This window comes from Bradyrhizobium cajani (assembly GCF_009759665.1).
Taxonomy (GTDB): Bacteria; Pseudomonadota; Alphaproteobacteria; order Rhizobiales; family Xanthobacteraceae; genus Bradyrhizobium; species Bradyrhizobium cajani.
Window position 1 is genome coordinate 1 of sequence record NZ_WQNE01000013.1, and the last position, 111829, is coordinate 111829.

109 protein-coding genes, 2 tRNA genes, 2 pseudogenes and 1 riboswitch (1 of these 114 cut by a window edge) are annotated in these 111829 nt (G+C 65.2%); of the genes and pseudogenes, 53 read left to right on the plus strand and 60 right to left on the minus strand.

Annotated elements, in window-relative coordinates; translation table 11 throughout:
* Positions 1-269: 269 nt before the first annotated feature.
* Positions 270-422 (plus strand): hypothetical protein, encoded by a 153-nt coding sequence (locus GPL20_RS17100; RefSeq protein ID WP_157330690.1) that lies wholly within the window; start codon positions 270-272, stop codon positions 420-422.
* Positions 423-429: 7 nt separating this feature from the next.
* Here the strand turns inward: GPL20_RS17100 and GPL20_RS40300 are convergent.
* A pseudogene (locus GPL20_RS40300) lies at positions 430-639 on the minus strand (hypothetical protein); the annotation flags it as partial.
* Positions 640-933: 294 nt separating this feature from the next.
* Here GPL20_RS40300 and GPL20_RS17115 point away from each other — a divergent pair.
* The 3 genes from GPL20_RS17115 (at position 934) to GPL20_RS17125 (ending at position 2512) form a co-directional block, all read left to right on the plus strand.
* Positions 934-1632 (plus strand): Crp/Fnr family transcriptional regulator, encoded by a 699-nt coding sequence (locus GPL20_RS17115; RefSeq protein ID WP_205751178.1) that lies wholly within the window; start codon positions 934-936, stop codon positions 1630-1632.
* A gap of 156 nt (positions 1633-1788) precedes the next feature.
* On the plus strand, positions 1789-2166 hold the full coding sequence (locus GPL20_RS17120; protein WP_157330693.1) for an Hpt domain-containing protein: 378 nt from the start codon (positions 1789-1791) through the stop codon (positions 2164-2166).
* Between the two features lie 97 nt (positions 2167-2263).
* A complete protein-coding gene (locus tag GPL20_RS17125) occupies positions 2264-2512 on the plus strand; it encodes a hypothetical protein (protein WP_157330694.1) in 249 nt (82 codons plus the stop codon).
* A gap of 68 nt (positions 2513-2580) precedes the next feature.
* On the opposite strand, the gene GPL20_RS17130 is transcribed toward GPL20_RS17125, so the two are convergent.
* Positions 2581-3213, minus strand: a complete 633-nt coding sequence (locus GPL20_RS17130) for a helix-turn-helix domain-containing protein (protein WP_157330695.1) — start codon at positions 3211-3213, stop codon at positions 2581-2583.
* Between the two features lie 339 nt (positions 3214-3552).
* On the opposite strand from GPL20_RS17130, the gene GPL20_RS17135 reads away from it, so the two are divergent.
* The 3 genes from GPL20_RS17135 to GPL20_RS17145 all read left to right on the plus strand — a co-directional run bounded on the left by GPL20_RS17135 (position 3553) and on the right by GPL20_RS17145 (position 7086).
* Entirely contained in the window at positions 3553-4716 is a 1164-nt protein-coding gene (locus GPL20_RS17135) for a hypothetical protein (protein ID WP_157330696.1), read from the plus strand.
* A gap of 436 nt (positions 4717-5152) precedes the next feature.
* The gene (locus GPL20_RS17140; RefSeq protein ID WP_157330697.1) at positions 5153-5578 is read left to right on the plus strand and encodes a hypothetical protein; all 426 of its coding nucleotides are present in this window, start codon (positions 5153-5155) and stop codon (positions 5576-5578) included.
* A gap of 293 nt (positions 5579-5871) precedes the next feature.
* Positions 5872-7086: an EAL domain-containing response regulator gene (locus GPL20_RS17145; protein ID WP_157330698.1), complete on the plus strand. Its 1215-nt coding sequence runs from the start codon at positions 5872-5874 to the stop codon at positions 7084-7086.
* An 824-nt stretch (positions 7087-7910) separates the two neighbouring features.
* Here the strand turns inward: GPL20_RS17145 and GPL20_RS17155 are convergent.
* Positions 7911-8771: a DMT family transporter gene (locus GPL20_RS17155; protein WP_254126501.1), complete on the minus strand. Its 861-nt coding sequence runs from the start codon at positions 8769-8771 to the stop codon at positions 7911-7913.
* A gap of 163 nt (positions 8772-8934) precedes the next feature.
* Here GPL20_RS17155 and GPL20_RS17160 point away from each other — a divergent pair, with 163 nt between their 5' ends.
* Positions 8935-10293, plus strand: coding sequence for an aminotransferase-like domain-containing protein (locus tag GPL20_RS17160; RefSeq protein WP_246250647.1), 1359 nt, complete (start codon positions 8935-8937; stop codon positions 10291-10293).
* Here the strand turns inward: GPL20_RS17160 and GPL20_RS17165 are convergent.
* Positions 10288-11268: an AraC family transcriptional regulator gene (locus GPL20_RS17165; RefSeq protein ID WP_157330702.1), complete on the minus strand. Its 981-nt coding sequence runs from the start codon at positions 11266-11268 to the stop codon at positions 10288-10290. The genes GPL20_RS17160 and GPL20_RS17165 overlap by 6 nt on opposite strands.
* A 133-nt stretch (positions 11269-11401) precedes the next feature.
* Here GPL20_RS17165 and GPL20_RS17170 point away from each other — a divergent pair, with 133 nt between their 5' ends.
* Together GPL20_RS17170 and GPL20_RS17175 are read left to right on the plus strand one after the other, a co-directional pair.
* Positions 11402-11938, plus strand: coding sequence for a carboxymuconolactone decarboxylase family protein (locus tag GPL20_RS17170; RefSeq protein ID WP_157330703.1), 537 nt, complete (start codon positions 11402-11404; stop codon positions 11936-11938).
* A gap of 47 nt (positions 11939-11985) precedes the next feature.
* Positions 11986-12492 (plus strand): YkgB family protein, encoded by a 507-nt coding sequence (locus tag GPL20_RS17175; protein ID WP_157330704.1) that lies wholly within the window; start codon positions 11986-11988, stop codon positions 12490-12492.
* Positions 12493-12614: 122 nt separating this feature from the next.
* Here GPL20_RS17175 and GPL20_RS17180 read toward each other — a convergent pair whose 3' ends face one another.
* Both GPL20_RS17180 and GPL20_RS17185 read right to left on the minus strand, forming a co-directional pair.
* The gene (locus GPL20_RS17180) at positions 12615-13592 is read right to left on the minus strand and encodes a Bug family tripartite tricarboxylate transporter substrate binding protein (protein WP_254126499.1); all 978 of its coding nucleotides are present in this window, start codon (positions 13590-13592) and stop codon (positions 12615-12617) included.
* Between the two features lie 79 nt (positions 13593-13671).
* Complete coding sequence (locus GPL20_RS17185; RefSeq protein WP_246250641.1) at positions 13672-15312, minus strand: FAD-dependent oxidoreductase; 1641 nt, start codon at positions 15310-15312, stop codon at positions 13672-13674.
* Between the two features lie 115 nt (positions 15313-15427).
* Here GPL20_RS17185 and GPL20_RS17190 point away from each other — a divergent pair, with 115 nt between their 5' ends.
* Positions 15428-16336 (plus strand): LysR family transcriptional regulator, encoded by a 909-nt coding sequence (locus GPL20_RS17190; RefSeq protein ID WP_157330706.1) that lies wholly within the window; start codon positions 15428-15430, stop codon positions 16334-16336.
* A gap of 2 nt (positions 16337-16338) precedes the next feature.
* On the opposite strand, the gene GPL20_RS17195 is transcribed toward GPL20_RS17190, so the two are convergent.
* Positions 16339-16428: transfer RNA gene (locus GPL20_RS17195), tRNA-Ser, on the minus strand.
* A 136-nt stretch (positions 16429-16564) separates the two neighbouring features.
* Here GPL20_RS17195 and GPL20_RS17200 point away from each other — a divergent pair.
* A complete protein-coding gene (locus GPL20_RS17200) occupies positions 16565-17428 on the plus strand; it encodes an alpha/beta fold hydrolase (RefSeq protein WP_157330707.1) in 864 nt (287 codons plus the stop codon).
* Positions 17429-17610: 182 nt separating this feature from the next.
* On the opposite strand, the gene GPL20_RS17205 is transcribed toward GPL20_RS17200, so the two are convergent.
* The gene (locus GPL20_RS17205) at positions 17611-18741 is read right to left on the minus strand and encodes an ROK family protein (RefSeq protein ID WP_157330708.1); all 1131 of its coding nucleotides are present in this window, start codon (positions 18739-18741) and stop codon (positions 17611-17613) included.
* A gap of 327 nt (positions 18742-19068) precedes the next feature.
* Here GPL20_RS17205 and rplU point away from each other — a divergent pair, with 327 nt between their 5' ends.
* From rplU to GPL20_RS17220, 3 genes are all read left to right on the plus strand, one after another.
* On the plus strand, positions 19069-19455 hold the full coding sequence (rplU, locus tag GPL20_RS17210) for a 50S ribosomal protein L21 (RefSeq protein WP_157330709.1): 387 nt from the start codon (positions 19069-19071) through the stop codon (positions 19453-19455).
* Positions 19456-19557: 102 nt separating this feature from the next.
* A complete protein-coding gene (rpmA, locus tag GPL20_RS17215) occupies positions 19558-19827 on the plus strand; it encodes a 50S ribosomal protein L27 (RefSeq protein WP_018643862.1) in 270 nt (89 codons plus the stop codon).
* A gap of 146 nt (positions 19828-19973) precedes the next feature.
* Positions 19974-20567, plus strand: a complete 594-nt coding sequence (locus tag GPL20_RS17220) for a GNAT family N-acetyltransferase (protein ID WP_157330710.1) — start codon at positions 19974-19976, stop codon at positions 20565-20567.
* 189 nt (positions 20568-20756) lie between these two features.
* On the opposite strand, the gene GPL20_RS17225 is transcribed toward GPL20_RS17220, so the two are convergent.
* Positions 20757-21671, minus strand: coding sequence for a DMT family transporter (locus GPL20_RS17225; RefSeq protein WP_157330711.1), 915 nt, complete (start codon positions 21669-21671; stop codon positions 20757-20759).
* Positions 21672-21939: 268 nt separating this feature from the next.
* Here GPL20_RS17225 and GPL20_RS17235 point away from each other — a divergent pair, with 268 nt between their 5' ends.
* From GPL20_RS17235 to GPL20_RS17245, 3 genes are all read left to right on the plus strand, one after another.
* On the plus strand, positions 21940-22419 hold the full coding sequence (locus tag GPL20_RS17235) for a MaoC family dehydratase (RefSeq protein WP_157330713.1): 480 nt from the start codon (positions 21940-21942) through the stop codon (positions 22417-22419).
* Positions 22420-22665: 246 nt separating this feature from the next.
* Positions 22666-23706, plus strand: coding sequence for a GTPase ObgE (gene obgE / locus GPL20_RS17240; RefSeq protein ID WP_157330714.1), 1041 nt, complete (start codon positions 22666-22668; stop codon positions 23704-23706).
* Between the two features lie 240 nt (positions 23707-23946).
* Complete coding sequence (locus GPL20_RS17245) at positions 23947-25581, plus strand: alkaline phosphatase family protein (protein ID WP_157330715.1); 1635 nt, start codon at positions 23947-23949, stop codon at positions 25579-25581.
* A gap of 249 nt (positions 25582-25830) precedes the next feature.
* On the opposite strand, the gene GPL20_RS17250 is transcribed toward GPL20_RS17245, so the two are convergent.
* The gene (locus GPL20_RS17250; RefSeq protein WP_157330716.1) at positions 25831-26793 is read right to left on the minus strand and encodes a Bug family tripartite tricarboxylate transporter substrate binding protein; all 963 of its coding nucleotides are present in this window, start codon (positions 26791-26793) and stop codon (positions 25831-25833) included.
* A gap of 197 nt (positions 26794-26990) precedes the next feature.
* On the opposite strand from GPL20_RS17250, the gene proB reads away from it, so the two are divergent.
* The 10 genes from proB (at position 26991) to GPL20_RS17300 (ending at position 36687) form a co-directional block, all read left to right on the plus strand.
* The gene (gene proB / locus GPL20_RS17255) at positions 26991-28112 is read left to right on the plus strand and encodes a glutamate 5-kinase (protein WP_157330717.1); all 1122 of its coding nucleotides are present in this window, start codon (positions 26991-26993) and stop codon (positions 28110-28112) included.
* 246 nt (positions 28113-28358) lie between these two features.
* Positions 28359-29654 (plus strand): glutamate-5-semialdehyde dehydrogenase, encoded by a 1296-nt coding sequence (locus tag GPL20_RS17260; protein WP_157330718.1) that lies wholly within the window; start codon positions 28359-28361, stop codon positions 29652-29654.
* Positions 29655-29674: 20 nt separating this feature from the next.
* On the plus strand, positions 29675-30319 hold the full coding sequence (locus GPL20_RS17265; protein ID WP_157330719.1) for a nicotinate-nucleotide adenylyltransferase: 645 nt from the start codon (positions 29675-29677) through the stop codon (positions 30317-30319).
* Positions 30320-30527: 208 nt separating this feature from the next.
* On the plus strand, positions 30528-30884 hold the full coding sequence (gene rsfS / locus GPL20_RS17270; RefSeq protein WP_157330720.1) for a ribosome silencing factor: 357 nt from the start codon (positions 30528-30530) through the stop codon (positions 30882-30884).
* 97 nt (positions 30885-30981) lie between these two features.
* Positions 30982-31464, plus strand: a complete 483-nt coding sequence (gene rlmH / locus GPL20_RS17275; protein ID WP_157330721.1) for a 23S rRNA (pseudouridine(1915)-N(3))-methyltransferase RlmH — start codon at positions 30982-30984, stop codon at positions 31462-31464.
* Between the two features lie 32 nt (positions 31465-31496).
* Positions 31497-32819, plus strand: coding sequence for a murein hydrolase activator EnvC family protein (locus tag GPL20_RS17280; protein WP_157330722.1), 1323 nt, complete (start codon positions 31497-31499; stop codon positions 32817-32819).
* On the plus strand, positions 32816-34171 hold the full coding sequence (locus GPL20_RS17285) for a S41 family peptidase (protein ID WP_157330723.1): 1356 nt from the start codon (positions 32816-32818) through the stop codon (positions 34169-34171). The genes GPL20_RS17280 and GPL20_RS17285 overlap by 4 nt, the downstream gene beginning before the upstream one ends.
* Before the next feature lie 148 nt (positions 34172-34319).
* The gene (locus GPL20_RS17290; protein WP_157330724.1) at positions 34320-35540 is read left to right on the plus strand and encodes a divergent polysaccharide deacetylase family protein; all 1221 of its coding nucleotides are present in this window, start codon (positions 34320-34322) and stop codon (positions 35538-35540) included.
* A gap of 76 nt (positions 35541-35616) precedes the next feature.
* The gene (locus tag GPL20_RS17295; protein ID WP_157330725.1) at positions 35617-36123 is read left to right on the plus strand and encodes an RNA pyrophosphohydrolase; all 507 of its coding nucleotides are present in this window, start codon (positions 35617-35619) and stop codon (positions 36121-36123) included.
* A gap of 63 nt (positions 36124-36186) precedes the next feature.
* Positions 36187-36687, plus strand: a complete 501-nt coding sequence (locus GPL20_RS17300; protein WP_254126128.1) for an RNA pyrophosphohydrolase — start codon at positions 36187-36189, stop codon at positions 36685-36687.
* Here GPL20_RS17300 and GPL20_RS17305 read toward each other — a convergent pair.
* The 6 genes from GPL20_RS17305 to GPL20_RS17330 form a co-directional block, all read right to left on the minus strand.
* Positions 36684-36953 (minus strand): hypothetical protein, encoded by a 270-nt coding sequence (locus tag GPL20_RS17305; protein ID WP_157330726.1) that lies wholly within the window; start codon positions 36951-36953, stop codon positions 36684-36686. The two genes, GPL20_RS17300 and GPL20_RS17305, sit on opposite strands and share 4 nt — an antisense overlap.
* A 111-nt stretch (positions 36954-37064) precedes the next feature.
* The gene (locus tag GPL20_RS17310; RefSeq protein ID WP_157330727.1) at positions 37065-37472 is read right to left on the minus strand and encodes a F0F1 ATP synthase subunit epsilon; all 408 of its coding nucleotides are present in this window, start codon (positions 37470-37472) and stop codon (positions 37065-37067) included.
* A gap of 96 nt (positions 37473-37568) precedes the next feature.
* Entirely contained in the window at positions 37569-39011 is a 1443-nt protein-coding gene (atpD, locus tag GPL20_RS17315; RefSeq protein ID WP_157330728.1) for a F0F1 ATP synthase subunit beta, read from the minus strand.
* Positions 39012-39065: 54 nt separating this feature from the next.
* Positions 39066-39941 carry a F0F1 ATP synthase subunit gamma gene (locus tag GPL20_RS17320; protein WP_157330729.1) on the minus strand — a complete coding sequence of 292 codons (876 nt, stop codon included), beginning with the start codon at positions 39939-39941 and terminating at the stop codon, positions 39066-39068.
* Between the two features lie 142 nt (positions 39942-40083).
* Positions 40084-41613: a F0F1 ATP synthase subunit alpha gene (atpA, locus tag GPL20_RS17325; protein WP_157330730.1), complete on the minus strand. Its 1530-nt coding sequence runs from the start codon at positions 41611-41613 to the stop codon at positions 40084-40086.
* The gene (locus GPL20_RS17330; protein WP_254126126.1) at positions 41613-42173 is read right to left on the minus strand and encodes a F0F1 ATP synthase subunit delta; all 561 of its coding nucleotides are present in this window, start codon (positions 42171-42173) and stop codon (positions 41613-41615) included. Before GPL20_RS17330 ends, atpA begins: the two co-directional genes overlap by 1 nt.
* 639 nt (positions 42174-42812) lie before the next feature.
* Here GPL20_RS17330 and GPL20_RS17335 point away from each other — a divergent pair.
* Entirely contained in the window at positions 42813-43307 is a 495-nt protein-coding gene (locus GPL20_RS17335) for a septal ring lytic transglycosylase RlpA family protein (RefSeq protein ID WP_157330731.1), read from the plus strand.
* Between the two features lie 235 nt (positions 43308-43542).
* Here the strand turns inward: GPL20_RS17335 and GPL20_RS17340 are convergent, their stop codons facing one another.
* On the minus strand, positions 43543-45753 hold the full coding sequence (locus GPL20_RS17340; RefSeq protein WP_157330732.1) for a primosomal protein N': 2211 nt from the start codon (positions 45751-45753) through the stop codon (positions 43543-43545).
* A 122-nt stretch (positions 45754-45875) separates the two neighbouring features.
* Here GPL20_RS17340 and GPL20_RS17345 point away from each other — a divergent pair, with 122 nt between their 5' ends.
* Positions 45876-46841, plus strand: a complete 966-nt coding sequence (locus tag GPL20_RS17345; RefSeq protein WP_157330733.1) for a tyrosine recombinase XerC — start codon at positions 45876-45878, stop codon at positions 46839-46841.
* A 9-nt stretch (positions 46842-46850) separates the two neighbouring features.
* On the opposite strand, the gene GPL20_RS17350 is transcribed toward GPL20_RS17345, so the two are convergent.
* A complete protein-coding gene (locus GPL20_RS17350; RefSeq protein ID WP_157330734.1) occupies positions 46851-47423 on the minus strand; it encodes a hypothetical protein in 573 nt (190 codons plus the stop codon).
* Between the two features lie 116 nt (positions 47424-47539).
* Between GPL20_RS17350 and GPL20_RS17355 the strand changes: the two genes are divergently transcribed.
* Entirely contained in the window at positions 47540-48133 is a 594-nt protein-coding gene (locus GPL20_RS17355) for a DUF4337 domain-containing protein (protein ID WP_157330735.1), read from the plus strand.
* 162 nt (positions 48134-48295) lie between these two features.
* Here the strand turns inward: GPL20_RS17355 and GPL20_RS17360 are convergent, their stop codons facing one another.
* The 13 genes from GPL20_RS17360 to GPL20_RS17420 form a co-directional block, all read right to left on the minus strand.
* On the minus strand, positions 48296-48826 hold the full coding sequence (locus GPL20_RS17360) for a hypothetical protein (protein WP_157330736.1): 531 nt from the start codon (positions 48824-48826) through the stop codon (positions 48296-48298).
* Between the two features lie 34 nt (positions 48827-48860).
* Complete coding sequence (lpdA, locus tag GPL20_RS17365) at positions 48861-50261, minus strand: dihydrolipoyl dehydrogenase (RefSeq protein ID WP_157330737.1); 1401 nt, start codon at positions 50259-50261, stop codon at positions 48861-48863.
* Positions 50262-50318: 57 nt separating this feature from the next.
* Positions 50319-51068, minus strand: a complete 750-nt coding sequence (locus GPL20_RS17370) for an SDR family oxidoreductase (RefSeq protein WP_254126124.1) — start codon at positions 51066-51068, stop codon at positions 50319-50321.
* A gap of 25 nt (positions 51069-51093) precedes the next feature.
* A complete protein-coding gene (locus GPL20_RS17375; RefSeq protein ID WP_157330739.1) occupies positions 51094-51327 on the minus strand; it encodes a hypothetical protein in 234 nt (77 codons plus the stop codon).
* Between the two features lie 11 nt (positions 51328-51338).
* Positions 51339-52577 (minus strand): 2-oxoglutarate dehydrogenase complex dihydrolipoyllysine-residue succinyltransferase, encoded by a 1239-nt coding sequence (gene odhB, locus GPL20_RS17380; RefSeq protein WP_157330740.1) that lies wholly within the window; start codon positions 52575-52577, stop codon positions 51339-51341.
* 161 nt (positions 52578-52738) lie between these two features.
* The gene (locus GPL20_RS17385; protein WP_157330741.1) at positions 52739-55696 is read right to left on the minus strand and encodes a 2-oxoglutarate dehydrogenase E1 component; all 2958 of its coding nucleotides are present in this window, start codon (positions 55694-55696) and stop codon (positions 52739-52741) included.
* A gap of 137 nt (positions 55697-55833) precedes the next feature.
* A complete protein-coding gene (gene sucD, locus GPL20_RS17390; RefSeq protein WP_157330742.1) occupies positions 55834-56718 on the minus strand; it encodes a succinate--CoA ligase subunit alpha in 885 nt (294 codons plus the stop codon).
* Between the two features lie 33 nt (positions 56719-56751).
* Positions 56752-57231, minus strand: a complete 480-nt coding sequence (locus GPL20_RS17395) for a DUF1579 family protein (RefSeq protein ID WP_157330743.1) — start codon at positions 57229-57231, stop codon at positions 56752-56754.
* A 4-nt stretch (positions 57232-57235) separates the two neighbouring features.
* Entirely contained in the window at positions 57236-58432 is a 1197-nt protein-coding gene (gene sucC, locus GPL20_RS17400) for an ADP-forming succinate--CoA ligase subunit beta (protein ID WP_157330744.1), read from the minus strand.
* 222 nt (positions 58433-58654) lie between these two features.
* Positions 58655-59623 (minus strand): malate dehydrogenase, encoded by a 969-nt coding sequence (gene mdh, locus GPL20_RS17405; protein WP_157330745.1) that lies wholly within the window; start codon positions 59621-59623, stop codon positions 58655-58657.
* 255 nt (positions 59624-59878) lie between these two features.
* Positions 59879-61063, minus strand: a complete 1185-nt coding sequence (zapE, locus tag GPL20_RS17410; RefSeq protein WP_157330746.1) for a cell division protein ZapE — start codon at positions 61061-61063, stop codon at positions 59879-59881.
* A 196-nt stretch (positions 61064-61259) separates the two neighbouring features.
* Positions 61260-61796, minus strand: coding sequence for an RNA 2',3'-cyclic phosphodiesterase (thpR, locus tag GPL20_RS17415; protein WP_157330747.1), 537 nt, complete (start codon positions 61794-61796; stop codon positions 61260-61262).
* 173 nt (positions 61797-61969) lie between these two features.
* The gene (locus GPL20_RS17420) at positions 61970-62605 is read right to left on the minus strand and encodes an arylesterase (protein WP_167533073.1); all 636 of its coding nucleotides are present in this window, start codon (positions 62603-62605) and stop codon (positions 61970-61972) included.
* A gap of 55 nt (positions 62606-62660) precedes the next feature.
* Here GPL20_RS17420 and GPL20_RS17425 point away from each other — a divergent pair, with 55 nt between their 5' ends.
* From GPL20_RS17425 to GPL20_RS17440, 4 genes are all read left to right on the plus strand, one after another.
* The gene (locus GPL20_RS17425) at positions 62661-63386 is read left to right on the plus strand and encodes an ABC transporter ATP-binding protein (protein ID WP_157330749.1); all 726 of its coding nucleotides are present in this window, start codon (positions 62661-62663) and stop codon (positions 63384-63386) included.
* Positions 63383-65953: an ABC transporter permease gene (locus GPL20_RS17430; RefSeq protein ID WP_157330750.1), complete on the plus strand. Its 2571-nt coding sequence runs from the start codon at positions 63383-63385 to the stop codon at positions 65951-65953. Before GPL20_RS17425 ends, GPL20_RS17430 begins: the two co-directional genes overlap by 4 nt.
* Positions 65954-66223: 270 nt before the next feature.
* Complete coding sequence (locus GPL20_RS17435) at positions 66224-67015, plus strand: Bax inhibitor-1/YccA family protein (RefSeq protein WP_025575992.1); 792 nt, start codon at positions 66224-66226, stop codon at positions 67013-67015.
* A 219-nt stretch (positions 67016-67234) separates the two neighbouring features.
* Positions 67235-67765 carry a GNAT family N-acetyltransferase gene (locus GPL20_RS17440; protein WP_157330751.1) on the plus strand — a complete coding sequence of 177 codons (531 nt, stop codon included), beginning with the start codon at positions 67235-67237 and terminating at the stop codon, positions 67763-67765.
* Positions 67766-67996: 231 nt separating this feature from the next.
* Here the strand turns inward: GPL20_RS17440 and GPL20_RS17445 are convergent, their stop codons facing one another.
* The 3 genes from GPL20_RS17445 to acnA all read right to left on the minus strand — a co-directional run bounded on the left by GPL20_RS17445 (position 67997) and on the right by acnA (position 72628).
* Entirely contained in the window at positions 67997-68368 is a 372-nt protein-coding gene (locus tag GPL20_RS17445; RefSeq protein ID WP_157330752.1) for a DUF2794 domain-containing protein, read from the minus strand.
* 541 nt (positions 68369-68909) lie between these two features.
* Positions 68910-69686 carry a DUF1223 domain-containing protein gene (locus GPL20_RS17450; RefSeq protein ID WP_157330753.1) on the minus strand — a complete coding sequence of 259 codons (777 nt, stop codon included), beginning with the start codon at positions 69684-69686 and terminating at the stop codon, positions 68910-68912.
* Between the two features lie 221 nt (positions 69687-69907).
* Complete coding sequence (acnA, locus tag GPL20_RS17455) at positions 69908-72628, minus strand: aconitate hydratase AcnA (protein WP_157330754.1); 2721 nt, start codon at positions 72626-72628, stop codon at positions 69908-69910.
* Between the two features lie 245 nt (positions 72629-72873).
* On the opposite strand from acnA, the gene ccmA reads away from it, so the two are divergent.
* The 5 genes from ccmA (at position 72874) to GPL20_RS17480 (ending at position 77661) form a co-directional block, all read left to right on the plus strand.
* Positions 72874-73476 carry a heme ABC exporter ATP-binding protein CcmA gene (ccmA, locus tag GPL20_RS17460; RefSeq protein WP_157330755.1) on the plus strand — a complete coding sequence of 201 codons (603 nt, stop codon included), beginning with the start codon at positions 72874-72876 and terminating at the stop codon, positions 73474-73476.
* Complete coding sequence (locus tag GPL20_RS17465) at positions 73473-74981, plus strand: ATP-dependent DNA ligase (RefSeq protein WP_430641768.1); 1509 nt, start codon at positions 73473-73475, stop codon at positions 74979-74981. The genes ccmA and GPL20_RS17465 overlap by 4 nt, the downstream gene beginning before the upstream one ends.
* 284 nt (positions 74982-75265) lie before the next feature.
* Entirely contained in the window at positions 75266-75568 is a 303-nt protein-coding gene (locus GPL20_RS17470; protein ID WP_157330756.1) for a DUF6460 domain-containing protein, read from the plus strand.
* Positions 75569-75599: 31 nt separating this feature from the next.
* On the plus strand, positions 75600-76334 hold the full coding sequence (locus GPL20_RS17475) for an MBL fold metallo-hydrolase (RefSeq protein ID WP_157330757.1): 735 nt from the start codon (positions 75600-75602) through the stop codon (positions 76332-76334).
* A gap of 1 nt (position 76335) precedes the next feature.
* The gene (locus GPL20_RS17480) at positions 76336-77661 is read left to right on the plus strand and encodes an MATE family efflux transporter (RefSeq protein ID WP_157330758.1); all 1326 of its coding nucleotides are present in this window, start codon (positions 76336-76338) and stop codon (positions 77659-77661) included.
* A gap of 22 nt (positions 77662-77683) precedes the next feature.
* On the opposite strand, the gene GPL20_RS17485 is transcribed toward GPL20_RS17480, so the two are convergent.
* Together GPL20_RS17485 and GPL20_RS17490 are read right to left on the minus strand one after the other, a co-directional pair.
* The gene (locus tag GPL20_RS17485; RefSeq protein WP_254125740.1) at positions 77684-78781 is read right to left on the minus strand and encodes a quinone-dependent dihydroorotate dehydrogenase; all 1098 of its coding nucleotides are present in this window, start codon (positions 78779-78781) and stop codon (positions 77684-77686) included.
* Positions 78778-79122 carry a DUF952 domain-containing protein gene (locus tag GPL20_RS17490; RefSeq protein ID WP_254125738.1) on the minus strand — a complete coding sequence of 115 codons (345 nt, stop codon included), beginning with the start codon at positions 79120-79122 and terminating at the stop codon, positions 78778-78780. The genes GPL20_RS17485 and GPL20_RS17490 overlap by 4 nt, the downstream gene beginning before the upstream one ends.
* A 293-nt stretch (positions 79123-79415) precedes the next feature.
* Here GPL20_RS17490 and GPL20_RS17500 point away from each other — a divergent pair, with 293 nt between their 5' ends.
* A complete protein-coding gene (locus tag GPL20_RS17500) occupies positions 79416-80069 on the plus strand; it encodes a S24 family peptidase (protein ID WP_157330759.1) in 654 nt (217 codons plus the stop codon).
* Positions 80070-80139: 70 nt separating this feature from the next.
* On the opposite strand, the gene GPL20_RS17505 is transcribed toward GPL20_RS17500, so the two are convergent.
* Together GPL20_RS17505 and GPL20_RS17510 are read right to left on the minus strand one after the other, a co-directional pair.
* Complete coding sequence (locus tag GPL20_RS17505) at positions 80140-80631, minus strand: DUF3237 domain-containing protein (RefSeq protein WP_157330760.1); 492 nt, start codon at positions 80629-80631, stop codon at positions 80140-80142.
* Between the two features lie 44 nt (positions 80632-80675).
* The gene (locus GPL20_RS17510; protein ID WP_157330761.1) at positions 80676-81134 is read right to left on the minus strand and encodes an ester cyclase; all 459 of its coding nucleotides are present in this window, start codon (positions 81132-81134) and stop codon (positions 80676-80678) included.
* Between the two features lie 94 nt (positions 81135-81228).
* Between GPL20_RS17510 and GPL20_RS17515 the strand changes: the two genes are divergently transcribed.
* Together GPL20_RS17515 and GPL20_RS17520 are read left to right on the plus strand one after the other, a co-directional pair.
* Positions 81229-81840: a TetR/AcrR family transcriptional regulator gene (locus tag GPL20_RS17515; RefSeq protein WP_157330762.1), complete on the plus strand. Its 612-nt coding sequence runs from the start codon at positions 81229-81231 to the stop codon at positions 81838-81840.
* 87 nt (positions 81841-81927) lie between these two features.
* On the plus strand, positions 81928-82677 hold the full coding sequence (locus GPL20_RS17520) for a carbonic anhydrase (protein WP_157330763.1): 750 nt from the start codon (positions 81928-81930) through the stop codon (positions 82675-82677).
* Positions 82678-82792: 115 nt separating this feature from the next.
* Here GPL20_RS17520 and GPL20_RS17525 read toward each other — a convergent pair whose 3' ends face one another.
* The 5 genes from GPL20_RS17525 to GPL20_RS17545 form a co-directional block, all read right to left on the minus strand.
* Positions 82793-84436: a lysine--tRNA ligase gene (locus GPL20_RS17525; RefSeq protein ID WP_157330764.1), complete on the minus strand. Its 1644-nt coding sequence runs from the start codon at positions 84434-84436 to the stop codon at positions 82793-82795.
* A gap of 149 nt (positions 84437-84585) precedes the next feature.
* Positions 84586-85521, minus strand: coding sequence for an ABC transporter substrate-binding protein (locus tag GPL20_RS17530; protein WP_157330848.1), 936 nt, complete (start codon positions 85519-85521; stop codon positions 84586-84588).
* A 192-nt stretch (positions 85522-85713) separates the two neighbouring features.
* Positions 85714-86304, minus strand: a complete 591-nt coding sequence (locus GPL20_RS17535; RefSeq protein ID WP_157330765.1) for an SCO family protein — start codon at positions 86302-86304, stop codon at positions 85714-85716.
* Positions 86305-86327: 23 nt separating this feature from the next.
* Positions 86328-86522: a hypothetical protein gene (locus GPL20_RS17540; RefSeq protein ID WP_157330766.1), complete on the minus strand. Its 195-nt coding sequence runs from the start codon at positions 86520-86522 to the stop codon at positions 86328-86330.
* A gap of 104 nt (positions 86523-86626) precedes the next feature.
* Positions 86627-87148, minus strand: a complete 522-nt coding sequence (locus GPL20_RS17545; RefSeq protein WP_157330767.1) for a Clp protease/crotonase-like domain-containing protein — start codon at positions 87146-87148, stop codon at positions 86627-86629.
* Between the two features lie 249 nt (positions 87149-87397).
* Here GPL20_RS17545 and GPL20_RS17550 point away from each other — a divergent pair, with 249 nt between their 5' ends.
* From GPL20_RS17550 to GPL20_RS17565, 4 genes are all read left to right on the plus strand, one after another.
* Positions 87398-89056 (plus strand): FAD-binding dehydrogenase, encoded by a 1659-nt coding sequence (locus GPL20_RS17550; protein ID WP_157330768.1) that lies wholly within the window; start codon positions 87398-87400, stop codon positions 89054-89056.
* 3 nt (positions 89057-89059) lie between these two features.
* Complete coding sequence (locus tag GPL20_RS17555; RefSeq protein ID WP_157330769.1) at positions 89060-89977, plus strand: extracellular catalytic domain type 1 short-chain-length polyhydroxyalkanoate depolymerase; 918 nt, start codon at positions 89060-89062, stop codon at positions 89975-89977.
* A gap of 134 nt (positions 89978-90111) precedes the next feature.
* The gene (locus GPL20_RS17560) at positions 90112-90462 is read left to right on the plus strand and encodes a RidA family protein (protein ID WP_027575148.1); all 351 of its coding nucleotides are present in this window, start codon (positions 90112-90114) and stop codon (positions 90460-90462) included.
* A gap of 113 nt (positions 90463-90575) precedes the next feature.
* Positions 90576-90941, plus strand: a complete 366-nt coding sequence (locus tag GPL20_RS17565) for a nuclear transport factor 2 family protein (protein ID WP_157330770.1) — start codon at positions 90576-90578, stop codon at positions 90939-90941.
* A 204-nt stretch (positions 90942-91145) separates the two neighbouring features.
* On the opposite strand, the gene GPL20_RS17570 is transcribed toward GPL20_RS17565, so the two are convergent.
* The 12 genes from GPL20_RS17570 to GPL20_RS17625 form a co-directional block, all read right to left on the minus strand.
* Positions 91146-91994, minus strand: coding sequence for an amidohydrolase family protein (locus tag GPL20_RS17570; RefSeq protein ID WP_157330771.1), 849 nt, complete (start codon positions 91992-91994; stop codon positions 91146-91148).
* A gap of 3 nt (positions 91995-91997) precedes the next feature.
* The gene (locus tag GPL20_RS17575; RefSeq protein WP_157330772.1) at positions 91998-92975 is read right to left on the minus strand and encodes an aldo/keto reductase; all 978 of its coding nucleotides are present in this window, start codon (positions 92973-92975) and stop codon (positions 91998-92000) included.
* Between the two features lie 104 nt (positions 92976-93079).
* Positions 93080-94012: a sugar-binding protein gene (locus GPL20_RS17580; RefSeq protein ID WP_157330773.1), complete on the minus strand. Its 933-nt coding sequence runs from the start codon at positions 94010-94012 to the stop codon at positions 93080-93082.
* Between the two features lie 92 nt (positions 94013-94104).
* Positions 94105-95187: an ABC transporter permease gene (locus GPL20_RS17585; RefSeq protein ID WP_157330774.1), complete on the minus strand. Its 1083-nt coding sequence runs from the start codon at positions 95185-95187 to the stop codon at positions 94105-94107.
* Positions 95187-95948: an ATP-binding cassette domain-containing protein gene (locus GPL20_RS17590; protein WP_373568249.1), complete on the minus strand. Its 762-nt coding sequence runs from the start codon at positions 95946-95948 to the stop codon at positions 95187-95189. Before GPL20_RS17590 ends, GPL20_RS17585 begins: the two co-directional genes overlap by 1 nt.
* Positions 95949-95960: 12 nt before the next feature.
* A complete protein-coding gene (xylA, locus tag GPL20_RS17595) occupies positions 95961-97283 on the minus strand; it encodes a xylose isomerase (protein WP_254125735.1) in 1323 nt (440 codons plus the stop codon).
* Positions 97284-98738: a xylulokinase gene (xylB, locus tag GPL20_RS17600; RefSeq protein WP_254125733.1), complete on the minus strand. Its 1455-nt coding sequence runs from the start codon at positions 98736-98738 to the stop codon at positions 97284-97286.
* A gap of 94 nt (positions 98739-98832) precedes the next feature.
* Positions 98833-99876 carry a LacI family DNA-binding transcriptional regulator gene (locus tag GPL20_RS17605; protein WP_157330775.1) on the minus strand — a complete coding sequence of 348 codons (1044 nt, stop codon included), beginning with the start codon at positions 99874-99876 and terminating at the stop codon, positions 98833-98835.
* Between the two features lie 75 nt (positions 99877-99951).
* Positions 99952-100425 carry a GNAT family N-acetyltransferase gene (locus GPL20_RS17610; RefSeq protein ID WP_167533074.1) on the minus strand — a complete coding sequence of 158 codons (474 nt, stop codon included), beginning with the start codon at positions 100423-100425 and terminating at the stop codon, positions 99952-99954.
* A 2-nt stretch (positions 100426-100427) separates the two neighbouring features.
* The gene (locus GPL20_RS17615; RefSeq protein ID WP_157330776.1) at positions 100428-100940 is read right to left on the minus strand and encodes a GNAT family N-acetyltransferase; all 513 of its coding nucleotides are present in this window, start codon (positions 100938-100940) and stop codon (positions 100428-100430) included.
* Complete coding sequence (locus tag GPL20_RS17620; protein ID WP_157330777.1) at positions 100940-101521, minus strand: helix-turn-helix domain-containing protein; 582 nt, start codon at positions 101519-101521, stop codon at positions 100940-100942. Before GPL20_RS17620 ends, GPL20_RS17615 begins: the two co-directional genes overlap by 1 nt.
* Before the next feature lie 185 nt (positions 101522-101706).
* Positions 101707-101780: transfer RNA gene (locus tag GPL20_RS17625), tRNA-Gly, on the minus strand.
* Positions 101781-101954: 174 nt separating this feature from the next.
* On the opposite strand from GPL20_RS17625, the pseudogene GPL20_RS17630 reads away from it, so the two are divergent.
* The 5 genes and pseudogenes from GPL20_RS17630 (at position 101955) to GPL20_RS17650 (ending at position 104979) form a co-directional block, all read left to right on the plus strand.
* Positions 101955-102532: pseudogene (locus GPL20_RS17630) on the plus strand (methylated-DNA--[protein]-cysteine S-methyltransferase).
* Between the two features lie 9 nt (positions 102533-102541).
* Positions 102542-103381 carry a helix-turn-helix transcriptional regulator gene (locus tag GPL20_RS17635; protein ID WP_157330778.1) on the plus strand — a complete coding sequence of 280 codons (840 nt, stop codon included), beginning with the start codon at positions 102542-102544 and terminating at the stop codon, positions 103379-103381.
* Between the two features lie 55 nt (positions 103382-103436).
* Positions 103437-103796 (plus strand): VOC family protein, encoded by a 360-nt coding sequence (locus GPL20_RS17640; RefSeq protein WP_167533075.1) that lies wholly within the window; start codon positions 103437-103439, stop codon positions 103794-103796.
* A 182-nt stretch (positions 103797-103978) separates the two neighbouring features.
* Positions 103979-104380 carry an SRPBCC family protein gene (locus GPL20_RS17645; RefSeq protein ID WP_157330780.1) on the plus strand — a complete coding sequence of 134 codons (402 nt, stop codon included), beginning with the start codon at positions 103979-103981 and terminating at the stop codon, positions 104378-104380.
* Positions 104381-104493: 113 nt separating this feature from the next.
* On the plus strand, positions 104494-104979 hold the full coding sequence (locus tag GPL20_RS17650; protein WP_167533076.1) for a hypothetical protein: 486 nt from the start codon (positions 104494-104496) through the stop codon (positions 104977-104979).
* Here GPL20_RS17650 and GPL20_RS17655 read toward each other — a convergent pair.
* The 4 genes from GPL20_RS17655 to GPL20_RS17670 all read right to left on the minus strand — a co-directional run bounded on the left by GPL20_RS17655 (position 104976) and on the right by GPL20_RS17670 (position 109762).
* A complete protein-coding gene (locus GPL20_RS17655; RefSeq protein ID WP_157330782.1) occupies positions 104976-106418 on the minus strand; it encodes an MATE family efflux transporter in 1443 nt (480 codons plus the stop codon). The two genes, GPL20_RS17650 and GPL20_RS17655, sit on opposite strands and share 4 nt — an antisense overlap.
* A 523-nt stretch (positions 106419-106941) precedes the next feature.
* A complete protein-coding gene (locus GPL20_RS17660) occupies positions 106942-107994 on the minus strand; it encodes a hypothetical protein (protein WP_157330783.1) in 1053 nt (350 codons plus the stop codon).
* A 104-nt stretch (positions 107995-108098) separates the two neighbouring features.
* Entirely contained in the window at positions 108099-108512 is a 414-nt protein-coding gene (locus GPL20_RS17665) for a PAS domain S-box protein (RefSeq protein WP_157330784.1), read from the minus strand.
* Positions 108513-108625: 113 nt separating this feature from the next.
* On the minus strand, positions 108626-109762 hold the full coding sequence (locus tag GPL20_RS17670) for a 2'-deoxycytidine 5'-triphosphate deaminase (protein ID WP_157330785.1): 1137 nt from the start codon (positions 109760-109762) through the stop codon (positions 108626-108628).
* 80 nt (positions 109763-109842) lie between these two features.
* A riboswitch (SAM riboswitch) is annotated at positions 109843-109922 on the plus strand.
* Between the two features lie 74 nt (positions 109923-109996).
* Between GPL20_RS17670 and GPL20_RS17675 the strand changes: the two genes are divergently transcribed.
* Positions 109997-111184 carry an O-succinylhomoserine sulfhydrylase gene (locus GPL20_RS17675; protein ID WP_167533078.1) on the plus strand — a complete coding sequence of 396 codons (1188 nt, stop codon included), beginning with the start codon at positions 109997-109999 and terminating at the stop codon, positions 111182-111184.
* 75 nt (positions 111185-111259) lie between these two features.
* Here GPL20_RS17675 and GPL20_RS17680 read toward each other — a convergent pair whose 3' ends face one another.
* Positions 111260-111829, minus strand: partial view of a GDSL-type esterase/lipase family protein gene (locus tag GPL20_RS17680; RefSeq protein ID WP_157330787.1) — the 3' portion only. The gene runs 429 nt beyond the window's last position; the window shows 570 of its 999 coding nt (coding positions 430-999); the start codon falls outside the window, past its right edge; it ends in the stop codon at positions 111260-111262.

A 111829-nucleotide genomic window follows, 5' to 3' on the forward strand; every position in this document is an offset into this window, starting at 1 on the left:
CAGGCGGAAGATGTTATCCAGGATCTTGGCGTTGTTCGGCTCCTGCTCGAACTTCACCAGCTGATTGTCGACGGTGTCCAGGCTCTCGCTGGTCTCCGTCAAAAACTCCCGCAACAGATCATCCATGGGGTACGCCTTACTGAGCTGGACTTCGACGCCTGAGCACCGCGCTTGTAATCGACGGAAGTCCGCTTTTTGATCGTTAGACATCCCCTTTCACGGTCCCGTTAATTTCAGCCTCCGTGCTAATACGGATATTGAAGACAAGTTTGCCGTTCGCCCTGCATGCGACAGCGTTTTTCGGCAAGACCGGCACAGCGCCGAGAGGAGGAGAAGCGCTCGGTCGACGCGCCGGGGAACGGCGGGACGAGGCGCGCGAAAAAGCCCTGCTGGTGAAGGGCGATACGCACGGCCCCGCGTGAAATTGAATCAAACCGCCGGTAATCGGGGCGCGCGGTCGCGACCGCCGATCCGCGCTTCGCGGCGATCAGCAGAGGCCGTGAGTGCGGTAAACGAACGGTTACTCCATGGCCGCTGCGGCCTATGCCGCGCTAACCCAGGCGCGTGCGTGAACGGCTTGCGCAGACAGCGCGCCGCACCGAGCTCCAGCGCCATCCGGAGGAAGCCGAGGGCGGGCGAACACATCTCGCGACGGTCGAAATGGTCAGGGAAACTGTCTTGGGCAAGGTGGGCGCCGCACTGAGATACATCTACGTCCCGCACGGCGCGATGCCGGGCCCGCGACAGCGTCGTGCCCGCGCCATCCGCCTGCGTGCCGAGGTGCACACAACGAGGGGCGATCGGCATGAACGGACATCTTGTCCCAATTGCCAATATATCCCGACGGTAACATGATGGCACTTACTCGCGCAGGGAGTGAATTGGCTCACAGCGGCTCGCCGGCTCAAGAGATGGGAGGCAGCTTTGGAAACGATGGTGCGTCCATCCAATGGTTTCCTGTCCGCGCTGTCGGCAGATGATTATGAATTGATCCGCCCACATTTGCGCACGGTCGACCTGCCGCATGACGCGGTGCTGGCCGAAACCGGCGAGACGCTCACGCGTGCCTATTTCCCGCACCGCGGCGTCATCTCGCTGGTGGTGAAACTTGCGAAGGGCGAGCATGTGCAGGTCGCGATGATCGGCCGCGACAGCCTGCTCGGAACGCTTTCGACCATGGGCGATGCGTGCGCGCTCAACACGGCGATCGTGCTGGTCCCCGGCACAGCCTCCGTGATGGACCTCGACCGGCTGCGCTGCGCGGCCGACCAGAGCGGCACCGTGCGAACCTTGCTCACGCGCCACGGGTTGGCGGTCTACGCGCAGGTCCAGCAGACCGCGGGCTGCAACGCCGCCCATCCGGTGGAGTCGCGGCTGTCGCGCTGCCTGTTGCACACCCATGACCTGTCGGGCGAGCACCGGCTGCTGCTGACCCAGGAGGCCATGGCGCAGATGATCGGGGCGCGGCGCAACAGCGTGTCCCTGGTCGCCAATACCTTGCAGCAGGCCAATTTCATCCACTACAGCCGCGGACACATCCAGATCGTCAATCTGGACGGCCTGCGCCAGACGGCGTGCGAGTGCTACGCCATTGTGAAGGCCCAGTACGACCGGCTGCTCGGCGCGCGCTGACGACGCCACTGGAATGGTAAACCGGCGGCTAACGCCGGGCCGCAAACGCTTTCCGTCCTGCTACCGGAACTGAAATTCAAATGCCGTAGACACGGTCATGCCGCGCGCAATACGGGCCGCGCGACAAACGAACCGGTGATCAAGGCGGGCAAAGCCATGTTTGAAGTGACCCTCGCGCCTGCACGGCGAGCCCTCGATGCCGAGCCGGCGCGCGAGCCGAGCGCTTACGCGGCGCTGGTGCGCGAGATCGGCGAGGACGGCGCCTGCGAAGTGCGCGCGGTGTTCTGGAGCGAGACCTGCGCGCGCCTGCAACTGTTCCGCACGCTCTCGCTCGCACAGCACCACACCAGGATCGCGCGCGAAGCGCATTCGCTGAAGAGCGCGGCCGGGACGTTCGGTTATCTGCGGCTCGCAGCGCTGGCGCTGCGGCTGGAGACAACAGCGGAGACGCTCGGCGACGCCGAATTCCGCGATCTGCTCGACCTGATGGATGCTGCCTACGCCGCCGGGCGCGCGCAGGAGCCGCGGGGCTAACCCATCGCGTGCATTTCCGCCGTACTTCTACGGTTTGGGATTTTCACAGATGACTAATCATAGGTGGTGATAGTCGCCGGAAACCAGGAGGGTTTCCATGTTCACCTATGAGACCGCGGACCAGAAGGAAGTCCGTCGCTTCCGTATCGCACAGTTCAACGGCCGCATGGCGACCGTGAAGGCTGGCGAAGCGACGGTGACTGGCTTCGTGCGCTCGGTGCTGGAAAAGGAATCGAGCACCCCTCCCTGCTGGACCATCACGATCATCCCGAACGCGCCGAAGGAAGCGCCCAGGCCGCTGCGGCCCTCATCGCGCACGCGCCCCTTCGCTGAAGACTATTTCTGAGCGCGATCGGGCTCCAAGGTTCTCTCGATATGCCTCGGAGCCGCCGCCGGCGGCGGCATAGAGCAACTTCAGTCGATCGAATGCAGCAGCGCCGCACGGACAAGGTCCGCGGTGTTGCGCGCACCAAGCTTGCGCATCGCCTCGGCGCGATGGCTCTCGAACGTGCGCGGACTGATTTGCATCCGAAGCGCGCCCTGCTTGTTCGAATACCCCTCGCTGATCAGCCTCAATACCTCGCGTTCGCGCTTGGTCAGCCGCTTCTGGCCAGAAAGGCCCAGGAGCTCGGCACTCGGCACGCGCTGCTGGGGCGCGCGGGCGGCCTTCGATTCCGCGCCCTCGGTCCTGCCCTCGGTCCTGGGCGGGACCGGCAAGCCGCCCTTGTGAGGACCGGCAAGCTGCTTGACGAGACCGCAAACACGCTCGGTCTGCGCCAGCGCGTTCTCCACCACCCGCTGCAAATAAGCACGGTCGCCCGAGACCGGTGCGAGCTGATCGCTGTGATGCTTGATCTCGCCCATGTAGAGCAGAAGCGCAGTCAGGGGACCGTTGAGTTCGCGCGCGATGGCGGCGGCCATCTCGTCGGCCGCCTTGGCGCGGGCCGCGTTCAGGCGAACGAAATCGGGCTCGTCAGTCGGAGCAGCGTTGCTTTCGTACCATTCCGACGGCCGCGAATCAGTGGCCGCATCGTTCTGTGACTCCATGTGACTCGTTTAGCGGAACCAAAGCGGTTCTGTGGTTAACTTTTTGCTCCGTAAGACTACGGTGATTTTGTCAGTTTTACGCTAAAAGGGCGGCATCGGCACAATTAATGCTTGCGACGGCTGTCCCGCAGCCCCGCAGAGGTTGAGAACCCAGCCCGATTCCTGGGCAGGCAAGCGGAAAGCCTCCTTAACCACCGCATCCCGGCGGGTGCCCGCAGCCCCGGGTTTTACGGATAAATTAACGGTGACTTGGTTCTCTAAGCAGGATTGAGAGCGCGCAAATGCCTCCACGCATGGGCCTGTTAGGCCTGCGGGAAACGCTGCGAAAGATTGCGTGCCATGAACGAGATCGATCGGCTGTCGGGGTTCTTGCAGAGGCTGACGCCGCTGTCGCGCAGCTGTTTGCTCAGCGAGCTCGAGCGGCTCGAGCTGTGCGGCATCGACATGCCGGGCTCGGCCGACATCCAGGCCCGGCTGCGCGCCGAGTTTCGCAAGGACGGATCGACCCAGGCGCGCGCCACCAGTCCCTCGCGCTATTTCTTCGCGCCGCTCGAGCTGCTCCTGATCGACGGCGCACCCGAGCATGCCAATGCGGGACGGCTTTCGCGCAACACCCTCACCCCGATCTGGGAGTGGATCTGCCGCGACCTGCTGCCGACCATGGCGCGCGACTACATCAAGGCGATCAACGACCAGGTCGCCGCCAACAACCCGAAGGAAGTGCAGAAGATCGCGTCGACCTTTCAGATCAAGGTCGTCAAGGTCCTCGAAAACACCCTCGCCTCGTCCGAGAGCGCCGAATTGGCACGCGGCAAGCTCGCCCAATACACCGCCTCGCGCACGGCCTTCGACGACGTGATGAAGATGCAGCACGTGCTGCGCGCGGGCGATGCGCTGCCGAAATTCAACGAGAGACTGCCCGAGAAGATCGCGAAGTTCGACGACGGCCAGGTTGCCCAGATCACCGCGCAGCTCGACGCCTTCAGGAAGGCCCATCCCGACGCGCTGCCCTTCGCGCTGGCGCTGCTGGCGAGACGCCTGAAGCCGTCCTGGCAATTGGTGCGTCTCGCCACCAAGGCCGCCGCGAGCAAGAGCGTGGCCGACGTCGCCGCCACGCCCTATGCCTGCGTCGTCCCCATGGTGCTCGACCGGCTGGACGACAAGCGCCTCGCTCTCAGGGTCGCGCTCCGGCACAACCGGGTTCTGGTCGCGCGCGACCTGCTCGCCGAGATCTACGACATCGAATATGCGCTCAAGGTCCGCATCGACGGCATCGAGAGTTGCGAATGGGGCGTCCGGCTGCAGCAATTGATGGACGCGATCGCAGCGCTCGTCTCCGCCGAGGTGAGCCGCTTCCCCGCCAATGTCGGCCACATTCTCGGCTCGCGCCGGCTGCGCAGCCACGACACGCTCGGCGGCAAGCTGACCTACCTCGCCTGGAAGGGACGCGACGCGATGCAGGACGGCGCGGCGGCGTTTCGCAAATTGATCGGACAGACCTGATCTCACGCCACCACTAAAGCGCGACGCGCTTTAGCTTTATCGATGAGCATGATCTTGTCGGAAAACCGCTCCACACGTTGCGCTGACGCGGCCCTTCGGGTCCGGGTCATGCTCTAAGGCGCGCGCGGCAGGCACAGGAAGCGATCGAGAAACCGCCCTGACAGCACGAATCTGAACCACCAATGCATCATACGCCGCATCGACATAGCTGCGATCCTCGACAGCCCACCACCGGCTGTGCGGAGCAATAGCGCAGGCGCAGCAGTGCACGTGTGATGTGCTTCACATTCGCGCCGCCGGACGCGGGCGCATTGTCGCAGAACTGTCACGCGCGAAAGGTGGAACATGCGCGCATCGCGCGAAAATGAGTTCCTCGGCTGTAGCCACCGCTTCTATCTTCCGATGCAGCGAAAGACCAAGGCGCAAGGAGTTCGCGATGAGAGCGCATCGACTGACAGTGACGATCACGGCCCTGCTCGTGAGCGCGCTCGCGCTCACATCGACGACGACGGCGCAGACGACGCCGCCGCAAGGCAATGCGGCGCCGACCGCCGACAACGCGGTGCTGCTCACCGTCTTCTTCAAGCACGATCAGTCCCGCCCGCTGCACGAGTTGAATGCGCAACTCGAGAAGCAGGGCTTCTACAAGGCGTTTCCTCCGGCCGGCGTCGAAGTCGTGAGCTGGTATGTAATGATGGGCATAGGCCAGGTGATCACGTTGCGCCTGCCGGCCTCGCGGCTGCGCGAGGTCAACCGTGTCATCGAGGACACCGCGTGGGGCTCTTACCGCACCGAGTTCTATCCGACGTACGATTATAAGGCGGTCGGGCTCGCACAACACGAAAAAGCCGCCGCCAATTAATTCTCCGACAGGCCTCGTCGTTGCATCGGAGGGCGATGCAACTGCATGGTTCGACGTCATCCGTCGATCAGCAGCGCACCGAACGAGCGCGCGGGAGAAATTCCACATGCGCTGGCTGTCGTTGCGCGCGCGGTGCTTGGGTATGCAAATTCTTTTCGAAGAATCTGTCGACAAATTAGCTCGAATTGCAAAGCTTAACGTTACTCAAATAATTCAAGAACGATGTGAAGCTCTCCTTATTTGAACCCACGCTCGGCGTTTAAGAAACCGTCACGGAACGGGAGTGGTGTGCAATGAACGATGGGATTGTTGAACTCGTCGGCCGGAGGCCTGTGACCTTCGGACGGCGAAAGGTGACGCCGCGCGCCTGTGTGGCCGACAGCAAGCGTCACCTGCGCGCCTTCCTCAGCGAAGTGCTCGAGGACCTCGGCTTCGTCACCAGCGAGTGCGCCAGCGCGGACGAGCTGAAAACCGTGCTCGCCACCGAATTGCCGGACCTGATCCTGCTCGGAGTCGCCGCCGATGGCATCGAGCCGGGGCGATTCCTCGAGATATTGGTGCGCGAGGCATTTGCCGGCAAGGTTCTGGCCGTCGGCGCCCGCGAATCGATCATCGTCAGGGCCGTGCAGCAGGTCGGCGAGGAATATGGTCTTGCGATGCTGCCGCCGCTGACCACGCCCTTTGCCGCAGAGACGCTGCGCGAACGCGTCACGATGCTGCTGCCGGAGGAGCCGGCGCCGAGCCCGGCGGTGCATGTCGGCGAGGCCCTGCATGCCGGCTGGCTCGAACTCTGGTACCAGCCCAAGATCGACGCGCGCACGCTGATCCGCAGCGGCGCCGAGGCGCTGGTGCGGATGCGGCATCCGACCTGGGGCGTGGTGCCGCCGGCCTATTTCATTCCCGAGGCGCACGATCCGCATCTGCGCGACCTGTCGGAATTCGTGATCGAGCGCGCCATGCAGGACTGGCACTATCTTCTCGAGCAACAAAGCCCGGTCGATCTGTCGATCAATCTGCCCGCCGCGTATCTCAGGGAGCCGCACGCGGTGCGCGATCTCTGCCGCCGGGTGCCGACGCATCCGGCCTTCGGCGGACTGACGATCGAGATCGACAGCGAGGAGGCAACCCGCGATCTCGACCTGCTCACCGAGGTCGCGCGCGAGGTGGGCCTGCACAATATCGCCCTGGCGATCGACAATCTCGGCGCCAACTGGCCGGCGCTGATGGGGCTGGACAAGATTCCCTTCGTCAAGCTGAAGGCCGACCGGCACTTCGTCACCGGGAGCGGCACTGATCGCCTTAAGCGAACGGTGTGCCGTCACATCGTCGAGCTCGCGCAGGGCTACGGCGCGTGCGCGGTCGCCGAAGGCGTCGAGAGCCGCGCCGACCTCGTCGCGGCGAACGAGGTCGGCTTCGACCTGGTGCAGGGCTATCTGTTCGGCAAGCCGATGCCGCTGAAGAAATTCGCGCGGAGCACGCTGACAAAGACCGTGATGGGGCAGGCGTGAGGCGGCGCCCTCACGCCAACCGCCGCGGGAAGAACACGCCGACGACCACGAGCGCGGTCGCGGCGATCACCTAGCAAGAGAAGACGGTTCTTCTAAAGCATGATCCGGAAAAGTGCGCAGCGGTTTTCCGAAAAGATCATGCTCAAACAACAACCTAAAGCGCGATGACGATTCATCCTAATCTCATCGCGCTTTAGCGGCAGACCCAGACGCCATTGACCAGCACGCGGGCGCAAGTTGGCGCCGCGACAGCGGCTCCTGCGGCTGCTGCACCTACGGCCGCTCCACCGACCACGGCACGGCGCGTCGTTCGACGCGCGACGCCCGCGACACTCGCCGGCGTCGCCGGTCGCCCTACGCGGGCCTCTGCGCTCTGGATCGAGAATGAAAGACCGGCTTCTTCCGACCACTGCACAGAGCCCATCGCTGCGCAGACAACGACGGCACCGGCTAACCACAACTTAGTTCCGTGTCGCATGACGTCCTCCTTCGCTTGGGATTTTTGAGCTGGCTCGTAAATTCCATTGACTATGGCCACTCCAACAACGATGCGCGGATTTCTCTCCTTCGAGCGAGGATGCCGATCGCCGATCGCAACGAAACGTCGAACGGGACTGCTATGCGGATGCTGGTGCCGTCACTGGGAAAATAAGGCATGTGATGCAGTCAGGAGATAACTCGCCATAAGAGGAGACCCTGCGTGCTGGAACAGGCGTTGATCTAGATCAAGGCCTGGTCGTCGCATGACAATGGCGCCGGGTATGATCGCCTCAATGCCAAGCGCGTTCGAGCAAGTTCACGAGCGTCGACTGAAGCGTGCGCCCTCACGCAAACCGCCGCGCGAAGAACACGCAGACGACCACGAGCGCGGTCGCGGCGACCATGCTCCATGCGACCGGCTCGTGCAGCAGGAAGCCGGCGAGCGCGAGGCCGAAGAACGGCTGAAGCTGCTGCAACTGGCCGACGCGCGCGATGCCGCCGGTCGCGAGCCCGCGGTACCAGAAGATGAAGCCGACGAACATGCTGAAGACGGAGACGTAGGCGAGTCCGATCCAGGCGGGCATACTGACGCCGCTCCAGGTCGGCGGCCACGTCCAGATGGCGACCGGCACCATCAGCGGCAGCGCGAGCAGCAGCGCCCAGGAGATCACCTGCCAGCCGCCGAGGCGGCGCGACAGCGCGGCACCTTCGGCATAGCCGAGCCCGCACAGGACGATCGCCGCCACCATCAGGAGATCGCCGGTGAGCGAAGCCGAACCGTCGCTCGACAGGGCGAAGCCCGCCACCGTGGCGCTGCCGAGGACGGCGAACAGCCAGAACAGCGGCTGCGGCCGCTCGCCGCCGCGCAGCACGGCGAAGATCGCGGTCGAGAGCGGCAACAGGCCAATGAAGACGATCGAATGCGCCGACGTGATGTGCTGGAGCGCCAGCGCCGTCAGCAGGGGAAAGCCGACCACGACGCCGAGAGCGACGATGGTGAGCGAAGCGAGATCCCTGCGCGCCGGCCGCGCCTGATGCAGCAGGCCGAGCAGGGCCGCACCCAGCAGCGCAGCGATCACTGCGCGCGCCGAGGTCAGGAACAGCGCCGAAAAGCCCCCGACCGCCACGCGCGTCGCCGGCAGCGAGCCGCTGAAGATGATGACGCCGAGAAGACCGTTGCCCCAGCCGCTGCCCGCAGATTGCACGTGACCTCCACTCCTTCTGAGCGGCGATTCTCGGCCCTGGCCGATGGCAAGAACAGCGACAATCCAGTACAATCGAACCAAACTGTATGGATATGGAAGGCCACACACTTTGGGCGGCGCAGGACAAACAGGAGGCCGGGGCGGAACGCGGACCAGCGACGTGATGGGCGCCATCCGGGCCAAGGTCGCCGGCCGCGCGCTCGGCGCCGGCGACCGTCTGCCGTCGATCCGCAGCCTTGCGGCAACGATGGGCGTTTCGCCCTCCACGGTCGTCGAGGCCTATGACCGGCTCGCGGCGCAGGGGCTGATCCGCGCGCGCCGCGGCTCGGGCTTCTATGTTTCGCCGACGGCCACGCCGCCGCTGGCGCTTGCCGCGGTCGAGCCGCGCCGGGACCGGGCGGTCGATCCGTTCTGGGTCTCGCGGCAATCGCTCGATGCCGACGCAGCCGTGCCGAAGCCCGGCTGCGGCTGGCTGCCGCCGCACTGGATGCCGGATGCGGCCCTGCGGCGTGCCGTCCGCACGCTGGCGCGCGCCGATGCGAGCCTGTTGACCGATTACGGCGGCACGCGCGGTGCCCTGGCACTGCGCCGGCTGTTGCTGACGCGCCTTGCCGAGGACGCCATCGAGGCGTCGGCCGACCAGCTCATGCTGACGGGCTCGGGCACCCAGGCAACCGACCTCGTCTGCCGCTTCCTGCTCCGTCCCGGCGACACGGTCCTCGTCGACGATCCCTGCTACTTCAATTTTCGCGCGCTGCTGCGGGCGCATCAGGCCAAGATCGTCGGCGTGCCCTACACGCCGTCGGGCCCGGACGTCGCGCGCTTCGAAGAGATCCTCGCCGGCGAGCGGCCGCGGCTCTACATCACCAATTCAGCGCTGCACAATCCGACCGCGGCGTCGCTTTCGCTTCCGACCGCGCACCGGCTCCTGACCGCGGCCGCCGCGCACGACCTCACCATCATCGAGGACGACATCTTTGGCGATTTCGAACCGGAGCGATCGCCGCGTCTCGCCGCGCTCGACGGGCTCACCCGGGTGATCCGCATCGGCAGCTTCTCCAAGACGCTGTCGGCCTCGGTGCGCTGCGGCTACATCGCAGCGCGAGCCGACTGGATCGAGCATCTCGTCGACCTTCAGGTCGCAACTGGTTTTGGCGGCCCAAGTCCGGTCGCGACCGAGATCATCGCCACGGTGCTGGCGGGCGGCAGCTATCGCAAGCACATGGACGAGCTCAGGCAAAAGCTCACGCGCGCCCGCCGCGAGGTGGCGCGCAAGCTTCAGGCCGTGGGGATAGAGCCCTGGCTGATGCCGCGCGGCGGCTTTTTCCTCTGGTGCCGTCTCGCCGGCGGGCAGGACTCCACGCAGGTTGCACGCGCGGCGCTGCGCGAGGATGTCGTGCTCGCACCGGGCAACGTGTTCAGCGTGTCGCAGACGGCGGCGAGCTTCCTGCGGTTCAACGTGGCGCAGATGAGCGACCCGCGGATGTGGGATGTGATGCGGCGGGCGTTGAAGACGTCATGAACCGAGGTCCCGCGGCTTCGACACGGCCCTCGTGAAAATGTCGCGCCCCGGCGGCTCCTGCATCTTGCGCCACTGGGCCGGCGTGACGCCGATGTGGCTCTTGAAGGCGCGCTGGAAGGCTGCTTCGGATTGGTATCCCACCGCCTCGGCAACGGTGCCCGTCGAGGCGGACGACTTCCGCAATTCGTTTGCCGCAAGCGTCATCCGGATGTCGGTCAGGAGATCGGAGGCCGATCGCCCGAGCTTGTCCTGGAACTGCCGGGCGAGCGTGGCGCGCGACATGTTGCACAGGCGCGCGAGGTCGGGCAGCGACCATGCGCGCGCCGGCTCGTTGAAGAGAGCGGCCACCGCCGGCGCGAGGCGCGGATGGCCGGCAAGCGCGAGAAGACCAGGCGGCGCATCCTCGGCCTCGCTTGCGAGCCGCAGCACCAGCGCGAACATCGCGGTCGACAGCGCATTGAGCATCGCGCGACCGCCGAGATGATCGTCGACCGACTCGCCGCGCATCAGCGCGACGAGGCCCGCGAGCTGCGCGGCATTCTCGCCTCCATTGTGACCGCGGGCATGCACGACCAGGCGCGACGGCAGATAGTCGCGCAGCAGGCGGTCGTGCGGAGGCGCGATCGCGAAATGCCCGCAGAGCAGATCGAGCCGCTCTCCCTTGCCGGCGTTCTCACTGATAATGAGATTGAGCTCCGGGCGATTCCGCGCCGGCCTCGGCCGCGCCCCGCCGCCGTCATGCATGACGTGGCGCGGATTGCCCGGCAGCAGCAGGATGTCTCCGGTCTCCAGCCGCAGCGGCTTGCCGCCGGCCGGATCCTCCAACATGGCCGAGCCGCCGACGACCGCGTGGTAGGGGACCTCGTTCGCCTCGCCCGGCCCCTGCTCGATCCGCCATGGCGCACCGTAGGAGCAGCGTAAGTCCAGCCGCCCGCGCACCGGCATCATCTCGAACAACCTGCTGAGCCAATCCATGGCGACTTCTCCAAGAACGACCGATCGTGAGACGATCTAGCATATAACTGAGCAATCTCGGCATTCAAAGTCTCATTTCGGGCTCATACAGTCACTCCGCAATCGTTCACCACCCAAAACATGGAGTGCCATCATGTCCCGTCTTTCCGTTCCCAATCTCGACTCCGATACCGGTCCGTCCGGTCAGGTCTACGCGCAGATCAAGAAGGCGATCGGCAACGTGCCGAACACCTTCGCGGCCATCGCCGCTCACGGCCCGGCTGCGCTCAAGTCGGTCCTCGCCGCCGATGCCGTGCTGGCGTCAGGCTCGCTCAGCAAGCGTGAGCAGGAGACCATCAAGCTGATCGTCAGCGGCGTCGCCGGCTGCGATTATTGCGTGGCTGCGCACAGCCTGCTTGGCAAGCTCGCCGGATTGAAGCCTGACGAGTTGAAGAACATCCGCGACGGCAAGCCTTCGGGCGATGGCAAGCGCGATGCGCTCGCCCGTTTCGTCCGCAAGCTGGCCGAAACCAGCGGCACCGTCAGCGACGAGGAGTTCGCGGCGATCAAGGCCGCCGGCTACAGCGACGCCCAGCTCGTCGAGATCAGCCTGGCTTTCGCGACCACCGTCTTCACCAACGTCTTCAACCGCATCAACGACACCGAGATCGACTTTCCCGCCGTCGCTTGACGCGACGCTGCGGTCAGTCGGATCTCCAGCATGAAAGGATCACGATCATGACCACGCTATCCACCACCGCTCGCAATCCGCTCGTCCGCGCCCTGGAAAGGTCCGGCCTGCTGGCGGAGGACCTCGACTACCACGTCGTTCGCGCCTCGATGGTGATCATGTTTGCCTTCTTCGGCTACCAGAAGTGGTTTCCGTATGAATTCGAACGACTGGTCCCGTTCATCAGCAACGGACCGCTGATCTGGTGGCTCTATCCGGTGTTCGGCCATGCCGGCGCCAGCTACTTCCTGGGCGCCTCGGAATGGACATTCGGGTCCCTGCTGCTCGCAGGCTTCTGGGACAAGCGGCTCGGCGTGCTCGGCGCCCTCGGCGCGACCGGCACCTTCATCGCGACGGTCACCATCATCCCCTTCATGCCGGAGGGCTGGGACATTGCCGCGGGAGGCTTCCCCGCCATGACCGGCAACGTGCCCTTCCTGATGAAGGACGTCGTCCTGCTCGCCGTCTCGCTGTATTTGCTGAGGCAAGACGTGGTTCGCCTGACGCGGCAATAGGAAGGCACCCTGTTGATGCCGAAACGTCGCCGGCGAGAGTCCCGCCTCGCCGGCGATTTTGCGCGTTCACGACGGTGGAGCCGCCGAACGGCAGCGGCGCCTCATGCGGCCGCGAGCGACACCTAGTTCGCCTTGATGCCGGCCTCGCTGATTAGCCTGCCCCATTTCGTGCTTTCGCTCTGAATGAAGCGACCGAACTGCTCCGGCGACATCGGCGCGGGTTCGGCGCCGAGGGTCCTGATCTTCTCGACCACCGACGGGTCTTTCAGGGCCTTCGTGAAGGCATCGTTCAGCCTGCCGACAATGTCCGCAGGTGTGCCGGCCGGCGCAACCAGCCCGAACCAGCCCACGGATTCGAACTCGGCGATGCCGCTTTCGGCTAGCGTGGGTACATCAGGCAAGGACGGAAGGCGTCGCGCCGAAGACACGCCGATCGCGTTGAGCTTGCGTTCGAGGATGAGCTGCCGCGATGCCGGAATATCCAGCACCGCAAAGGGAACGTGGCCTGCGAGCACGTCGACCGCTGCCGGCGCGGTCCCGCGATAGGGCACCAGCTCCATGCTGATCCCCGTCTTCTGCGTGAACAGCGCGGCGGTCAGATGCATGGCGGTGGAATTGCCGCCATGCCCGATCGAGAGCGCGCCGGGCTTGGCCTTGGCGAGCGCGATCGTCTCCGCCGCATTGTGCGCAGGCACACTCGCGGACGCGACGAGCACGAAAGGAATTTCCGCCAGCAGGGTGATGGGCACAAGATCTTTCGGATCGAACGGCATCGACGAATTGAGGTGCGGGTTCACCGTCAGCGCGCCTGCCGGCGCGACGCCGAGCGTGTAGCCGTCGGGTTTTGCCTGCGCGACTGCGGCCATGCCGATGTTGCCCCCGGCACCTGCGCGGTTCTCGATCACAAGGCTCTGCTTGAGCTCGGCCGTGACCAGCGGCTCGAGCGCACGGATGACGGTGTCGGCACTACCGCCGGGCGGGAAGGTCACGATGATCTTGATCAATTGCTCCGGATAGGCCGCCTCGACAGCCCCCAGCGGCAGCACGGTGAAAGTCGCGGCCGTCAGCACGGCCAGAATGCGGCGCCTTGTGTGAAACACGTTGCCCTCCTCAATGCGTTCTTGTTTGTGGGCGCCGACGCGACGGCCTGCGCCGTCGATCGGACAGCTCGATGTCGCGTTACGCCGCCGCGCCGGTGATGCGCGCCAGCAAGTCTTGCGGATTTTCGGGTGCGGTCTGCCCACGCCAGGCAATGTGCTGGTCCGGCCGGACCAGCACCAGCTTCTCGGCATAGGCGCCGTTCGCCTCATCAGGTGCGACGTCGATCAGCGCGAGCGGCATGCCGCGCGCCGCGGCGGCGGATTTGAGCCGCGCCACGTCGATCGCCGGATCGAACCGTAGCAATGCGTAGCCGGGACCGAATGCGTCGTAGAGCGATCGCCCGTCGCGCAGGAACAGATGCGGCGCACGTGCGCCCGGCACGGTGGAGGGCGCGAAGCTTCCCATCGCGTAGGGCGGCGGGGTTTCGCCGTCATAGGCGATGATCGGCGAGGCATCGTAGTAGTAGCCGAAGTTGAGGCCGGCGCAGCAATATTGCTGCACGTTGAGATCGTAGGCCGCTCTCGCCAGCGCTGCGCGCGCGGCGTGGCCGCGCGGGGTGTCATCCTCGATCTCTGCCGAGACGCCGCCGCGCTGCGCCATCATCTTCATCGCATGGTCCATCGCAAAGCGCGACACCTGCTCGGTGATGGGCTGGCGCTCCGCTTCATAGGCATCGAGGATCGACGCCGGCGCCCATCCGTTCAGATGCGCCGCCAATTGCCAGCAGAGATCGACGGCGTCGGCAATGCCCGCATTCATGCCGTAGCCCGCATAGGGCATCCACAGATGTGCGGCGTCGCCGCAGATGAAGACCCTGCGGTCGCGGAAGCGATCGGCCACCAGGCGACGCCCGACCCAGTCCTCCTTGCTGAGAACCTTGTACTCGAAGCGCGCGTCGACGCCGAGAATGGCGCGGATCGCCCAGTCGCGATCGACCGTGTCGAACTCCGGCTCGTCGGGCTTGAGGTGATTGTGGATCAGCCAGCGGTCGCGACCGTCGATCGCGACCGTGGTGCCCGAGCGTCGCGGATTGAGCGAAAGCACCATCCAGGCCGGCTTATGCGCGCCCATCAACTCCTTGAGCTGCGGGGCTTCGATATAGGTCGACTGCACGCGCTGGATCACCGGCGTGCCGGACAGGCTCGCACCGATCGATTTGCGGACGAGCGAGCGGCTGCCGTCGCAGCCGATCACGAAGCTGGCCTCGATGCGCAGCGAGCTGCCGCTGTCGAGGTCGCGGGCCAGCGCGACCACCTGGTCGCCGTTCTGTTCGATGTCGGTGATTTCCGTGCGCGCCAGAATAGTGATGCGCGGCTGGGCGGCGGCGTGGGCGAACAGAATCGGCTCGAGATAGACCTGGTTGATCCGGTGCGGCGGCTCCGGCGTCGGCCACCAGGTGTCGGGGCCGCCGGTTGCGGTGTAACGGCGCGCGCGGCTGGGAATATCGATGCGGCAGAGCTCGATGCCGGTCGCCGTGGTCCGATAGGAGCAGTCGTTGGGGAAGTCCGGGGGCAGCCCGGCGTCGCGCAGCTTTGCGGCGACGCCCAGCCGGCGGAAGACCTCCATCGAGCGGGCCGAGACGTGGTTGCATTTGACGCTGGGTGGATCGCCGGCGTGACGGATTTCCGCGACGACGACGTCGATCCCGCGCGAGGCCAGGTCCATCGCCGCGGTCAATCCCACGGGCCCGGCGCCCACGACCAGTACCTGTGTCTTCATGCTCGTTTCCATCCCTGGCGTCACCGCGACTTCGTTACCCGCGCAGCATGCATTTTATTGCAGGTCCGCTTATGAGATAAGCCGGAAAGGACTCATCAATTCATGAGCTTTGCCTATGAACGTCACCTTGCGGCAGCTACGGGCCTTCACCGGCGTCTATCGCACGCGCAGCATCACGCGCGCCGCGCGCGAGCTGGGGATCACGCAATCGGCGGTGAGCCTCCTGATCCAGCAGCTCGAGATCCAGCTCGGCGTCAAACTGTTCGATCGCTCCACGCGCTCGGTGCAGCCGACGCTGGCCGCCGACGAGGCGTTTCACGACGCCGAACGGATGCTGAGCGATGCGCAGGGCCTGTCGCGGCGGATGCGTGACCTCGCGCAGGCGCGCGCCGGCCGGGTCGCGTTTCTCGCCTCGGCCGGCGCTGCATCGGCGCTGCTGCCCCAGGTGCTCGCAAGATTCCGTGCAGGCCATCCCGACATCGAGATCGACATGCGCGACGTCGCCGCCGACGATCTCGTGCCGCGCATGATCGCAACCGATGCGGAGTTCGCGATCGGCAGCGTCGAAGGTGAGTTCGCGGAGATGACGGTCGAGACGCTGACCCGTGGGCGCCTGAGCGCGATCGGCCGGCGCAGCACCGACTTCGCCGCGCGGCGCGCGCTGACATGGGACGAGCTGGCGCAATTCCCGACGATCGCGATGCGGCGCGAGACGCGGATCCGCATGCAGATCGATCAGGCGCTGCTCGCGCAGGGCAAGCGCCTCGTTCCGACCTATGAAGTGACGCTGATCAACACCGCGCTCGCCATGACCGCGCAGGGCCTCGGCCTTGCCATCCTCCCCGCAACGATGCTGCCGGCCGATCAATTCCCGACGCTGATCGCAAGACCCCTGGTGCGGCCAGCGATCACGCGCCCGGTGTCGCTGCTCCAGCGGCGGGGTCGAACCCTGTCACCAGCGGCGCAGGCGTTCGTCGCAACGGCGCGGGCAGTGCTGGCGGAGCGATCGGGGCGGGAGTCTTGAGATGGCGGAGAGGGAGGGATTCGAACCCCCGATAGGCTTGCACCTATGCCGCATTTCGAGTGCGGTGCATTCAACCACTCTGCCACCTCTCCTGAAGGTGCCGATAAGAGGTAGGAACCCCTGTGGTCGGGGCGTGTAATAGGCGAGGATGGCCGGCCAGACAAGGCGCGAAGGACGAAAATCCGTCGCCTCCTTCATCCATTTCCCGCTCATTCCGGAGGAACCGCCATGGAGCATCTGACGATCGCGGCCAATGGCGCCAATTTCCACCTGGTCCGCACCGGGCGGGGCAAACCGCTGCTTTTGCTGCATGGTTGGCCGGAATTCTGGCTGACCTGGGAGCCGGTGATGGCGCGGCTTTCGGACCGTTTCACGCTGATCGCGCCCGACCTGCGGGGGTTCGGCGACAGCGACAAGCCGGACGGGCCCTATGGGCCGGATGGCCACGCGGCGGACATGCTGGCGCTGATGGACGGGCTCGGCATCGAGCGATTCGCCGTGGTCGGCCATGACGTCGGCGGTGCCGTCATGCAGCCGCTGGCCCGAACGGCGCCCGAGCGGGTGGCAGGGCTGTTCTTCTTCGACTTCGTCTATCCTGGCATCGGGCCGCGCATGGCGGCACCCGACCGGCTCAACCACATCTGGTACCAGTCCTTCCACCAGATGGAGATGGCCGAGCGGCTCGTCGGCGCGAGCCGCGAGACCTGCCTACTCTATATCAGCCACTTCCTGACGGGCTGGGCGCACCGGAAAAATGCCTTCGACGACGTCCTCGACGACTTCGCCGACAATTACTTCAAGAAGGGCAATCTCGCCGGCGGCTTTGCGCATTATCGCGCCTCGCACGCCGGGCGTATCGCGATGATGAAGGGGGAAGCCGTGCGGCTGCCGCCGATCAATGTGCCGACCTGCGTGCGCTGGGCCGAGCACGATCCGCTGTTTCCCTATGCCTGGACCGACCGGCTGGCGGAGACCTTCGGTGATGTCGATGTTGCGATGTTCCCTGGCGTCGGACACTTCCCGCATCGGGAAGATCCGGATCGCGCGGCCGCGGAGATCGCGGCATTCCTTCAGCGCATCGGCTGGGGCTGAATCTCGGAGCCCAACGGAGGGGTGGGACCGCCAGACGCGGTAAACACTGGCGGTCCCGTTGCCGCTCATTGAAATACTGGCCAGGAAGGGCGGCTTCGCCGGCCGAGTGAAGCGACGATTCGACCGTAGCTTGCAGCCGCCATCGCGCAACGCAAAGCGTCCCTTAACCTAACCAGTCAAGGTTACTCCTTGTCGTTCTTGGTCTTTTTCTTCCCGTTCTCCGTAGAGTCACGGTCTTTTTCGTTGCCGCCGTTCTTGCGGCGGTTGGTGAAGCGCGCATTGCCGAGCCCAGTGCCGATGGTGAGCACGCCCCAGCGCGCAACGTCCTGCATGAACGGCACTTCCGACAGCCCCTGCACCACGCCGTCATTGTGCATCAGGATCGCGGTGTCGTGCTCGCCGATCTCGGGAATGCCCTCGATCAGGCTCGCCGGCAGGTTGAACTTGCTGCTCTCCCAATTGCCCGGCAGGTTCTGCGCGCCCTTCTCGATGGAGCCGTCCGCGTTGATCACGCCGGGGCAGGCGATGCCGATGAACGGCGCGAGCTTAAAGCCTTCGGTTTCGGCCTCGGTGACCAGCCCCTTCAGCATCTTGGTGAGCCGTTTCACCGCGCCTTCACGCGTCGGCTCGTCGTCGACATGACGCCACAGCTCGGATTTCACCACCTTGGCCTTCGACAGGTCTTTTGCCTTTTTCCAGCTGGTTTCAACCAGGCCACAGCGGATGTTGGTGCCGCCGATGTCGACGGCGAGGATGCTGTCATGGGCCTCGAAGATCCAGGACGGCGCCAGATGCAGCGCGCCGATCAGGCCGGCTTCATCGGGGTGATGGCGGATCGGCATCATGTCGATCTTGGAGTCCTCGGCTTTCAGGATGATCTCGGCCCGCGCGATCGCGAGCTCGCCGAGCCGGGAATCGCGGAATCCTCCGCCGACGACGATGCGCTCGGTCTTGGCCCAGGCCTTGGTCTTGAGGAAACGGCGGGTGACGTAAGCGAGCTCCTGGGCGAAATCCTCGATCGCGCTGTGCACCACCGCGGAGGCTTCGGTGTCGTCGCCGACCAGTATGGCGTCCAGCGTCTTCTTGCTGATCTCGTCCGAAGGCTCCTTGCCGAACGGGTCCTCGCCGGTCTTGCGCAGCGGCTTGCGCCAGCGATCGAGGATATCGCGGAACGCGCCCTTGCTGGCGCGATCGCCGAGGAAGCCGTCCTCGTCCTTGATCTCGATGTTGAAGCTGTCGACGTCCACCGACGGCAGCCGCTCCGCGCCGTGATGGGCGATGCCTGTCGTCTTGACCAGTTCTTCGGTTGCCATGGAAGCCCTTGCCCGCCTGCAAATTCGAGGGACAACGGCGCGGGAACCCGTTGGTTGCAAGCAGCCTGCAGATTTGGCCGGAGGCCCTTTCGGCCGCCAAATCCTTCAAATCCGGGCCTTTTCCGGCGGTTTTCCTTGACTCTGGGCGGATCGCGGCTATAAGACCCACAGCCGGCGCGGGGCGTTTCTCGCGCCGCTTGTTTTTGCATGGGTTTTCAAAGGGATAACTCCCGCCCACGCAAAGCTCGCATAAACCCGTAGCGACTGACAAAAAGCCGGCCCGGACATCTGTCGCGAGGCCGGGATTGAACACGAAGGAAAAAAACGATGTTCGCAGTCATCAAAACCGGCGGCAAGCAATACCGCGTCGTGCCGGATGATGTTCTCGAAGTAGGCAAGATCGCCGGCGAAGTCGGCACGATCGTGCAGTTGAATGAAGTTCTGGTGGTCGGCGGCGACACGCCGGTCCTGGGCGTCCCGACGGTCGCGGGTGCGTCCGTTGCGGTCGAGGTGCTCGACCACAAGCGCGGGCCGAAGGTCATCGCGTTCAAGAAGCGCCGCCGCAAGAACTCGCGCCGCAAGCGCGGCTATCGCGACGAGATCACGGTTCTGCGCGTCACCGAGATCCTGACGGACGGCGCCAAGCCCACCAAGGGCCCGCGTCCGAAGAAGGAGAAGGTGGCCAAGGAGCCCGCAAAGGAAGCCGCCGAATAAATAGATTTGATCACGCCAATTCACGAATTGATGCGTGAGAAATCGTGAAATGATTCCGTCAAGGAATTGATCTAGAAATACGCAGGATTTCGGAGACGAGCCATGGCTCACAAAAAAGCAGGCGGTTCATCGCGTAACGGACGCGATTCAAAGGGCAAGCGCCTCGGTATCAAGGCGTTCGGCGGGGAGATCGTCACTCCCGGCAACATCATCGCGCGTCAACGCGGCACCACCTGGCACCCCGGCCTTAATGTCGGCATGGGCACGGACCACACTTTGTTCGCCAAGGTCGAAGGTCGTGTTGCGTTCCAGGCCAAAGCCAACGGCCGCACCTTCGTATCGGTGCTCCCGATCGCAGAGGCGGCTGAATAGACGGTGGATCAGATTGGAGTCCGCCGGGTCCTGACCAAACCGGCGGAGTCCTAGAGATCAAAAGATCGAAGGCTCCAGGGGAGGCGGGAAACCGGCCTCCCCTTTTCGTTGCTCACTTTGACTTAGTGACTTTCACGGAGCCGGACATGTTGCAGGATTTCTCGAGCGTGACCTTGCGGGAGGCGAGACCGAGCGTCGTCGCCACCGAGCGGCTGACCTTGCGGCGGCCGACACTCGCCGACGTCAGGACCATCGCCCGCCTCGCCAACGACCGCCGTGTCGCGGAAAACACCCGCCGCCTCCCGCATCCCTATTCGCAAGAGGATGCCGTCGAATTCGTCCGTGCCACCGCCGAGCTCGGCAGCGAGACCGTGTTCCTGATCGAGCACGACAGCGGGCCGATCGGCATGGTCGGCATCGACTGCTCGACACCCGACAATGCCGAGCTCGGCTACTGGCTCGGCGTCGAGCATTGGGGCCAGGGCTTTGCCACCGAGGCCGCGCGCGGCGCCATCGACTTCTTCTTCGAGGAGTTCGAGGACGATCATCTCTATGCCGGCGCGCGCGTCACCAATCCATCGTCGCGCAAAGTGCTGGAGAAGTGCGGCTTCCAGTGGAACGGCGTCCAGCTGCACCGCTTCCTGGCGCTGGGCTCCTCCACGCCGGTCGACTGCTTCCGCCTCTCCCGCGGCGTGTGGTCGTCGCTGAAGAGCTGGAGCAGTGCGCGAAGGATGAGGTAGGCGGAAGCGCGGCTACATGCGCAACTGTCGTCCCCGCGAAGGCGGGGACCCATAACCACAGGGAAGAGTGTGGGGCAAAGCTCCCACTCCGAGTCATCGCAAAACTGCTCCCTGTGGGTATGGGTCCCGGATCGGCGCTCCGCTTCGCTGCGCTTGTCCGGGACGACGATTGAGTTTTTGACGACGCCCTCACGCCGGCGGATTCACTTCCCCACTCGGCCGTCCCAGATCACGCTCGCGCAGGTAAATGTAGAACCCGGCGCCGATGATGATGGCGGCGCCGACGATGGTGGCGACTTCCGGCACGTCGCCGAACACGACGAAGCCGAAGATCACGGCCCAGACGATCATCGAATATTGGTAGGGCACCACCACGCTCGCCGGCGCGAGCTTGAGCGAGCGATTGACGCAGAACAGCGCCGTCACCGAGACGCAGCCCGCCAGTGCGAAGATCACGAGGCTGCCGGGTGTCGGCGGCACCCAGTGGAATGCCGAAAGCACGGCACCCAGCGAGAACGTGCCGACGAACTGCGAGGACGCCATCACGATGTCGGGCGTCTTGCGCAGGCTGCGCGTGATCAGCATCAACGTCGCAAACGACAGGCTGCCGCCGAGCGCGATCAGCGCCGGCAGGCTGACGGTCTGCGCGGAGGGGCGCAGCGCGATCAGCACGCCGCAGAAGCCGATCAGGATCGCGGTCCAGCGTCGCCAGCCGACCTTCTCCCTTAGGAAGATCGCCGACATCGCGGTGACGAAGATGGGGCCGGCAAGATAATAGGTGATGACGTCGGCGAGCGGCAGGTAGACGGTGGCGAGGAAGAAGGCCGCCACTTCCAGCGTCGACAGCACGACGCGAAACAGCTGCAGACCCGGCCGCTCCAGATGCAGGAACTGGTGACGCTGCTTCCAGACCAGCGGCGACAGCAAGAGCAGCGCCGCGCAGGCACGCAGGAACAAGAGCTGTCCCACCGAATAGGTCCCGACCAGGAATTTGCCCATGGCATCGCCGAACGAGAACATGAAGATCGACAGCACCATCAGCGCGATGCCGGCCAGCCGCGCCGAGCGGTCGTCATAGGCGGAGAGATTCTTGAAGAAGGGCATTGCCACGGGTGTTCGTTCGGGGGCTCGTCATTGCGAGGAGCTCTTGCGACGAAGCAATCCAGACTGTTTTCACGGAAGCAGTCTGGATTGCTTCGCTTCGCTCGCAATGACGAGCGGAGGGAGCGTCGAAAACCGGCGAGTAGACTCGCTTGCGGTCGTTTTAATGACGCAGGCGCTCGGGACAAGCCCGCTTCCGCCGAATTGAGCGGATTGTCGCACTCTTCGCATCGCGGTAGCGATAGGCGCCTCCCGAACCAAAGAGCATGATATGACCGACTTCGATCCCTCCCAGCATCGCATGATCCCCACGCAACGCTGGTTTGAGGATTTCGTCCTCGGCGAACGCTTCGTGCTGCCAAGCCGCACCCAGACCTCGGCCGTGTTCGCGGCGTTCCAGACCGCGAGCGGTGACACCCATCCGGTGCACTATGACGTGGAATATTGCCGCAGTCGCGGCATGTCGCATCTGCTCGCCCACGGCTTCCAGACCCTGATCCACACCGCGCCGGGCGCCGGCCTGTTTCCGTTCATGGTCGAGGAATCGCTGGTCGGCTTCCTCGAGCAATCGAGCCGGTTCCTCAAGCCCGTATTCGCCGACGACACCATCTATCCGGCACTCGAGGTTACCGAGCTCGTGCCGGGCCGCACGACTGGTGTCGTGACACTCGGGAGCACCGTGTTCAACCAGCGCAAGGAGCTGGTGCTGGAGGGGACACAGAAATTCCTGATCCGGAAGCGGCCCCTCTAACGTCATCCCCGCGAACGCGGGGATCCATAACCACAAGCGCGCGTCGTTTGACGAGATGGCCATGACCAATCTTCGCAAAATTCCTCCCTGTGGTTATAGGTCCCGGATCTGCGCTTCGCTTGTCCGGGACGACGGGTGGGAGCCGCCGGCCGGCGGGTTAAGCACAGGCCGAAATTCGCGGAATTTCCGCCGATTCACGGATAAGTTCGGGTTGCCGCGCGGGATCGGCTGGCCTACCTATGGCCCATGAAATTCCTCGACGAAGCAAAGGTCTATATCCGCTCCGGTGACGGCGGGAACGGCTGCGTGGCGTTCCGCCGCGAGAAGTTCATCGAATTCGGCGGTCCCTCCGGCGGCAATGGCGGCCGCGGCGGCAATGTGATCATCGAGGTCGCCGACGGCCTCAACACGCTGATCGACTACCGCTACCAGCAGCATTTCAAGGCCCAGAAGGGCGAGAACGGCATGGGCTCGGACCGCCATGGTGCCAATGGCAAGAACATCGTGCTGAAGGTGCCAGTCGGCACGCAGATATTCGACGAGGACCGCGAGACGCTGATCCACGACTTCACCAAGGTCGGCGAAAAATTCGTGCTGGCCGAGGGCGGCAATGGCGGCTTCGGCAATGCGCATTTCAAGTCCTCGACCAACCGCGCGCCGCGCAACGCCAATCCCGGCCAGCCGGGCGAAGAGCGCTGGATCTGGCTGCGGCTGAAGCTGATCGCCGATGCCGGCCTCGTCGGCATGCCCAATGCCGGCAAGTCGACCTTCCTCTCCAAGGTCAGCGCGGCGCGGCCGAAGATCGCGGACTATCCCTTCACCACACTGCATCCGCAGCTTGGTGTCGTGAACGCGGACGGCCGTGAATTCGTGCTGGCGGACATCCCTGGTCTCATCGAGGGCGCGCATGAAGGCACCGGCCTCGGCGACCGCTTCCTCGGCCATGTCGAGCGCTGCCGCGTGCTGCTGCATCTCATCGACGCAACCTGCGAGCATGCCGGCAAGACCTACAAGACGGTGCGCAAGGAGCTCGACGCCTATGGCGGCCAGCTCACCGACAAGATCGAGATCGTCGCGCTGAACAAGATCGACGCGGTCGAGCCGGACGAATTGAAGAAGCAGAAGGACCGTTTGAAGCGCGCCGCCAAGAAGACGCCGCTGCTGCTCTCCGGCGTGACCGGCCAGGGCGTCAAGGAAGCGCTGCGCGCGCTTGCGGACGTGATCGGCGAGAGCCCGGTCTCCGCCAAGGCGAAGAGCGCCGCTGAAGCGGAGCCGTGGTCGGCCTGAACTCTCTCCACACCGTCGTCCCCGCGAACACGGGGATCCATACCGCGTGATCTATCGGTTACGGCCGGTTGCAATACCGAACGACGAATCTTCGCCAAACTCCTCCCTGGGGTTATGGGTCCCTGCTTTCGCAGGGACGACAGCGGAGTGTGCGGGCGAGGGCATGCGCATCACTGGCAGGTTGCCTTCGTCAGCGCGATAGCGCAGCATCGAACAATCAAGAAAATGCAGGGATGACGCATGGCGCGCGCGAAGAACGTTCTCTGGATCATGTGCGACCAGCTTCGCTATGATTATCTCGGGTGCACCGGCCATCCCACGCTGAAGACGCCGAACATCGACGCCATGGCCAAGCGCGGCATGCTCTTCAGCAAGGCCTATGTGCAGTCGCCGATCTGCGGCCCGTCGCGGATGTCGTTCTACACCGGCCGCTACATGCGCTCGCACGGCTCGCACTGGAACGGCTGGCCATTGCGTGTCGGCGAGCCCACGCTTGGCGATCACCTCAACAAGATCGGCGTGCGCAACGTGCTGGTCGGCAAGACCCACATGGCGCCCGATCTCGAAGGCATGAAGGCGCTCGGCATCCCGCCGGAGTCGATGATCGGCGTGCATGTCGCCGAATGCGGGTTCGAGCCCTATGAGCGCGACGACGGCCTGCATCCGACCGGCCGGCCGCGCCCGAAATACGACGAGTACCTGCGCCAGCAGGGTTTTGACGCCACCAATCCCTGGGAGCATTGGGCCAATTCAGGGGCGGCCGAGGACGGCTCGTTGCAGAACGGCTGGCTGCTGGTGCATGCCGACAAGGCCGCGCGCGTGCCGGACGAACATTCCGAGACGCCGTACATGACGCGGCGCGCGATGAACTTCATCAGCGAGGCCGAGACCGACGGCCGGCCGTGGTGCCTGCACCTGTCCTACATCAAGCCGCACTGGCCCTACATTGCGCCCGAGCCTTACGCCGGCATGTATTCGACCGATGACATGATTCCGGTGATCCGCTCCGAGCGGGAGCGCCAGAACCCGCACCCGGTGTTCGGCGCCTACATGGACATGCGCTACTCCCGCAACATGGCGCGCGACGATGCCCGCGAGAAGGTGATCCCGACCTATATGGGCCTGATCACCCAGATCGACGACCAGATGGGCGTGCTGATGAAATTCCTGGAGGCGCGCGGCCTCCTGGACACCACCATGATCGTGTTCACCTCCGACCATGGCGACTATCTCGGCGATCACTGGATGGGCGAGAAGGATCTGTTCCACGAACAGTCGGCGAAGATCCCGCTGATCATCATCGATCCCTCCAGGGAAGCCGACGCCACGCGCGGCACGCACAGCGATGCGTTGGTCGAGGCGATCGATCTCGCACCGACCTTCGTCGATTATTTCGGCGGCAAGGTGCCGGGCCACATCCTCGAAGGGCGTTCGCTGCTGCCGCTGCTGCGCGGTCCCACGCCGTCAGACTGGCGCAAGGTCGCATTCTCCGAATACGACTACGCCATGCAGGATGTGCGGCTGAAGCTGAACCAGCCGATCGAGCGCTGCCGCCTGTTCATGGTGTTCGACGGCCGCTGGAAATACATCCACGCCTCCGGCTTCCGCCCGATGCTGTACGATCTCGAAACCGATCCGCAGGAGTATGTCGATCGCGGCGACGACCCAGAATGCGCCGCGATCATCGCGCGGCTCCAGGCCGAGCTGTTCGACTGGGCGCTGCATCCGAACGATCACATCACCACGCCGCGCGAGAAGATCGCGGCCTATGCCGACAACCAGCTCCAGGTGAAGGGCGGCGTCCTGATCGGCATCTGGGACGAGAAAGAGCTCGCGGCGATCAAGGACGGCATCGCGCAGCGCGCGAAGATGTGATTATCGACCCTCATGGTGAGGAGCGCGGAACGCGCGTCTCGAACCATGCAGGCCCCGCTGCAGCATACGGGCCTTTCATCCTTCGAGACGCCGCTTCGCGGCTCCTCAGGATGAGGAGTCGGTGGGGGGGCTCGCGGCTCTCTCAACGCGTCATGCCCGGGCTTGTCCCGGGCATCCACGTCTCGCGTCAGTCGCCGATGCACGTGAATGGCCGGGTCAAGCCCGGCCATGACGACGGCACGAGCGAAGCTAATTCTCGATTTTGTAGCCCGTCGCCTTCACGATCGGCTGCCAGAGCGCGGTGTTGGCGGCGAGTTCCTTGGTCAATCCCTCCGGGGCCGAGCCGACCGGGATCAAGCCGATTCCCGAGAGCTTTTCCTTCACCTCGGACCTGGCAAGCGCGGCACTCGCGGCGACACCGAGCCTGGCGGCGAAGTCCGGCGGGCTGCCGGCGGGAAGCCACATGCCGTACCAGGCATCAGCGACGAGATCGATGCCGCTCTCCTTCAGCGTCGGGACATCAGGTGCAAACGGCGAACGTTCTGCACTCGACACCGCGATGATCCTCACGCCCTTGGCGCGATGCTGCGGCAGCGCATCGGCCAATGTCGTGATGCCAAACGAGATGTGGCCGCCGACGATGTCGTTGAGGATGGGCGCGCTGCCGCGATAGGGCACGCGGGTCAGGGGAATGCCGAGGTCCTTCTCGAGCTTGGAGCCCATGAAATGCGGAATGGTGCCGTTGCTCGGCACCCCGAACGAGGTCTTGTCCGGATGCGCCTTCAGCCACGCCACGAAGCTCTTGAAATCAGTGGCCTCGACCGCCGGGTCGATCACCAGCGCAAATTCGAACCGCGCCAGCAGCGATACCGGCACAAAGTCCTTTGCCGTGTCGAAGCTCGGTGTCGTCTCCACTATCGGCAGCAGGTACATGGTCGGGCCCGTGGTCACCAGCACCATGCTGCCGTCAGGGCTTCCGCCCTTCACCGCCTTGATGCCGATCAGGCCGTCGCCGCCGGTGCGATTCTCGACCACGATGGTCCGTTGCAGCACCGGCGCCATCTCCTGCGCGATCAGCCGGCACAACGTGTCGCCGCCAGCTCCCGCTGCGAACGGGAAGATCATTTTCGTGAGCCCGGCCTGGGCTTGCGCCCCGTCCGCCTGCGCCAGCAGCGGCAAAAGGCATCCGGCCATGAATTTGCGGCGATCCATTCGTTTCCTCTTTCGGCCCGTTATCGTTGGCCGCAGTTAGAGCCAGGCGGACGCCCGACACAAGGCCGACATGCCCGTTTACCATGCCGGCTGCCTTGCGCCGGTCACCGTCCTGCTGCAAAAGCAGGGCTCATCGGCGCCGCCTGTCGCTCCGCCGTTTTCCAAGCAATTCGCATCCAGCGCCAACACACATACACATGGCCAGCCCCGAACTCAGTCAATTCCGCCGCATCGTCGTCAAGGTCGGCTCCGCACTGCTGGTGGATTCCGACCGGGGTGAGGTGCGCGCGTCGTGGCTGGCTGCGCTGGCCGACGACATGGCAAAACTCCACCGCGAGGGCCGCGACGTGCTGGTGGTCTCCTCCGGCTCGATCGCACTCGGCCGCAGCCGCCTCAAATTGCCGCGCGGTCCGCTGAAGCTCGAGGAGAGCCAGGCCGCCGCCGCGGTCGGCCAGATCGCGCTGGCCCGGATCTGGTCGGAGGTGCTGGGCGCCCACGGCATCGACGCCGGCCAGATCCTGGTGACGCTCCAGGACACCGAGGAGCGCCGCCGCTACCTCAATGCGCGCTCCACCATCGGCAAGCTCCTGGAGTGGCGCGCGATCCCCGTGATCAACGAGAACGACACGGTCGCCACCAACGAGATCCGCTATGGCGACAACGACCGCCTCGCCGCGCGCGTCGCCACCATGGCGAGCGCCGACTTGCTGGTGCTGCTGTCCGACATCGACGGCCTCTACGACGCCCCGCCGAAGAACAATCCGAACGCAAAGCTGATCCCGGTGGTCGAGAGCATCTCCTCGGAGATCGAGGCAGTGGCGGGAGACGCCGAGTCAGAATTGTCGCGCGGCGGCATGCGTACCAAGGTCGAAGCGGCAAAGATCGCCACCACCGGCGGCACGCATATGCTGATCGCCTCCGGCAAGATCGAGCATCCGCTCCAGGCGATCGCCGATGGCGGCCGCTGCACCTGGTTCCTGACGCCGGCCAATCCCATCACCTCACGCAAGCGCTGGATCGCGGGCACGCTGGAGCCGAAGGGCACGCTGACCATCGACGCCGGCGCGGTGACGGCGCTGCGCGCCGGGGCCAGCCTGCTGCCGGCCGGTGTGGTCAAGGTCGAGGGCCAGTTCGCCCGCGGTGATGCCGTGATCGTGCGCGGTCCTGATGGCAGCGAGGTCGGCCGCGGCCTGATCGCCTATGACGCCGAGGTCGCCGAGCGGATCAAGGGCCGCTCCTCCCCGGACGTGATGGCCATCCTCGGCATCAGCGGCAGGTCGGAGATGATCCACCGCGACGACTTGGTGGTGGGCGGATAGAGATACAGCCCGTCATTCCGGGATTGTCCGAAGGACCAGACCCGGAATCTCGAGATTCCGGGTTCGGTGCTAACGCACCGCCCCGGAATGACGCCGTCGGACGACATGAGAGCGGGACCGCGCCCGGAGGGCCGGGCCACCGGCCGAGCCTTGAACCCGCCGACCGAAGCCCTGCCATACCCTCCCCGCCCTTCGCAGACGCGGGATTTCCGTGCTAGGACACCGTCTTAGCAGAAGGTTGACCCCATGGCCGCCCCCCTCAAAGCCGTAGACGGCAATGCCGATCTCCAGGCGCTGATGTCCGATCTCGCAGCCAAAGCCCGCGCCGCCGCGCGCGTGCTGGCGCTGGCGCCGCCGGAGCAGAAGAACCGGGCGCTCGAGGCCATGGAGCGGGCGATCCGCAGCAACGCGGCGGCGATCCTCACTGCCAATGCCGAGGACGTGGCGGAAGCCCGCGCCTCCGGCAATGCCACCTCCTCCTTCATCGACCGCCTGACGCTGACGCCGGCGCGCGTCGAAGGGATGGCCGAGGGCATCGGCATCGTGCGCGGCATCGCCGATCCGATCGGGGTCGTCACCGAGAGCTGGCGGCGACCGAACGGCATGACCATCGAGCGCGTGCGCGTGCCGCTCGGCGTCGTCGGCGTGATCTTCGAGAGCCGGCCCAACGTTGCAGCCGACGCCGGCGTGCTGTGCTTGAAGTCCGGCAATGCCGTGATCCTGCGCGGCGGCTCGGACAGTTTCCGCTCCTGCCGCGCCATCCATGAATGCCTGGTGCAGGGCCTGCGCGAAGCGGGCCTGCCCGAGGCCGCGATCACGCTGGTGCCGACGCGTGACCGCGCCGCGGTCGGTATGATGCTATCAGGGTTGAACGGCGCCATCGACGTGATCGTGCCGCGTGGCGGCAAGAGCCTCGTCGCACGGGTCGAGCAGGAAGCGCGCGTGCCGGTGTTCGCGCATCTCGAAGGCGTCAACCATGTCTATGTCGACGGCAGCGCCGACCTCGCCATGGCGAAGTCGATCGTGCTCAACGCCAAGATGCGACGCACCGGCGTCTGCGGCGCGGCGGAGACGCTGCTGGTCGACCGCGCGGCTGCTGCGTCAAACCTGAAACCGCTGGTGGAGATGCTGCTCGAAGCCGGCTGCGAGGTGCGCGGCGACGATGCGGTGCAGGGAATGGATGCACGTGTAAAGCCTGCGAGCGAAGACGATTGGGACACCGAATATCTCGACGCGATCATCGCGGCGAAGGTGGTGGACGGTGTCGACGGCGCGATCGCGCACATCCAGGATCACGGCTCGCATCACACCGATGCGATCGTGAGCCAGGATGAGCTTGCGGCGACAAAATTCCTGAGCGAAGTCGATTCCGCGATCGTGCTGCACAACGCCTCGACGCAATTCGCCGATGGCGGCGAGTTCGGCTTCGGCGCCGAGATCGGCATTGCCACCGGACGGTTTCATGCCCGCGGCCCTGTCGGCGCCGAGCAGTTGACGAGCTTCAAATATCGCGTTCGCGGCACCGGGCAGACGCGGCCGTAAGCAACGTCGCGGGGCGGGCATTGAGCAACCATTTCGTCGTGCCGCGTTTCGTGGCGCAAGCGGTCCCGCCCTCGACCTCGGGCATGCGCATCGGCCTGCTCGGCGGCTCCTTCAACCCGCCGCACCAGGCTCATCGCGCCATCAGCCAGTTCGCGCTGAAGCGATTGCAACTCGATCGCGTCTGGTGGCTGGTGACCCCCGGCAATCCGCTGAAGGAGAACGGCAACCTGCATGAGCTCGGCGAGCGCATGCAGGCAGCCCGTGACGTCGCGAACGATCCGCGGATCGAGGTGAGCTGTCTCGAATCCGTCATTCGCACCCGCTATACTATCGACACGATCAACACCTTGCGCCGCCGCTTCTCTGGCTTGCGCTTTGTCTGGATTATGGGCGCCGACAACCTCGCTCAATTCCATCGTTGGCAGGACTGGCGGCGCATCGCCGCCCAGATGCCGATTGCAGTGATCGATCGCCCGCCGCAGAGCTTTCGCGCCCTCGCCTCTCCCGCCGCCAAGGCGCTATCGCGTTACCGTCTGCCCGAGGAGAAAGCAGCGCTGCTTGCGGATCGGCCGGCGCCGGCCTGGGTCTTTCTGACCGGATTGAAGCTGAACCTCTCCTCGACGGGCCTGCGGAACCCGGACGGGAGCTGGAAAGGTACGAAGTGAGACAGAGTGTGCGGAAGGTGTGTGGGCTCCGGACTCTCTGGCATATTGAAACCCTTAACCCCACATGATGTAGTGTCACCAGTGAGCGTCGGATTCGGCGTTCGCGATACAGTGAAAGGAATGGTCCCTGGCCACATCTGTATTGTCCAAGTCTGTTTTACCCAAGGTTGCTAAGCCTACGCGTAAAACATCGACCCAAGCTGCGGCCTTGAAGGCGCAACCCGACGCCGACAAGACGCTGAGCCTGATCCTCTCCCGCCTCGAGGATATGAAGGCGGAAGAGACGGTCACAATCGACCTTCGCGGCAAATCGGCGTATTCCGACTACATGATCGTCACCACCGGCCGGGCCAACCGGCACGTTGGCGCGATCGCGGACAACGTCACGAAGGGCCTCAAGGAAAACGGCATCAAGAACATCCATGTCGAGGGCTTGCCCAATTGCGACTGGGTGCTGATCGATTCCGGCGATGTGATCGTGCACGTGTTCAGACCCGAAGTCCGCGAGTTCTACAACCTCGAGAGGTTGTACACGCAGGGCCCAGGGGCGGCGAAGGCGATCTAGAGGCCTGAAGAGCCGATTTCAAATCGGCTGGCGCGCATGCTAGCGTCGTGCGCGCGCTTGATGCGCGCGGTCTTGAAAACACGGCGCTGAAGACGTCATGCGTGTTGCTGTCATTGCGGTGGGCCGGCTGAAGCAGGGCCCCGAACGGGAGCTTGCCGACCGCTATTTCGGGCGGTTCGACGAAGCCGGCCGCAAGCTCGGATTCCGCGAGCTCGCCATCCATGAAATTCCCGAAAGCCGCGCGCGCGACGCCGCGACACGGATGGCCGAAGAGGCGGCGGCGATCAGCGCGCATATTCCGGACAAGGCGATCCTGGTGGCGCTGGACGAGCGTGGCCAGAATCTCGACTCCACCGTATTCGCACGGCATCTCGGGCGCTGGCGCGACGAGGGTGCCGGACATACTATCTTCGTGATCGGAGGGGCGGACGGACTTTCGCCCGAATTGCGCCGTAAGGCCAAGCTCGCGATCGCGTTCGGCTCTGCGACCTGGCCGCACCAAATGGTCCGCGTCATGCTTCTGGAACAGCTTTATCGGGCCGCCACCATCCTGGCCGGCCACCCCTATCACCGCGCGTGAAGCGCGCCATAACGAGCACCTTTGCCGACGCGATGCGGACGCCGATTCTCAACCTGTTGCTGATCGCAAGCTTTGCCGGCGCAAGCCTCGCGCAAGCTCAGACGGCGACGCCGCCGCAGACCGCGGCGATCTCGCCCGATGCGATCAAGCAGCGCGAGCAGGAGCTGGAAGCCGCACGCGCCAGGCAGAAGAGCGCCGAGGAGGCGCAGGCCAAGCTCAAAGCCGAGATCACCGCGCTCGGCCAGGACCGCACCCAGCTCAATCAGCAGCTGATCGATACCGCCGCCAATGTGCGCGCCGTCGAGACCAAGATCGACGAAGCCGAGGCGCGGCTGCGAAACCTGAACGGCCGCGAGCAGGAGATGCGCGCCTCGCTCGATTCGCGTCGCGCCGACATCGTCGAGGTGCTGGCGGCCTTGCAGCGGGCCGGAAGGCGGACGCCGCCGGCGCTGCTGGTGCGGCCCGAAGATGCGCTGCAATCGTTACGCACGGCGATGCTGCTCGGCGCAGTGGTGCCCGAGTTGCGCGGCCGCGCCGAAAAGATCGCGGGCGAGCTCGGCGAGCTCGTGGCCTTGCGCAAGAATATCGCCGTCGAACGCGACCAGCTTGCCGTGGACCGCGACAGGGTCCGCAACGACCAGACCCGGCTCACTGCCCTGGTCGACGAGCGGCAACGCCAGCAGGCCGCGCGGGAAAAGGATCTCGACGCCGAGAATTCGCGGGCCATCGCACTCTCGAAACAGGTCGGCGATCTCCAGGGGCTGATCACCAAGATGGAGCAGGACCTGCAGAGCGCCGCCAAGGCTGCTGAGAAGGCGGCCGAGGCCGCAAGGCAGGCCGAGGCGAAGGCGGCTGCGAGCGCCAAGTCCGGTCCGGCCGCATTCAAGGACCGCTCCCGGACCAGCCCGGCGATCGCCTTCGCCTCCGCCAAGGGACTGCTGCCTCTTCCGGTTAACGGTAACAAGATCAGGGATTTTGGCGGTTCCGACGGGGTCGGCGGGGTTCAGAAGGGCATTTCCCTGGCCAGCAAGTCCGGCTCCCAGGTCACAACGCCGTGTGACGGCTGGGTGGTCTATGCCGGTCCGTTCCGCAGCTATGGACAACTCTTGATCCTAAACGCCGGGGGCGGGTATCATGTCCTGATCGCCGGGATGGAGCGCATTTCGGTCAACATCGGACAGTTTGTGCTCACGGGGGAGCCTGTCGCGACCATGGGGTCGACCTCTCAAGTCGCCTCCATTCTCGCCACGAACGCGAGTCAACCTGTGCTGTATGTCGAGTTCCGTAAAGACGGCACTCCAATCGATCCAGGCCCATGGTGGGCCGCAAATGAAGGCGAGAAGGTTCGCGGATGATGCGCAAGACTTCAGTAATCCTCCTCAGCGCGGCCACCGGTGCGGCGCTGACGCTGTTCGTGACCCAGCCGCGCGCGGTCTTCATGGGCTCCAGCGCGCGAGCCGCCACCGCGGACACCTATCGCCAGCTCAACCTGTTCGGCGACGTCTTCGAGCGCGTGCGCTCCGACTATGTCGAGAAGCCCGACGACACCAAGCTGATCGAATCCGCGATCAGCGGCATGCTCACCGGCCTCGATCCGCATTCGAGCTACATGGACGCCAAGAGCTTCCGCGACATGCAGGTGCAGACGCGCGGTGAGTTCGGCGGCCTCGGCATCGAGGTCACGATGGAAGACGGCCTGATCAAGGTGGTCTCGCCGATCGACGACACGCCGGCCTCGCGCGCCGGCATCATGGCCAACGACATCATCACCAATCTCGACGACGAAGCGGTGCAGGGCCTGACCCTGAACCAGGCGGTCGAGAAGATGCGCGGTCCGGTCAACACCAAGATCAAGCTCAAGATCATCCGCAAGGGCCAGGACAATCCGCTCGACGTCACGCTGGTGCGCGACAACATCCGCGTCCGCTCGGTGCGCGCGCGCGTCGAGGCCGACGACATCGCCTATATCCGCATCACCACCTTCAACGAGCAGACCACCGAAGGCCTGAAGCGCGAGGTCACCAATCTCTCGAATCAGATCGGCGACAAGCTGAAGGGCTACATCATCGACCTGCGCAACAACCCGGGCGGCCTGCTCGAGGAAGCGGTCACCGTCTCCGACTCGTTCCTGGAGAAGGGCGAGATCGTCTCGACCCGCGGCCGCAATGCCGAGGAGACCCAGCGCCGCACCGCGCATTCGGGCGACCTCACCAAGGGCAAGCCGGTCATCGTGCTGGTCAATGGCGGTTCGGCCTCGGCATCCGAGATCGTCGCCGGCGCGCTGCAGGACCACAAGCGCGCGACCATCGTCGGCACCCGCTCGTTCGGCAAGGGCTCGGTGCAGACCATCATTCCGCTCGGCTCGGGCAACGGCGCGCTGCGGCTGACCACGGCGCGCTATTACACGCCGTCCGGCAAGTCGATCCAGGCCAAGGGCATCGTGCCCGACATCGAAGTGCTCCAGGACGTGCCGGACGAGCTGAAGTCGCGTACCGACACCAAGGGCGAAGCTTCGCTCCGCGGCCATCTGAAGAACGATGGCGACGAGAAGACCGGCTCGCAGTCCTACGTGCCGCCGGATGCCAAGGACGACAAGGCGCTCAAGCTCGCCGACGACCTGCTCCACGGCATCAAGAACAGCGCCTCCGCAGCGCCCACGCCGGGCGGCGACAAGGCGGCCGCCGACAAGCCCAAAGCGGCAAACTAAGTCGGCGCTACCAACGCGATCTCGCGAAAAGGGCGGCTCCAAGGGGCCGCCCTTTTTGCTTGGGTCTCCTGCTGTCCCCGGCCTTTCCCGGCCTGCCGTCGCTTGACCTCGGCGTGGTATCGTCGGCACGAGTGATTCGGGATCGCGCATGACTGAAACGGCCGATGATCTGAGCGCCCCGCTCGGACAGGACAAGCCGCGCCGCAAACGCCGGCTACGGCTGCCGTTCACCGCCATGCAGTTGCTCGCCGTCCTGCTGGGCCTGTTCCTCGTCACCTTTGCCGGCTTTGCCATCTTCAACAAGGATCCGCTCGGCGGCGAGCCGATGACGCGGATCGCGATCCGCGAGCCCAAGGCAACGGACAAGGCGACGGACGAGAAGCCCGCCGCCGGCCATGGTCAGGAGACCAAGCAAGAGACCAAGGAGGCGCCGAAGCAGGCGGGCGAACAGAAGACCGTCACCATGATCGACGGCTCCACCGGCGCACGCCATGACGTCGTGATCGGCGCCGGCGATGCCGCCGACAGGGGCGATGCGGCGGCCGCGTCCGCGCCGCCGCCCGTCATGGCCGGGATCGACCCGAAACTGCTGGAGAAGTCGCGCTACGGCATGATCCCCATGGTCGCCGGCGACCTGAAGCCGTTCAACGTCTACGCCGCCGACGCCGACCGCGCCAAGGCGGCCAAGATGCCGGTGGTCGCGATCGTGATCGGCGGCCTCGGTGTCGGCGCCGCCAAGACCACCGACGCGATCATGAAGCTGCCGCCGGCGGTGACGCTGGCCTTCACGCCCTATGGGTCCGACCCCGGCAAGCTCGCCGAGCGGGCCCGCGCCCAGCGCCACGAGATCTTCCTCCAGATCCCGATGGAGCCCTACGATTTCCCCGACAACGATCCGGGGCCGCAAACGCTGCTGACCTCGCTGAGCCCCGACCAGAACATGGACCGCCTGTACTGGCACCTGAGCCGGATGCAGGGCTATGCCGGCATCGCCAATTTCATGGGCGCGCGCTTCGTCGCCACCGACGCGGCGATGCAGCCGATCATCCGCGAGGCGGCCAAGCGCGGTCTCGGCTTCTTCGACGACGGCTCCTCGCCCCGCAGCATCGCGTCGCAGGCCGCCGCCAACCAGGCCATGCCGTTCGGCAAGGGCGACATCGCACTCGACGTGGTGCCGACCTCGACCGAGATCGACCGCGCCCTGAACAAGCTCGAATCGACGGCACGCGAGCGCGGCGCCGCCATCGGCACCGCCTCGGCCCTTCCCGTCTCGATCGAGCGCATCGGCGCCTGGATCAAGACATTGGGCGACCGGGGTATCCTTTTGGTGCCATTGACAACCGCGATGCTGAAATCAAAATCCAGCTAAATCAACGGATTGGTACGGCACGGGTCCCGCGGGGGCCGGTCAAGCCCTACCGATAGGACGCATGAGGTCTGGCGGAATGGCGCGTTACGAGGATCTGCCCTACCGGACTTGCGTCGGTGTCATGCTCATCAACACGAAAGGCCTGGTGTTCATCGGCCGCCGCGCCGGCGGCATCGAGCATGTCGACGACGCCCATGTCTGGCAGATGCCGCAAGGCGGCGTCGATCCCGGCGAGGACACCTGGGAGGCGGCCAAGCGCGAGCTCTATGAGGAGACCAGCGTGCGCTCGGTCGAGCGCCTCGGCGAGGTTCCGGACTGGCTGATCTACGACATCCCGCGCACCGTGGCGGGCCGCGCCTGGAAGGGCCGCTACCGCGGCCAGCGCCAGAAATGGTTCGCGGTGCGCTTCACCGGCAAGGACAGCGAGATCAACGTCGAGAAGCCCGGCGGCGGTGGCCACAAGGCCGAATTCGTGAGCTGGCGCTGGGAGCCGATGAAGAACCTCCCCGGGCTGATCATCCCGTTCAAGCGCCCGGTCTATGAGCGCGTGGTGAAGGAATTTTCCGGACTCGCAGATGAATAATTGAAGTTGTCATCCCGGCTTCGGTGCTAATGCATCGCCGGCAGGACAACGAGAGACCCACGCGTGACGAATGAAAAGCCCTACCGCCCCAATGTGGGGATTGCCCTCTTCAACGCGGATGGCCGTGTGCTGATCGGCCACCGCTTCAAGGGCGACGGGCCGGAGATCATCCTGCCGGGCCTCGACTGGCAGATGCCGCAGGGCGGCGTCGACGAAGGCGAGGACCTGCGCGAGGCCGCGATGCGCGAACTCTGGGAAGAGACGAGCGTCGTCAGCGCCGACTATCTCGGCGAGACCGACTGGGTCACCTACGAATTCCCTCCTTACGACGGGCCGCAGACGCACCGGCTGGCGAAATTCCGCGGGCAGCGCCAGAAATGGTTCGCGCTGCGCTTCACCGGCAACGACGACGAGATCGATCCATTGACGCCGCGCAACGGGCAGCCGGCAGAGTTCGACGCCTGGCGCTGGGAGCGCCTCGACCGTGTCGCCGATCTCGTGGTGCCGTTCCGGCGCGAGGTTTATCAGGCGGTGGCGAAGCAGTTCGCAACCTTCGGAAACTAAAACTGCGAAAACAACCCCATGCACAGTAGCCGGGCACCGTCGGCGCGATGCGTGGTGGTAGTTGCGAAGTTTTTGAAACGTCGAAAGGAATCGACGGCAGCGCAATCGGCGCAAGGTCGGTCGGCAGTGCCCTTGCTGGCGATGAAATCGTCGACGACTTCGCGATAGGAGGCCAGACGCCGCAGCGTCTCCTCTTCGTCTTCCGCGACCAGTCTCGAATAGCCGGCAATATCGGCCGCGAAAATCGCTGCGATCTTGCGTTTCATCTGCGCTACCGAGGACGCGGTGCAACAAAGTTCAACGCCCGCCACGGTCGTGACGAGCGCTGGAATTGGTCAGGAATTTCGAGTCCGAGCCCCGGAGCGGTGCCCCGGGGCTTAGTGCATAGCCGTGGAGTTGAGCTGGTGCTGAATGCTCTTGAAGTGGTCGAGCCGCTCAATGGCGCGATCGAGCTCGGAGCCTTCGTGCTCCTTCAGATTCTCTTCCATCTCCGCGATCGTCTCGGCGAACTGCGCACGGTCGAGCTCGGCCAGCGACGTCGCGACGTCGGCGAGCACGGTCAGGCCCTTCTCGGAGACTTCCGCGAGGCCGCCGAGCACGATGATCTTCTCGTGCCTGCCGCCGGTGGTGACGGTGAGGATGCCGGGCCGGATCGCGGCCACGACCGGCGCATGTCCTGCCAGCACGCCGAAATCACCCTCGATGCCGGGGATGTCGACCTGGTCGACCTCGCCGGAGAATGCGAGCTTTTCCGGCGAGACGAGATCGAAGTGGAAGGTGGCCATGGGAAACCTGCGAATGGTGAGTAGCGAACGAGCGAGTGGCGAGTAGCGAATGGCGAATAGATACTACTCGCCACTCCCTATTCGCTATTCGCTAGCTTAGGCGGCCTCGGCCGCCAGCTTCTTGCCCTTCTCGACCGCCTCTTCGATGGTGCCGACCATGTAGAAGGCGGCTTCCGGCAGGTGGTCATACTTGCCTTCGCAGAGGCCGCGGAAGCCCTTGATGGTGTCCGCGAGGTCGACGAACTTGCCGGGCGAGCCGGTGAAGATTTCGGCGACGTGGAACGGCTGCGACAGGAAGCGCTCGATCTTGCGGGCGCGGGCCACCGTCAGCTTGTCCTCTTCGGAAAGCTCGTCCATGCCGAGAATGGCGATGATGTCCTGAAGCGACTTGTAGCGCTGGAGCACCTGCTGGACCATACGGGCGGTCTGGTAGTGCTCCTCACCGACGACGAGCGGCGAGAGCATGCGCGAGGTCGAGTCGAGCGGGTCCACCGCCGGATAGATGCCCTTTTCCGAGATCGCGCGCGACAGCACGGTGGTGGCGTCAAGATGCGCGAACGAGGTCGCGGGCGCCGGGTCGGTCAAGTCGTCGGCCGGCACGTAGATGGCCTGCACCGAGGTGATCGAGCCCTTGTTGGTGGTGGTGATGCGCTCCTGGAGCGCGCCCATGTCGGTGGCGAGCGTCGGCTGATAGCCCACCGCCGAAGGAATACGGCCGAGCAGCGCCGACACTTCCGAGCCCGCCTGCGTGAAGCGGAAGATGTTGTCGACGAAGAACAGCACGTCCTGGCCCTGGTCGCGGAAGTGCTCGGCGACGGTGAGGCCGGTGAGGCCGACGCGAGCGCGGGCGCCCGGCGGCTCGTTCATCTGGCCGAACACCAGCGCGCACTTCGACTTCACGCTCGGATCCGGATTGTGCGGATCGGCGTTGACCTTGGACTCGATGAACTCGTGATAGAGGTCGTTGCCCTCGCGGGTCCGCTCGCCGACGCCGGCGAACACGGAATAACCACCGTGCGCCTTCGCGACGTTGTTGATCAGCTCCTGAATCAGCACGGTCTTGCCGACGCCGGCGCCGCCGAACAGGCCGATCTTGCCGCCCTTGGCGTAGGGCGCGAGCAGGTCGACGACCTTGATGCCCGTGACGAGAATTTCCGCTTCGGTCGACTGGTCGGTGTAGGTCGGCGCTTCCTGGTGGATGGCGCGCAGGCCTTCGGACTTGATGGGACCTGCTTCGTCGATCGGCTCGCCGATCACGTTCATGATGCGGCCGAGCGTACCGTCGCCCACCGGAACCGCGATCGGCTGGCCGGTGTCGGTCACTTCCTGGCCACGCACCAGACCTTCGGTCACGTCCATCGCGATCGTGCGCACGGTGGATTCACCGAGATGCTGCGCGACTTCGAGCACGAGGCGGATGTTGCCGTTCTTGGTTTCCAGCGAATTGAGAATGGCCGGCAAATGGCCCTCGAACTGAACGTCGACGACTGCGCCCATGACCTGGGTGACGCGACCGATCTGCTTAGCTGCTGTGGCCATGAATTGCTCTCCTTCGGAATTCCGTACTTGAACGACCGTCGTTTGGTGCGTGCGTCAGACCGCCTCGGCGCCGGAGATGATCTCGATCAGCTCCTTGGTGATCTGGGCTTGACGGGTTCGGTTGTAGATCTGGGTTTGCTTGCGAATCATCTCACCCGCGTTGCGGGTGGCGTTGTCCATCGAGCTCATCTGCGCGCCGTAGAACGAGGCGTTGTTTTCAAGCAGCGCGCGGAAGATCTGCACCGCGATATTGCGCGGCAACAGGCCGGAGAGCAGTTCGTCCTCCTCCGGCTCGTATTCGTAGGACGTCGTCGGCGCATTCGCCGCCTTTTCCTCGACGATCAGCGGAATGATCTGCTGTGCGGTCGGGATCTGGGCAATCACCGACTTGAACTGCGCGTAGAACAGCGTGCAGACGTCGAACTCGCCGTTGTCGAAACGGGCCAGCACCTTCTTGGCGATGTCCTCGGCGTTGACGAAGCCGAGCTGGCGAACGCTGCGCAGGTCGAGATGCTCGACGATCTGCCTGTCGTACAGGCGACGGAGCTGCTCATAGCCCTTGCGGCCGACGCAGAAGAATTTCACTTCCTTACCCTGCGCGATCAGCGCCTGGGCGTGCTCGCGGGCGAGGCGCACGATCGAGGAGTTGAAGGCGCCGGACAGGCCGCGCTCGCCGGTGCAGACGAGAAGCAGGTGAACCTGGTCCCTGCCGGTGCCGGCGAGCAGCGCCGGCGCGCCGGGCGAGCCCGCAGCAGCGCTGGCGATGTTGGAGATCACCGCGCTCATCTTGTCGGCATAGGGCCGCGCCGCCTCGGCCGCCTGCTGGGCGCGGCGCAATCTGGACGCGGCGACCATCTGCATGGCCTTGGTGATCTTCTGCGTCGCCTTGGTGGAGGCGATGCGGACGCGCATGTCTTTAAGTGACGCCATTCTTCGTTCACCCCGGCGGTTCGACGCTACGTCGGACCGCTAGCCTGTCCCTGTGGCAATGCCCGGCCGGGCGCCGGGCACGCTTATTATTGTCTTGCCTCTCGCGAAGCGGTCATGGCCGGAAGACCCGGCCATGCAGCAATCAGGCGAAGCTCTTGGCGTAGCCTTCGACCACCGACTTCAGCTTGGCAGCGGTGTCGTCGGAGAGGTCGCGGCTGTCGCGGATCGCGTTGAGGATCTCGGCGTTCTTGCCGCGCAGCAGCGACAGCAGACCGTCCTCGAACGCCTTGATCTTGTTGAGCGGGAGCGGATCGAGATAGCCGTTGGTGCCAGCCCAGATCACGCAGACCTGCTCTTCCATCTTCAGCGGCGCGAACTGCGGCTGCTTCAAGAGCTCGGTCAGGCGCGAGCCGCGGTTGAGCAGGCGCTGGGTCGAGGCGTCGAGGTCGGAGCCGAACTGCGCGAACGCCGCCATTTCGCGGTACTGCGCGAGCTCGCCCTTGATCTTGCCGGCGACCTTCTTGGTGGCCTTGGTCTGCGCCGAGGAGCCGACGCGAGACACCGACAGACCGACGTTCACCGCGGGACGGATGCCCTGGAAGAACAGGTCGGTCTCCAGGAAGATCTGGCCGTCGGTGATCGAGATGACGTTGGTCGGAATGTAGGCCGACACGTCGTTGGCCTGGGTTTCGATGACCGGCAGCGCCGTCAGCGAGCCCGAGCCCTGGTCCTTGTTCAGCTTCGCCGCGCGCTCGAGCAGGCGGGAGTGCAGATAGAACACGTCGCCCGGATAGGCTTCGCGGCCCGGCGGGCGGCGCAGCAGCAGCGACATCTGGCGGTAGGCGACGGCCTGCTTGGACAGATCGTCATAGATGATGACGGCGTGCATGCCGTTGTCGCGGAAGTACTCGCCCATGGTGCAGCCCGTGAACGGCGCGATGTACTGCATCGGCGCCGGATCCGAGGCGGTCGCGGCGACGACGATGGAATATTCCAGCGCGCCCTGCTCTTCCAGCACCTTCACGAACTGGGCGACGGTCGAACGCTTCTGGCCGATCGCGACGTAGACGCAATACAGCTTGATGTTCTCGTCGGGCTGCGCGTTGAGCGGCTTCTGGTTCAGGATGGTGTCGAGCGCGATCGCGGTCTTACCGGTCTGACGGTCGCCGATGATCAGCTCGCGCTGGCCGCGGCCGATCGGGATCAGGGCGTCGATCGCCTTGAGGCCGGTCGCCATCGGCTCGTTCACCGACTTGCGCGGAATGATGCCGGGCGCCTTGACGTCGACGCGCATGCGCTTGTCGGCCTGGATCGGACCCTTGCCGTCGATCGGGTTGCCGAGCGCGTCGACGACGCGGCCGAGCAGGCCCTTGCCGACCGGCGCGTCCACGATGGCGCGGGTGCGCTTGACGGTCTGACCTTCCTTGATCTCGCGGTCGGCGCCGAAAATAACGACACCGACGTTGTCGGTTTCGAGGTTCAGCGCCATGCCGCGGGTGCCGTTCTCGAACTCGACCATTTCACCGGCCTGGACGTTGTCCAGACCGTAGACGCGGGCGATACCGTCGCCGACGGACAGCACCTGTCCGACTTCGGAGACTTCAGCTTCCTGGCCGAAATTCTTGATCTGGTCCTTGAGGATCGCGGAAATTTCCGCGGCGCGGATGTCCATCAGCCTGCCTCTTTCATCGCGTGCTTGATCGAATTGAGTTTGGTGCGAAGCGATCCATCCACCATGCGGCTGCCCAGCTTGACGACGAGGCCACCGATGATCGCGGGATCGACTTTCACGTTCAGCGCGACGTCCTTGCCGGTCACCGACTTCAGGGCGACCTTGAGGGCGTCGAGATTCTTGTCCGAAAGGGCCTCCGCCACGGTGACGTCGGCCGTCGTCTCGCCCTTGAACTTCGCGACGAGGGCGCGGTAGGCGCGGATGACGTCGGCCACCGCGAACAGGCGGCGGTTGGCAGTCAGCACTTTCAGGAAATTGGCGGAGATGCCGGCGAGGCCGACCTTGTCCAGCACGGCCGAGAGGGCCCGGGACTGGGCGTCGGCCGCGAACACCGGGCTGCGGACCAGGCGCTTCAGATCGGCGCTCTCGTTCAGCAAGGCCTCGAATTTGTCGAGATCGGCTTTGACCTCATCGACCACATTCTGGTCGCGGGCCAGTTCAAACAAGGCCGTTGCATAACGGCCGGACACACCTGAAACGGACGTATCTTCTGCAGCCACAGACGCGCTCTTTTAGCTGTCAAATTCGCAAGGGAAAAACCGTCGCCGCGAAGCGGCGCCTAGCGATCCAAGCCCTTGGAATTCAAGCGGGACTTCGATTTTCGGCCGACACGGGAGGCGCCGGATCCGGTAAAATCGCGGCTTTGCTAACATAGCAGGCGCGCACGTGCAACATGACGCCAAATTAAAGGCATGGGGTTTTGTCGCCAGTTCGTCGCAGTCCCCCGACGCGCGCGACGGCAACTTGCCACGCCACGGAATTGAGCCGCGCCTTCCGGCAGCTCGTCGCACATTCGTTCCCGCCCTCAGCGCATAGCGGCCATGAACACGGATCGCTGAGGCGTGACCCCGGACGGGGCGCCCGCCAGTTCCGAATACTTACCCAATTCTAAACTCGGGGCGCGATGACTTCACTCTACAGTATTCGATAGTAATCGAATGATTAATAAATCATTAAAGAAAGGGATTGCGGAACATCCGCTGCAACATCGGTGCCAGTCACAAGATGTTTCATGACGACACAGAACAGATTTACTGCCCAATTCACGCCTCATTGAGAATCGAAACGCCAAACCGCTCACAGACTTACGGGGGCTCCACTGGCCACATATGTGGCAATACTAGCTTAGGGACCACTAAATGCTGTCTTTGAAGACGCTGGGCATCGTGACCCGGCCGCGCACGGCGATCGCTTTCGTCGCCGCAACTCTCCTCGTCGGTGGAACTGCCACCGAAGCGTCCGCGAAATCCAGGCATCACCGGCATCATCGCCACCACGCCCAGACCGACACCAACTCCGGCTCCGATTGGCGCAGCGCCAATGCGTCGATGACGCCGTCGTCGGGCACCGGCCGCAGCTTCTCCGGCATGGCCTCCTATTACGGCAACGAGTCCGGCAGCCGGACCGCCTCGGGCCAGCGCTTCAACCAGAACGCCATGACCGCCGCGCACCGTTCGCTGCCGTTCGGCACCAAGCTGCGCGTCACCCATGGCGGCCAGAGCGTCGTCGTCACCATCAATGACCGCGGCCCCTTCATTCGCGGCCGAGTGCTCGACCTCTCCACGGGCGCTGCCCGCGCCATCGGCCTTACCGGCGCCGGTGTCGGCCGCGTCACCGCGGAAGTCGTCTCCTAAGGCGCGCTTCGAGCGCCTCATCTCAACAAACGCAGATCTCGTCATCGTCCGCATGGACCTGTGAGCGGCGAGATCAGCACGGGCAAAACAAGCCCGCCGTCTTGGGGGACGGCGGGCTTTTTGTTTGGCGTCATTCCGGGGCACGCGAAGCGTGAACCCGGAATCCATCGGGCGGCAGTGACCGCGGTGAAATGGATTCCGGGCTCGCGCTTCGCGCGCCCCGGAATGACAGTGGCTACAAAAAGCTCTGCGGATCGACGTCGACTTCGAGCTTTTGGTTCCCCTTCGGCTTCGGGCTGACGGCGAGCCAGTTGCGCAGATAGTCGGACAGGTCGAAGCCGCGCGCCGATTTCACCAGGATGCGGAAGCGGTAGCGGCCCTTGATCACCGCGAGCGGGGCTTCCGCCGGCCCCAGCACGACCACGCGCTCGTCGCGCGGCGCGAGCGCGACGAGACGGCGACCCAAACCTTCGGCGCTCGGGCGATCGCCTGCCGAGATGATCAGGCTCGCGAGCCGTCCGAACGGCGGATAGAGGGTGCGCTCGCGCAGGTCGATCTCGCTGTCGTAAAAGGCCTCGCGATCGCAGGCGATCAGCGCCTTCATCACGGGATGGTCGGGCTGGTGGGTCTGGAGATAGCCGACGCCGCGGCCCTGCTCGCGTCCGGCGCGGCCGATCACCTGGTTGAGCAATTGCCAGGTGCGTTCCGCCGCGCGCGGATCGCCGTTGGACAGGCCGAGATCCGCATCGACCACGCCGACCAGATTGAGCCGCGGAAAATTGTGGCCCTTGGCGACAAGCTGCGTGCCGATGATGATGTCGACGCGGCCCTCCGCGATCTCGGCGAGCTCACTGCGCATCGTCTCGATCGAGGTGATGAGGTCGCTGGACAGCACCATGGTGCGCGCGTCTGGGAACAGCGCGGCCGCCTCCTCCTGCAAGCGCTCGACGCCGGGCCCCACCGCCACCAGTGATTCCTCCGCGGAGCAGTTCGGACAGATATGGGGGCGCGGCATCGAGAAGCCGCAATGGTGACAGACCAGGCGCTGGCGAAACCGATGATCGACCAGCCAGGCGTCGCAGATGGTGCAGGCGAAGCGGTGACCGCAGCCGCGGCACAGCGTCAGCGGCGCATAGCCGCGGCGATTGAGGAACAGCAGCGCCTGCTCGCGCCGCTCGATTGCGATCTTGATTTCGCCCGCCAGCCGCGGCGAGATGAAGCGACCGCGCGCCGGCGGCTCGCGGCGCAGATCGATCGCCTCGATATGCGGCATGTGCTGGCCGCCGAAGCGCGAGGGCAGTGCGATGCGCTGATAGCGGTTCTTGCGCGCATTGACCTCGGACTCGACCGAGGGCGTGGCGGACGCCAGCACGATCGGAATCTTGGCGATATGCGCCCGCACCACCGCCATGTCGCGGGCGTGATAGTGCACGCCGTCGTCCTGCTTGTAGGCCTGGTCGTGCTCTTCATCGACCACGATGAGGCCGAGATTGGCATAGGGCAGGAACAGCGCCGAGCGCGCCCCGACCACGACCGGCGCGCTGCCTTCGGAGATCGCCGCCCAATTGCGCGCGCGGGTGCGCGGGGTGAGCTCGGAGTGCCATTCGATCGGCCGCACGCCAAACCGTTGCGCGAAGCGGTCGAGGAACTGGCCGGTCAGCGCGATCTCCGGCATCAGGATCAGCGACTGTTTTCCGCGGCGGATCGTTTCCGCAACGGCCTCGAAATAGACCTCGGTCTTGCCCGAGCCAGTGACGCCGTCGAGCAGCGCGACGTGGAAGGTGCCGTTGGCCGCGAGCGCGCGCATCGCATCCACGCCAGCGCGCTGGAGCGGCGAAAAATCCGGCCGGCCGAACTCCGGATCGGGGGCCGGCGGCGGCGGAGGCGGCGGCATCGGCTCGACCGTGAGCGTGCCCTCGTCGACGAGGCCGTCGATCACGCCGGCCGAGACACCGGCTTCCTTGGCGGCCTCGGACTTGCCGTGCAGCAGGCGGTCCGACAGCACCTCGATCACGCGCTGCCGCGCCGGCGTCAGCCGCCGCGGCGGATCGCCGACCAGGCGCACGCCGGGACGCACCCGCTCGGGGCCCAAGTTCTCGCCCATCCGCAGGCACATGCGCAGCACCATGCCGCGCGGGCTCAGCGTGTAATTGGCGACCCAGTCGACCACCGAGCGCAACTCGCCCTTCAGCGGCGGGATGTCGAGCTTCTCGTTGACCTCCTTGAGCCGGTTGTGCAGGCGCGGATCGGGATTGGCATTTTCTCCCCAGACCACCGCCAGCACCTCGCGCGGGCCGAGCGGCACACCGACGAGATCGCCCGCCTTCAGCTCCATCCCGCGCGGCACCTTGTAGGAATAGGTCTGGTCGAGCGCGACCGGCACCAGCACGTCGACCATGCGGATCGCGTTGGCGGGGATGGTCGTGCTGCGCGAGGAATGATCCATCAATGGTCTTTGGAGGGAGAATCGGAACCCGGGGCCTGAAGGCTAGCGCCACGGGCCGGCCTTAGCGAACGATAAACGAGTATGATGCGATATACTGTGCGGAATCATTACGTCCAGAGCGCATGAGCAAAGCGGCCGCACCCCAAATCGAGCTCGCCAGCGCCGATCCTGACATCGCGCAGGAGATGACGCGCTGGCTGTCGCATCTCGGCGCCGAGCGGCGGCTGTCGCCGAAGACGCTGGAGGCCTATGGCCGCGACTTGCGGCAGTGCCTGGATTTCCTTTGCAGTCATTGGGGCGAACGCGTGACGCTCGCCCGTTTTGCGTCGCTGGAAGCCACCGACATCCGCGCCTTCATGGCGATGCGCCGCGCCGACGACATTGCCGGCCGCTCGCTGATGCGCGCGCTGGCAGGCCTGCGCTCGTTTGGCCGCTTCCTCGAGCGTGAGGGAAAGGGCAAGGTCGGCGCGTTGTCGGCGATCCGCGCGCCGAAGGTCGCCAAGAGCCTGCCAAAGCCGCTGCCGATGGCCTCGGCCAAACGCCTTGCGGATGCCGACGAACGCGCCGGCGAGGAACGCGAGACGTGGATTTTGGCGCGCGACGCCGCGGTGATGGCGCTCTTGTATGGATCAGGCCTGCGCATCTCCGAAGCGCTCGGCCTGAAGCGCCGCGAGGTGCCGCGTCCCGGCGAAGGCGACGTGCTCGTCGTCACCGGCAAAGGCAACAAGACCCGCATGGTGCCGGTGCTTCAGAACGTACTTGAACTCGTGCATGAGTACGTCGCGATGTGTCCGTATCCGTTGCCGACGGAAGGTCCCATCTTCGTCGGCGCGCGCGGCGGGCCGCTCAGCCCGCGCATCATCCAGCTCGCGATGGAGCGGCTGCGCGGCGCGCTCGGCCTGCCGGACAGCGCCACGCCGCATGCGCTTCGCCATTCCTTCGCCACGCATCTGCTATCGCGCGGCGGCGATCTGCGCGCGATCCAGGAATTGCTCGGTCATTCCTCGCTCTCGACCACGCAGATCTATACCGGCATCGATTCGGAGCGATTGCTCGAGGTCTATGCGAGCGCGCATCCGCGGCGGTGACACAGCGACTCAATTCGAGAGATACTCGATATCATAGACGTAGTTCGAGCCGCGTCCGACCTCGACGCGGACCATCGGCCTGAATTTCTCCAGGCGCTCATAGAGCGGCTCCGTGACCTTCACCGTTTGGTTTGCGATGCGGACGAGATAGTCCGCCTTGCGGCTGCTACCTGACCTCCACGCACGATCGACACGTCCTTCGATCGCGAGCCGGGACGTCAGGTGATCGAGAAACAGCATCCGCCCGGCATACCATGCAAGGCCGCTGCCGAGCAGCACGATCAGGATCATCGAGGCGAGCGGCTTCGCCTTGTCGCGCCATGAGCCATAGAGCTGAGGCTGCCAGAGCTGAGAGCCGGCGATAGCCAACCCCACGAAAACGAGGCCGACATGGACGTCGTTGACCGCGATGATCGAGCTCTTTTCATAAAACGGCAACAGGCCAAGGTAGACGACGGCGACCGCGAACACGATCTTGCCGAGGTACGGAAAGGCCTTGGTGTTGCGGGCCTTCAGCAGCGCAAATACGGCGATGATGACGAAGGGCCAGAAGCAGGCTGCGATGAATTCCGCTGTGGTCATGTGACAGGACTAGAGCAGCCTGAACGCGAAACCATTAATTGCAACCGCCATGGCGCTTGCCACTTGCGCCGGTCGCGCGGTTCGGTCAATCGTTGGTAAATAGGCAGGAGAGAAATATGAGCGCACATGAAAGCATGGAGCATGCCGAGCACGCCGAACACGCGTCCGGCTCAAACAAGAAGATTGCGCTCCTGATTGCCGTTCTGGCGCTGTTCCTGGCGATCTCGGAGACGCTCGGCAAGGGCGCCCAGACCGAATCGATCAGCAAGAACGTCGAAGCCGCCAACCTCTGGGCGTTCTTCCAGGCCAAGAGCATCCGCCGCACCGTGGTGGTGACCGCGGTCGAGCAGGGCAAGCTCACGCTGGGCTCCCTGCCCGAAGACGCTGCCGTGAGAGCGGCGGTGCAGAAGCAGATCGACGACTGGACCAAGACCGCGCAGCGCTACCGCTCAGAGCCCGAAACCGGCGAAGGCACCGAGCAGCTCGCCGAGAAGGCCAAGCATGCCGAGCACGCGCGCGACGAGGCGACCGCGAAGTACCATCACTTCGAGCTGGCCTCGGCCGCCTTCCAGATCGGCATCGTGCTGGCCTCGGCCACGATCATCACCGGCATGTTCGCGCTGGCCTATGTCGGCGGCGTTTTGACGCTCGCCGGCCTCATCATGACCGCGCTCGGCCTGTGGTGGCCGCATCTGCTGCATTTGCATTGAGGGGCGGTGAGACGCGTGGCTTGATGCCACACAGACAGTGTCATGCCCCGGCTTGACCGGGGCATCCAGTACGCCGCGGCCTCTCGGTTCTAATCTCTCTGTCTCTGGAATACTGGATCGCCCGGTCAAGCCGGGCGATGACACCGAGTACGTGATGGGCAGCTAGCGCGCTTCGTGCACGCTCTTGCGGAAGCGCTGGATCAGGCGGAGCGTGCGGGCGGACCAGCCTTCGCCGTTGCCGGCGATCAGCTCGCGGATGCGCCGCTTGATCGGATCGACCAGCTCGGCGGCCTTGGCGCGCACCTTCAGCACCAGATCGTAGATCCGCTCGAACCAGTGCATCTCCAGCAGCTTGTCGCGCGTGACGTCGAACACGAAGGCGGTGACGCCAACGCCGAGCAGCTTTGCGAACAGGATGGTGAAGAGGGCGCTCGCCCAATATTCATGCGCGAGCAGCCACAGGCCGACCAGCTTGAGCGGGAACAGCGGGACGATGGGGACCGCGAACACGATCAGCGTCATGGCCGGCGACAGCGCATCGACGCGCGTCGTCAGCCATTGCTTGAAGCGCGCGAGCGGGATGGCTGCGACGACCTTGGCAACGATCGGCTCGAGATGGTCCCACAGCCACGCTTCGATCAGGAAGATGATCGCAAGCAGGACCCAGACCGGTTGAAGAAGGCGGCGCAGCATGTGTTTCCCGCCCGATTCGGCGCTGGGCGCGCGGCTACATATGGATAGCCCGCTTGCCGACTGCAAGCGCGGCTTCCTTGACCGCTTCCGAGCGGGTCGGGTGCGCGTGGCAGGTGCGGGCGAGATCTTCCGCGCTGCCGCCAAATTCCATGAGAACGCAGGCCTCATGGATCATTTCGCCGGCTTCGCGGCCGATAATGTGCACGCCGAGCACGCGATCAGTCTTCGCATCTGCGAGAATCTTCACGAAGCCGTCGGTGGTCTGGTTGACCTTGGAGCGGCCGTTGGCGGTGAAGGGAAACTTCCCGACCGTATAGGCGACACCGGCCTGCTTCAGTTCCTCCTCGGTCTTGCCGACGGAGGACACTTCCGGCGTGGTATACACGACGCTTGGGATAACGTCGTAGTTCACGTGGCCGGCCTGTCCCGCGATGATCTCCGCGACCGCAACGCCTTCATCCTCGGCCTTGTGCGCGAGCATCGGGCCTGCGACGACGTCGCCGATGGCATAGACGCCCTTCAGGCTGGTGGCGAAATGCGGATCGATCTGCACGCGACCGCGATTGTCGAGCGCAACGCCGGCTTCCTTCAGTCCCAATCCATCCGTGTACGGCACGCGACCGATGCAGACGAGCACGACGTCGGCCTCGATGGTCTCGGCCGCGCCACCCGCAGCCGGTTCGATTTTCGCAAGCAGTGCCTTGCTGTTCACTTCGACGCCAGTGACCTTCGAGCCGAGCTTGAACGCAAAGCCCTGCTTTTCCAGGATGCGCTGGAATTGCTTGGCGATCTCGCCGTCCATGCCGGGCAGGATGCGGTCGAGGAATTCGACGACCATGACTTCGGAGCCGAGTCTGCGCCACACCGAGCCGAGCTCGAGGCCGATCACGCCGGCGCCGATCACCAGCAATCTGCCCGGCACTTTCTCCAGCGACAGCGCGCCGGTCGACGACACGATGCGCTTCTCGTCGATCTCGATGCCCTTGAGACGCGCGATGTCCGAGCCGGTGGCGATCACGATGTTCCTGGTCTCGACCACCTGCGATTTGCCGTCGGCGGAGACTTCGACCTTGCCGGTGCCGAGGATCTTGCCGGCGCCCTTGAGCACGTCGATCTTGTTCTTCTTCATCAGGAACTCGACGCCCTTGACGTTGCCGTCGATGCCCTGCTGCTTGAAGTTCATCATCGACGGCAAATCGAGCTTCGGCGCGGAAACGCTCACGCCCATTTTCGCGAAGGAATGGCCGGCTTCCTCGAACATCTCGGAGGCGTGCAGCAGCGCCTTCGACGGCATGCAGCCGACATTGAGGCAGGTGCCGCCGAGGGTTGCGTTCTTTTCGACCACGGCGACTTTCATGCCGAGCTGGGCTGCGCGCACCGCGCAGACATAACCGCCCGGTCCGGTGCCGATGACGACGAGATCGTAGGTAGCCATGAGAGGAAGTCCCGTAAGTTTGGCGTGATGAGGATGTGTCAGCGTCCGCGCGGCGCGTCAGCGTCCGCCGGACACATCGAGAATGGCAGAGGTGACGTAGGAGGCATCGTCCGACATCAGCCAGACGATGGCGTTGGCGATTTCCTCGGCGGTGCCGACGCGCTTCATCGGCACCAGATGGGCCAGACGATGGGCGCGGTCGGGCTCGCCGCCGGCGGCGTGGATTTCGGTGTCGATCAGGCCGGGGCGAATGCCGGCGACACGGATGCCTTCGCCCGCGACCTCATAGCCGAGACCGATGGTGAAGGAATCGATCGCGCCCTTGGAGGCCGCATAATCGACATAGGTGTTGGGTGAGCCGAGCTTGGCGGCGACCGACGACAGGTTGACGATGACGCCGCCCTTGCCGCCGTGCTTGGTCGACATCCGCTTCACCGCCTCGCGCGCGCAGAGGATGGAGCCGGTGACGTTGACCGCCATGACGCGCTGGATGCGCTCGGCCGACATCTCGTCGACGCGCACGCCGCTCTTGCCGACGATGCCGCCATTGTTGACGAGCGCCCCTAACGTGCCGAACTTGTCGGCCGCCTTGAACAGTTCGAGGATGTCGCTTTCTTCGGCGACATCGCATTTCACCGCGATCACCTTGCCGTTGCTCGCCGCGATCTGGGCGACGACCTCGCCCGCAGCCTGCTTGTTGCTGGCATAGCCGACCACGACGCGATAACCGCGCGCGGCCGCCGCAATCGCGGTCGCCCGCCCGATGCCGCGGCTGCCGCCGGTGATGACAACGACTTTATCCATCACATCAGTCCCCACGAGTTCGAGCGCACTACGACGTCTTGCCTTCAAGAGCTGCCAAACGATCCAGCACGGACTTGTCCGTCAAGCTCACCAGATGGAGCAGAACAAAGAAACTGACGAACGGGATCAGGCACCACATGGCGAAGCCGACACCTTTCCCCTTCCTGCGGCTGATCGGAATCGCGACGAGGAAGAGGACAAAGGTGACAAACAGGAATGGCACCATGGAAAGCAGCGCATCGGAGAGCGACGGCTCGTGCATGGCGGCCTCGCTTAGAGATCGAGCACCAGCCGCGCCGGATCTTCCAGGCTCTCCTTGACGCGGACCAGGAAGGTGACGGCTTCCTTGCCGTCGATCACGCGGTGATCGTAGGACAGCGCCAGATACATCATCGGGCGCACCTCGATCTTGCCGCCGACGACCATCGGCCGTTCCTGGATCTTGTGCATGCCGAGGATGCCGGACTGCGGCGCGTTCAGGATCGGGGTCGACATCAGCGAGCCGTAGATGCCGCCATTGGTGATGGTGAAGGTGCCGCCTTGCATCTCGTCGATCTTGAGCTGGCCGTCACGGGCGCGGCGGCCGAAATCGGCAATGCCCTTCTCGATGTCGGAGATCGACTTGTGGTCGCAGTCGCGCACCACGGGGACGACCAGGCCCTTGTCGGTGCCGACGGCGACGCCGATGTGGTAGTAGTTCTTGTAGATCAGGTCGGTACCGTCGATCTCGGCGTTCACGGCCGGGATGTCCTTCAGCGCCTGCACGACGGCCTTGGTGAAGAAGCCCATGAAGCCGAGCTTGGCGCCGTGCTTCTTCTCGAACGCATCCTTGTAGTGGGCGCGCAGCGCCATGACGTTGGTCATGTCGACCTCGTTGAAGGTCGTGAGCATGGCCGCGGTGTTCTGCACGTCCTTGAGACGGCGCGCGATGGTCTGGCGCAGGCGGGTCATCTTGACGCGCTCTTCGCGGGCGGCGTCATCGGCCGGCGACGGTGCGCGGACCTGCACGGCGGCGGCGGGCTGGTTGACCGGGGTCGGCGCCGAGGCCGCGCGCTCGATCGCGGCGAGCATGTCGCCCTTGGTGACGCGGCCGTCCTTGCCGGAGCCCGGAACGGTGGAGGCGTCGATGCCGGTTTCGGCCGACAGCTTGCGCACGGATGGGGCGAGCGGCGCATCGGCCGGCGGCGCCTTCGCAGCCGGAGCCGGCGCGGGAGCGGCGGCAGCAGCCGGCGCAGCGGCAGGCTTGGCGGGCGCGGCGGCGGGCTTCGCAGCGCCGGCACCATCGGTGATCTGGCCGAGCAGCGCGCCGACCGCGACGGTGGCGCCATCGGCGGCGATGATCTCGCTCAGCGTGCCGGCGGAGGGCGCCGGGACTTCGATGGTGACCTTGTCGGTCTCGAGCTCCACCAAGGGCTCGTCGACGGCGACGGGATCGCCGGCCTTCTTGAACCAGCGGCCGATGGTGGCCTCGGTGACGGATTCGCCGAGCGTCGGCACACGAATTTCAGTCATGGTCTTTTCCTTAAGGAGATCGCCGGTGCGGTCATGAATTCATACGTCATGCCCCGCGAAGGCGGGGCATCCAGTACGCCGCGGCGTTCGTTTTGATCACGAACGCCGCGGCGTACTGGATTGCCCGCCTTCGCGGGCAATGACAGCGTCTTAAAAACTTCTCAGCTCAACGCTTCGTCCAGGAACGCCTTCAGCTGCGCCTGATGCTTGGACATCAGACCCGTGGCGGTCGCGGCGGAGGCGGCGCGGCCGACATAACGCGGACGCCGGCTCACACCGTGCACCTGGTTCAGCACCCATTCCAGATAGGGCTCGATGAAGTGCCAGGCACCCATGTTGCGGGGCTCTTCCTGGCACCACACGACTTCGGCCTTCTTGAAGCGGGACAGCTCGATCACCAGCGCCTTCAACGGCACCGGATAGAGCTGCTCGACGCGCATCAGATAGATGTCGTCGATGCCGCGCTTCTCGCGCTCCTCGTAGAGGTCGTAATAGACCTTGCCGGAGCAGAGCACGATGCGGCGGATCTTCTCGTCGGAAACGAGCTTGGTCGCCTCGGTCGGCTGCATCTGGGCGTCATCATAGAGGATGCGATGGAAGGTCGTGCCCTTCGCGAGCTCCTCGAGACGCGACACCGCCCGCTTGTGGCGCAGCAGCGACTTCGGCGTCATCATGATCAGCGGCTTGCGGATCTCGCGGTGGAGCTGGCGCCGCAGCGCGTGGAAGTAGTTCGCCGGCGTGGTCGGATAGACCACCTGCATGTTGTCTTCGGCGCACATCTGCAGGTAACGCTCCAGACGCGCCGAGGAGTGCTCCGGTCCCTGGCCCTCATAGCCATGCGGCAGCAGGCAGACGAGGCCGGACATGCGCAGCCATTTGCGCTCACCCGAGGAGATGAACTGGTCGAACACGACCTGCGCGCCGTTGGCGAAGTCGCCGAACTGGGCTTCCCACAAGGTCAGCGTGTTCGGCTCGGCGAGCGAATAGCCGTATTCGAAGCCGAGCACGGCCTCTTCCGACAGCAGCGAGTTGATGACCTCGTAATGGCCCTGCTCGTGGCCGAGATGGTTGAACGGCGTGTAGCGGCTCTCGTCCTCCTGGTCGATCAGGACCGAGTGACGCTGCGAGAAGGTGCCGCGCTCGGAATCCTGTCCGGACAGGCGGACATGGTGGTTTTCGTTGAGCAGCGTGCAGAACGCCAGCGCCTCGCCGGTCGCCCAGTCGATGCCGTTGCCGCTGTCGATCGCCTTGGAGCGGTTTTCCAGGAAGCGCTGGATGGTGCGGTGGACGCGGAAGCCGTCCGGCACCTTGGTGATCTTGCGGCCGATGTCCTTGAGGATCGGAAGATCAACGCCGGTGACGCCGCGGCGCGCGTCCTCTTCCTGATCGGCGATCTTGAAGCCGGACCACTTGCCGTCGAGCCAGTCGGCCTTGTTCGGCTTGTAGGAGGTGCCGGCCTCGAACTCGGCATCGAGCCGCGCGCGCCAGTCGGCCTTCAGCTTGTCGACCTCACCCTCGGTGACCACGCCCTCGGCGATCAGGCGCTTGGAGTAGAGAGTGAGGGTCGAGGGATGGGCCGCGATCCGCTTGTACATCACGGGCTGCGTGAACGCCGGCTCGTCGCCCTCGTTGTGGCCGTAACGGCGATAACACCACATGTCGATGACGACCGGCTTGTGGAATTTCTGCCGGAACTCGGTCGCGACCTTGGCCGCGAACACGACGGCTTCCGGATCGTCGCCGTTGACGTGGAAGATCGGCGCATCGATCATCTTCGCCACGTCCGACGGGTAAGGCGAAGAACGCGAATAACGCGGATAGGTGGTGAAGCCGATCTGGTTGTTGACGATGAAGTGCACGGAGCCGCCGGTGCGGTAGCCCTTCAGGTCCGACAGGCCGAAGCATTCCGCGACCACGCCCTGGCCGGCGAACGCCGCGTCGCCATGCATCAGGAGCGGCATGACGGAGATGCGCATGTCCGGCGGATCGCCGTGCTGGTCCTGCTTGGCGCGGACCTTGCCGAGCACCACGGGATCGACGATCTCGAGATGCGAGGGGTTGGCGGTCAGCGACAGATGGATGCGGTTGCCGTCGAACTCGCGGTCCGAGGAGGCGCCGAGGTGATATTTGACGTCGCCGGAGCCTTCGACCGCGTCAGGGTTGGCCGAGCCGCCCTTGAACTCGTGGAACAGCGCGCGATGCGCCTTGCCCATCACCTGGGTCAGCACATTGAGGCGGCCGCGATGCGGCATGCCGAGCACGACTTCCTTCACGCCGAGATTGCCGCCGCGCTTGATGATCTGCTCGAGCGCCGGGATCAGCGACTCGCCGCCGTCGAGACCGAAACGCTTGGTACCGGTGAACTTGGTGTCGCAGAATTTTTCAAAGCCTTCGGCTTCGACCAGCTTCATCAGGATCGCGCGGCGACCTTCGCGGGTGAACGAGATCTCCTTGTCCGGACCCTCGATGCGCTCCTGGATCCAGGCCTTCTGCGCAGCATTGCTGATATGCATGAACTCGACGCCAAGCGTCTGGCAGTAGGTGCGCTCGCAGATCGCGGTGATCTCGCGCAGCGTGGCGTATTCGAGACCGAGCACGTGATCGAGGAAGATCTTGCGGTCGAAATCGGCTTCACTGAACCCGTAGGTGCGCGGATCGAGCTCTTCGCGGTTGCGCTGAGCCTCGATCCCGAGCGGGTCGAGCTTGGCGTGGAAATGGCCGCGCATGCGGTAGGAGCGGATCAGCATCAGGGCGCGGACGGAGTCGCGCGTCGCCTGAAGCACGTCGGCGGAGGAGATGTCGGCGCCCTTGGCCTGCGCCCTGGCGGCGATCTTGCCGCCGACCGCCTTCTCGACTTCCGCCCAGTTGCCGTCGAGCGCGGAGGTGAGGTCGTCCTGCGGGGTCAGCGGCCAGTTGGCGCGCTCCCAGGACGGGCCCTCGGCGTTCCTGCGGACGTCGTCCGGCTGGTCCTTCAGGCTCTTGAAGAACTCCTGCCACTCGGCGTCGACCGAGGACGGATCCTTCTCGTAGCGGGCGTAGATTTCGTCGATGTAGGTGGCGTTGGTGCCCTGCAAAAAGGATGAGAGGGCAAAGGCTGCGTTCGCGTCCTGGCGAGACATACTTGAGTTCCTGGCGATTTCGGTTCGCGCATAACAAACGGCGCTGGCGTCGGGCTCCCCGGCAGAGGCCCGACGCGGCTGGCACCATTTACCCTATTTGCTGCGAAACTTCGCCCGGAAAAGCACGAAGAAGTGAATTAGCCCTTCAACTTTTCGGCAAGCGTGTGGCCGAGGCGCGCGGGGGACGGAGAGACGGAAATTCCAGCCGATTTCATCGCTTCGGTCTTGGAACCGGCGTCGCCCTTGCCGCCCGAAATGATCGCGCCGGCATGGCCCATGCGGCGGCCGGGAGGTGCGGTGACGCCGGCGATGAAGCCGACCATCGGCTTCTTGCGACCGCGCTTGGCCTCGTCCTTGAGGAACTGGGCGGCGTCCTCCTCGGCGGAACCGCCGATCTCGCCGATCATGATGATCGACTCGGTCTTGGGGTCGGCGAGCAGCATCTCCAGCACGTCGATGAATTCGGTTCCCTTGACCGGGTCGCCGCCGATGCCGACGGCCGTGGTCTGGCCGAGGCCCTCCTGCGAGGTCTGGAACACCGCCTCGTAGGTCAGCGTGCCCGAGCGGGAGACGATGCCGACGCTGCCGGTCTTGAAGATGTTGGCCGGCATGATGCCGATCTTGCACTCGCCGGCGGTCATGACGCCCGGGCAGTTCGGCCCGATCAGGCGCGACTTGGAGCCGATCAGCGAGCGCTTCACGCGCACCATGTCGACGACCGGGATGCCCTCGGTGATGCAGACGATCAGCGGGATCTCGGCATCGATGGCTTCGCAGATCGCGTCGGCTGCGCCCGGCGGCGGCACGTAAATCACCGACGCATCGGCGCCGGTCTTCTCACGCGCATCGCGCACGGTGTCGAACACCGGCAGTCCCAGATGCGTCGAGCCGCCTTTGCCCGGCGAGGTGCCGCCGACCATCTTGGTGCCATAGGCAATCGCGGCCTCCGAGTGGAAGGTGCCGTTCTTGCCGGTGAAGCCCTGGCAGATGACCTTGGTGTTCTTGTCGATCAGGATGGACATGAGGTCTGCTTTCGCGAAACTAACAGTGAGAGGTCAGTGGATGCGGCGGTAGACGCCGGTGAGCACGTCGGCCCAGCCTTCCGCGTCCGGCGAGAACTGGATCTTCAACGAATAGGAATTGTCGTCGATGATCTCGTAGACGTGGCGCGCATTGCCGCGGAGCGAGCCGCGCACCAGCGTCAGGGTCTTGCCGACCCACCCGCCGGAAGCGGGCGAGGGCGGCGTGTAGCCGAGCGAATCGTACCAGAACAATTTGTAGGTCCGGTCGTCGCGGTCGTAGGTGAAGATGCCGTGGCTGGCGAAGATCTGCTTGCCGTCGCGCATCTGGACCGAGTCCTGAATCAGATAGAACCCGTTGAGGTCCATGCGCGCGACGACGTGAGAGGTCGCCGGCCCGCCGGCAGTCCAGCGCGACGGGAAGACCACCTCTTCGCCATTCCATTCGCCGGCGAACGCGGCGAGGCGCGCGTGCTCTGCAAGCGGAGATGATGCGGCGAGATGGTCCTGGGGCATGGCTCTAGCCTCCCTTGACGGCCTTCACGATCTTCTGCGCGGCGGCGTCGAGATTGTCGGCCGGCACCACGTTCAGGCCGGATTCACGGATGATCTTCTTGCCGAGCTCGACATTGGTCCCTTCGAGACGAACCACCAGCGGCACGCTGAGGCCGACCTCGCGCACGGCGGCGGTGACGCCTTCGGCGATCACGTCGCACTTCATGATGCCACCGAAGATATTGACCAGGATGCCCTTCACGTTGGGATCCGCGGTGATGATCTTGAACGCGGCCGCGACCTTTTCCTTGCTGGCGCTGCCGCCGACGTCGAGGAAGTTCGCCGGCGCCATGCCGTAGAGCTTGATGATGTCCATCGTCGCCATGGCGAGACCGGCGCCGTTGACCATGCAGCCGATGTTGCCGTCGAGGGTGACGTAGTTGAGGTCGTATTTCGACGCCTCGATTTCCTTGGCGTCTTCCTCGGTCTCGTCGCGCAGCGCGAGCACCTCGGGGTGACGGAACAGCGCATTGTCGTCGAACGAGACCTTGGCGTCGAGCACGCGGAGCTGGCCCTGCTTGGTCACGACCAGCGGGTTGATCTCCAGCATCGACATGTCCTTGGCGACGAAGGCGGCGTAGAGCTGCGCGGTGAGCTTCTCGGCCTGCTTGGCGAGATCGCCGGACAGGTTCAGCGCCTTCGCGACCGTGCGGCCGTGATGGCCCATGATGCCGGTGGCGGGATCGACCGAGAAGGTGACGATCTTCTCAGGGCTATTGTGCGCGACGTCTTCGATGTTGACGCCGCCCTCGGTCGACACGACGAAGGAGACGCGCGAGGTCTCGCGGTCGACCAGGATCGAGAGATAGAACTCCTTCTCGATGTCAGAGCCGTCCTCGATGTAGAGGCGGTTGACCTGCTTGCCGGCGGGGCCGGTCTGCACGGTCACGAGGGTGGCGCCCAGCATCTGCTTGGCGAACTCGGAGACCTCGGCGGCCGACTTGGCGATGCGGACGCCACCCTTGTCGCCGGCAGAGGCTTCCTTGAACTTGCCCTTGCCGCGGCCGCCGGCATGGATCTGGCTCTTCACCACCCAGACCGGGCCCGGGAGCGCCTTGGCGGCGGCTTCCGCGTCAGTGGGCTTCAGGACGGGCACGCCCTTGGAGATCGGAACGCCGAACTCGCTGAGCAGCGCTTTGGCCTGATATTCATGGATATTCATATGGTCGCTCCCTGAACCCGCGGGCGGTGACCTCTTGGGCCCACCTCAGTCTTGTGGCTGGCATACCATATACCACAGGAACTGCAACCCGGATTCTTTGACTTCGAGATCTCTGGACTATTGAGCCGGAACCCGTCCAAGCCTTCAACAAGGATTGCAGCCGGGCCCGGAAATGAAACCGCCGAAGACCGGCTTTCGATCTTCGGCGGGATTGTTTGCGCCCTAGCGGCCGAGAAGATCGGGGGCGATCTTCTTGCAGGCATCGACCAGGCCCTGCACGGCGCCGACCGACTTGTCGAAGGCTTCGCGGTCCTTGCCGGCGAGTTCGATCTCGACCACGCGCTCGACGCCCTTGGCGCCGATCACGACGGGCACGCCGACATACATGTCCTTCACGCCGTATTCGCCGTTGAGGTAGGCGGCCGAGGGCAGCACGCGCTTCTTGTCACGCAGATAGCTCTCGGCCATCGCGATCGCGGACGCCGCAGGCGCGTAGAAGGCCGAGCCGGTCTTGAGCAAATTGACGATCTCGGCACCGCCGTTGCGGGTGCGGTCGACGATCTCGTCGAGGCGCGCCTGCGAGGTCCAGCCCATCTTGACGAGGTCGGGCAGCGGAATGCCGGCGACGGTGGAGTACTTCACCAGCGGCACCATGGTGTCGCCATGGCCGCCGAGCACGAAGGCGGTAACGTCTTCAACGGAGACGTTGAACTCGTCGGCCAGGAAGTAGCGGAAGCGCGCCGAATCCAGCACGCCGGCCATGCCGACGACCTTCCTGTGCGGCAGGCCCGAGGCCTTCTGGAGCGCCCACACCATCGCGTCGAGCGGGTTGGTGATGCAGATGACGAAGGCGTCGGGAGCGTACTTCTTGATGCCGGCACCGACCTGCTCCATGACCTTGAGGTTGATGGAGAGAAGGTCGTCGCGGCTCATGCCGGGCTTGCGCGGCACGCCGGCGGTGACGATGCAGACCTTGGCGTTATCGAGCGCTTCGTAGGAGTTCGCGCCGGTGTAGTGCGCGTCGAAGCCGTCGACCGGCGAGGACTGCGCGATGTCGAGCGCCTTGCCCTGCGGCACGCCCTCGGCGATGTCGAACATCACGACGTCGCCCAGCTCTTTCAAGCCGATGAGATGAGCCAGCGTTCCGCCGATCTGACCAGAGCCAATCAAAGCAATCTTGTCGCGCGCCATGTGAACCTGTCCTTTTAGACACGTAAGGAGGGGAAAACTGAGACGGGTGGTTATCCCTTTCGCCTCCCCCGTTCAAGTCGGTGGATGCCCAATTGTCGGGCTTGCCGCGATAGCAGCCAGCATACCCCAGCGTCATTCCGGGGGCGTCGCGAAGCGACGAGCCCGGAATCCATACTCCCGATCGTGGTTATGGATTCCGGGCTCGCGACTTCGTCGCGCCCCGGAATGACGGCGGAAAGGGTGACGAGATAGGACTTAAGTCTCCACCAGGCCCTTGGTGGAGCCGCTGGCGGTGGAATCCTTGCGGCCGTGGGGCAGCGCCAGATAGGATTCCGAGCTCATTTCGATCAGACGCGACGCCGTCCGCTTGAACTCGTTGGCCTCGTTGCCCTCGTGGGCGAGATAGAGCGAGATCGGGTTGGCATCGGCCGAGGCCATCAGCTTCACCGCATTGTCATAGAGCGTGTCGATCAGCGTGATGAAGCGCTTGGCGGCGTTGCGCTGGGAGAAGTCCATCACTGGAATATGGTCGACCAGGATGGTGTGATAGTCGTGCGCGAGCCTGAGGTAGTCGGATGCCGCGAGCGGCTTCTCGCAGAGATCGGCAAACGAAAAGCGCGCGACGCCATGGGCCGAGCACGGCACGTGCAGGATGCGCCCCTTGATCGAAATGTCGCGCGACTTGCATCTGGCGCCGCCTGACATCCTCGACCAGGCGCGGTCGAGAGCTGCATCGGCGTCGGCATCCGCCGGCGTCAGCCACATCGGCACGCCCTGAAGCTTCTCCAGGCGGAAGTCGGTGCGCGCATCGAGCCGCGCGACGTCCATGTGGTCGGTGATCTGCTTGATGAAGGGCAGGAACAGCGACCGGTTCAGGCCGCCCTTGTAGAGATCGTCGGGCGCGACGTTGGAGGTCGCGACCACCACGGTGCCAAGCTCGAACAGCTTTGCGAACAGGCGGCCGAGGATCATCGCGTCCGCGATGTCGGTGACGTGGAATTCGTCGAAGCAGAGCAGCCAGCTCTCCTCGAAGATCGCATTCGCGGTCAGCGTGATGACGTCGCCGTCGGCGATCTCGCCGCGCGCGATGCTCTGGCGATAGTCGTAGATGCGCTCATGCGCTTCCGCCATGAATTCGTGGAAATGCGCGCGCCGCTTGTGCTCGACGGTTGAGTGCTGGAAGAACATATCCATCAGCATGGTCTTGCCGCGGCCAACCTCGCCATGGATGTAGAGCCCGCGCGGCGCCTCATCCTTGTCACTGCTGAACAGGCGGCTGAGCAGACCCTGCTTGCGCTGCGGCTTGTAGCTTGCGAGCCGCTGGTCGAGCGCCGCATAGGCCTCGGCGACCTCGGCCTGCGCGGCATCGGGCTCGATCGCGCCTGAGGCGATCTCGGCCTGATAGGCCTCGCGGAATGTGGAACTGGGGGTCGAGAGCATGGCCCTTTACCGCCAGAGACGGGCGGAAATTGCAAGCCGTGAATTGAGGTCAGAGGTATGCGCTTTCGTGTCCCGGACGCGCTGCGGCTTGCAACGCCGCTGCGCCGATCAGGGACCCACTGTTTCGTTCATCGCCAAATTTCGTTCATCGCAGAACGCTGGGCCTCGGCTCTGCGGCCGGGGCACGGGAGCGATCTCAGTCACACAGCTCGTAGGCGTCCTCGACGACATACGGCCCGCCGCCGGTGGAGGCGCGCGAGGAGAACAGCACGAAACGTTCGGCCATGAAGGCTTTACTCGGGAAGTAGCCGCGCAGCGAGAGATAGTCGGCGACGTCGCGGTCGGAGGCGTCGTGCAGACGGGCCAGCGTGACATGCGGGATGAATTTGCGCCCCTCGGGATCGAGACCGATCCGCTGCATCATGCGTTCGAGCTCGGCCTGCAATTCCATCAGCGGCTTGCTCGGCGCGATCGTCGCAACGACTGCCCTCGGCTTGCGGCCGCCGAAACTCGTCAGCCCCTGCACCTTCACCTCGAACGGCTTGCGGTCGACGCGAAACAGCATCGAGGCGATCTCGTTGGCGGAGACGCCGTCGATATCGCCGATGAAGCGCAAGGTGACGTGATAATTTTCGGGATCGATCCAGCGGGCGCCGGGGAGGCCGCCCCTCAAGTTGGAAAGCGAGTGGCCGATCTCGGCCGGGATTTCCAGACCCGTGAACAAACGCGGCATCGTTCAGCACTCCCGATGCTTGGGTACAGTCCCTGAAGCAGGACCATATCCAAATTAGAGCCGGCGACGAATCACCGGTAACCTGATTCCTATCGCAGTTGTGTGACTCTGCGAAGCATGCCGCGCCTTGACCCCGTAAAACCCTGGGAATTACGGTTGGCGTTGCCTGCTTTTCAACGCCGTTGCTCAGCTATCGTGCCAAGGAATGCCTCCACGGTGGGCATGATGTTGCCGACGATGATGTCGACGCCGGCCGCGGTCGGATGAATGCCGTCGGCCTGGTTGAGCTTGGCGTCGGCCGCAACGCCGTCGAGGAAGAACGGATAGAGCGGTACGTCGAATTTCTTCGCCAGATCCGGATAAATCGAATTGAAGCGCGCGGCATAGTCGGCCCCGTAGTTCGGCGGCGCCAGCATGCCGCAGAGCATCACCGCGATCTTGCGTGCCTTGAGCCGCGTCACGATCTCGCTCAGCGCCGCCCGCGTCAAGTCGGGATCGATGCCGCGCAGCGCGTCGTTGGCGCCGAGCTCGACGATGACGCCGTCGGTTCCATCCGGCACCGACCAGTCGAGCCGGTCGCGCCCGCCGGAGGAGGTGTCGCCGGACACCCCGGCATTGGTCATGTCGACCGCTATGCCTTTGGCTTGCAAGGCTTTTTGGAGCTTTGTGGGAAATGCCTCCTGGGCCGGAAGGCCGAGACCGGCACTGAGGGAATCGCCGAGAACGACGAGCTTGACCGGTCTTGTCGCTTCCGCCCAAGCCGGGTTCGCGAACGTCATCAAAGCGAGCACCAACACGGCTATGTGCATGAACAATCCGTAACGCCTCTCGACCGCGCTATCGGAGTTGCCATATGACCGGACCATGGACACTCGCATCGACTCCTCTTCTTCGCTCGCTGCCACCGCGGCGGACACTATCGCCATCTCCAACGTCAATCTCTCATTGGGCACGGGCGCGGCACGCGTTCACATCCTCAAGGATATCAGCCTGCGGGTCGCCTCGGGCGAGACGATCGGTCTGATCGGCCCGTCAGGTTCGGGCAAATCCACGCTGCTGATGGTGATGGCGGGGCTGGAGCGTCCTGATAGCGGAGAGGTGGTGGTGAGCGGCACGCCTTTCAATGCCCTCGACGAGGACGCGCTGGCCCGCTTCCGCGGCCGCCAGGTCGGCATCGTCTTCCAGTCCTTCCATCTGATCCCGACCATGACGGCGCTGGAGAACGTCGCGGTGCCGCTCGAGCTCGCCGGCAATCCCGATGCCGCGAGGCGCGCGACGCAGGAGCTGCAATCGGTCGGGCTCGGCGATCGCCTGCATCACTATCCGACGCAGCTCTCCGGCGGCGAGCAGCAGCGCGTCGCGCTCGCCCGCGCGCTGGCGCCCGATCCCGCCATCCTCGTCGCCGACGAGCCGACCGGCAATCTCGACGAGGCCACGGGAAAACAGATCGTCGATCTCCTGTTCAGCAAGCATGCCGAGCGCGGCATGACCCTGGTGCTGGTGACGCACGATTCCTCGCTGGCCCATCGCTGCGATCGCGTGATCCGCCTGCGCTCGGGCCGCATCGACACGCAGTCCGCGTCGGCATGAGCGCCGCGGTCGAACCGTTCGCGAAGCCCAACGGCGTCGCGCTGTCGCTGCGCTACGCATTGCGCGAACTGCGCGGGGGCCTGCGCGGCTTCTATGTCTTCATCGCCTGCATTGCACTCGGCGTGATGGCGATCGCCGGCGTCGGCTCGGTCTCGGCGAGCCTCTCCGACGGCCTCGCCCGCGAAGGCCGCGCGCTGCTCGGCGGCGACGTCTCCTTCGTGCTGTTCCAGCGCGAGGCCAAGCCGGAAGAGGTCGCGTTCCTGCGCTCGCGCGGCACCGTCTCGACCGCCGCGACCCTGCGCGGCATGGCGCGCTCGGCCGAGGGCAAGCTTGCGCTGGTCGAGATGAAGGCGGTCGACGACACCTATCCGATGCTCGGCCAACTGACGCTGGCCCCGCAATTGCCGATGCCCGACCTGCTTGCCGAGCACGACGGCGCGTTCGGCGCGGCGGCCGATCCGACGCTGCTCGCACGGCTCTCGCTCAAGACCGGCGACCGCGTCACCATCGGCTCGGCGACCTTCCAGATCCGCTCTACCGTCGAAGCCGAGCCCGACAAGCTCGCCGGCGGCATCGGCTTCGGCCCGCGCTTCCTGATCAGCGAGGCGGGCCTGCGCGCCACCGGCCTGATCCAGCCCGGCAGCCTGGTGCGCTGGGTCTACCGGGTGAAGCTGCCTGATGCGGCCAACAGCGAGCGCGCCACCGAGGCCTTCATCGCGGATGCGCGCAGCGCCGCGCCGCAGGCCGGCTGGGAGATTCGCAGCCGCTCCAACGCCTCGCCGCAGCTTGAGCGCAACATCAACCGTTTCACCCAGTTCCTGACCCTGGTCGGCCTCGCCGCGCTGCTGGTCGGCGGCGTCGGCGTCGCCAATGCGGTGAAGAGCCATATCGACCGCAGGCTCGAGGTGATCGCGGCCTTCAAGGCCGTCGGCGCCACGGGCCACGACGTGTTCGGCATCTATCTCGCGCAGGTCATCCTGCTCGCCGCCATCGGTTCGGTGATCGGCCTTGCGCTCGGCGCCGCCATGCCCTTTGCCATCGTCGGCCTGTTCGGCAAGCTGCTGCCGTTGCCGGTGGTGCCGGCACTGCATGCCGACGAGCTCGCGCTGTCCTTCGTCTATGGCCTGCTGACCGCGCTCGCCTTCGGACTGTGGCCGCTCGGGCGGGTCCATGACGTGCCGGTGGCCGCGCTGTTCCGCGACACCATCAGCTCCGAATGGCACCGGCCGCGCTGGAGCTACCTCGTCTTCATGGGCGTCGTGGTCGCCCTGCTCGTCGCGGTCGTGATCGGACTTTCCTTCGACAAGCGCATCGCCGCCGTGTTCGTCGTCTCCTCGATCGTCGTGTTCGCGATGCTCCGCGGCATCGCCGCCCTGCTGATGGCCATCGCGCGGCGGCTGCCGCGGACCCGGCTGCCGATGCTGCGGCTTGCGATCGCCAACATCCACCGGCCGGGCGCGCTGACGCCATCCGTGGTGCTGTCGCTGGGGCTCGGGCTCGCCGTGCTCGTCACCATCACGCAGATCGACGGCAATCTGCGCCGGCAGTTCCTGGCGGCGCTCCCCGATCGCGCGCCGTCCTTCTACTTCATCGACATTCCGAGCACGCAGGCCGCGGAATTCGACGGCTATCTGCGCCAGATCGCGCCGGGCGCGAAGGTCGAGGACGTGCCGATGCTGCGGGGACGCATCGTCGCCGCACGCGGTGTCCGCGCCGAGGACCTCAAGCCCACGACGGATTCCGAATGGGTGCTGCAGAGCGACCGCGGCCTGACCTATACCGGTGAGCTGCCGAAGGGCTCCAAGGTGGTCGAGGGCGAATGGTGGGGCGCCGACTATTCCGGCCCGCCCCTGGTCTCGATGGAAAAGAAGATCGCCGACGGGCTCGGCCTCAAGCTCGGCGACGAGATCGTGGTCAACGTGCTCGGCCGCGACATCCCCGCCAGGATCGGCAATCTGCGCAGCATCGACTGGCAGGGGCTCGGCATCAATTTCGTCCTCGTATTCTCGCCGAACGCCTTCAAGGGCGCGCCGCATACCCATGTCGCGACACTGACGGAAGCCGGCGGCAATGCCGCGGGCGACGGCACGATCATCAAGCAGGTCGCGGACGCCTATCCGATGGTGACGAGCGTGCGCGTGCGCGAGGTGATGGAGACGGTCGGCTCGGTCGTGACCAATCTGGCGCTGGCGATCCGCGGCGCCAGCGCGGTGACCCTGATCTCGGCGATCCTGGTGCTGGGCGGCGCGCTCGCCGCCGGCCATCGCCACCGGGTCTACGATGCGGTGATCCTGAAGACGCTGGGCGCGACGCGGCTGCGGCTGCTCGGCGCCTATGCGCTCGAATACCTCCTGATCGGGCTTGCCACCGCGGTGTTCGGCGTGATCGCCGGCAGCATCGCGGCCTGGATGATCGTGACGCGGCTGATGACGCTGAGCTTCATCTGGCAGGCCGGCAGCGCGGCAGGCGTCGTGGCGGCCGCCCTGGTCGTCACCGTCGGGCTTGGACTTGCCGGCACGCTGCTGGCGTTGAACAAAAAGCCCGCCACGGTGTTGCGGAATTTGTGACAAAATGTAGCGGGCGGCCGCGCGGGTGCGGAATCGCACGATTCCTGCGATTAACCACGTCCGCTCGTCAGGATTGTGGCTGAGGGCGACATTCGGCCGCGCGTGGACGGTTGCAGCGAATGTGTTAGTTTCCCACATATCGAATGGGTTCGGACCCCCGATTGTTAGCCAAAATTTAGTCGGCCATCGTCGGTATCCGAGATAGAATTTGACGAACCGGCGGTATGGCGACCCTCATGCCGGACCGGACCAACCAACGGGAATTCGACCATGTCGGACCTAGACCGTAACTACGCTTCTCCTTTCGGCAGGGCCGCCGGGCGTGTTGACGCCGCGACGGTCGACGCCGGTCTGCGCGCCTATATGCTGCGCATCTACAACTACATGAGCATTGGCCTTGCCATCACCGGCCTCGCCGCGCTCGGTGTCTACATGGCCGCCGTGACCGACGTTCCGACCCCGGAAGCCGTCCGCGTCGGCAAGCTGTTCCTGACGCCGTTCGGCTACGCGATGTTCGTCAGCCCCCTGAAGTGGCTGTTCATGCTCGCGCCGCTCGCCATGGTGTTCGTGATCTCGGCGGGCATCAACCGTCTTGCTCCCTCGACCGCCCAGATCCTGTTCTGGGTGTTCTCGGCGCTGATGGGCATCTCGCTGTCCTCGATCTTCCTGGTGTTCACGCACACCTCGATCGTGCGGGTGTTCTTCATCACCGCGGCGACCTTCGGCGCGCTGAGCCTCTACGGCTACACCACCAAGCGTGACCTGACCGGGATGGGCTCGTTCCTGTTCATGGGCCTGATCGGCATCATCATCGCCAGCCTGGTCAACCTGTTCCTGGCCAGCTCGATGCTGCAGTTCATCGTGTCGGTGGTCGGCGTGCTGGTGTTCGCGGGCCTCACCGCCTGGGATACCCAGCGGCTGAAGAACGACTACATCTACGGCTACGCCTCGGCCGGCGGTGACATCGCCGAACGTGCGGCCATCACCGGTGCGCTGTCGCTGTACCTGAACTTCATCAACCTGTTCACGCTGCTGTTGCAGCTCCTCGGCCAGCGCGACTAAGCGCGAGCCCTGAGAGGACCGACCCGAACCCCGGCCGAGAGGCCGGGGTTTTTGTTTGGGCTGTGGCCTCTCCTCGTCATTGCGAGGAGCTCTTGCGACGAAGCAATCCAGAGTCGCTCCGCGGACGCATTTCTGGATTGCTTCGCTGCGCTCGCAATGACGGGTTGGGAGGCGGCCTTGCCTCTTCCGGCCGCCGCGGGAAGGCTCTAATCTTGCCTCATGTCCGCACCCGAAATCAGGCCCACGACTGAGGCCGACCTTCCCGCGATCACCGCCATCTACCAACAGGCCGTCCGCGAGGGCACCGCGACGTTCGAGCTGGAACCGCCCGACCTCACTGAAATGACGCGGCGCTATCGCGCGCTGATCGACGGCGGTTATCCCTATCTCGTCGCCATCCTCGACGGCCGCGTCGCCGGCTACGCCTATGCCGGCGCCTACCGGCCGCGGCCGGCCTATCGCTTCACGGTCGAGAACTCGATCTATCTCGACCCCTCCTTCCACCGCCGCGGTCTCGGCTCGTTGCTGCTGGAGCGGCTGATTGCCGAATGCGAGGCGCGCGGCTTCCGCCAGATGATCGCGGTTATCGGCGATTCCGCCAATGCCGGCTCGATCGGCGTCCACACCAGAGGCGGCTTCAGGATGATCGGCACGCATCCCAATGTCGGGCTGAAATTCGGTCGCTGGCTCGACACGGTGATGATGCAGCGCGACCTCGGCGAGGGCGCGAGCACGGTGCCGGGGAAGTAGGGCGAACACCCGTCACCCTCGTCATTCCGGGGCGCGACGAAGTCGCGAGCTCGGAATCCATAACCACAAGTCGGGGTTATGGATTCCGGGCCTGCGCCTTTACGGCGCATCCCGGAATGACAAGGAGAGATAGTTAGTCTTCGTAAGCGTGCCCACCATTCGCGGCGATGCAGAAAGGACGTAGGCACGGCGCGGTGCGCCTTTGCCCACCCTACGGCAGCTATCGCGCGGTCACACCACCGCCAGCTTCCGGTCGATCACCAGCAGCACCCGCTCGAGCTCATGGCCGCGGCGCAGGATCAGCCCCGTGGCCGAGATCACGCTGTACATGCCTTGCTTGCGCGCGAGCCGCGGGTCCTTCTCGATCCGATATATCGGCACTTCCGAGGCGCGGCGATAGACCGAGAACACGGCGCGGTCCTTCAGGAAGTCGATGGCATAGTCGCGCCACTCGCCGTCGGCGACCATGCGGCCGTAGAGATTGAGTATCCGGTGCAGCTCGAGCCGGTTGAACGTCACCCGGTTCGGCTGCGCATTCGCAGCGGCGGGGCGCGCCGCCGCGCGCTGCTCGCTCGGATCGGCATCCTCCGGCATCAGGCTCATGGGAGCGCCTCCTCATCGCACAGCATGACCGCGTCCGCGAAAATCGTCCCCGGAACCGCGGATCATGACAATGGCATGATTGCGCCAACCGCCCCCCGCCGCAAGGGGCTCCGCGGTCAACCCACCGAATCGGGAGCCGATCAGCCCACACGCAATGGTGGAACTCTGTCGCGGCAAACCGTCACGGGATCGTTAGCAGGAATCATAGTGTCGCCGCTTTTCCGCCTAGCGACTGCCGCCCTGCACTGCGAAAAGAACGATGTGCGTTGGCCCGGTCCTTTCGGTTCCGGATTCCTCAGCCCCCAGCCCCCCGGGGTCGAACAGGATCGGGTCTGTACGCGCGACAAGGAGGGCCAACGCGAGTTGGTCCTTTTTTGTTTGTGTCGGGATGTTTCTACTTCCCGTCATTCCGGGGCGCGCCTCTTGGCGCGAGCCCGGAATCCATCGATCCAATTTTCGAGATGAGAAATGGATTCCGGGCTCGCGCTTCGCGCGCCCCGGAATGACGAACACTAATTATCGGAAACGATCTCTCCGCGCTTCAGTGCAGCGACGTATACGCCGCGCCCAGCATCGGGCCGGGCTTCTCGCGGTTGCCGTCCTGGACATAGACCACCGCGGCGTCGACGCCGTCGCGCGTGAGGTTCTCGATCGGCACCGTCCAGCTTTCCGGACGCCCGGTCCAGTCGCCGACCTTGAGCAGGTTGCGCACCACGTTGTGATAGATGACCTGCTGCCCGCGATTCTCGCCGCGGCTGATCGAGATCGGCACCGACCTCGCAATCGAGCAGATCCAGACCTCGCCGTGCGAGACCGCGGGCTCCTTGCTCGCGGCCACCGAGACGTTGATCTGCTTGCCGGCGAGCGACATCGTCACCGGCACGCTCATCACCGAGTCATTCTTCGTGGTATTGCCGATCGCATTCTCGATACCGGCGCGATCACTGCCGATGACATGGGCCGAGCCGTTGACCACGACTTGCGGCGTATAAACCTCGCGGTCGCCGCGCATGCGCGAATAGGCACGCTGCCGTGCAGAGAAGCGCGAATCCGCCAGCGTGTCCTTCCAGCCGAGATAGTCCCAATAGTCGATCGGCATGCTCAGCGCGATGATCGAGGGATCCTTGGAGAGATCGCCAATGATCTGGTCGGCGGGCGGGCAGGACGAGCAGCCCTGCGAGGTAAATAATTCGACAACGGCGCGCGGATCGGCGTGGGCGGGACGGATGACGGCGACGATGGCACAGATGCCGAGAGCTCCCGACCAGAGTGCACCGGACCAGCGCGAAACCAGATTAGAAGCCGTCATTGGGGTCATGTCGAACGTCACACATCGTCACTCGTTGGGGGGAAGCTTATTGCCTGATGGTCACCGTAGTCTTACGGGGCGCGGTACATTCATCCGTCCAGGGCGGGAGTTTTCCGCCGGACGGGCCCATCTGAAAGGTACCGCAAACGCGCGAAGGCGGCCTTGTGATAGGCCGCCTTCGTTTAACCTTCTACTCACTTCGCAGTGAGCCATCGTTCACAAATCCGCGCTTACGCCGCGAGCTTGCGCAGCACGTAGTGCAGGATGCCGCCGTTGCGATAGTAGTCGAGCTCGTCGAGCGTATCGATGCGGCAGAGCAGCGAAACACGCTGCAACGAACCGTCGCCGGAGACGATCTCCGCGGTCAGCTTCTGGCGCGGCTTCAGATCGCCGACGAGGCCGCGCAGCGTAACCTTCTCGTCACCCTTCAGACCCAGCGACGACCAGGAGGTGCCTTCCTCGAAGGTGAGCGGCAGCACGCCCATGCCGACCAGGTTGGAGCGATGGATGCGCTCGAAGCTCTGGCAGATCACGGCGCGGACGCCGAGCAGGCGCGTGCCCTTCGCAGCCCAGTCACGCGAGGAGCCGTTGCCATATTCGGCGCCGGCGAACACCACCAGCGGCACCTTCTCTTCCTGGTACTTCATCGCGGCGTCGTAGATCGACATCTGCTCGCCGTCGGGCCAGTGCTTCGTCAGGCCGCCCTCGGGGATGTTGCCGTCCGCACCCTTGAGCATGAAGTTCTTGATGCGGATGTTGGCGAAGGTGCCGCGCATCATCACTTCATGATTGCCGCGGCGCGTGCCGTACTGGTTGAAGTCGGCCGGGCGCACCTGGTGCTCGCTGAGATACTTGCCCGCGGGAGAGGTGAGCTTGATCGAACCGGCCGGCGAGATGTGGTCGGTGGTGATCTTGTCGCCGAACATGGCGAGGATGCGCGCCTCAACGATATCGGTGACCGGCTCCGGCTCCTTCTTCATGCCGTCGAAATAGGGCGGGTTCTGCACATAGGTCGAAGACATGTTCCAGCGATAGGTCTCGCTCTCGACCGTCTTGATCTTGCGCCAGTTGGTGTCGCCCTTGAACACGTCGGCATACTTCTTCTTGAAGATCGACGCGGTCACGAACTTCTTCATGAAGGCGTTGATCTCCTTCGTCGTCGGCCAGATGTCCTTCAGGTACACCGGCTTGCCGTCCTTGCCTTCACCGATCGGCTCGACGGCGAGGTTCTTGGTAACGCTGCCGGCGAGCGCATGGGCGACGACCAGCGGCGGCGAGGCCAGATAGTTCGCCTGCACGTCCGGCGAGACGCGGCCTTCGAAGTTGCGGTTGCCGGAGAGCACGGCGGCAGCGACGATGCCGTTGTCGTTGATCGACTTCGAGATCTCCTCCGGCAGCGGACCGGAATTGCCGATGCAGGTGGTGCAGCCGAAGCCGACCAGGTTGAAGCCGACCTTGTCGAGATCGGCCTGGAGGCCGGAATCGGCGAGGTAGCCCGCGACGACCTGGCTGCCCGGGGCAAGCGAGGTCTTCACCCACGGTTTTGCCTTCAGGCCCTTCGCGGCGGCGTTGCGCGCGAGCAGGCCGGCGCCGATCAAGACGCTCGGGTTCGAGGTGTTGGTGCAGGAGGTGATGGCGGCGATCACGACGTCGCCATGGCCGATGTCGAACTTCTTGCCCTCGACGGCAAAGCGCTTCGACGGCTCTTCGGCCTTCTTGTACTCGGTGCCAAGCGCGAGCGAGAAGCCCTCGGCGACCGACGGCAGCGCGATGCGGCCTTCGGGACGCTTCGGACCGGCCATGGACGGCACGACGTCGGCGAGGTCGAGCGTCAGCGTTTCCGTGAACACCGGATCGGCCGACTTGGCGGTGCGGAACAGCCCTTGCGCCTTGGCATAGGCCTGCACCAGCGCGACGCGCGCGGGAGCGCGGCCCGAGGTCTTCAAGTAATCGATCGCGGCGGCGTCGACCGGGAAGAAGCCGCAGGTCGCGCCGTATTCGGGCGCCATGTTGGCGATGGTCGCCTTGTCGGCGACGGAGAGATTGTCGAGGCCGGGGCCGAAGAACTCGACGAACTTGCCGACGACGCCGAGCTTGCGCAGCATCTGCGTCACGGTGAGCACGAGGTCGGTCGCGGTGACGCCTTCCTTCATCGCGCCCTTCAGCTTGAAGCCGACGACGTTGGGCAGCAGCATCGACAGCGGCTGGCCGAGCATGCAGGCCTCAGCCTCGATGCCGCCGACGCCCCAGCCGAGTACGGCGAGACCGTTGACCATGGTGGTGTGGGAATCGGTGCCGACCAGCGAGTCCGGATAGGCCACCTCGAAGGTGCCGGTCTTCTTGCCGACCGTCATCTTCTCCTTCTTGGTCCAGACCGTCTGGGAGAGATATTCGAGATTGACCTGGTGGCAGATGCCGGTGCCGGGCGGCACGACCGAGAAGTTCGAGAACGCCTTCTGGCCCCACTTCAGGAACTCGTAGCGCTCCTGGTTCTGCTTGTATTCCTCGGTGACGTTCTTGGCGAAGGCCTTGTTGTCACCGAAGAAGTTCACGATCACGGAATGGTCGATGACGAGGTCGACCGGCACCAGCGGATTGATCTTCTCGGCATCGCCGCCGAGCTTCTGCATCGCGTTGCGCATCGCGGCGAGATCGACCACCGCGGGAACGCCGGTGAAGTCCTGCATCAAGACGCGCGCCGGGCGGAACGCGATCTCATGCTCCAGCGACTTCTTGCGCAGCCATTTCGACACCGCGACGATGTCTTCCTTCTTGACCGAGCGGCCGTCCTCGTTGCGCAGCAGGTTCTCGAGCAGGACCTTCATCGAATAGGGAAGTTTCGAAATTCCCTTCAGACCATTCTTCTCGGCCGTGGGCAGGCTGTAATAGACATAGGTCTTGGCGCCGACCTTGAGGGTCTTTTTGCATTTGAAGCTGTCGAGCGAGGTCATGTAGGAAATCCCAATTGTTAGTTATACCCGGCAGGGGGTATTTTAACACCGTCAGCGAATCCGGCTGGGGGCCGCTTGCAGGGGCAGGTTGAGTTGCTGCATCAAGTAGTTCCGGGCTTATAGAAGCTTTCTAACCGCGCCGCCACAGCCACAAACGCGCCGCAGCAACCCGCGAGCCAAAAATTCCCATGCGCTACCCCAAGATTTCCTGAGGCCAGGCTTTGGACGGGTTGATACCAGGCAAGATGCAGCTGTCCGGACGCGGGGTCGTTTGCGTGCGCGGCGGCCGCGAGGTGTTTGCCGGGCTCGACTTCGCGGCCGCGTCGGGCGAAGCCGTGGCGGTCGTCGGCCGCAACGGCTCGGGCAAGACCTCGCTGCTCCGCCTGATCGCCGGCCTGCTCATTCCGGCCGGCGGCAGGATCGCGCTGGAGGGCGGCGATGCCGAGCTGACGCTGCCCGAGCAGTGCCATTATCTCGGCCATCGCGACGCCCTGAAGCCGGCGCTGAGCGTGATGGAAAACTTGACATTTTGGGCTGATTTTCTCGGCGGCGAGCGCTGCGATGCGGCCGAGAGCCTCGCCACCGTCGGCCTCGACCACGCCACCCACCTGCCTGCCGCCTTCCTTTCCGCCGGCCAGCGCCGCCGGCTCTCGCTGGCCCGGCTGCTGACCGTGCGCCGCCCGGTCTGGCTGCTGGACGAGCCGACCACCGCGCTGGATGTCGCCGGCCAGGACATGTTCGGCGGCCTGATGCGCGAGCACCTCGCCCGCGGCGGCCTGATCATCGCCGCCACGCATGCCCCGCTGGGGATCGAGTCGCGGGAGCTGCGGATCGGGGGTGTGGCGTGAGGATCATCGACCCTCAGTTTTCCAAGCGGCCGGGCTCCGCTCTCTCCGTTCCCTCCCCCCTTGTGGGGGAGGGTCAGGGAGGGGGGTACTCCGGGCGAGATGTTGATGAGTCCCTTCCTCCGCCTCACCACAACAACCCACCACCTCCCACCCTCACCGAAGTCGTCACCACGCTCCGCACCCTCGGCAAGACCGAGCTGCCAAAACAGCTCGAACGCTGGCTCGACGAGCTCGACGAAACCGGCCGCTGGGCGCTGCTGAAGCTCGTCACGGGGGCGCTTCGCATCGGCATCTCCGCGCGCCTCGCCAAGACCGCGGCCGCCGCGCTCGGAGACAAGGACCCGCACGACATCGAGCTGATCTGGCCGGGCCTGGCGCCACCCTATCTCGACCTGTTCGCCTGGCTCGAAGGCCGCGCAGAAAAGCCCGTCAATCGCGATCCCGCGCCGTTCCGTCCCGTCATGCTGGCGCACGCGATAGAGAACACGGACTTCGCCAGCCTCGACCCCGCCGACTACATCGCCGAGTGGAAATGGGACGGTATCCGCGTTCAGGCGGTGGCGGGGCGCGACGACCGCGGACACATCACCGCGCGGCTCTATTCGCGCACCGGCGAGGACATCACGGGAAGCTTTCCGGACCTCGTGCCGGCGCTGCGCCTGCCCGGCGCGATCGACGGCGAGCTTCTGATCCTGCGCGAGGGCCGCGTGCAAAGCTTCAACGTCCTGCAACAGCGGCTCAACCGCAAGGTCGTCTCGCCAAAGCTGATCAAGGAGTTTCCGATCCACTTGCGCGCCTATGATCTGCTTGGCGACGACGAGAACGATCTGCGCGAACTGCCATTCGCCGAGCGGCGTGAACGGCTGCAAACCTTCATCGAAAAACTTGGCGATCCCCGCATCGACCTGTCACCCACCGTCCCCTTCACAAGCTGGGCGGCATTGACCGCCGCGCGCTCCGATCCCGCGAGCGCCGGCGCGGGCAAAGATGCCGACGCCGTCGAAGGCGTGATGCTGAAACGTCGCGATGCGCCTTACTTGCCGGGACGGCCGAAGGGACAATGGTGGAAATGGAAGCGTGATCCGCACATCATCGACGCCGTGTTGATTTATGCGCAGCGCGGCCACGGCAAGCGCTCGTCCTATTATTCCGACTACACATTCGGCGTCTGGACTAAGGGCGATGCCGGCGATGAGCTGGTGCCGGTCGGAAAAGCCTATTTCGGCTTCACCGACGAGGAATTGCTTCAGATCGACCGCTTCGTCCGCCGCAACACCACGGAAAAATTCGGCCCCGTCCGCCATGTCGTGCACGAACCGGACAAGGGGCTGGTGCTGGAGGTCGCTTTCGAAGGGCTCCAGCGCTCGCCGCGGCACAAATCCGGCGTCGCCATGCGCTTTCCCCGCATCAGCCGCTTGCGCTGGGACAAGCCGCCGCGGGAGGCCGATCGGCTGGAAACGCTGGAAAGGATGCTGAAGGAAGAAGTGGCGGAGCTTCAGGCGTGAAAGTGCAATGAGGCTCGATTGACGTCAGGGCGGCGGTGCGCTCCCTCGCCCGCTTGCGGGAGAGGGCTCGGGAGTGGGTATCTCCGCATTGGGACTCCCCCAGAGGACAGAACCCTCACCCGGCGCTTCGCGCCGACCTCTCCCGCAAGCGGGAGAGGTTACAGCGACCCGCGGCACGCGCTGCCCGAATTAAAACGCGGTAAGCTGATTGACGTGCCGATGCGGGTTCCCCATGTGCCCCGCCATGACCTATAATGGGGTCGAATCCTCCTGAGGAGTTTGCGATGGCCAATGACGTCAGAGATTTGCCGGCCGGCCACAGCGATGGCCTGAACCGCTTTCTCGGCGGCTCGCCGCTGGCGGTCGCGTTCCGGCTGGTGCTGCTCTCGATCCTGGTCGGCGTCGTGCTGGCCGCAATCGGCTTCGATCCCTGGAATATCATCTACAGCATCCGCCTGTTGTTCCAGCGGCTCTGGGATCTCGGCTTCGATGCCGTCAACTGGCTGTGGCGCTACTTCCTGCTTGGCGCGGTCCTCGTAGTCCCGATCTGGCTGCTCTCGCGCGTCTTCGGCGCGCCGCGCCGCTAGGTCCGGGGCGAACTCAGGGAGTCCGCAGCCGATGCAATTGCGCTTTGTCGGCTGCGGCGACGCCTTCGGCTCGGGCGGCAGGCTCAACACCTGCTTCCATGTCTCCGGGCGTGAGGCCAATTTCCTGATCGATTGCGGCGCGTCGACGCTGCCGGCGCTGAAGCGGCTCGAGATCGACCGCAACGACATCGACCTGATCCTGATCACGCATTTCCATGGCGACCACTTTGCGGGACTGCCGTTTGTCCTGCTCGATGCGCAATTCTCGCGGCGGGCACGGCCGCTCACCATCGCCGGCCCCGCAGGTATCGCGACGCGGCTTGCGCAAGTCATGGAGGCTCTGTTCGAGCACTCCTCGAAGACCAAGCAGCGTTTCGAACTAAACGTCGTCGAGCTCGCGCCCGAGCGAAGCCAAACCTTCGGCGCGGTGACGGTGACGCCCTACCCGGTCGTGCATGGCGAATCCGGCGGGCCCTTCCTCGCCTATCGCGTCGAGGTCGAGGGCCGTACGCTCGCCTACAGCGCCGATACCGAATGGACGGAGACGCTCATTCCGCTGGCGCATGGCGCGGACCTTTTCATTGCGGAAGCCTATATGTACGAGAAGGTGGTCAAGAACCATCTCAGCCTGAAGACCCTGGAGCAGCATTTGCCCGCGATCGGCGCCAAGCGGCTCGTCCTCACCCATATGAGCGACGACATGCTGTCGCGTCTGGGCGAGGTGCCGCATCTCGCCGCCGAAGACGGCATGGTGCTCGTGGTCTGACATGCACGCGCCGGTTCATCCCAGGATAGGCTCGCGCCAGGTGTTCGCCATCGCAGGTCCCGCGATGGTCGCGAACCTCACCACGCCCCTGATCGGCGTGGTCTCGACCACGGCGATCGGACGGCTCGACGATGCCGCCCTGCTCGGCGGCGTCGCGATGGCCTCCGTGATCTTCGACTGCCTGTTCTGGCTGTTCGGCTTCCTGCGCATGAGCACGCTCGCCTTCACCGCACAGGCGCTGGGTGCGGGCGAGACCCGCGAGCAGACCGTGATCCTGGTGCGCGGCTTCATCGTCGCCGGCCTGATCGGCGCCGCGCTGATCGCGCTGCAATTGCCCCTCTCCGCCGTGCTGTTCGACCTGATGGGCGGCAGCGAAGGCGTTACGCGTGCGGCGAAAACCTATTTCATGATCCGGATATGGTCGTCGCCGTTCGCGCTCGCCAATTACGTCATCCTTGGCTGGCTGATCGGCAAGGCCCGTGCCAATCCGGCACTGCTGCTCCAGATCGTCATCAACCTCGTCAACATGGTGGCGACGATCCTGCTGGTGCTGGTCTACGACACCGGCATCGCCGGTGCCGCGATCGCAGCGCTGCTGTCGGAAGCGGTCGGATTCGGGCTCGGCGTGGTCGTCTGCCGCCACTATGCCGACGGTGGCTTCACCGTGCCATACGCAGCCCTGTTCGACCGGGCCAAGCTCGTGCGGCTGCTGGCGGTGAACTCCGACATCCTGATCCGCACCGCGGCGCTGATCGCGGTGTTCATGTTCTTCACCGCCAAGGGCGCACGCGCCGGCGACGTGACGCTGGCTGCGAATTCTGTGCTCAACAACTTCCTGCTGGTCAGCGCCTTCTTCCTCGACGGTCTCGCCAACGCAGCCCAGCAGCTCTGCGGCCGCACCCTTGGCGCGGGCGATGCCAAGGGCTTTGCGGATTCGACCCGGCTGGTGCTGCTGTGGGGCCTCGGCTTCGCGATCGTCGTCGCCGTGCTGTTCGCGTTGTTCGGACCGGCCCTGATCGGTTTCATGACGGCGAGCGAAGACGTCCGCCGTGCCGCACGCGAATTCCTGCCGTTCGTCGTGCTCGCGCCCATACCGGGCGTGTTCGCCTTCGGCTTCGACGGCATCTATATCGGTGCGACCTGGGCGCGCGCGATGCGGAATTTGATGCTGGCCTCGCTCGCGATCTTCCTCGGCACCTGGTGGGCGCTGCAATCGCTCGGCAATGCCGGACTGTGGAGCGCGTTGATTGCCTCCTACGTCTCGCGCGGCGGCTTGCAGGCCGCGCGCTATCCGGCGCAGTTCAGGGCGACGTTCCCGAAATCGTAGCCCGCCGAAGCCGCAGCCTTGGCTACATCCCCGGCCAGTCTTCCGCCGTGAGTGTAGCCGCGTCCGCGCCGACGATGTCCGAGAGCGAATCCCGGCCCGTGCGCAACAACGTCGAGGCGAGATCGCGCTTGATGTCATCGACGAGACCCAAGCCCTTGTAGACCAGCGACGAATAGAGCTGGATCAGGCTCGCTCCGGCGCGAATCTTGGTCAGTGCGGCACCACCGGAGTCCACGCCGCCGACGCCGATCAACGGGAATGCGCCCTCGACGCGCACATAGGTCTCCGCGACCATGCGCGTCGACAAACGAAACAGCGGCCGGCCGGACAGACCGCCCTGCTCCTTGGCGCGCATCTCCTCGCGCAGCGTGCTCGGCCGCGCGATCGTCGTGTTCGAAACGATCATGCCGTCGACCCGGCGCGAGCGCGCGACCTGCACGACATCGTCGAGCTGGGCGAGGCTGAGATCGGGCGCGATCTTGAGCAGCACCGGTGTGTCGCCGGCCTTCTGCCGCACCCGCTCGCGCGCGTCGATCACCCTTGCGAGGAGATCGTCGAGCAGCGCGCCTTCCTGCAGATTGCGCAAGCCTGGCGTGTTCGGCGAGGAGACGTTGATGGTGAAATAGCTCGCGACCGGCGCAAAGGTCTCGATCAGCGTCACGTAATCGGCGACGCGATCCGGCGAATCCTTGTTGGCGCCGACATTGACGCCGACGATGCCGCCATGTTGCGCGCGCGCGGCGAGCCTGCGCAACGCAACGTCCGCCCCGTCATTGTTGAAGCCCATGCGGTTGATGACGGCCTCGTCGCGCTCGAGCCGGAACAGTCGCGGCCGCGGATTGCCGCTTTGCGGCTTCGGCGTGACCGAGCCGATCTCGACGAAGCCGAAACCAAGCCGCAGCAGTGCATCCGGCACCTCCGCGCTCTTGTCGAAACCTGCGGCCATGCCGATCGGATTGGGAAAATTGAGCCCGAAGGCGCGCACCGCCAGTTTGGGATCGTCCGCGCGCGGCTTGACCGGCGGTAGGAAGCGCAGGCCCTGGATCGCGAGGCGATGCGCATCCTCCGGATCGAGCCAGCGCAGCACTGGCAATGAGAAGGCGTCGAAAGCGCGGATCACGGGGCAAGCTCCGGAACATCGTGACCGCCGTCGCCGCGTATGTTGAGGTTGATCACCGCGAGCACCGCGCCGAGGTCGAGTTCGCCATAGAGATGGGGAAACAGCTCGTCATTGCGCGAGCGCTCCCAGCGCAGCTCACTGCCGAGCGCGTCGCCGTCGACCTCGACCAGGAACAGCGCCCGCTGCCCGAAGAAATGCTTTCGCAGGGTCTCGGGAACCTGGCCGGCCGTCGAGAAATGGATGAAACCGTCGCGCGTGTCGTCTGCACTGCCCCGGTAGACGCCCTGCCGTTCCGCCTCGCGCCAGGCCGAGGCCGGACAGATTTTGTAGATCTTGACCACCGCTTCCGCAGCCCTGTTTGCTCTTTGACTCTCTTGGAGTTTTTCGTCTCGTGCGGGTCCCTGAAACCCGGGCGCGACCGTAAAGGCCGCCCCTTCCGAACTCAAGACTTAGAGCCATTTCCGTGCCGATGAAATCGGAACGGGGCTCCAGATTCCTGTTTTGACACGTTTTCCTGCTGCGCGCCGGTATCCACTTCGCTTGAAAACGCTTCAGCCATCACCCCTTGCGCGAAAAACGGAAAACCGGTTGATTTGAGGACAGTTTTCCTGAGTTGCGACGGGCTGGACCTTCCATGGTCAGACAGGCCAAAGCGCAGAGGATGCTGACCCACGACCAGATCTGGAGCGCGCTGGATCGGCTGGCCGCGCGAGCCGGCCTGTCGCCGTCCGGGCTTGCCAAGCGCGCCGGGCTCGATCCCACCACCTTCAACAGGTCCAAGCGCGTCACCTCCGATGGCCGCGAGCGCTGGCCCTCGACCGAATCGATCGCGAAGGCGCTGGCGGCGGCCGGCTCCTCGCTCGAGACCTTCGTCCGGCTGATCGAGGACGGGCCGGGCGACGGCCGCTCCGTCCCCCTGCTCGGCTTCGCGCTCGCCGGCGCGAGCGGCGCCTTCGACGAGTCCGGCTTTCCGTCCGGCAAGGGCTGGACCGAGGTCACGCTTCCCACCGACGCGGACAGCCATACCTTCGCGCTGGAGATTTCCGGTGATGCGCTTGGGCCGACCTATCGCGACGGCGACATCATCCTGGTCTCGCCTGGTGCGCCGATCCGCAAAGGGGATCGCGTGGTGGTGAAGACGAGGGCGGGCGAGGTGACGGTCGCGACGTTGAAGCGCCGCACGGCAAGGGCGCTGGACTTGCAGCCGCTCGATGCGGCGCAGCCGGAGCGAACGGTGGTGGCGAGTGACGTTGCGTGGATGGCGCGGATCATGTGGGCGAGCCAGTGATTGCGGAAACAGGTCCCGTCAGGCCCCGTTGAACCGACATGCCGCAACTCACTGCGCATCCATCGCCGCCTCACAGCACTTCGAAGATCTTGTAGGCGACAGCCCCCTCGACGAGATAACCCTTGCCGACACAGACGATGTCGTTGAGCCAGGCGTAGGTTTGCGAGCCGGTTTCGAACAGCGGATTGGTGCGGAAATAGTATCCGGCGGGGTCGACCTGGGTCCGCCGCGCGGGGTCCGCCATCTCGGCCCGCAAGTGCTGCGGTGTCACCCAGCGGCCGCCATAGGTCATGTAGATCAGCTCGCCGTCATGGGTCCGCAGCGACAGGCGAACGTCGAGCGTCATAGCGCCATCGGCACGAAACAACGCCCAGTCGCCGCCGCCCCGCAGCACCTCGCCGCGCAGGCGCGGCCCTTCGAATACGCCCTTGGCGGCACCGAACAGCACGCGCTGCCCGACCGGGCCCGCGCCGAAATTGAGACGCGGATCGAGATCGACGACGATGTCGAAGAGGTGCCGGGTCGCGAGATCACCGACGGATTTGACGCGGGGATCGGCCATGGTCTGGCGCTCCTTGATGTCGTGGATGGAACGTTGTCGGCGACCTATGCCGCCTGCGAGGCGTCGCCAAACAGCCTGCGCCGGACCGCGTCGGTCGAGACGCCGGATTGGGCGCAGAGCTCGGAGAGATCGAACACGAAGCGCTCATGCGCGATCCTGTCGTCGCGAAAGGCAAAGGTGATGAATACCGACAGCTCGGCACGGCGGCCGTTCGGCACGACGCCGAAACGATCGCCCGTCATCGTCATCCGCGCGGTGCCCCAGCAGACCAGCGTGCCGTCGGAATCGGCGTGGCCATCGAGCGTGACATGGTAGTCGGGGAAGGATGTGAAGAAGCGCGCCAGGATGCGCTCGTTTTCCACTAATCCCTGGGCCCTGGTGCCGAAGGCTGGCGTTTCCAACACCATGTCCGGGTGCAGGACCTCCAGCGCCGCGGGGATATCCTGCCGGCTCTTCGCAATCGCCAGCCTCTCCGCCAGCTCGAACATCCGCCCGCCGTCCATGGTCCACCTCAATACATACCATGTGTTTGAGACATACTCTATGTATGTTATATGCGTTTTGTTACCAGCACGTCAAGCGATAGGTTGCCGCGCGATGCGGGCGAAGGAACCTCCGAAAAGTCGTCGGGAAGAGTACAGCGAGGCCACACGGCAGGCGCTGCTCGATGCCGGCCGCGAAGCGTTCGCAGCGAGCGGCTTCCAGGCCGCTGGCATGGAGGCCATCTCGAGGGCGGCGCGGGTCACGCGTGGCGCGTTCTACCATCATTTCGAGGACAAGAAGGCGCTGTTCGACGCCGTGGTGGTCGCCATGCAGCGCGAAGCGGCCGCCAGAATCGAGGCCGCGGCCCGGAACGAGCGCAAGATCTGGGATCGTCTCAGCGCCGGTATCGACGCCTATCTCGACGCCTGCGAGGAGCCGGACTATGCACGCATCGTCATCCAGGAGGCGCAGGCCGTGCTCGGCGAACCGCGCTATCGTGAGATCGAGGAGACCTATCCGACCGCGCTCCTGATCGCGACGCTACGTGCCCTGAAGCGTGACGGTGAACTGAACGCGGACGATGTCGATCTGCTGAGCCGGATGATCGACGCCATGATCTGCAAGATCGGGCTGCTGCTCCCGTACGCAGACGATTCGAAGAAGCTGCGCAGGAACGGACAAAAGATCGTCGCCGCCGTGCTGGAGACCTTTCGCCAGAAGGCGTGAAGCAGCTTGATCGCCATTGCGACTCACCGTGCCTCTCACATAGGTTGCGGCCGACATTGCCGATCAAATTCATCCTGGGGGAATACGATGAATCGCCGTCACGCATTGAAGGCCCTGGCGGGTCTCGCTCTTTGTCCGCTGTGCAAGCCGGCCTTCGCCGAAGGCACGCATTGGAGCTATGAGGGCGCCGGCGGCCCCGGCAAATGGGGCGATCTCGATGCCACCAACAAGGCTTGCGCGGTCGGCCTGCAGCAGTCGCCGATCGACATCGAAGCGACGGTCAAGTCGCAATTGCCCGCGTTGAAGCTGAATTGGGGCAAGAGCGCCGACACCATCGTCAACAACGGACACACGATCCAGCTCAACTTCGCCGAGGGCAGCACCTTGATGCTCGGCGACGTCAAGTACAAGCTGCTCCAGGTGCACTTCCACCGGCCGAGCGAGCACATGATCGGCGGCAAGAACTTTCCGATGGAAGCGCATTTCGTCCACCGCAACGATGCCGGCGGGCTCGCCGTGGTCGGCGTGCTGATGGCCGAAGGCAAGCCGAACGCGGCCTTCAGCAAGATCGTCAAGACCATGCCGGCTGCGGAAGGGCCTGCGGTGAAGGCCGATGCGGCCATCGATCCGCGCGCCATGCTGCCGCACAAGCTCAGCTACTTCCGCTATCCCGGCTCGCTGACGACACCTCCCTGCTCGGAGGTGGTGGAATGGCTGCTGCTGACCGATCCGATCCAGGTTGCCGCCGCTGACGTCGCGGCGTTCGCACAACTCTACCCGATGAACGCGCGCCCGGTGCAGAAGGACAACCGGCGTTACGTGCTGCGCTCGATCTGAACGGCCGAAGGTCCATAGCCCGGATGAGCGGAGCGACATCCGGGACCTTCGTAGAGGCACCCCGGATATCGCTTCGCTCATCCGGGCTACATGCCTTCGCAGGGCTACACCTACCTCACGCGCTCCGCGCCAGCGCACCGTCGATCATGTTCACCGCGTTCTGCACGCCGTACACCGCGACGAAGGAGCCGAAGCGCGGGCCCTTCTCCTGGCCGAGCAGGACCTGATAGAGCATGTTGAACCAGTCGAGCGTGACGCCGGGACGGCCGTCCTTGCCCTTCTTGACCTGGTCGAGGAACGGCTCGCGGCGGCCGATCTCGTAGACGACGTTCTGGATGTCCTCGGCCGATGCATCCTGTGGAAGCTGCGACAGCGCCTCACGCAGATCCTGGAGCGCGGCACGCTCCGTCTCGGTCGGTGTGCGGAACTGCTTCGTCGGCGCCACGAAGTCGCGATAGTAGTTGATGGCATAGCCGACCATCGCATCGAGCTTGGGATGCGTCTGCGGGCTCACGCCAGGACGATAGCGGCCGATAAAGCCCCACAGCGTCTCGGCATTCTCCGCATTCGACGACGACACCAGCGTCAAGAGGAGCTGGAAGGTGACGGGCATGTCGCCCTTCGGCGGATGGCCGTTGTGGATGTGCCAGACCGGATTGCCGAGCTGCTGCTTGCCATCCTGCTTTGCAAAACCGTCGATGAACTGCTGGTAGTCGTCGACATTGCGCGGGATCACGTCGAAATAGAGCCGCTTGGCCGCCTTCGGCTCGCGATACATGAACAGCGACAGCGATTCCGGCGAGGCGTAGCGCAGCCATTCATCGATGGTGAGGCCGTTGCCCTTTGACTTCGAGATCTTCTGCCCCTTCTCGTCGAGGAAGAGCTCGTAGTTGAAGCCTTCGGGCGGCGTGGCGCCGAGCGCCCTGGCGATCGCGCCGGAGAGCTTCACGGAGTCGATCAGGTCCTTGCCGGCCATCTCGTAGTCGACGCCGAGCGCGACCCAGCGCATCGCCCAGTCGGCCTTCCACTGGCACTTGACGTTGCCGCCGGTGACCGGCGTTTCGACCTCATCGCCGCTGTCGGGGTCGACATAGGTCACGGTCCCGGCCGCCACGTCGCGGCGGATCATCGGCACCTGGAGCACCACACCCGTCGTCTTGCTGATGGGCAGGAACGGCGAATAGGTCGCGCGGCGGTCCGGCCCTAGCGTCGGCAGGATGATCGCCATGATCTGATCATAGGCGGCAAGCATCTTGAGCAGCGTCGCGTCGAAGCGGCCTGACTTGTAGTAGTCGGTCGAGCTCGCGAACTCGTAGTCGAAGCCGAAATGGTCGAGGAAGGCGCGCAGGCGCGCGTTGTTGGCGGCGCCGAACGAGGGATGTTCATTGGAGAACGGGTCCGGCACGGCGGTGAGCGGCCGTCCCAGATACTGCGCCAACAGATCCTTGTTCGGCACGTTGTCCGGCACCTTGCGCAGGCCGTCCATGTCGTCGGAGAATGCGAGCAGGCGCGTCTTGATCTTGTCCTCAGTGAGGACACGGAAGGCATGGCGCACCATCGAGGTGCGCGCGACCTCGCCGAACGTGCCGATATGCGGCAGCCCGGACGGGCCGTAGCCGGTCTCGAACAGCACCTCGTCCTTCGGGCTTTTCTTCAGCCGCGCGACAATGGCCTTCGCCTGCTCGAACGGCCAGGCGTTGGATTGTTCGGCAAGCGCACGCAGGTCGCTCGGGTTCGCGGCAAGATCGATAACGGACATCAGGGCCTCCGGGCCGCGGAAAATAGCGATTTCCGGGCAGAATGCAAAAATGGTCTTGGTCGTCATTCCGGGGCGATGCGCAGCATCGAACCCGGAATCTCGAGATTCCGGGTTCGCGCTTCGCGCGCCCCGGAATGACGATCGATTGGTTAGAACGGGCTCACCGAAAAATACCGCAGCCACAGATCGGTGTAGCGGCCTTTTTCCCAGACCCGGAACAGGGCCCAGTTCAGGGCCTGGCGCAGCACGTCGTTGCCCTTGCGCACGGCGATGCCGATGCCCTCGCCGAAGAAGCGGCTCTCGACGAAAGGGCCGCCGGAGAAGGCGCAGCAATCGCCGGAATCCGTGCCGTTGATCCAGAACGCGAGCGAGATGGCGTCGCCGAAGATGAAGTCGACCTCGCCCTTGCGCAAGGCAGCGCGAAGCGCATCGTCATTGGGATAGGCGTGCAGCTCGGCGTCGGTGAACATCGCTTTCAGATACGCCTCATGCGCCGAGCCCGCGATCACGCCGACCTTCTTGCCTTCGAGATATTCGGGGCGGATCTCCGGCATCACCGCGTCCTTGCGTGAGACGAAGCGTGCCGGCACGCGGTAATAGGGATCGGTGAAATCGACGCGGGAGCGGAGCTGCGGGCTCACCGCCATCGAGGCGATGATGGCATCGCCCCGGTTGGAGGTGAGCGCATCGACCAGCGTCTCGAAGCGGCGCATCTGCACGGTGCAGGTCACCTTGATCTCGTCGCACAGCGCCCGGGCGAGATCGACGTTGAAGCCGGCCGGATTGCCGTCGGCCCCCGTGTAGTTGAACGGCGGATAGTCGGTCTCGGTCAAAAAGCGGATCACGGTCAGGCGCGACAGGTCAGGCCGCTCGGGCCGCCGCCGTGGGTCCCAGAAGCCGGGCACGGCCTGGGGAGCGGCTTGCGGGACGACCTGAGGTGAAGTCTGGGGCGTCGCGGGGGGCCGCTTGGCCGGGCTCTGGGCCTTCGCGCCGGGCAGGCCTGCAAGCAGGCAGAGGCCGACGGCCAGCCCCACCAGCAAGCCACGGGCAGATTTGGACGATTTCGCCTGTTGCGATGGAGCCATCGGCCGGAAATGAATGAATTTCATTGGGATCGGAGCGCCTTATAGACCATCCCGCCGGGAACGCGAGCGCCGATTGTGGGCTGGGCAAAGGTCTCTCGGTCGTCATGCCCGGGCTTGTCCCGGGCATCCACGCACTTTGTCGGTCCCCCAAGAACGTGGATGGCCGGGACAAGCCCGGCCATGACGGCAGGATCAGAGATATCGCTTCAGCTCGGCCGCGGCCTCTTCCGGCGTCCGCTTCAAATTGAACGGCGAGACGAATCTCCCCTCGCGATCCATCAGATAGATCAGCGCGGTGTGGTCCATGGTGTAGTCGCCGTCCTTGGTCGGGACTTTCTTGGCATAGACACGGTACGACGTGATCACCTTGGCGGTCTCGGCGGGATCGCCGGAGAGGCCCTCGAGATGGGGATCGAAGCTCGACAGATAGTCCTTCATCGCCGCCGGCGTGTCGCGCTCGGGATCGACCGAGATGAAGATGGCATTGACCTTGTCGGCATCCTTGCCCATCGCGCGCAGCACCTCCGAGATCTCGAACAACGAGGTCGGGCAGACGTCGGGGCAATGGGTGTAGCCGAAGAAGATCAGGGTCGGCTTGCCCTTCAGGTTCTTGTCGGTAACGGCCTTGCCGTTCTGGTTGGTGAGCTGGAACGGCCCGCCGATCGCGGCCGGCTGTGCCACCTTGCTGACCCCGCCCATGGCCCAGAACATGATCAGGAGCCCGACAACGAGGCTTGCGGCGAAGGCGGTCGCGATCACCAGCGGACGGGCGGTGGAACTCATTGGCGAAACACTTCCTGTCGGGATCAGAAGCAGGCGGCGAAGCCGGTCCTGATCATTTCGAAAAACACCTGGCTGCCGTAGTGGAACCACAGCGTCAGCGCGCCGAGCACGACCAGCCCACCGGCCCCTGCGCCAGCCAACAGCAGCACGGATGGGGTCCGGCCGGCAGTGGGCGAATTGTCCTGTAACGGATCGGCCGGGTGCAGTGGTTGAGCCATGACAACGATCGGGGGCAAAGGCCCCGGTTCCCTGCCTTGCAGATAGGCATTGGCCCACGGGCGGGCAAGCGCCGGAGGGCCAACGTCACGTCATGCTGATGGGTTTAGCGAGCCAGCTGGCCCTGGGCGGACTCCAGCTGCTCCGCCGGCGGAAGAGCCCGGCGCAAAGGCCGGCTGGTCGAAGCCTGCGCGTCCAGGTAGCAGGGCTTGTACATGGCCTGGAGCTGCTTGCCCCTCAGGAAGAGCATGTGCGGGGTGAGGCCGCCGCGCTGCGTGATCCAGCGTTTCACCCGCGACGGGTACATCGCATAGAGCATCTGGGTCGCTTCGGGATTGGTAATGGCGCGGCCGTTGCTGCCGAAATCCCACGCGGCGTGGAAGCCGAGCGTCGCATGCGAGGTCACGCAGATACGGTCATGCGGAATGGCGCCGAGGACGATGGTGCAGGCCGAAGCGCAGAGGCCGTCGATGATGACGGTATCACCCGATTGCCGCAGGTCCTGATATTTGTCGACGTAGGTTCCGATCCGACCGCCGCGGTCGTCCGCGATCCGGACCACCGCCTGAGAAGTCCCCATGCAAGCGATCAGCAGAACCGTCGCAAGCACCCCGCTCAGAAACTTCATTGTCCCCCGCCCCAGTCGATTTCGAATCTGCGTGTCAGGTTCGTGATGCGCGGCTAGCGTCCGCTGTAACCGTGGTTTTGTCTAGGCACGCCGGCTCGCTCGAAACAAATTCAAATCCAGTGTTGCGTCCGGGCTGCACTCGGCCGTCTCTATCCCAGGCTGGAACAAGTTAAGAGTGTCTTACGCGCCACGCCCTTGATCTCAGGTGCAACCACTGGCTTCAATCCGGACAACTACAGGGGGGAACTCATGAGTGAGCAGACTGACGTGATCGTCGTCGGTGCGGGACTGTCGGGCCTCGTGGCCGCAACCGAGATCGCGGATGCGGGCAAGCGCGTGATCCTGGTCGACCAGGAGGGCGAGCAGTCAATCGGCGGCCAGGCGTTCTGGTCGTTCGGCGGCCTGTTCCTGGTCGATTCGCCGGAGCAGCGACGGCTCGGCATCAAGGACTCCTTCGACCTGGCGATGCAGGACTGGATCGGTACCGCCGGCTTCGACCGCGATGAGGATTTCTGGCCGCGGCAATGGGCCGAGGCCTATGTGGCGTTCGCGGCCGGCGAGAAACGCGACTGGCTGCGTGCGATGGGCCATCGCATCTTCCCGGTGGTCGGCTGGGCCGAGCGGGGCGGCTATGACGCGATGGGCCACGGCAATTCGGTGCCGCGCTTTCACGTCACCTGGGGCACCGGGCCCGGCATCGTCGAGCCGTTCGAGCGCCGCGCTCGCGAGGCGGCGAGGAGCGGACGGCTGATCTTCAGGTTCCGCCATCGCGTCGATGCGCTCTCCATCACCAATGGCGTCGTAGATGGCGTCAGCGGCGCCATTCTCGAACCCGACAATGTCGAGCGCGGCAAAAGCTCCTCGCGCAACGTGGTCGGCGAGTTCTCGCTGAAGGCGCAGGCGGTGATCGTTGCCGCCGGCGGCATCGGCGGCAATCATGAGCTGGTGCGGCAGAATTGGCCGAAGCGGCTCGGCGAGCCGCCAAAGTTCATGATCTCGGGCGTGCCCGAGCATGTCGACGGTCGCATGATCGGCATCACGGAGAAGACCGGCGCGCGGCTGATCAACCGCGACCGCATGTGGCATTATGTCGAGGGCATCCAGAACTGGAATCCAATCTGGCCTCGCCACGGCATCCGCATCCTGCCCGGCCCCTCCTCGATGTGGTTCGACGCCACCGGCACGCGGCTGCCGGCGCCGCTGTTCCCCGGCTCCGACACGCTCGGCCAGCTCAAATACATCATGTCCACCGGTTATGATTACTCCTGGTTCATCCTGACACAGAGCATCATCAAGAAGGAATTTGCGCTGTCGGGATCGGAGCAGAACCCCGACCTCACCGGCAAGAGCTGGCGCATGACAATCAAGCGCGCCACCAACAAGGGCGCACCGGCGCCGGTGGAAGCGTTCAAAAGCCATGGTGTCGACTTCATCGTGCGCGACAAGCTCGATGAGCTCGTTGCGGCGATGAACAAGCTCGCCGGCAACGATCTGCTCAGGTGCGATGAGGTGCGAATGCAGATCGAGGCGCGCGACCGCGAGATCGCCAACTCCTACGTCAAGGATGCGCAGGTGATGAACATCCACAATGCGCGACGCTATATCGGCGACAAGTTGATTCGCACCGCCTCGCCGCACCGCATCCTCGACCCCGCGCATGGGCCGCTGATCGCGGTGAAGCTCAACATCCTCACCCGCAAGACGCTGGGCGGCTTCGAGACCGATCTCGACTCCCGCGTGTTCGGCGCGGAGGGCAGCGTCATTCCCGGCCTCTATGCGGTCGGCGAAGCCGCCGGCTTCGGCGGCGGCGGCGTGCACGGCTATCGCTCGCTGGAGGGCACTTTCCTCGGCGGCTGCCTGTTCTCCGGCCGCAATGCGGGCCGAGCGGCGGCGAAGGCGGTGGGATAGACCATGCGGCGGTGGATGCAGATCGGGGCGCTTCTCGCTGCATTGGCCGCAGCCTCGGTCGCATCCGCCGATACGATCGATGTCGATGGCGCGAAGCGTTCCTACACCGCGCAACTGCCGGCGAAAAAGCCTGCGCCGCTCGTCATCGTGCTTCATGGCAAGACCCAGCGCGGCGCCGACATGGTCGCGCGGACAGCCTGGCCGCAGGTCGCAAAGCGTGAAGGTTTTGCCGTGGTCTTTCCTGATGGCCTCAACCATGCCTGGGCCGATGCAAGGACCAAGGCGGGACCCGCGCTGCGTGGCCCGCCTCCGGGCACCGACGACGTCGCGTTCATTGCAAAGCTCGTCGAGAAGCTGGTGGCGAACGGGACGGCCGACCCGAAGCGCGTCTATGTCACCGGCATCTCCAATGGCGGCGCCATGGCGATGACGCTTGCTTGCGCCCGCGCCGACCTGTTTGCGGCGACAGCGAGCGTGGTCATGAACCTCACCGACGAGGCCGCGGTCACGTGCCATCCGTCGCGGCCGTTGCCGATGCTGATCATGAACGGCACAGCCGATCCGCTGGTCCCCTACGAGGGCGGACGCGGATCGAGCTATTTTGCCGCAGACGGGTTCTGGTCGACCGACGAGACGCTGGCCTTCTGGCGCAAGCTCAATGGCTGCGAGACCGACGACGCCAGCGTGACGGAGCTGCCTGGCAGGGCGCCCGCAGACCAGTCCACGGTCACGCGAATCTCCTCGCACTGTCCCAAAGGCCACGATGTCGTGCTCTATCGCATCAACCATGGCGGCCATCGCATGCCCGGCTTCGCGCCGGATGCGCGCTTCCCGAAGGTCGCAACCAGCCTGCTCGGGCCACGGAACGGCGACATCGACGGCGCCGAGACGATCTGGACTTTTTTCAGTCAGTTTCCGTAGGCGACCGCTTGCGCGACGGGCAACGCACGCGCGCCCGGGCAACGCATGCGTGCCGGGCAACGCATGCGTGCCCGGGGTGGCACAGCGCGGGGCGCTGGGCTAGACAGGGCCGCCATTCCAGCAGGAGATCCCCAATGAGCATTCAGCGTTTTGAAACCGGCCCGCGCATGAGCCAGGTCGTCGTGCACGGCAACACCGTCTATCTCGCCGGTGTAGTTGCGAACAAGGCCGCCGGCGAAAGCGTGACGAAGCAGACCCAGGACATCCTGGCGACCATCGACGGCCATCTCGCCAAGGCCGGCACCGACAAGTCGAAGCTGCTTTCGGCCACGATCTACATCACCGACATGAAGACGTTCGGCGAGATGAACGCGGTGTGGGACGCCTGGGTGTCGCCCGGCAACACCCCGGCCCGCGCCACCGTCGAGGCCAAGCTGGCGGCGCCGCAATACACCGTCGAGATCATGGTGACCGCGGCGAAGTAGTTTCGCGACGATATTTCACGCGCGCCGATGACCTCCGAGGTAATCGATCGGCGCGCGTGAACCTTCGATAGTCGGGTCAGCCGGACAACACGGCGCCATCGAAGGAGAGCACCATGACCGATCCCGTCACCATCGCCCGCCGTTACATCGATCTCTGGAACGAGCGCACGACAAGCCGCCGGCGCGAACTGCTCAGCCAGAACTGGACGGCGGATGCGAGCTATGTCGATCCCCTGATGAAGGGCGACAGCCTGGACGGCATCGACGCGCTGATCGCCGGCGTGCAGCAGCGCTTTCCCGATTTCAAATTCAAGCTGATCGGCGAGCCCAACGGCTACGGCGACCATGTGCGCTTCTCGTGGGGGCTTGGTCCTGACGGCGTCGACAGCCCGATCAAGGGGACGGATTTTGCCGTGCTGAAGGACGGACGGATCAGGAGCGTCACCGGATTTCTGGATCAGGTGCCCGCGGCGGCGTGAGAGGCGCTCCTCAATCTCCGCTGTCGTCCCGGCCTAGTGCGCAATTGCGCACGGGGCGCCGGGACCCATACCGCGTGATCTCTCGATCGCGAAAGGCGGAAGTACCGAACGACCGATCTTCGCCAAACTGCTCCCTGGGGGTATGGGTCCCTGCTTTTCGCAGGGACGACACCTGTGGTTGGGCGCGAGCTTTGCGCCCTCACATTAGCCCGCGGCCAACCGGTACGCAGCCTTGGCATTCACCCCGAACGCCTTCTCCCGCACACCCGCGCCGAGCTTCGCCAGACACGCCTCCAGCGCGCCCTTGATCTCGCCGTAACTCCCCGCAAGCAGGCACACCGGCCAGTCGGAGCCGAAGATCAGGCGATCCTCGCCGAAACATTTGGCGGCATGCTCGACAAACGGAAACAGCCGCTCCGCATCCCAATCGTCCCATTTCGCCTCGGTCGCCAGGCCCGAGACCTTGCACCAGACATTGCCGCATGCCGCGAGCGCGGCGATGCGATCAGACCATTCAGCGCTGCCGCCATCGGCGATCGGCGGCTTGGCTGCGTGATCGAGCACGAAGCGCGCTTGCGGAAAGGCCTGAGCGGTTGCGATCGCGGCCGGCAGCTCACGGGTGCGGACGAGGAGATCGTAGGTGAGATCGCGAGCGAACACGGCGGTGAGGCCGCGCTGAACGTCTTCGCGCAGCAGCCAATCGGGATCGGCCTCGTCATGGACCTGGTGGCGGATGCCGACCAGCTTGTCACCGCCGGGCCAAGCCCGCAGCCGGTCGAGCGTGTCGCCGAGCGCACCGTCGGTCAGATCGGCCCAGCCGACGACGCCAATCACGGACGGTGTCGCATGCGCGATGCGCAAGAATTCCTCGGTCTCGACCAGCGCGGAGCGGCACTGCACCACGATGCTGGCGTCGATACCGTTGGCTTTCAGCAATGGCGCGAGATCGGCGGGACCGAAGGCGCGGCGGATGGGTGTGAGTTCGGGCGCTTCCATCCAGGGATAGTCGGCACGCGCCGGGTCCCAGAAATGCTGATGGCTGTCGATGACCATGCCTTACGCTCCGCCCGGCAGCGGCGCCCGCGGGTCGACGAGATTCCGCGCGCGCAGCTCCTGCCAGAAGGCCGGCGGCACCGCGCGCTCCGACATCGCCATGTTGTCGGACACTTCGGCGGCGTCGCGCGCGCCCATCACGGCGACCGTCACCGCCGGATGCGCCATGCAGAACTGGAGCGCGGCGGCCTTCAGCTCCGTGCCATGCTTGCGGCAGAGCTCGTCGAGCTCAATCGCACGCGCGATCAGAGACGCGTCGGCATCCTGATAGTTGAACTTCGCCCCGCTGTGCGGATTGGCCAGGATGCCGCTGTTGTAGATGCCGCCGAGCAGGATGCCGATGTTCTTTGCCTGGCAGACCGGGAACAGCGCGTCCAGCGCGCCCTGATCGAGCAGCGTGTAGCGCCCGGCGAGCAGGAAGCAATCAACAGGCACGGCCTCGGCAAAACGCACCAGCATCTCCGACTGGTTCATCCCGGCGCCGATGGCCTTGACCGTGCCCTCGCTGCGCAGACGCTGGAGCGCGCGGAAGGCGCCGTCGACGGCGTCGTCATGGTGATCATCGGGATCATGCACCAGCAAGACGTCGACGCGGTCGAGCCCGAGGCGCTCCAGGCTCTCCTCGACCGACCGCATCACGCCGTCATGACTGAAATCGAACACCGGCCGCTCGCGCGGCGTGCCCTTGTAGTGCTCGTCCTCGGCGGCCGCGCCGTCGGGCGCGCGCAAGAGTCGCCCGACCTTGGTCGAGATGACGTAGGAGTCGCGCGGCTGTTGCCGAAGGAACGCACCGAGCCGCCGCTCGGCCAGGCCAAAGCCGTAGAGCGGCGCCGTATCGAAGAAGCGGATTCCGAGCGACCAGGCACGTTCGACCGTCGCTTGCGCATCGACATCGCTGACGGGGGTGAACAATCCGCCTAGCGGGGCGGAACCGAGGCCGATTGAAGTGACGTCGAGGGAGCCGAGCCGCGACCGTTTCATTCCATTGCCTTCCAACACTCTTCCTTCCGACGTCCGGATCATCCCTCCCGCTTGCAAAATTCGCAAGCGGGAGGGCACGCAGGAGCGCGGGGCTGGCGGCGCTCCTACTTCAGCATCTGCGCGACGTTGTCCTTGGTCACGAGATCGAGGCCGGTGTAGACGATCTCCGGCACCTTCTCGCCTTTCTTGATGGCGAGCAGCGTGTCCATCGCCTTCTCGCCCATCTCGAACGGGCGCTGGCCGACCAGCGCATTGGCATAGCCGTCGCGCAGCAGCTCGAGCTGCATCCTCAGCGTATCGGCGACCACGAGCGTGAACTTGCCGGAATCGATGTCCTTCTTGTTCCTGGAGGCGAATGCCTTGAAGCCTTCGGGAGCAAACATCGGCCAGCCGCCGATCGGAACGATGGCGGCAAGGTCCGGCGTTGCCGTGCGCATGTCCGTCATCTGCTGGACCGCCAGCGCGGGATCATCGTTGCAGAAGGTCGGGGATCCCGCGACCTCGGTCCATTTCGAACCCTTCAGCGCCTCGCGGACGCCGTCGACGCGCTCGGCGAGATTCTTGGCGCCGGGACCGCCCGAGACCATCGCGTATTTGCCGCCATCGGGTCGCATCTTCGCGAGCTGCTTGCCGAGTGCGACACCGAACTCCTTGTTGTTGGTGCCGATATAGGCGATGCGCTTGGAGCCCGGTGCGTCCGCGTCGAAGGTGATGACGGGGATGCCCGCCGCCGTCGCAGCCTCGATCGACTTGGTCATCGCCGCCACATCGGCGACCGAGATGGCAAGGCCGTCGACCTTCTGGGTGACGAAGTCCTGGATGATCTGGGCCTGCGTCGCCGGCTCGTGCTCGACCGGTCCCTTGTAGATGCATTCGATGTTGCCGAGCTCCTTGGCACGCTTCAGGCAGCCGTCACGTGCAAAGTCGAAGAACGGATTGTTCATCGCCTTGGGCACGATGACGAAGCGGTAGTTCGCGGCAAACGCCGGCGTTGCCATCAGCGCGACGGCGATGCCGGCAAGAAGAAGTTTCCTCATTGTCTCCTCCACTTTCTCTGGCGCCCGTCCTGTCAGAAGCTCCGGGAAGCGGACGGGCGACATTTTCGTTGCCCTCCCGGAACGACGTCACGTCAGGTCATCCGCGAGCGGATGCGATCGACCAGCACGGCCAGGATGATGATCACGCCCACCAGCGTCTGCTGCCAATAGGAGCTGACCTGCGCCAGCACGAGACCGTTGCGAATCACTTCCAGCAGCACGCAGCCGACGATGGCCCCCAGCGGACCGCCGATGCCGCCGGCGAGGTTGGCTCCGCCGATGACGGCCGCGGCGATCACGTTGAGCTCGTAGGACGTCGCCATGTTGGCGGGCGCCGAACCGAGCCAGCCGGAGATGATGATGCCCTGGAGGCCCGCGGCAAGCGCGCAGATCACATAGACCTCGATCTTCACCCGCACCACGGGGATGCCGGTGAGTTCGGCCGCCTTCTCGTTACCGCCGAGCGCGAAGACGTGGCGGCCGAACGAGGTGTGGTGCAGCACCACTGCCATCGCCAGCGCGAGGATCACCAGATAGATGAACGGCACCGGCAGGCCGAGCACGTCGCCCGAGGTGAGCGCGTAGAAGTAGTCGGCATCCGGCCCACCGGGAAAACTGCCGCGGCCGTTGGAGACGACATAGCCGAGCCCGCGCACGATCGAGAGCATGCCGAGCGTGGTCACGAAGGGCGACAGGCCGAGCACTGCGATGCAGAAGCCGTTGACGAGGCCGGCGACCAGCGCGACGCCGAGGCCCGCGAGCATCGAGACCAGCAGGATCAGCCCGGGCACGTTGGCAATAACGGTCTTGCCGTCGGCCGCCATGTGCACGAACAGGGAGCCTGCAGGCGAGCCGGGCGCCGACAGCTCGGTCATGACCATCGAGGTGATCATGGCCGAGAAGCACATCATCGAGCCGACCGAGAGATCGATGCCGCCGGTGATGATGACGAAGGTGACGCCGAGCGTCGCAATGGCGATGAAGGAGAAGTTCTTCGCCACGTTCTGCATGTTGCCTTCGGTGAAGAAGTACGGGCTGGCGAAATGCATGATCACCAGCAGCACCGCCAGCGCGAGCAGGACGTAGCCGGTCTGCGTGGCGAAGATGCCGCGCTGCCACCATCTGATCCGGCCGACATTGGTGAAGCTGATCGGGGATTCCATGGGCATGGCCATCACGCCGCCTCCTTCGCGCCGGTGATCAGGGCGGTGACTTCCTCAGGCGACGTCTCGTGGATCGACTTGTCGGCGCGCTTCTCGCCGCGGCGCATGACGACCACACGGTCGCACACCGCGAAGACGTCGGGCATGCGATGCGAGATCAGCATCACGGCGACGCCCTGCTCCTTCAGCCGGTGGATCAGGCCGAGCACCTGCTCGACCTGGCGGACCGAAATCGCGGCCGTGGGCTCGTCCATCATCACCAGCCGCGCATTGGAGAGCCGTGTCCGCGCGATCGCCACCGCCTGGCGCTGGCCGCCCGACATCTGCTTGACGAGATCGCCGGGGCGCGTCTCCGAGCGCAGTTCGCCGAACAGCTCCAGGGCGCGCGCCGCCATCGCCTTGTGGTCGAGCAGGGCGAGCGGGCCGAACCTGCGCTTCAGCTCGCGGCCGAGGAAGACATTGGCCGCTGCCGTCAGGTTGTCGGCGAGCGCAAGGTCCTGGTAGACGACCTCGATACCGACGGCGCGGGCATCGACCGGGCGGCTGAAATGGACCGCATTGCCGGCAAATCGGATCTCACCATGGGAGGGGCGGAAATTGCCGGCGATGATCTTGACCAGCGTCGACTTGCCCGCCCCGTTGTCGCCCATCAGGCCGACCACCTCGCCGGGGAAGACCTGCATGTCGACGTCGTGCAGCGCGCGGATGGCGCCGAACTCCTTGCCGATGCCGGTCAGTTCGAGGACCGGCTCTATCGTTGCTTGACCTGCCATCAGCTGCCTCGCTCAGATATAGCGGTTGACCAGGGATTCCAGATATTCCTGCCGGCCCGAACGTGGCTGCGGGTCGAAGCCGGAGCCGAGCGCACGATCAGCGAGATCGGCGAGCGAACGCTGGCCGCCGAGAATGGCGCGGCCCTCGGGGCCGGCCCATCCCTCGTAGCGCGTGGCGAGCGGCGTGGTGAGCGCGCCGGCGTCGAGCATGTCGGCGGCGGCGAGGAAAGCGCGCGCGCAGGCATCCATCGAGCCGACATGGGCATGGATCAGGTCGTCCGGATCGATCGACTGACGGCGGATCTTGGCGTCGAAATTGAGCCCGCCCGTGGTGAAACCGCCGCGGTTCAGGATCTCGTGGAACACCAGGGTCAGCTCGGGCACGTTCATCGCGAACTGGTCGGTGTCCCAGCCGAGCAGATCGTCGCCGCGGTTGATGTCGAGCGAGCCGAAAACGCCCAGCGCCTCGGCCAGCGCGACCTCGTGATGGAATGAGTGGCCGGCGAGGATGGCGTGGTTCTGCTCGATGTTGAGCTTGACGTCCTTCAGAAGATCGTAGCGCGCGAGGAAGCCGTAGCAGGTGGCGACGTCGAAGTCATATTGATGCTTGGTCGGCTCCTTCGGCTTCGGCTCGATCAGGATCGGGCCCTTGAAGCCGATCTTGTGCTTGTGCTCGACGACCAGCGAGACGAAGCGGCCGAGCTGATCGAGCTCACGCTTGAGATCGGTGTTGAGCAGCGTCTCGTAGCCTTCGCGCCCACCCCACAGCACGTAGTTCTGGCCGCCGAGCCGGTGCGTCACCTCCAGCGCGGCGCGAACCTGACCGGCGGCATAGGTGAAGATATCCGGGTCCGGATTGGTGGCGGCGCCGGCCATGTAGCGGCGATGCGTGAACAAATTGGCGGTACCCCAGAGCAGGCGTACCTTGCTCGCAGCCATCTTCGCCTCGAACAGATCCGCGATCGCGTTGAGGTTGGCGACGGACTCGGCGAGCGAGGCGCCTTCCGGCGCAGCATCGACGTCATGGAAAGCGAAGAACGGCACGTCCAGCAGGCGGAACAGCTCGAAGGCGACATCGGCCTTGGCCCGCGCCAGCGCCATCGCATCGGTGCCGTGATGCCAGGGCCGCAGGAACGTCTCGCCGCCGAAGGGATCGCCGCCCGGCCAGCACAACGAATGCCAGTAGCACACCGCGAAGCGCAGGTGATCTTCCAACCTGCGGCCATGCACGATGCGGTCCTTGTCGTACCAGCGGAACGCGAGCGCGTTTTCCGCATCCATGCCGGCAAAGGCGACAGGCGTGCTGGCCTCGAAGAATTTGGCTGACGCGTTCACTTAGACAGACTCCTTCAATGCGGGATAAAGCGCGCGCCACCGGCGATAGGCCTCGTCATAGGCCGCAGCGACGGTTGCACGGGGCGCGAATGTCGCGAGCCGCCGCGGACGGGTGCAGACGTCCGTGGGGGCTTCGCCGGTCACGGCGAGCCGGCCGAGTCGCGCGGCGCCGAGCGCCGCCCCGACCTCGCCTTCCTCGACACGGTGGACGGGGATGCCGAGCACGTCGGCGCAGATCTGGGCCCAGAGCTGTGAGCGCGAGCCGCCGCCAACGAGATCGACTTCAGTGATCGGCCCGCTCGCTGCGCTCAGCGCCGCCAAATTGTCGCGCGCGGCGAAGGCGACGCCTTCGAGCACGGCCTGCACGATCTCGCTCCGGCCGGCCGCACCGCGCAAGCCAACGAAGGCGCCGCTCGCGGCGGCATCGTTGTGCGGCGTGCGCTCGCCGTCGAGATAGGGCAGGAATTTGATGGGGCTCGGTCCGCCGACGCGTTCACCGAGCGGAGCCAGGAGCGCGGCGGCCGGCATCTCCATCACGCCGGAGAGCCAGGCCAGCGAGGCCGCAGCCGACAGCATCACGCCCATCTGGTGCCAGAGGCCGGGCAGCGCGTGGCAAAAGGCGTGAACGGCCGAGGCCGGCGCCGGCGCGAAGCGATCGGTGACGCGGAACAGCACACCGGACGTGCCCAGCGACAGGAAGGCATCGCCGGGCGCGATCGCGCCGAGCCCGATCGCGCTCGCCGCATTGTCGCCGGCGCCGCCCGCGACCACGACCTCTTTCGCCATGCCCCAGCGCTGCGCGTATTCCGGCGCAAGCACCGCGCTCACCGCGCTGCCCTCGACGAGGCGTGGCATGTGATGCAGATCCAGCCCGGTGGCATGCAGCAGCAGGGCCGACCAGCGGCGCAGACCGACATCGAGCCACAGCGTGCCCGCGGCGTCGGACATATCCTCGACCATTTCGCCGGTGAGGCGATAGCGGACATAAGCCTTCGGCAGCAGCACCTTTGCAAGGCGCCCGAAGGTTTGCGGCTCGTGCCGCGCGACCCAGAGCAATTTCGGCGCGGTGAAGCCAGGCATCGCCAGATTGCCGGCGATCGTGTGCAGCGACGGACAGCGCCGCTCCAGCGCGACGCATTCAGCCTGCGAGCGGCCGTCGTTCCAGAGAATGGCGGGACGCAGCGGGCGGCCATCCTCGCCAAGCAGGGTCGCGCCGTGCATCTGGCCGGATAGCCCGATGCCGCGCACCTGCGCGACCTCGCGCGGATGGCGGGCGGCGAGATCGTCGACCGCGCCGATCGCGGCATCGACCCAGGCGTCGGGATCCTGCTCGGACCACAGCGGCGCGGGATGCGAGAGCGCAAGCTCACGCGCCGCGGTCGCGAAAACCGCGCCAGCTTCGCTCACGAGCACCGCCTTCACACCGGACGTGCCGATGTCCATCCCGAGATACACGCCACCCTCCCTTTTTGCCGGTCGCGCCGTGCGATCTTGCGTCGCCTCTTCCACAACCGGCCGCCTCGAATTTCGCGCCGTTGAGCCCATCGGCCTACGGCAGATTGTCCCGCATCACGATGTCGATCCTGATCTTCTCCTGTTCGCGCAAGATCGGCTCGCCGCGGGCGAGCGCGAGCAGCACGCGCACGGCGGCACGCGCTTCATGGCCCGGGTTCTGCGAGATCGCGGCATCCATCACGCCCTGCAGCAGCAGCCGCCGCGTCAGCGCCGTGACGTCGTGCCCGACGAACACCACCTGCTTGTCGCGGCCCGAATCGCCCAACGCCTTGGCGACGCCTTGCGTGCCAGCGCCGACGTTATAAAGGCCGACAATGTCAGCCTGCCTGCTGAGCAGGCGCGCCAGGAGCTGCTCGGAACGGTCGTCCTCGTCGCGCCCCTCCAGCACCGGCAGCACATCGAGTCCCGGAAATTCCGACGCCATCACCTGGTTGAAGCCGAAGATGCGCTCGGCATGGTCGCGCAGACCCTGCGATCCCGCGACGATCGCAACCTTGCCGGACCTCTGGCCGACCAGTCGCCCGACCAGGGCGCCTGCGGCGCGCCCCGCGGCAATATTGTCGATGCCGACATAATGGTGGCGGCGCGACGACGGCACGTCCGAGACCAGCGTGACCACCCTGGTGCCGGCATCGACGAGATCGTTGATCGCGGCCCGGACGCCGGGATGGTCGAGCGCCACCACCGCGACACCGTCGTAATCGCCCGACAGCGCCTCCAGCGAAGCGGCGAGCACGGAGTGGTCGAACACATCGGTTGCGACCATCTCGACGCTGAGACGGCGGGCCGAGAGCCATGCCGCCATCTCGCCGAGATAGGCCTCGATCTGCTGCATGAAGGGATTTGGTCCCGAGGGCATTACGAAGGCGAAGCGGCGGGCACGGCCGCGGGCGAGCTCGGCGGCAGCCACGTGCGGCTGGAACGAATTGCGCTCGATCGCCTCCTTCACCCGCCGGACCGTGTCCGGCCGCACGCCGGGGCGGTTGTGCAGGACGCGATCCACCGTCGCGAGGCTCACGCCCGCCTCGCGGGCGATATCCTTCAGCGTCAGCGCAGTCGCGGTGAGGGTCTCGGCCATGCCTGAAGGCTAGCAGAGGTGTTTTGAGGTACGCAACTCATTTTGGGGAGGGATCGACGATTTCGAAGCTGGGCGCTATCGCCCCGCCGGCGCCGAGATATCCAGCGTCAGGAAAAGGCTGTTGGAATCCTCGGCATAACCCTCGAACGGGCCGCAGAGGACGAAGCCATGCGCCTGGTAGAGCGCGTGCGCCGGCTTGAAATAGTCCCACGACCCGGTCTCCAGGCTGAGCCGCTCCAAGCCGCGCGCGCGGGCCTCCGCGATGATGTGGCGGAGCATCTGGCCGGCAAAGCCGCGCCGCCGCGCGGCCTGAAGCGTATGCATCGACTTCACCTCGCCATGGGTTGCCGAAAGCGTCTTCAGCGCACCGGTGGCGACCAGCGTCTCGCCGTCCCAGCCGGTCCAGAACGCGATGTCCGGCGCACGAAGCCCGGAGAGATCGAGCGCGTGCGCACTGCCCGGCGCGGTCTGCGCCCGCGCAGCCGTGACGTGATGGTCGAGCAGCACGATGACGCGCGGATCATGGGTGTCGCCAATGCGGATCTGCATGGTCAGGGCCTCACATCACTCACAAGCCGCTTCTGCATGAAGACGAGATCGAGCCAGCGGCCGAACTTGCAGCCGACCTCCGGCATGCGGGCGACCTCGGCGAAACCGAGCGAGGCGTGCAAGCCAATCGAGGCGGCGTTGCCGGCATCGATGCCGGCAATCATGGCGTGCTTGTTCATCGCGGTGGCGCGCTCGATCAGCGCGGCGACGAGACTGCGGCCGACGCCGAGCCGATGATGCCGCTCGTCGACATAGACCGAATTCTCCACAGTGTGGCGATAGCCGGGAAAGGGGCGGAAATCGCCGAAGGATGCGAAGCCGACGACATCCCGGCCCCTCATGGCGACCAGGACCGGATAGCCCGCCTGCCGCCGCGCGGACATCCACTCGCGCCGCGAAGCGAGGTCGGCCGGGCCGTCGGTCCAGACCGCCGTGGTATTGATCGCGGCGAAATTGTAGATGGCGAGGATATCGGCCGCATCCTCCATCGTCGCATCCCGCACGATCAACGACATCACATTCTTCCGTAAGAGGTGCCGCGCCGCGTGATGATGACGTAGCGCGCGTCGTGCCTGGTTTCGTTCTCGAAGGTCACCGCACGCATGACGTCGAAGTCGAAGCAGTCGCCTTCGCGCAGGCGCACCGTCTTGGCGTCGATATGCACGGCGATCGTACCCTCCAGCATCAGAAGCTGTTGGGTGAAGGCGTTGCGGCCCCAGGGGCTGTAAGGCACCCGCGCCCCGGCCGGCAGGTCCACGACGATGATCTCGATGCCGCTTGCCGCATCCATCGGCGAGGCATGGCGCCGCCGGTAGCCGCTGTCGGGATCACGCCAATGCGGCTGGTCGGCAAGCCGCATCAGGCGCTCCGGCGGCTTCTCCGCCAGCGCGACGACGTCGCTCAGCGAGACGTCGAGCGCCGCGCAGAGCTTGTTGAGCAGCGAAGCCGTGGCGCTGCTCTGCGCCCGCTCCACCCGCCCGATCATGGCTCGGCTGACACCGGAGCGTGCAGCCAATTCATTCAGCGTCATGCCGGCCTGCGTCCTCAACGTCTTCAAGCGGCGACCAATCGCCCGGTCGAGTTTCTGCTGGTCCATGTGTTTGGTCCTGGCCTTCATCCAAACGTCGCGGGACAACCGGACCGACCCGCCAGGGCAGGAGAAGCTTAAGCCGGGTGAGGTGCGCGTGCCGGGATCGAAGGGCTAATATATTAGAATCTTCGTGCGGCGCGCGAGCGCATGCTCGCGCGACTGGATCGAATGAACCGGCTGTCGGGAAAATTTGGAGCGGGCGAAGGGAATCGAACCCTCGTATGCAGCTTGGGAAGCTGCCGTTCTACCATTGAACTACGCCCGCGGCGTGCGCTTTGCGCCCGTCCTGATTAGCCGAGACGGCGCCTCGCGCCAAGCGGTTTGGCGCACCCGGCCCGATGCTTCTTAACGTTTTGGCAAGATTCCAGGTGCGCCGGATTGTGGCGGTGTTATGATTGCTGCCGGGTTGAGGAACGTGCAGTGAGCGGGGCGTGTGCGCATGGTGGGGCGTGCTTACGCGGTATTCGACACGGCCATAGGCCGTTGCAGCATCATCTGGAGCAGCACCGGCGTGGTCGCCGTGCAATTGCCGGAGGCGCGGGAGATCGACACCCGCCGCCGGATTTTCCAGGCCTATCCCGACGCGCGCGAGCAGCAGCCACCGCTCAACACCGAGCTTGCGATCGAGGGCATCGTCGGCCTCCTGCAAGGCAGCGACCCCGATTTTTCCGATGTCAGCCTGGATGCCGGCGGTGTGCCCGCGTTCCACCGGCGCGTCTACGAGCACACCTGCACGATCCCGCGCGGGGAGACGCGTACCTATCACGAGATCGCCAAGGCGCTGGGCGCGTCCAGCGCTGCGCATTCGGTGGCGCAGGCGATCGCCAGGAATCCCTACATGCTGATCGTGCCCTGCCACCGTGTGCTGGAGGCCGGAAACACACCGACCGACTCTCGCCCTACGGCGGGGTGATCTCCAAGCGGCGGCTGCTGGCGCTCGAGGGCGCCCATCCGGTCGCCAGCAAGACGCTGTTCGAGGTGCTGCTGCCCGTTGCTCCGCCCCGCGCGCCTACCTAGATAGGTGGCATGGACGCGACCACGCTGCTGACGACACCCTCGATGACCGTCTCCGAGTTTCGCTGCGATGCGGGACCCGACGATACGCCGTTTGCCGAATGCCGCACCGGCCATTCCATCGCCTATGTCCGCGCGGGCAGCTTTGGTTGCCATTGCCGCGCCGGCTTCTTCGAGCTGGTGGCGGGCTCGATGCTGGTCGGCGCCCCCGGCGAGGAATACACCTGCACGCACGAGCACGTGTCCGGCGACGTCTGCCTGTCCTTCTTCCTCAGCGGCGACCTGGTCGATGCCCTCGGCGCAAGGCGCGAGGTTTGGCAGGTCGGTGCGACGCCGCCTCTGCCGGAGCTGATGGTGCTGGGCGAGCTCGCCCAGACGGCGGCAGATGGCAGGAGCGACATCGGCCTCGACGAGGTCGGACAGATCCTGGCCGGCCGCTTCGTCGATGTGGTTTCGGGCAAGGCGCGCAAGCCGGCCGCACCCACCGCGCGCGACCGTCGCCGCGCAGTCGAAGCCGCGCTGTGGATCGACGACAATTCGCATGCCGAGGTCGACCTTGAACAGGCTGCAAAGCAGGCGGGCCTCAGCTCGTTCCATTTCCTGCGGCTGTTCTCGGCCGTGCTCGGCGTCACCCCGCATCAATATCTGGTGCGCTCGCGCCTGCGACACGCGGCGCGCCTGCTCACCGAGGACGACATCGCGGTGACCGACGTCGCTTATGACGTCGGCTTCGGCGATCTATCCAATTTCGTCCGCACCTTCCACCGTGCCGCCGGCGTGTCGCCGACGAAGTTCCGGCAGGCGTCGAAGGGGGAGCGCAAGATTCTCCAAGAGCAGCTCGCCCTCAACTGAATAGGTTCGTTTCCGGCGCGCGCCACTTTCGGCGCGCTTTGCAATGGAGACGACCATGTATGATCACATCGGACTGCGCGTTGCCGACCTCGACGCCGCCACGCGCTTCTACACCGCGGTGCTGGCCCCGCTCGGCTATGTCCTCTGCTCCAGCGGCGATGGCTATGCCGGCTTAGGACCGAAGGGCGAGCCGGCGCTGTGGCTGCACCTGAACAAGGGACGCAAGGCCGACGGCGCCCACATCGCCTTCCGCGCCAAGGACCACGACGCGGTCAAGGCGTTCCACAGCGAAGGCCTGAAGAGCGGCGGCCGCGACAATGGCGGCGCCGGCCCGCGCAAGGATTACAGCCCGACCTACTATGCGGCGTTCCTGGTCGATCCCGACGGCAACAATGTCGAGGCGGTTTGTACGTGAGCGTCAGCCGCTAGCTCCGTCATTGCGAGGAGCCCTTGCGACGAAGCAATCCAGACCTCCTCTGAGGAGACATCTCTGGATTGCTTCGCGGAGCCCGTCATCGGGCCGCGCTTCGCGCGGACCCGTTGGCTCGCAATGACGATGTTTGTGGCAACCGATGTAACCAAATCAAGGACACTGTCATGGCCTCCATCCACAACGACATTCCCCTCCCCGCTCCCGCGCACGAGGTCTGGGACGCGGTGCGCGATTTCGGCGCGCTGCACCAGCGGCTGGTGCCGGGCTTCGTCACCGCCTGCACGCGCGACGGCGATGCGCGCATCGTCACCTTCGCCAATGGTTCGGTGGCGCGCGAGGTGCTGATCGACTGCGACGATGCGCGGCAGCGCCTCGTCTATGCCATCAACAACGAGCGGCTGAGGCATTACAGCGCCTCGGTGCAGGTGATCGCCGAGGGCGAAGCGCGGTGCCGCCTCGTCTGGATCATCGACATGCTGCCGAACGAGCTTGCACCTTATGTCCAGGGGCAGACGAAGGAAGCTGTGATCGCCATGCACAAGGCATTTCCGCCGTCGGCGGCCTGATCTGCCTCTGTGATTTTTCTCACAGAGTCCCCTCCTGGTCGGCCGTAACCATGGCGGCGTGCGTCCGGTTGGTTCCGCTCTCCCGGCGGAGCCACGCACGCGAGGAGCATGCCATGAGAGGTGCGGACAAGGTGATCTGCCAGGCAGCCGCCGTGCTGCTGTTGTTGTCGATTGCAAGCTCGCCGGCGAAAGCGCAGTTCGCGGGCTTTGGCGGTAGCGGCGCCGGCGGCGAGGACATGATGACCCAGATGGCGCCGATGCTGGAGATGATGAAGGCGAAGATGGGGAAGCGCCGCTTCGCCATCCTGATGCAGACCATGGGCCCGATGATGAGCCGGATGATGGAGAATGGCGGCGGCGGGCTCGGTGGCATGATGGGCGGCGGCAATTTCGGTGGCGGATTCGGCGCGCCCAATTACGGCGGCTACTCCTCGATGGGCGGAGGCGGCTATATGCCGACCGGGTTCGGCGGCATGGGTGGCGGCGACGTTATGGGCATGCTCGGAGGCAGCGGCGGCGACATGATGGCGATGATTCCGCAACTGATGCGGCTCGCCAATGTCGGTGGTGGCGGTCACCGCCGCCACAAGCGCCGCTAGTCTCCGGTCGAAAGAGCAGGCCTGATCACAGCTGTCGACCCGCGCGGTCCCCAGCGGGTCAGCACCACGCTGAAGCACGAGAGCAGGCCGAGCATGACCATCGAGCTTGCGGCCAGCCAGAAGAAGCTCTGCGCGGTGGCATCATGCGTCGACAGCCACCAGCCGCAAGCGGCGCTGTAGATCAGCCGGGCGGTCTGCGCCAGCACCGGGCCGATCACCTTGGCGGCGCCTTGCGACGAGAAATACATCGTCGTTGCAAGGCCGAAGAAGGCGTAGAACGGCCCGACCGTCGAGAGATATTGATGGCTTGCCGCGCGCACGGCCACGTTGTCGGTGAAAATGTTGACCCAGAGATCGGGGAAGATCGCAACGAGGCACGCCGGCGCGCCGACCGCCACGAAAGCGGTGACACCGGCGATCCAGGCGATGCGCCGGGCGCGCGCGACGCAGCCCGCGCCGATCGCCATCCCGACCATCGGCACACAGGCGATGCCGAACGAGAACGCGATCGAGGTCAGCAGGAATTCCAGCCGCGCGCCGACGCCGTAGCCGGCGAGGATCGCGGTGCCGAATTTCGCCAGCATGTGGGTGAAGATCGAGATGGTCAGCACCGATTGCAGTGGCGAGAAGCAGGCGATGGCGCCGACCTTCAGGATGTCGAAGAACATCGCCCATTGGATGCGCAGGCCACGCAGCTTCGGCACCACGCGCGCGCGGCCCGAAAACAGGTACCAGCTCATCACGCCGATATTGGCAGTATAGGCCATCAGCGCGCCGGCAGCGACGCCGCGCATGCCGAATTGCGGGACAGGGCCAAGGCCGAGGCCGAGCGTGCCGCCGAGCAGGATCTGCCACACCGCCGAATTCAGCATCAGCAGCGAAGGCAGCTTCATGTTGCCGGTGCCACGCAACACGCCGGCCATAGTGTTGAGCAGCCACGGCAGCACCGCGCCGCCGAAAAACACCTGGGTGTAGGCGATGGCCTGTGTCAGCACATTGCCGCGGCCGCCGAGCAACTCGAGCAGGCGCGGCCCGAAGACCAGCATGCCGACCATGAACACGAGGCCGAAACTGATGCCAATCAGCAGCGCATGTGCGGCAAGCGTACCGGCGCGCTCGCGGTCGCCTGCGCCGAGCGCGCGTGCGATGGCCGAGGCCACCGCGCCGCCCATGGCGCCGCCGGACATCGTCATCATCAGGATCACGCAAGGGAACACCAGCGCCATCGCCGCCAGCGACTCGACGCCGAGCCGACCGATATAGGAGGTCTCCGCGATCACCACGCAGGTGCCGGCCGACAACCCGATCACATTCGGCCAGGCGAGGCTGAGCAGCGTGCGCAGGATCGGGCCATCGGTCAGCGCGCTTTTTTCCGGCTGCGGAGGCGACGGCAGCGGACGCTCCTGTTCATCGACCGGGACTTCGGCGATGTCGGACATTTCCTCTCCCGGGCACAAGCGCCATTTGCGGCGCGGCAATGATTAGGTGTGCCAATCGATTTCTTCGCGCGAAAGGCGCGGCGAGGGCTTGTTAGCACGCGGCGCCGCGTTTCCTCCTGCGCCGGGCGCAGGCGTGCCCTGCGGCAGCGCATTTCAACAGGTGGAATTGCGGATCTCCCTTCTCCCTCTCCCCGTTCTTACGGGGAGAGGGCTGGGGTGAGGGGCTGCTTTCGCTATCACGGTGACAGTTGGACTCGTGGAGGCTCCCCTCACCCGGATCGCATATGGGAGCGATTTCGCCTGTGGCCATCCTTCGAGACGCCCGCCGTTGGCGGGCCCTCAGGATGAGGATTGAGTGCGCGGCTGTAGTTTCAACGAGCACCGATGCTGCTTAGCCTCATCCTGAGGAGACCGCGAAGCGGTCGTCTCGAAGGACGAGGCGCGCGCTCAGGTCGTGCAAAATGCCATATGCGATTGCCCTGCCGCAGGCGGGGAGAGGCGACGTGCGCGGTGACAACGTGATCTATTCGATCGCCCACACCAGCGGCGGCCGGCCGCCTTTGGCCGGGCGCATGTGCACGCCGATGTGCCGGCCACATCCTGCAGCGAGGCCCTCGAACAATCCCTCCAGCACCTTGGCGCAGACGCGGTGATAATCGGCGACGTCATCCATCAGCTTCCAGCTCTGCTGGCGGATTTCGAAGCTGCCTTCGGATCGCGCCGTCTCGGCCACATCATCCTGCGCCGCGAACAGCGCGCTCAGGAACGATGCAAACTCGCTCGCACCGCCGCGGCTCGTCGACAGCGCCGCTGCGACTTCGTCAAAGTATTGCATCCCGATCAGCTTGCCCGTGAGGTGCAGCAGGTAGCCGGCGTCCTCCGGACCGAACAATTGCACCATCACGGGCGCAGCCGTGCGCACATATTCCATCGCGTAGTTGCGGTATGCCTTTTCCAGCCGCGGTTTTGGCCAGCTTGCGACAGGAAGAGCAGGCGCCGTCTTCGCGTCGAACAGCGGTGCCTCCAGATGCCGCGCGAAGACGAGGCGCTGATCCGGCTCTAGCGGATGATCGTATTGATGATAGTAGCCTTCAAGCCCGTCCTGGCCGTCGACGCTCTGCTTGGTGCAGACGAAGCCGAGGCGGAGATCGCCGAGCGCGACGCCGTTGTTGGCGTGCCAGCCGCGCAGCATCGCCCGCGAAACCTCGCCCGGCACGCCGCAGATCGCCGTGCCCTTCCAGATCCAGCGCGGCGGCGGATAGCGGATCCAGGCTTTTACGTCGCTCTCATACATGTATTCGACATGCACGCCGCCGATCCAGTTGGAGAGATAATGATATTGCGCGGCGGCGACCGCCGGCGGCAGATGGCTGAGGCCGAGCTTTTCCAGCCCCGGCAGGAAGCGCTCCTGCTGCTGGCGGCGAAACACGCGGAAGACGAACTCCGCCGCATCGGCTGTGCCGCGCCGCGTGACGACGGTGAGGATGAGGCCGGTGAAGTAGGCGTGGTAGAGGTCGGCGACCGCGCGCCAGCGCTTCCATTGGGCTTGCTGCGCGGGCTCTGATGCGGCGGTCATGTTCGCTCCCGATCATTGTTTTGATCGAGTGTGTCACTGGCTCCGGCGACAGGCAACATGACGCGCATGCAGGCCGCCCTGCACGGCGGCCCGCCAATTCCGCATCACGAATTTTGCGCCGCCTTGGCCGCGCGCTCGCGCTCGACGCGTTCCGTCACGTCGCGCGCCACCGCGACCGATCCTTGCACGGCACCGCCGGCGTCCCGCACCAGCGCGAAGGTCATCTCGATGTAGAGCTTGCGCCCGCTCTTGTGCAGCGCGCGCGTCAGCGTCGGCCGCCCCGCCAGCTTCATCGTTCCGCTCGCAAGCGCGGCCTCGAAGCCCTTCCAGTGTGCGGCGCGCAGATGTTCGGGAATGATCAGGTCGAGGTTCTGGCCAAGCGCTTCGTCCGCGGAGAAGCCGAACAGGGCGCTCGAAGCGCGATTCCAGCGCACGATCGTGCCGGAGCGATCGGAATAGATCAGTGCGTCAGCGACATCTTCGAGGATGTTTGTGTCGAGTTGGGATGCATCACTCATGTCGTCACCTCGGACGAAATGTAGCCCGGATGGAGCGCAGCGCAATCCGGGATCGTGCCACAAGTGAGAGTGTCCCGGATTGCGCTTCGCTCCATCCGGGCTGCGGGATCTCGCTACACCCGAAAATGCTTGCTCAGCTTCAGGCCCTGCGCCTGGTAGTTCGACCCGATGCGCTGGCCGTACATGGCGTCGGGGCGCGCGAGCATCTTCTCGTAGACCAGGCGGCCGACGATCTGGCCGTGCTCGAGGATGAACGGCACCTCGCGCGAACGCACCTCCAGCACGGCGCGCGCGCCTTGCCCGCCGGCGCCGGCATAGCCGAAGCCGGGATCGAAGAATCCGGCATAGTGCACGCGGAATTCGCCGACCAAGGGATCGAACGGCACCATCTCCGCGGCGTAGTCGGGCGGCACCTGCACCGCCTCTTTCGAGGCGAGGATGTAGAACTCGCCGGGATCGAGGATCAGGCTGCCGTCCGGACGGGCCGAGATCGGCTCCCAGAAATCCTCGACCGCATAGCCGGAGCGGCGGTCAACGTCGACGACGCCGGTGTGGCGCTTGGCGCGGTAGCCAACGAAGCCGTTTGCCTTTTCGCCGGACAGATCGACGGAGACGGCGACGCCGCCGGACAGATCGGCATCGTCGATGTCGACGAGGCGCTCGGCGGCATGCAAGCTGTCGAGCTCGTCGGCATTGAGAATGGCGTCGCCGGTGCGGAAGCGCACCTGCGACAGGCGCGAGCCTTCGCGCACCAGCACCGGAAACGTCTTCGGGCTGATCTCGGCATAGAGCGGGCCGTGATAGCCGGCGCCGATCATGTCGAAGCGGCGGGTGCCGTCGGCGATCACGCGGGTGAAGACGTCGAGCCGACCGGTCGAGCTCTTCGGGTTCGCGGCCGCGACGATCTCCGGCGGCAGCGCGAGGCTTTCCAGCAGCGGCACGATATAGACGCAGTTGGTCTCCAGCACCGCGCCGTCGGCGAGGCTGAACTCGTGCAGCTTCAACTCGTCGATGCGCTCGGCCACGGTGGCGCCAGGCCCCGGCAGGAAGCTGGCGCGGACCCGATAGGCGATGTCGCCGAGGCGCAAATCGAGGCTCGCCGGCTGGATCTGGCTTTCGACGAAGTCGTATGCGGGCAAGATCAGCCCCGCCTCCGCCATCGCCGCGATCATGCGGTCGGGCAGGATACCATTGGCGTCGGCGGCGACCGTGAACGTCAACCGGGGGTCCTCATCAGGGCTCAAATACATCCGGACATACGGGAAATACTAGCCTTTTACGGCTATCCGATGGACGCCTTGACGGAAAGGGCATTGCGGAATATGAGCATCACTTATCCCGTGGTGATTTGAGCCGGCCGGCTTGCAGCCACGTTAAATAAGTCGCTAAACAGGCCGGGGACCTCTGTGATCCCGGCCCGTGGAGTTATCCAGGCCGGTTTTTTTGTGACCGTTTTCGCGTCAACGGTCATGTCGGAGGTATCTATGTCGAAGTCGCCTGCCCCTTACCGCCCCGAAACCCGCCTGGTCCATTCCGGCACCCTGCGCTCGCAATATGGCGAGACGTCGGAGGCGCTGTTCCTGACCCAGGGCTATGTCTACAACAGCGCCGAGGAGTGCGAGGCGCGGTTCAAGGGCGAGGACCCCGGCTTCATCTATTCGCGCTACTCCAACCCCACCATCGCGATGTTCGAGCGCCGCATGATCGAGCTCGAGGGCGCCGAAGCCGCCCGCTCGGCGGCAACCGGCATGGCCGCGGTGACGACCGCGATCCTGGCGCCGCTGAAGGCCGGCGATCACGTGGTGGCCTCGCGGGCGCTGTTCGGCTCGTGCCTCTACGTCATTCAGGATCTGTTGCCGCGCTACGGCATCGAGACCACGCTGGTCGACGGGCTCGATCTCGACCAATGGCAGCGCGCCTTGAGGCCGAACACCAAGACATTCTTCCTGGAGAGCCCGACCAATCCGACGCTCGACGTGCTCGACATCCCCGGCATCGCCGAGATCGCGCACAAGGGCGGCGCGCGGCTCGTCGTCGACAACGTGTTCGCGACCCCGATCTGGCAAAGCCCGCTCGCGCTCGGCGCCGACGTCGTGGTCTATTCGGCGACCAAGCATATCGACGGCCAGGGCCGCTGCCTCGGCGGCATCATCCTCTCCTCGGAAGCCTTCATCGCCGAGCACATCCACAATTTCATGCGCCAGACCGGTCCGTCGATCTCGCCGTTCAACGCGTGGGTCCTGCTCAAGGGCCTGGAGACGCTGGGCGTACGCGTGCGGGCGCAGACCGACACCGCGGCCCACATCGCCGAGGTCTTGGCCAGCCATCCGAAGATCTCTCGCCTGGTCTATCCCGGCCGCGCCGATCATCCGCAGGCGGCGCTGGTGAAGAAGCAGATGCGCGGCGGCTCGACGCTGGTCGGCTTCGAGGTCAAGGGCGGCAAGGCCGCGGCGTTCCGCGTGCTCAACGCATTGAAGCTTGCGAAGATCTCGAACAATCTCGGCGACGCCAAGAGCCTCGTCACGCACCCGGCGACCACGACGCATCAGCGTCTGAAGCCGGAAGACCGCGCCGCGCTCGGCATCAGCGAGGGCTTCATCCGCTTCTCGACAGGGCTGGAGCATGCGGATGATCTGATCGAGGATCTGACGGCCGCGCTGGAGAAGGCGTGAAGGGTGAATGGCGAATAGGGAGTAGCGAATGGATCAGATTCCATTCGCTATTCGCCACTCACCATTCGCTCCACCTCACATCGGCCGGTACGTCCGCACGTCCGCCGGCACGTTCACACCGAGCTTGATCTGGCCGACGGAGCGGATGATGTCGTCGCCGAGGAGCTGGGCGAAGCAGGCATAGCCCCAGTCGTTCATGTGCAGGCCGTCGGCGATGACGAAGCTCTCGACCGGGATCGATTGATTCTCGTGCCAGTCGCGCATCACCTCGAAGCGCGGGAAGATGCCGACGTGACGCAGCTCGGCGACCTTGCCGAGCAGCTTCACCATCTTGCCAGCGCTCTCCTTGCGCTGGTTGACGGCCGGCGAATATTGCGGATCGACCAGCACGATGTCGGCACCGCCGGCGGCCTGGATGCGCGAGATGCCGTCCTCGACCAGTTTTGCGGTATCGCCGGGATCGAGGTTGCGGAGCACGGCGTTGGTGCCGACCTGCCAGATCACCATATCCGGATGCACGTCGATCACCTGCGTCTGGAGGCGCTTCATCATCTCGGGTGCGTCCTCGCCACCGACGCCGGCGTTAATGACGGTGATGTCGGCGGTCGGATATTGCCGGCGCAGCTGTGCGGCAAGACGGTTCGG

Bases quoted from the DNA above. Each gene is read 5' to 3' on its own strand.
- GPL20_RS17515 (WP_157330762.1), top strand. From the start codon at position 81,229: ATGCGGGCGAAGGAACCTCCGAAAAGTCGTCGGGAAGAGTACAGCGAG.
- GPL20_RS17355 (WP_157330735.1), top strand. From the start codon at position 47,540: ATGAGCGCACATGAAAGCATGGAGCATGCCGAGCACGCCGAACACGCG.
- sucD (WP_157330742.1), bottom strand. From the start codon at position 56,718: ATGTCCATCCTGATCGACAAGAACACCAAGGTCATCTGCCAGGGCTTC.
- acnA (WP_157330754.1), bottom strand. From the start codon at position 72,628: ATGACCTCGCTCGACAGCTTCAAATGCAAAAAGACCCTCAAGGTCGGC.
- GPL20_RS17130 (WP_157330695.1), bottom strand. From the start codon at position 3,213: ATGGAGTCACAGAACGATGCGGCCACTGATTCGCGGCCGTCGGAATGG.
- GPL20_RS17140 (WP_157330697.1), top strand. From the start codon at position 5,153: ATGAGAGCGCATCGACTGACAGTGACGATCACGGCCCTGCTCGTGAGC.
- GPL20_RS17225 (WP_157330711.1), bottom strand. From the start codon at position 21,671: ATGCCCTTCTTCAAGAATCTCTCCGCCTATGACGACCGCTCGGCGCGG.
- atpA (WP_157330730.1), bottom strand. From the start codon at position 41,613: ATGGACATCCGCGCCGCGGAAATTTCCGCGATCCTCAAGGACCAGATC.
- GPL20_RS17520 (WP_157330763.1), top strand. From the start codon at position 81,928: ATGAATCGCCGTCACGCATTGAAGGCCCTGGCGGGTCTCGCTCTTTGT.
- thpR (WP_157330747.1), bottom strand. From the start codon at position 61,796: ATGCCGCGTTTGTTCACGGGTCTGGAAATCCCGGCCGAGATCGGCCAC.
- GPL20_RS17340 (WP_157330732.1), bottom strand. From the start codon at position 45,753: ATGGATCATTCCTCGCGCAGCACGACCATCCCCGCCAACGCGATCCGC.
- GPL20_RS17615 (WP_157330776.1), bottom strand. From the start codon at position 100,940: ATGTCGTTGATCGTGCGGGATGCGACGATGGAGGATGCGGCCGATATC.
- GPL20_RS17590 (WP_373568249.1), bottom strand. From the start codon at position 95,948: ATGGCAGGTCAAGCAACGATAGAGCCGGTCCTCGAACTGACCGGCATC.
- GPL20_RS17360 (WP_157330736.1), bottom strand. From the start codon at position 48,826: ATGCTGCGCCGCCTTCTTCAACCGGTCTGGGTCCTGCTTGCGATCATC.
- GPL20_RS17250 (WP_157330716.1), bottom strand. From the start codon at position 26,793: ATGGATCGCCGCAAATTCATGGCCGGATGCCTTTTGCCGCTGCTGGCG.
- GPL20_RS17470 (WP_157330756.1), top strand. From the start codon at position 75,266: ATGGCCAATGACGTCAGAGATTTGCCGGCCGGCCACAGCGATGGCCTG.
- GPL20_RS17120 (WP_157330693.1), top strand. From the start codon at position 1,789: ATGTTTGAAGTGACCCTCGCGCCTGCACGGCGAGCCCTCGATGCCGAG.
- GPL20_RS17235 (WP_157330713.1), top strand. From the start codon at position 21,940: ATGACCGACTTCGATCCCTCCCAGCATCGCATGATCCCCACGCAACGC.
- GPL20_RS17540 (WP_157330766.1), bottom strand. From the start codon at position 86,522: ATGGCTCAACCACTGCACCCGGCCGATCCGTTACAGGACAATTCGCCC.
- GPL20_RS17525 (WP_157330764.1), bottom strand. From the start codon at position 84,436: ATGTCCGTTATCGATCTTGCCGCGAACCCGAGCGACCTGCGTGCGCTT.
- GPL20_RS17205 (WP_157330708.1), bottom strand. From the start codon at position 18,741: ATGGCAACCGAAGAACTGGTCAAGACGACAGGCATCGCCCATCACGGC.
- GPL20_RS17560 (WP_027575148.1), top strand. From the start codon at position 90,112: ATGAGCATTCAGCGTTTTGAAACCGGCCCGCGCATGAGCCAGGTCGTC.
- GPL20_RS17650 (WP_167533076.1), top strand. From the start codon at position 104,494: ATGAGAGGTGCGGACAAGGTGATCTGCCAGGCAGCCGCCGTGCTGCTG.
- GPL20_RS17145 (WP_157330698.1), top strand. From the start codon at position 5,872: ATGAACGATGGGATTGTTGAACTCGTCGGCCGGAGGCCTGTGACCTTC.
- GPL20_RS17435 (WP_025575992.1), top strand. From the start codon at position 66,224: ATGTCGGACCTAGACCGTAACTACGCTTCTCCTTTCGGCAGGGCCGCC.
- GPL20_RS17475 (WP_157330757.1), top strand. From the start codon at position 75,600: ATGCAATTGCGCTTTGTCGGCTGCGGCGACGCCTTCGGCTCGGGCGGC.
- GPL20_RS17305 (WP_157330726.1), bottom strand. From the start codon at position 36,953: ATGAAACGCAAGATCGCAGCGATTTTCGCGGCCGATATTGCCGGCTAT.
- GPL20_RS17425 (WP_157330749.1), top strand. From the start codon at position 62,661: ATGGACACTCGCATCGACTCCTCTTCTTCGCTCGCTGCCACCGCGGCG.
- GPL20_RS17510 (WP_157330761.1), bottom strand. From the start codon at position 81,134: ATGGACGGCGGGCGGATGTTCGAGCTGGCGGAGAGGCTGGCGATTGCG.
- GPL20_RS17605 (WP_157330775.1), bottom strand. From the start codon at position 99,876: ATGGCCGAGACCCTCACCGCGACTGCGCTGACGCTGAAGGATATCGCC.
- GPL20_RS17200 (WP_157330707.1), top strand. From the start codon at position 16,565: ATGGAGCATCTGACGATCGCGGCCAATGGCGCCAATTTCCACCTGGTC.
- GPL20_RS17675 (WP_167533078.1), top strand. From the start codon at position 109,997: ATGTCGAAGTCGCCTGCCCCTTACCGCCCCGAAACCCGCCTGGTCCAT.
- GPL20_RS17645 (WP_157330780.1), top strand. From the start codon at position 103,979: ATGGCCTCCATCCACAACGACATTCCCCTCCCCGCTCCCGCGCACGAG.
- GPL20_RS17555 (WP_157330769.1), top strand. From the start codon at position 89,060: ATGCGGCGGTGGATGCAGATCGGGGCGCTTCTCGCTGCATTGGCCGCA.
- GPL20_RS17550 (WP_157330768.1), top strand. From the start codon at position 87,398: ATGAGTGAGCAGACTGACGTGATCGTCGTCGGTGCGGGACTGTCGGGC.
- GPL20_RS17320 (WP_157330729.1), bottom strand. From the start codon at position 39,941: ATGGCGTCACTTAAAGACATGCGCGTCCGCATCGCCTCCACCAAGGCG.
- GPL20_RS17135 (WP_157330696.1), top strand. From the start codon at position 3,553: ATGAACGAGATCGATCGGCTGTCGGGGTTCTTGCAGAGGCTGACGCCG.
- GPL20_RS17185 (WP_246250641.1), bottom strand. From the start codon at position 15,312: ATGAAGACACAGGTACTGGTCGTGGGCGCCGGGCCCGTGGGATTGACC.
- GPL20_RS17585 (WP_157330774.1), bottom strand. From the start codon at position 95,187: ATGGCCATGCCCATGGAATCCCCGATCAGCTTCACCAATGTCGGCCGG.
- GPL20_RS17480 (WP_157330758.1), top strand. From the start codon at position 76,336: ATGCACGCGCCGGTTCATCCCAGGATAGGCTCGCGCCAGGTGTTCGCC.
- GPL20_RS17175 (WP_157330704.1), top strand. From the start codon at position 11,986: ATGACCACGCTATCCACCACCGCTCGCAATCCGCTCGTCCGCGCCCTG.
- proB (WP_157330717.1), top strand. From the start codon at position 26,991: ATGGCCAGCCCCGAACTCAGTCAATTCCGCCGCATCGTCGTCAAGGTC.
- GPL20_RS17545 (WP_157330767.1), bottom strand. From the start codon at position 87,148: ATGAAGTTTCTGAGCGGGGTGCTTGCGACGGTTCTGCTGATCGCTTGC.
- GPL20_RS17350 (WP_157330734.1), bottom strand. From the start codon at position 47,423: ATGACCACAGCGGAATTCATCGCAGCCTGCTTCTGGCCCTTCGTCATC.
- GPL20_RS17345 (WP_157330733.1), top strand. From the start codon at position 45,876: ATGAGCAAAGCGGCCGCACCCCAAATCGAGCTCGCCAGCGCCGATCCT.
- rpmA (WP_018643862.1), top strand. From the start codon at position 19,558: ATGGCTCACAAAAAAGCAGGCGGTTCATCGCGTAACGGACGCGATTCA.
- GPL20_RS17640 (WP_167533075.1), top strand. From the start codon at position 103,437: ATGTATGATCACATCGGACTGCGCGTTGCCGACCTCGACGCCGCCACG.
- zapE (WP_157330746.1), bottom strand. From the start codon at position 61,063: ATGCTCTCGACCCCCAGTTCCACATTCCGCGAGGCCTATCAGGCCGAG.
- GPL20_RS17565 (WP_157330770.1), top strand. From the start codon at position 90,576: ATGACCGATCCCGTCACCATCGCCCGCCGTTACATCGATCTCTGGAAC.
- GPL20_RS17575 (WP_157330772.1), bottom strand. From the start codon at position 92,975: ATGAAACGGTCGCGGCTCGGCTCCCTCGACGTCACTTCAATCGGCCTC.
- atpD (WP_157330728.1), bottom strand. From the start codon at position 39,011: ATGGCCACAGCAGCTAAGCAGATCGGTCGCGTCACCCAGGTCATGGGC.
- GPL20_RS17440 (WP_157330751.1), top strand. From the start codon at position 67,235: ATGTCCGCACCCGAAATCAGGCCCACGACTGAGGCCGACCTTCCCGCG.
- GPL20_RS17115 (WP_205751178.1), top strand. From the start codon at position 934: ATGGTGCGTCCATCCAATGGTTTCCTGTCCGCGCTGTCGGCAGATGAT.
- GPL20_RS17635 (WP_157330778.1), top strand. From the start codon at position 102,542: ATGGACGCGACCACGCTGCTGACGACACCCTCGATGACCGTCTCCGAG.
- lpdA (WP_157330737.1), bottom strand. From the start codon at position 50,261: ATGGCTACCTACGATCTCGTCGTCATCGGCACCGGACCGGGCGGTTAT.
- GPL20_RS17505 (WP_157330760.1), bottom strand. From the start codon at position 80,631: ATGGCCGATCCCCGCGTCAAATCCGTCGGTGATCTCGCGACCCGGCAC.
- GPL20_RS17450 (WP_157330753.1), bottom strand. From the start codon at position 69,686: ATGACCCCAATGACGGCTTCTAATCTGGTTTCGCGCTGGTCCGGTGCA.
- mdh (WP_157330745.1), bottom strand. From the start codon at position 59,623: ATGGCGCGCGACAAGATTGCTTTGATTGGCTCTGGTCAGATCGGCGGA.
- GPL20_RS17385 (WP_157330741.1), bottom strand. From the start codon at position 55,696: ATGTCTCGCCAGGACGCGAACGCAGCCTTTGCCCTCTCATCCTTTTTG.
- GPL20_RS17610 (WP_167533074.1), bottom strand. From the start codon at position 100,425: ATGCAGATCCGCATTGGCGACACCCATGATCCGCGCGTCATCGTGCTG.
- odhB (WP_157330740.1), bottom strand. From the start codon at position 52,577: ATGACTGAAATTCGTGTGCCGACGCTCGGCGAATCCGTCACCGAGGCC.
- GPL20_RS17445 (WP_157330752.1), bottom strand. From the start codon at position 68,368: ATGAGCCTGATGCCGGAGGATGCCGATCCGAGCGAGCAGCGCGCGGCG.
- GPL20_RS17310 (WP_157330727.1), bottom strand. From the start codon at position 37,472: ATGGCCACCTTCCACTTCGATCTCGTCTCGCCGGAAAAGCTCGCATTC.
- rlmH (WP_157330721.1), top strand. From the start codon at position 30,982: ATGCGTGTTGCTGTCATTGCGGTGGGCCGGCTGAAGCAGGGCCCCGAA.
- GPL20_RS17285 (WP_157330723.1), top strand. From the start codon at position 32,816: ATGATGCGCAAGACTTCAGTAATCCTCCTCAGCGCGGCCACCGGTGCG.
- GPL20_RS17375 (WP_157330739.1), bottom strand. From the start codon at position 51,327: ATGCACGAGCCGTCGCTCTCCGATGCGCTGCTTTCCATGGTGCCATTC.
- GPL20_RS17620 (WP_157330777.1), bottom strand. From the start codon at position 101,521: ATGGACCAGCAGAAACTCGACCGGGCGATTGGTCGCCGCTTGAAGACG.
- GPL20_RS17535 (WP_157330765.1), bottom strand. From the start codon at position 86,304: ATGAGTTCCACCGCCCGTCCGCTGGTGATCGCGACCGCCTTCGCCGCA.
- GPL20_RS17260 (WP_157330718.1), top strand. From the start codon at position 28,359: ATGGCCGCCCCCCTCAAAGCCGTAGACGGCAATGCCGATCTCCAGGCG.
- GPL20_RS17500 (WP_157330759.1), top strand. From the start codon at position 79,416: ATGGTCAGACAGGCCAAAGCGCAGAGGATGCTGACCCACGACCAGATC.
- GPL20_RS17660 (WP_157330783.1), bottom strand. From the start codon at position 107,994: ATGACCGCCGCATCAGAGCCCGCGCAGCAAGCCCAATGGAAGCGCTGG.
- GPL20_RS17220 (WP_157330710.1), top strand. From the start codon at position 19,974: ATGTTGCAGGATTTCTCGAGCGTGACCTTGCGGGAGGCGAGACCGAGC.
- ccmA (WP_157330755.1), top strand. From the start codon at position 72,874: ATGCAGCTGTCCGGACGCGGGGTCGTTTGCGTGCGCGGCGGCCGCGAG.
- GPL20_RS17395 (WP_157330743.1), bottom strand. From the start codon at position 57,231: ATGCCCCAGGACCATCTCGCCGCATCATCTCCGCTTGCAGAGCACGCG.
- GPL20_RS17570 (WP_157330771.1), bottom strand. From the start codon at position 91,994: ATGGTCATCGACAGCCATCAGCATTTCTGGGACCCGGCGCGTGCCGAC.
- GPL20_RS17335 (WP_157330731.1), top strand. From the start codon at position 42,813: ATGCTGTCTTTGAAGACGCTGGGCATCGTGACCCGGCCGCGCACGGCG.
- GPL20_RS17295 (WP_157330725.1), top strand. From the start codon at position 35,617: ATGGCGCGTTACGAGGATCTGCCCTACCGGACTTGCGTCGGTGTCATG.
- GPL20_RS17665 (WP_157330784.1), bottom strand. From the start codon at position 108,512: ATGAGTGATGCATCCCAACTCGACACAAACATCCTCGAAGATGTCGCT.
- GPL20_RS17655 (WP_157330782.1), bottom strand. From the start codon at position 106,418: ATGTCCGACATCGCCGAAGTCCCGGTCGATGAACAGGAGCGTCCGCTG.
- GPL20_RS17190 (WP_157330706.1), top strand. From the start codon at position 15,428: ATGAACGTCACCTTGCGGCAGCTACGGGCCTTCACCGGCGTCTATCGC.
- GPL20_RS17420 (WP_167533073.1), bottom strand. From the start codon at position 62,605: ATGCACATAGCCGTGTTGGTGCTCGCTTTGATGACGTTCGCGAACCCG.
- obgE (WP_157330714.1), top strand. From the start codon at position 22,666: ATGAAATTCCTCGACGAAGCAAAGGTCTATATCCGCTCCGGTGACGGC.
- GPL20_RS17170 (WP_157330703.1), top strand. From the start codon at position 11,402: ATGTCCCGTCTTTCCGTTCCCAATCTCGACTCCGATACCGGTCCGTCC.
- GPL20_RS17290 (WP_157330724.1), top strand. From the start codon at position 34,320: ATGACTGAAACGGCCGATGATCTGAGCGCCCCGCTCGGACAGGACAAG.
- GPL20_RS17160 (WP_246250647.1), top strand. From the start codon at position 8,935: ATGGGCGCCATCCGGGCCAAGGTCGCCGGCCGCGCGCTCGGCGCCGGC.
- GPL20_RS17280 (WP_157330722.1), top strand. From the start codon at position 31,497: ATGCGGACGCCGATTCTCAACCTGTTGCTGATCGCAAGCTTTGCCGGC.
- GPL20_RS17165 (WP_157330702.1), bottom strand. From the start codon at position 11,268: ATGGATTGGCTCAGCAGGTTGTTCGAGATGATGCCGGTGCGCGGGCGG.
- GPL20_RS17670 (WP_157330785.1), bottom strand. From the start codon at position 109,762: ATGTATTTGAGCCCTGATGAGGACCCCCGGTTGACGTTCACGGTCGCC.
- GPL20_RS17125 (WP_157330694.1), top strand. From the start codon at position 2,264: ATGTTCACCTATGAGACCGCGGACCAGAAGGAAGTCCGTCGCTTCCGT.
- GPL20_RS17245 (WP_157330715.1), top strand. From the start codon at position 23,947: ATGGCGCGCGCGAAGAACGTTCTCTGGATCATGTGCGACCAGCTTCGC.
- GPL20_RS17530 (WP_157330848.1), bottom strand. From the start codon at position 85,521: ATGGCTCCATCGCAACAGGCGAAATCGTCCAAATCTGCCCGTGGCTTG.
- rplU (WP_157330709.1), top strand. From the start codon at position 19,069: ATGTTCGCAGTCATCAAAACCGGCGGCAAGCAATACCGCGTCGTGCCG.
- GPL20_RS17430 (WP_157330750.1), top strand. From the start codon at position 63,383: ATGAGCGCCGCGGTCGAACCGTTCGCGAAGCCCAACGGCGTCGCGCTG.
- sucC (WP_157330744.1), bottom strand. From the start codon at position 58,432: ATGAATATCCATGAATATCAGGCCAAAGCGCTGCTCAGCGAGTTCGGC.
- GPL20_RS17580 (WP_157330773.1), bottom strand. From the start codon at position 94,012: ATGAGGAAACTTCTTCTTGCCGGCATCGCCGTCGCGCTGATGGCAACG.